At 62.0% G+C, this 99,433-nt stretch carries 98 protein-coding genes, 1 tRNA gene, 1 other RNA gene and 1 pseudogene (1 of these 101 cut by a window edge); 49 read left to right on the top strand and 52 right to left on the bottom strand.

From position 1 onward, the window contains the following. Nucleotides 1–78 precede the first annotated feature (78 nt). A complete protein-coding gene (locus JL39_RS22485) occupies nt 79–924 on the bottom strand; it encodes an MBL fold metallo-hydrolase (protein ID WP_037156112.1) in 846 nt (281 codons plus the stop codon). Nucleotides 925–1,127: 203 nt separating this feature from the next. Here JL39_RS22485 and JL39_RS22480 point away from each other — a divergent pair, with 203 nt between their 5' ends. Together JL39_RS22480 and JL39_RS22475 are read left to right on the top strand one after the other, a co-directional pair. Next, nucleotides 1,128–1,859: a dienelactone hydrolase family protein gene (locus tag JL39_RS22480; protein ID WP_037156161.1), complete on the top strand. Its 732-nt coding sequence runs from the start codon at nt 1,128–1,130 to the stop codon at nt 1,857–1,859. Nucleotides 1,860–1,888: 29 nt separating this feature from the next. After that, nucleotides 1,889–2,272, top strand: a complete 384-nt coding sequence (locus JL39_RS22475; protein WP_037156110.1) for a YciI family protein — start codon at nt 1,889–1,891, stop codon at nt 2,270–2,272. A gap of 138 nt (nt 2,273–2,410) precedes the next feature. Here the strand turns inward: JL39_RS22475 and JL39_RS22470 are convergent, their stop codons facing one another. Next, nucleotides 2,411–3,154: a glucose 1-dehydrogenase gene (locus JL39_RS22470; RefSeq protein WP_037156108.1), complete on the bottom strand. Its 744-nt coding sequence runs from the start codon at nt 3,152–3,154 to the stop codon at nt 2,411–2,413. Between the two features lie 91 nt (nt 3,155–3,245). Here JL39_RS22470 and JL39_RS22465 point away from each other — a divergent pair, with 91 nt between their 5' ends. Next, on the top strand, nt 3,246–3,800 hold the full coding sequence (locus JL39_RS22465) for a TetR/AcrR family transcriptional regulator (protein WP_037156106.1): 555 nt from the start codon (nt 3,246–3,248) through the stop codon (nt 3,798–3,800). Nucleotides 3,801–3,826: 26 nt separating this feature from the next. On the opposite strand, the gene JL39_RS22460 is transcribed toward JL39_RS22465, so the two are convergent. The 9 genes from JL39_RS22460 to JL39_RS22425 form a co-directional block, all read right to left on the bottom strand. Beyond that, nucleotides 3,827–4,651: a YmdB family metallophosphoesterase gene (locus JL39_RS22460; RefSeq protein WP_037156095.1), complete on the bottom strand. Its 825-nt coding sequence runs from the start codon at nt 4,649–4,651 to the stop codon at nt 3,827–3,829. Nucleotides 4,652–4,662: 11 nt separating this feature from the next. Continuing rightward, the gene (locus JL39_RS22455) at nt 4,663–5,253 is read right to left on the bottom strand and encodes a 5-formyltetrahydrofolate cyclo-ligase (protein ID WP_037156093.1); all 591 of its coding nucleotides are present in this window, start codon (nt 5,251–5,253) and stop codon (nt 4,663–4,665) included. Beyond that, entirely contained in the window at nt 5,253–6,524 is a 1,272-nt protein-coding gene (locus tag JL39_RS22450) for a hemolysin family protein (RefSeq protein WP_037156160.1), read from the bottom strand. Before JL39_RS22450 ends, JL39_RS22455 begins: the two co-directional genes overlap by 1 nt. 253 nt (nt 6,525–6,777) lie before the next feature. After that, nucleotides 6,778–7,806: a histidine kinase dimerization/phosphoacceptor domain -containing protein gene (locus JL39_RS22445; protein WP_037156091.1), complete on the bottom strand. Its 1,029-nt coding sequence runs from the start codon at nt 7,804–7,806 to the stop codon at nt 6,778–6,780. Nucleotides 7,807–7,815: 9 nt separating this feature from the next. Beyond that, the gene (locus JL39_RS22440; RefSeq protein ID WP_037156089.1) at nt 7,816–8,259 is read right to left on the bottom strand and encodes a response regulator; all 444 of its coding nucleotides are present in this window, start codon (nt 8,257–8,259) and stop codon (nt 7,816–7,818) included. Further along, nucleotides 8,256–9,755 (bottom strand): CHASE3 domain-containing protein, encoded by a 1,500-nt coding sequence (locus JL39_RS22435; RefSeq protein ID WP_081952949.1) that lies wholly within the window; start codon nt 9,753–9,755, stop codon nt 8,256–8,258. The genes JL39_RS22440 and JL39_RS22435 overlap by 4 nt, the downstream gene beginning before the upstream one ends. A gap of 118 nt (nt 9,756–9,873) precedes the next feature. Next, a non-coding RNA gene (gene ssrS, locus JL39_RS31215) (6S RNA) lies at nt 9,874–10,033 on the bottom strand. 79 nt (nt 10,034–10,112) lie between these two features. Continuing rightward, nucleotides 10,113–10,490, bottom strand: a complete 378-nt coding sequence (locus JL39_RS22430; RefSeq protein WP_037156087.1) for a cell division protein ZapA — start codon at nt 10,488–10,490, stop codon at nt 10,113–10,115. Between the two features lie 28 nt (nt 10,491–10,518). Continuing rightward, a complete protein-coding gene (locus tag JL39_RS22425; protein ID WP_037156158.1) occupies nt 10,519–10,791 on the bottom strand; it encodes a DUF4164 domain-containing protein in 273 nt (90 codons plus the stop codon). Nucleotides 10,792–11,133: 342 nt separating this feature from the next. Between JL39_RS22425 and tkt the strand changes: the two genes are divergently transcribed. Both tkt and gap read left to right on the top strand, forming a co-directional pair. Further along, nucleotides 11,134–13,116, top strand: coding sequence for a transketolase (gene tkt / locus JL39_RS22420; RefSeq protein ID WP_037156085.1), 1,983 nt, complete (start codon nt 11,134–11,136; stop codon nt 13,114–13,116). 47 nt (nt 13,117–13,163) lie between these two features. Then, nucleotides 13,164–14,174: a type I glyceraldehyde-3-phosphate dehydrogenase gene (gene gap, locus JL39_RS22415; protein WP_037156083.1), complete on the top strand. Its 1,011-nt coding sequence runs from the start codon at nt 13,164–13,166 to the stop codon at nt 14,172–14,174. A 262-nt stretch (nt 14,175–14,436) separates the two neighbouring features. Here gap and JL39_RS22410 read toward each other — a convergent pair whose 3' ends face one another. Together JL39_RS22410 and JL39_RS22405 are read right to left on the bottom strand one after the other, a co-directional pair. Then, the gene (locus tag JL39_RS22410; RefSeq protein ID WP_037156081.1) at nt 14,437–15,003 is read right to left on the bottom strand and encodes a hypothetical protein; all 567 of its coding nucleotides are present in this window, start codon (nt 15,001–15,003) and stop codon (nt 14,437–14,439) included. Then, nucleotides 15,000–16,229, bottom strand: coding sequence for an AAA family ATPase (locus tag JL39_RS22405; RefSeq protein WP_037156079.1), 1,230 nt, complete (start codon nt 16,227–16,229; stop codon nt 15,000–15,002). Before JL39_RS22405 ends, JL39_RS22410 begins: the two co-directional genes overlap by 4 nt. Before the next feature lie 961 nt (nt 16,230–17,190). Between JL39_RS22405 and JL39_RS22395 the strand changes: the two genes are divergently transcribed. From JL39_RS22395 to JL39_RS22375, 5 genes are all read left to right on the top strand, one after another. After that, the gene (locus JL39_RS22395; RefSeq protein ID WP_037156072.1) at nt 17,191–19,047 is read left to right on the top strand and encodes a potassium/proton antiporter; all 1,857 of its coding nucleotides are present in this window, start codon (nt 17,191–17,193) and stop codon (nt 19,045–19,047) included. Between the two features lie 110 nt (nt 19,048–19,157). Continuing rightward, the gene (locus JL39_RS22390; protein ID WP_037156070.1) at nt 19,158–20,360 is read left to right on the top strand and encodes a phosphoglycerate kinase; all 1,203 of its coding nucleotides are present in this window, start codon (nt 19,158–19,160) and stop codon (nt 20,358–20,360) included. A 215-nt stretch (nt 20,361–20,575) separates the two neighbouring features. Then, entirely contained in the window at nt 20,576–21,472 is an 897-nt protein-coding gene (locus JL39_RS22385) for a fructose bisphosphate aldolase (protein WP_037156068.1), read from the top strand. Nucleotides 21,473–21,653: 181 nt separating this feature from the next. Then, a complete protein-coding gene (locus JL39_RS22380) occupies nt 21,654–22,100 on the top strand; it encodes a hypothetical protein (RefSeq protein WP_037156066.1) in 447 nt (148 codons plus the stop codon). 118 nt (nt 22,101–22,218) lie between these two features. Further along, entirely contained in the window at nt 22,219–23,136 is a 918-nt protein-coding gene (locus tag JL39_RS22375; RefSeq protein ID WP_037156063.1) for a PhzF family phenazine biosynthesis protein, read from the top strand. 15 nt (nt 23,137–23,151) lie between these two features. Here JL39_RS22375 and JL39_RS32225 read toward each other — a convergent pair whose 3' ends face one another. Continuing rightward, nucleotides 23,152–23,313, bottom strand: coding sequence for a hypothetical protein (locus JL39_RS32225; protein WP_200883990.1), 162 nt, complete (start codon nt 23,311–23,313; stop codon nt 23,152–23,154). 288 nt (nt 23,314–23,601) lie between these two features. Between JL39_RS32225 and JL39_RS22370 the strand changes: the two genes are divergently transcribed. The 3 genes from JL39_RS22370 to JL39_RS22360 all read left to right on the top strand — a co-directional run bounded on the left by JL39_RS22370 (nt 23,602) and on the right by JL39_RS22360 (nt 26,042). Continuing rightward, nucleotides 23,602–24,873: an MFS transporter gene (locus JL39_RS22370; RefSeq protein ID WP_037156060.1), complete on the top strand. Its 1,272-nt coding sequence runs from the start codon at nt 23,602–23,604 to the stop codon at nt 24,871–24,873. Further along, complete coding sequence (locus JL39_RS22365) at nt 24,870–25,061, top strand: DUF1192 domain-containing protein (protein WP_037156056.1); 192 nt, start codon at nt 24,870–24,872, stop codon at nt 25,059–25,061. The genes JL39_RS22370 and JL39_RS22365 overlap by 4 nt, the downstream gene beginning before the upstream one ends. A 468-nt stretch (nt 25,062–25,529) precedes the next feature. Continuing rightward, nucleotides 25,530–26,042: a DUF1465 family protein gene (locus JL39_RS22360; protein WP_037156053.1), complete on the top strand. Its 513-nt coding sequence runs from the start codon at nt 25,530–25,532 to the stop codon at nt 26,040–26,042. 52 nt (nt 26,043–26,094) lie between these two features. On the opposite strand, the gene JL39_RS22355 is transcribed toward JL39_RS22360, so the two are convergent. Both JL39_RS22355 and rpmE read right to left on the bottom strand, forming a co-directional pair. Then, on the bottom strand, nt 26,095–26,622 hold the full coding sequence (locus tag JL39_RS22355) for an AAA family ATPase (RefSeq protein WP_052183049.1): 528 nt from the start codon (nt 26,620–26,622) through the stop codon (nt 26,095–26,097). A gap of 81 nt (nt 26,623–26,703) precedes the next feature. Then, entirely contained in the window at nt 26,704–26,925 is a 222-nt protein-coding gene (gene rpmE / locus JL39_RS22350) for a 50S ribosomal protein L31 (protein WP_037156051.1), read from the bottom strand. 188 nt (nt 26,926–27,113) lie between these two features. Between rpmE and JL39_RS22345 the strand changes: the two genes are divergently transcribed. Next, nucleotides 27,114–28,910: an ABC transporter transmembrane domain-containing protein gene (locus tag JL39_RS22345; RefSeq protein WP_037156049.1), complete on the top strand. Its 1,797-nt coding sequence runs from the start codon at nt 27,114–27,116 to the stop codon at nt 28,908–28,910. Nucleotides 28,911–28,930: 20 nt separating this feature from the next. Here the strand turns inward: JL39_RS22345 and JL39_RS22340 are convergent, their stop codons facing one another. The 7 genes from JL39_RS22340 to JL39_RS22310 form a co-directional block, all read right to left on the bottom strand. Further along, nucleotides 28,931–29,149 (bottom strand): hypothetical protein, encoded by a 219-nt coding sequence (locus tag JL39_RS22340; protein ID WP_037156047.1) that lies wholly within the window; start codon nt 29,147–29,149, stop codon nt 28,931–28,933. Nucleotides 29,150–29,154: 5 nt separating this feature from the next. Further along, nucleotides 29,155–30,186: a peptidoglycan -binding protein gene (locus tag JL39_RS22335; RefSeq protein ID WP_037156038.1), complete on the bottom strand. Its 1,032-nt coding sequence runs from the start codon at nt 30,184–30,186 to the stop codon at nt 29,155–29,157. 3 nt (nt 30,187–30,189) lie between these two features. Continuing rightward, complete coding sequence (locus JL39_RS22330; protein ID WP_037156035.1) at nt 30,190–31,233, bottom strand: hypothetical protein; 1,044 nt, start codon at nt 31,231–31,233, stop codon at nt 30,190–30,192. 123 nt (nt 31,234–31,356) lie between these two features. Next, nucleotides 31,357–32,157, bottom strand: coding sequence for an inositol monophosphatase family protein (locus JL39_RS22325; RefSeq protein ID WP_037156032.1), 801 nt, complete (start codon nt 32,155–32,157; stop codon nt 31,357–31,359). Nucleotides 32,158–32,341: 184 nt separating this feature from the next. Beyond that, nucleotides 32,342–33,610, bottom strand: a complete 1,269-nt coding sequence (locus JL39_RS22320) for a DUF4010 domain-containing protein (RefSeq protein WP_037156155.1) — start codon at nt 33,608–33,610, stop codon at nt 32,342–32,344. 135 nt (nt 33,611–33,745) lie between these two features. Beyond that, nucleotides 33,746–34,891, bottom strand: a complete 1,146-nt coding sequence (locus tag JL39_RS22315; protein ID WP_037156027.1) for a tetratricopeptide repeat protein — start codon at nt 34,889–34,891, stop codon at nt 33,746–33,748. Next, nucleotides 34,891–35,544 carry a thiamine phosphate synthase gene (locus JL39_RS22310; RefSeq protein ID WP_037156024.1) on the bottom strand — a complete coding sequence of 218 codons (654 nt, stop codon included), beginning with the start codon at nt 35,542–35,544 and terminating at the stop codon, nt 34,891–34,893. The genes JL39_RS22315 and JL39_RS22310 overlap by 1 nt, the downstream gene beginning before the upstream one ends. 111 nt (nt 35,545–35,655) lie before the next feature. Here JL39_RS22310 and JL39_RS22305 point away from each other — a divergent pair, with 111 nt between their 5' ends. Together JL39_RS22305 and JL39_RS22300 are read left to right on the top strand one after the other, a co-directional pair. Next, nucleotides 35,656–36,426: a sulfite exporter TauE/SafE family protein gene (locus JL39_RS22305; protein ID WP_037156021.1), complete on the top strand. Its 771-nt coding sequence runs from the start codon at nt 35,656–35,658 to the stop codon at nt 36,424–36,426. 107 nt (nt 36,427–36,533) lie between these two features. Then, a complete protein-coding gene (locus JL39_RS22300) occupies nt 36,534–36,797 on the top strand; it encodes a metalloregulator ArsR/SmtB family transcription factor (RefSeq protein ID WP_037156018.1) in 264 nt (87 codons plus the stop codon). A gap of 145 nt (nt 36,798–36,942) precedes the next feature. On the opposite strand, the gene JL39_RS31210 is transcribed toward JL39_RS22300, so the two are convergent. Beyond that, nucleotides 36,943–37,119, bottom strand: coding sequence for a DUF465 domain-containing protein (locus JL39_RS31210; protein ID WP_037156015.1), 177 nt, complete (start codon nt 37,117–37,119; stop codon nt 36,943–36,945). A 229-nt stretch (nt 37,120–37,348) separates the two neighbouring features. Here JL39_RS31210 and JL39_RS22290 point away from each other — a divergent pair, with 229 nt between their 5' ends. From JL39_RS22290 to JL39_RS22265, 6 genes are all read left to right on the top strand, one after another. Then, the gene (locus tag JL39_RS22290) at nt 37,349–37,552 is read left to right on the top strand and encodes a DUF465 domain-containing protein (protein WP_037156012.1); all 204 of its coding nucleotides are present in this window, start codon (nt 37,349–37,351) and stop codon (nt 37,550–37,552) included. Nucleotides 37,553–37,565: 13 nt separating this feature from the next. Continuing rightward, a complete protein-coding gene (gene purE / locus JL39_RS22285; RefSeq protein WP_037156153.1) occupies nt 37,566–38,063 on the top strand; it encodes a 5-(carboxyamino)imidazole ribonucleotide mutase in 498 nt (165 codons plus the stop codon). Next, the gene (locus JL39_RS22280) at nt 38,060–39,130 is read left to right on the top strand and encodes a 5-(carboxyamino)imidazole ribonucleotide synthase (protein WP_037156009.1); all 1,071 of its coding nucleotides are present in this window, start codon (nt 38,060–38,062) and stop codon (nt 39,128–39,130) included. The genes purE and JL39_RS22280 overlap by 4 nt, the downstream gene beginning before the upstream one ends. A 127-nt stretch (nt 39,131–39,257) precedes the next feature. Next, complete coding sequence (gene ykgO, locus JL39_RS22275; protein ID WP_006726873.1) at nt 39,258–39,383, top strand: type B 50S ribosomal protein L36; 126 nt, start codon at nt 39,258–39,260, stop codon at nt 39,381–39,383. 97 nt (nt 39,384–39,480) lie between these two features. Further along, nucleotides 39,481–40,104, top strand: a complete 624-nt coding sequence (locus JL39_RS22270) for a hypothetical protein (protein WP_037156006.1) — start codon at nt 39,481–39,483, stop codon at nt 40,102–40,104. 360 nt (nt 40,105–40,464) lie between these two features. Continuing rightward, entirely contained in the window at nt 40,465–41,775 is a 1,311-nt protein-coding gene (locus JL39_RS22265) for an MFS family transporter (protein WP_081952944.1), read from the top strand. 139 nt (nt 41,776–41,914) lie between these two features. Here JL39_RS22265 and pyk read toward each other — a convergent pair whose 3' ends face one another. Beyond that, complete coding sequence (pyk, locus tag JL39_RS22260; RefSeq protein ID WP_037156001.1) at nt 41,915–43,354, bottom strand: pyruvate kinase; 1,440 nt, start codon at nt 43,352–43,354, stop codon at nt 41,915–41,917. Further along, nucleotides 43,354–43,827, bottom strand: coding sequence for a DUF1036 domain-containing protein (locus tag JL39_RS22255; protein WP_161784789.1), 474 nt, complete (start codon nt 43,825–43,827; stop codon nt 43,354–43,356). The genes pyk and JL39_RS22255 overlap by 1 nt, the downstream gene beginning before the upstream one ends. A 198-nt stretch (nt 43,828–44,025) precedes the next feature. On the opposite strand from JL39_RS22255, the gene JL39_RS22250 reads away from it, so the two are divergent. The 3 genes from JL39_RS22250 to JL39_RS22240 all read left to right on the top strand — a co-directional run bounded on the left by JL39_RS22250 (nt 44,026) and on the right by JL39_RS22240 (nt 45,509). Further along, entirely contained in the window at nt 44,026–44,817 is a 792-nt protein-coding gene (locus JL39_RS22250) for an N-formylglutamate amidohydrolase (RefSeq protein ID WP_037155999.1), read from the top strand. Nucleotides 44,818–44,840: 23 nt separating this feature from the next. Continuing rightward, entirely contained in the window at nt 44,841–45,149 is a 309-nt protein-coding gene (locus JL39_RS22245) for a DUF1244 domain-containing protein (RefSeq protein ID WP_037155996.1), read from the top strand. Between the two features lie 87 nt (nt 45,150–45,236). Further along, complete coding sequence (locus JL39_RS22240) at nt 45,237–45,509, top strand: DUF2312 domain-containing protein (RefSeq protein ID WP_037155993.1); 273 nt, start codon at nt 45,237–45,239, stop codon at nt 45,507–45,509. 77 nt (nt 45,510–45,586) lie between these two features. Here JL39_RS22240 and JL39_RS22235 read toward each other — a convergent pair whose 3' ends face one another. Together JL39_RS22235 and JL39_RS22230 are read right to left on the bottom strand one after the other, a co-directional pair. After that, nucleotides 45,587–47,350 carry a DUF882 domain-containing protein gene (locus JL39_RS22235; RefSeq protein ID WP_244446946.1) on the bottom strand — a complete coding sequence of 588 codons (1,764 nt, stop codon included), beginning with the start codon at nt 47,348–47,350 and terminating at the stop codon, nt 45,587–45,589. Nucleotides 47,351–47,639: 289 nt separating this feature from the next. Then, a complete protein-coding gene (locus tag JL39_RS22230; protein ID WP_037155988.1) occupies nt 47,640–49,205 on the bottom strand; it encodes a sigma-54 dependent transcriptional regulator in 1,566 nt (521 codons plus the stop codon). Between the two features lie 160 nt (nt 49,206–49,365). Here JL39_RS22230 and JL39_RS22225 point away from each other — a divergent pair, with 160 nt between their 5' ends. From JL39_RS22225 to JL39_RS22210, 4 genes are read left to right on the top strand one after another with little or no spacing between them, the layout of a single operon-like run. Further along, nucleotides 49,366–51,222, top strand: a complete 1,857-nt coding sequence (locus JL39_RS22225) for a M3 family oligoendopeptidase (protein WP_052183047.1) — start codon at nt 49,366–49,368, stop codon at nt 51,220–51,222. 9 nt (nt 51,223–51,231) lie between these two features. Next, on the top strand, nt 51,232–52,404 hold the full coding sequence (locus JL39_RS22220; protein WP_037155986.1) for an aminodeoxychorismate synthase component I: 1,173 nt from the start codon (nt 51,232–51,234) through the stop codon (nt 52,402–52,404). Further along, nucleotides 52,389–53,072 (top strand): aminotransferase class IV family protein, encoded by a 684-nt coding sequence (locus JL39_RS22215; RefSeq protein ID WP_052183046.1) that lies wholly within the window; start codon nt 52,389–52,391, stop codon nt 53,070–53,072. Before JL39_RS22220 ends, JL39_RS22215 begins: the two co-directional genes overlap by 16 nt. After that, nucleotides 53,072–53,449 carry a DUF4440 domain-containing protein gene (locus JL39_RS22210; RefSeq protein ID WP_037155983.1) on the top strand — a complete coding sequence of 126 codons (378 nt, stop codon included), beginning with the start codon at nt 53,072–53,074 and terminating at the stop codon, nt 53,447–53,449. The genes JL39_RS22215 and JL39_RS22210 overlap by 1 nt, the downstream gene beginning before the upstream one ends. 32 nt (nt 53,450–53,481) lie before the next feature. On the opposite strand, the gene JL39_RS22205 is transcribed toward JL39_RS22210, so the two are convergent. Then, a complete protein-coding gene (locus JL39_RS22205) occupies nt 53,482–53,694 on the bottom strand; it encodes a hypothetical protein (protein WP_152601227.1) in 213 nt (70 codons plus the stop codon). Between the two features lie 176 nt (nt 53,695–53,870). Here JL39_RS22205 and JL39_RS22200 point away from each other — a divergent pair, with 176 nt between their 5' ends. The 5 genes from JL39_RS22200 (at nt 53,871) to hemH (ending at nt 60,201) form a co-directional block, all read left to right on the top strand. Continuing rightward, on the top strand, nt 53,871–54,779 hold the full coding sequence (locus tag JL39_RS22200; protein WP_037155978.1) for a DUF3445 domain-containing protein: 909 nt from the start codon (nt 53,871–53,873) through the stop codon (nt 54,777–54,779). 153 nt (nt 54,780–54,932) lie between these two features. Beyond that, the gene (locus JL39_RS22195; RefSeq protein WP_037155975.1) at nt 54,933–56,378 is read left to right on the top strand and encodes a homospermidine synthase; all 1,446 of its coding nucleotides are present in this window, start codon (nt 54,933–54,935) and stop codon (nt 56,376–56,378) included. 147 nt (nt 56,379–56,525) lie between these two features. Continuing rightward, nucleotides 56,526–56,885 carry an outer membrane lipoprotein Omp10 gene (gene omp10, locus JL39_RS22190; protein WP_037155972.1) on the top strand — a complete coding sequence of 120 codons (360 nt, stop codon included), beginning with the start codon at nt 56,526–56,528 and terminating at the stop codon, nt 56,883–56,885. Nucleotides 56,886–57,099: 214 nt separating this feature from the next. Further along, nucleotides 57,100–59,025 (top strand): 5'-nucleotidase C-terminal domain-containing protein, encoded by a 1,926-nt coding sequence (locus JL39_RS22185; RefSeq protein WP_037155969.1) that lies wholly within the window; start codon nt 57,100–57,102, stop codon nt 59,023–59,025. Nucleotides 59,026–59,166: 141 nt separating this feature from the next. Beyond that, nucleotides 59,167–60,201 (top strand): ferrochelatase, encoded by a 1,035-nt coding sequence (hemH, locus tag JL39_RS22180; RefSeq protein ID WP_037155966.1) that lies wholly within the window; start codon nt 59,167–59,169, stop codon nt 60,199–60,201. Between the two features lie 4 nt (nt 60,202–60,205). Here the strand turns inward: hemH and queC are convergent, their stop codons facing one another. Then, on the bottom strand, nt 60,206–60,916 hold the full coding sequence (gene queC / locus JL39_RS22175; RefSeq protein ID WP_037155963.1) for a 7-cyano-7-deazaguanine synthase QueC: 711 nt from the start codon (nt 60,914–60,916) through the stop codon (nt 60,206–60,208). Between the two features lie 136 nt (nt 60,917–61,052). On the opposite strand from queC, the gene JL39_RS22170 reads away from it, so the two are divergent. Together JL39_RS22170 and JL39_RS22165 are read left to right on the top strand one after the other, a co-directional pair. Continuing rightward, entirely contained in the window at nt 61,053–62,090 is a 1,038-nt protein-coding gene (locus JL39_RS22170; RefSeq protein ID WP_037155960.1) for an SPFH domain-containing protein, read from the top strand. Nucleotides 62,091–62,094: 4 nt separating this feature from the next. Next, nucleotides 62,095–62,553: an NfeD family protein gene (locus JL39_RS22165; RefSeq protein WP_037155957.1), complete on the top strand. Its 459-nt coding sequence runs from the start codon at nt 62,095–62,097 to the stop codon at nt 62,551–62,553. A 13-nt stretch (nt 62,554–62,566) separates the two neighbouring features. On the opposite strand, the gene JL39_RS22160 is transcribed toward JL39_RS22165, so the two are convergent. Continuing rightward, entirely contained in the window at nt 62,567–63,562 is a 996-nt protein-coding gene (locus JL39_RS22160) for a KpsF/GutQ family sugar-phosphate isomerase (protein ID WP_037155954.1), read from the bottom strand. A gap of 144 nt (nt 63,563–63,706) precedes the next feature. Here JL39_RS22160 and JL39_RS22155 point away from each other — a divergent pair, with 144 nt between their 5' ends. After that, nucleotides 63,707–65,227 (top strand): outer membrane beta-barrel protein, encoded by a 1,521-nt coding sequence (locus tag JL39_RS22155; RefSeq protein WP_052183045.1) that lies wholly within the window; start codon nt 63,707–63,709, stop codon nt 65,225–65,227. Here the strand turns inward: JL39_RS22155 and JL39_RS22150 are convergent. Together JL39_RS22150 and galU are read right to left on the bottom strand one after the other, a co-directional pair. Continuing rightward, nucleotides 65,217–66,107, bottom strand: a complete 891-nt coding sequence (locus JL39_RS22150; RefSeq protein ID WP_037155952.1) for a hypothetical protein — start codon at nt 66,105–66,107, stop codon at nt 65,217–65,219. The genes JL39_RS22155 and JL39_RS22150 overlap by 11 nt on opposite strands. 95 nt (nt 66,108–66,202) lie before the next feature. Then, nucleotides 66,203–67,090 carry a UTP--glucose-1-phosphate uridylyltransferase GalU gene (gene galU / locus JL39_RS22145; RefSeq protein ID WP_037155950.1) on the bottom strand — a complete coding sequence of 296 codons (888 nt, stop codon included), beginning with the start codon at nt 67,088–67,090 and terminating at the stop codon, nt 66,203–66,205. 274 nt (nt 67,091–67,364) lie between these two features. On the opposite strand from galU, the gene JL39_RS22140 reads away from it, so the two are divergent. Then, the gene (locus JL39_RS22140; RefSeq protein WP_244446943.1) at nt 67,365–68,513 is read left to right on the top strand and encodes a lytic murein transglycosylase; all 1,149 of its coding nucleotides are present in this window, start codon (nt 67,365–67,367) and stop codon (nt 68,511–68,513) included. Between the two features lie 71 nt (nt 68,514–68,584). After that, complete coding sequence (locus JL39_RS22135) at nt 68,585–69,811, top strand: DUF459 domain-containing protein (RefSeq protein WP_037155947.1); 1,227 nt, start codon at nt 68,585–68,587, stop codon at nt 69,809–69,811. A 324-nt stretch (nt 69,812–70,135) separates the two neighbouring features. Here JL39_RS22135 and JL39_RS22130 read toward each other — a convergent pair whose 3' ends face one another. From JL39_RS22130 to gltB, 4 genes are read right to left on the bottom strand one after another with little or no spacing between them, the layout of a single operon-like run. Then, on the bottom strand, nt 70,136–71,590 hold the full coding sequence (locus JL39_RS22130; protein WP_037155945.1) for a glutamate synthase subunit beta: 1,455 nt from the start codon (nt 71,588–71,590) through the stop codon (nt 70,136–70,138). A 39-nt stretch (nt 71,591–71,629) separates the two neighbouring features. Beyond that, on the bottom strand, nt 71,630–71,764 hold the full coding sequence (locus tag JL39_RS32825; protein WP_280114094.1) for a hypothetical protein: 135 nt from the start codon (nt 71,762–71,764) through the stop codon (nt 71,630–71,632). Between the two features lie 33 nt (nt 71,765–71,797). Then, entirely contained in the window at nt 71,798–72,040 is a 243-nt protein-coding gene (locus JL39_RS22125) for a hypothetical protein (RefSeq protein WP_152601226.1), read from the bottom strand. A 53-nt stretch (nt 72,041–72,093) separates the two neighbouring features. After that, nucleotides 72,094–76,815 (bottom strand): glutamate synthase large subunit, encoded by a 4,722-nt coding sequence (gltB, locus tag JL39_RS22120; protein ID WP_037156141.1) that lies wholly within the window; start codon nt 76,813–76,815, stop codon nt 72,094–72,096. A gap of 472 nt (nt 76,816–77,287) precedes the next feature. Here gltB and JL39_RS22115 point away from each other — a divergent pair, with 472 nt between their 5' ends. Next, nucleotides 77,288–78,340 (top strand): low specificity L-threonine aldolase, encoded by a 1,053-nt coding sequence (locus JL39_RS22115; RefSeq protein WP_037155943.1) that lies wholly within the window; start codon nt 77,288–77,290, stop codon nt 78,338–78,340. A 12-nt stretch (nt 78,341–78,352) separates the two neighbouring features. Here JL39_RS22115 and JL39_RS22110 read toward each other — a convergent pair whose 3' ends face one another. Then, on the bottom strand, nt 78,353–79,219 hold the full coding sequence (locus tag JL39_RS22110) for a LysR family transcriptional regulator (protein WP_037155940.1): 867 nt from the start codon (nt 79,217–79,219) through the stop codon (nt 78,353–78,355). A gap of 88 nt (nt 79,220–79,307) precedes the next feature. On the opposite strand from JL39_RS22110, the gene JL39_RS22105 reads away from it, so the two are divergent. Then, a complete protein-coding gene (locus JL39_RS22105; protein WP_052183043.1) occupies nt 79,308–80,306 on the top strand; it encodes a bile acid:sodium symporter family protein in 999 nt (332 codons plus the stop codon). Between the two features lie 81 nt (nt 80,307–80,387). On the opposite strand, the gene JL39_RS22100 is transcribed toward JL39_RS22105, so the two are convergent. From JL39_RS22100 to JL39_RS22085, 3 genes and pseudogenes are all read right to left on the bottom strand, one after another. Further along, a complete protein-coding gene (locus JL39_RS22100) occupies nt 80,388–80,870 on the bottom strand; it encodes an Hsp20 family protein (protein ID WP_037155938.1) in 483 nt (160 codons plus the stop codon). 380 nt (nt 80,871–81,250) lie between these two features. Continuing rightward, a pseudogene (locus JL39_RS22090) lies at nt 81,251–81,466 on the bottom strand (hypothetical protein); the annotation flags it as partial. Between the two features lie 44 nt (nt 81,467–81,510). Then, complete coding sequence (locus JL39_RS22085) at nt 81,511–82,308, bottom strand: thioredoxin family protein (protein ID WP_037155932.1); 798 nt, start codon at nt 82,306–82,308, stop codon at nt 81,511–81,513. A gap of 122 nt (nt 82,309–82,430) precedes the next feature. On the opposite strand from JL39_RS22085, the gene JL39_RS22080 reads away from it, so the two are divergent. From JL39_RS22080 to JL39_RS22070, 3 genes are all read left to right on the top strand, one after another. After that, entirely contained in the window at nt 82,431–83,651 is a 1,221-nt protein-coding gene (locus tag JL39_RS22080; RefSeq protein WP_037155929.1) for a DNA-binding protein, read from the top strand. Nucleotides 83,652–83,685: 34 nt separating this feature from the next. After that, a complete protein-coding gene (locus JL39_RS22075; protein ID WP_037155926.1) occupies nt 83,686–84,312 on the top strand; it encodes a PQQ-binding-like beta-propeller repeat protein in 627 nt (208 codons plus the stop codon). Nucleotides 84,313–84,428: 116 nt separating this feature from the next. Then, a complete protein-coding gene (locus tag JL39_RS22070; protein ID WP_037155923.1) occupies nt 84,429–85,418 on the top strand; it encodes an alpha/beta hydrolase in 990 nt (329 codons plus the stop codon). A gap of 9 nt (nt 85,419–85,427) precedes the next feature. Here JL39_RS22070 and hisN read toward each other — a convergent pair whose 3' ends face one another. Together hisN and JL39_RS22060 are read right to left on the bottom strand one after the other, a co-directional pair. Next, on the bottom strand, nt 85,428–86,204 hold the full coding sequence (gene hisN, locus JL39_RS22065; RefSeq protein ID WP_037155920.1) for a histidinol-phosphatase: 777 nt from the start codon (nt 86,202–86,204) through the stop codon (nt 85,428–85,430). Nucleotides 86,205–86,530: 326 nt separating this feature from the next. After that, a complete protein-coding gene (locus JL39_RS22060) occupies nt 86,531–87,418 on the bottom strand; it encodes an N-formylglutamate amidohydrolase (RefSeq protein WP_037155917.1) in 888 nt (295 codons plus the stop codon). A gap of 186 nt (nt 87,419–87,604) precedes the next feature. Here JL39_RS22060 and cpdR1 point away from each other — a divergent pair, with 186 nt between their 5' ends. Together cpdR1 and JL39_RS22050 are read left to right on the top strand one after the other, a co-directional pair. After that, on the top strand, nt 87,605–87,967 hold the full coding sequence (gene cpdR1, locus JL39_RS22055; protein WP_037155914.1) for a response regulator CpdR1: 363 nt from the start codon (nt 87,605–87,607) through the stop codon (nt 87,965–87,967). Between the two features lie 106 nt (nt 87,968–88,073). Continuing rightward, a tRNA-Val gene (locus JL39_RS22050) sits at nt 88,074–88,148 on the top strand. A 46-nt stretch (nt 88,149–88,194) separates the two neighbouring features. On the opposite strand, the gene JL39_RS22045 is transcribed toward JL39_RS22050, so the two are convergent. Beyond that, the gene (locus tag JL39_RS22045) at nt 88,195–89,031 is read right to left on the bottom strand and encodes a Hint domain-containing protein (RefSeq protein ID WP_037155911.1); all 837 of its coding nucleotides are present in this window, start codon (nt 89,029–89,031) and stop codon (nt 88,195–88,197) included. A 289-nt stretch (nt 89,032–89,320) separates the two neighbouring features. Here JL39_RS22045 and JL39_RS22040 point away from each other — a divergent pair, with 289 nt between their 5' ends. Next, complete coding sequence (locus tag JL39_RS22040) at nt 89,321–90,247, top strand: lytic transglycosylase domain-containing protein (protein WP_244446941.1); 927 nt, start codon at nt 89,321–89,323, stop codon at nt 90,245–90,247. A 274-nt stretch (nt 90,248–90,521) separates the two neighbouring features. Here JL39_RS22040 and JL39_RS31205 read toward each other — a convergent pair whose 3' ends face one another. The 4 genes from JL39_RS31205 to JL39_RS22020 form a co-directional block, all read right to left on the bottom strand. Next, nucleotides 90,522–90,695 (bottom strand): DUF1328 domain-containing protein, encoded by a 174-nt coding sequence (locus JL39_RS31205; RefSeq protein ID WP_037155909.1) that lies wholly within the window; start codon nt 90,693–90,695, stop codon nt 90,522–90,524. 60 nt (nt 90,696–90,755) lie between these two features. Continuing rightward, nucleotides 90,756–91,790, bottom strand: a complete 1,035-nt coding sequence (locus JL39_RS22030; protein ID WP_037155906.1) for an ABC transporter ATP-binding protein — start codon at nt 91,788–91,790, stop codon at nt 90,756–90,758. Then, the gene (locus JL39_RS22025) at nt 91,787–93,355 is read right to left on the bottom strand and encodes an iron ABC transporter permease (protein ID WP_037156133.1); all 1,569 of its coding nucleotides are present in this window, start codon (nt 93,353–93,355) and stop codon (nt 91,787–91,789) included. The genes JL39_RS22030 and JL39_RS22025 overlap by 4 nt, the downstream gene beginning before the upstream one ends. 96 nt (nt 93,356–93,451) lie before the next feature. Beyond that, entirely contained in the window at nt 93,452–94,468 is a 1,017-nt protein-coding gene (locus tag JL39_RS22020; RefSeq protein WP_037155904.1) for an iron ABC transporter substrate-binding protein, read from the bottom strand. Between the two features lie 159 nt (nt 94,469–94,627). Here JL39_RS22020 and JL39_RS22015 point away from each other — a divergent pair, with 159 nt between their 5' ends. Next, nucleotides 94,628–96,703, top strand: coding sequence for an ATP-dependent helicase (locus tag JL39_RS22015; protein WP_037155902.1), 2,076 nt, complete (start codon nt 94,628–94,630; stop codon nt 96,701–96,703). 96 nt (nt 96,704–96,799) lie between these two features. Continuing rightward, on the top strand, nt 96,800–97,510 hold the full coding sequence (locus tag JL39_RS22010) for an alpha/beta hydrolase (protein ID WP_037155900.1): 711 nt from the start codon (nt 96,800–96,802) through the stop codon (nt 97,508–97,510). Between the two features lie 9 nt (nt 97,511–97,519). Here JL39_RS22010 and JL39_RS22005 read toward each other — a convergent pair whose 3' ends face one another. The 4 genes from JL39_RS22005 to JL39_RS21990 all read right to left on the bottom strand — a co-directional run. Beyond that, complete coding sequence (locus JL39_RS22005) at nt 97,520–97,831, bottom strand: type II toxin-antitoxin system RelE/ParE family toxin (protein ID WP_037155899.1); 312 nt, start codon at nt 97,829–97,831, stop codon at nt 97,520–97,522. Continuing rightward, complete coding sequence (locus tag JL39_RS22000; RefSeq protein ID WP_037155896.1) at nt 97,831–98,085, bottom strand: type II toxin-antitoxin system ParD family antitoxin; 255 nt, start codon at nt 98,083–98,085, stop codon at nt 97,831–97,833. Before JL39_RS22000 ends, JL39_RS22005 begins: the two co-directional genes overlap by 1 nt. A 66-nt stretch (nt 98,086–98,151) precedes the next feature. Then, nucleotides 98,152–98,871, bottom strand: a complete 720-nt coding sequence (locus JL39_RS21995; RefSeq protein ID WP_037155893.1) for a DUF1003 domain-containing protein — start codon at nt 98,869–98,871, stop codon at nt 98,152–98,154. A gap of 1 nt (nt 98,872) precedes the next feature. Beyond that, on the bottom strand, nt 98,873–99,433 hold the 3' end of the coding sequence (locus tag JL39_RS21990) for an ABC transporter ATP-binding protein/permease (RefSeq protein WP_037155890.1). The gene runs 1,215 nt beyond the window's last position; only the last 561 of its 1,776 coding nucleotides appear in the window; its start codon lies off the right edge, out of view; its stop codon occupies nt 98,873–98,875.

Raw genomic sequence — 99,433 nt, 5'->3', positions numbered from 1 at the left:
CTGCCAATTCTGGGCATAGAACAACCCGTCATAATCTCTGAGACGTCACACTAGATCGATACGTCGCGGCGGAAATGCTCAAAGCCCTTGCGGCACCAGAATGGTGGGCTTCTTCGGCAGTGTCCGCATCGAAACCCTGATCACCGGTTCTCTCGCATAGGCGATATCGAACCGCCCGTCGAACATGGCAAGGAAGTTGTCGAGCGGCGGCCCAAAGCGGTGCATGGGCAGGATGAGCGAGGAACGCAGGCGCTGGACGACGCGGCTCATGCTGTCCGCTCCCATCGTGAGCCCGCCATCGACCGGCACCATCAGGATGTCGAGCCGGCCGATCTCCGTATATTGCTCCTCGGTGAGCTCGAAATGCAGGTGGCCGAGATGGCCGATGCACAGCCCCGCGACCTCGAAAATGAAGATGGAGTTGCCGTTTTCCTCGACGCTTCCACCCCAGGAGCGGATGTCGGAAACGACGTTGCGGATATAGACATCCCCCACCATCAGGCGATGCTCGGCCTTTTCGCTGGGAACGTCACTCCAGCCGTGCAGGACATGCTTGATGCCGGTATCCGGGCTGAGCGTATAGTGGGTGGAATGCGCCTTGTTCATCGTCACCACATCCGGCAGACGCGGCGGCGGATAGACGCCGCTGTAGTCGGTTGCGATCCCGACACCCTCCGGCGTCTCGATGAAATAGGTGGAGTGGCCGACGAAGGTGATCTTCACCTCCTCCTTTTCGGCGAGCGCGAGATTTTTCCCCGCCTGGACGAACTGCAGGTCGGAAGGTCTGAAACTCGCGAACATCACGCCGGGCAATTTGCTGGCGATCGCCTGGCACTGGCTGACCGGAAGGCCGGCATCCTGCGCGAACACGGCGAAGGCCGAAAGAAGAAGGCTGGAAAGACCGAATGCGAGAGCCCGTAGCATCGTGCCACTCCCAAGAACTGCAGTTCATGCTCATTCCCGGCGAAAACATGCGGCAATGCGAAAGACCGGTCCAGCGGAATTGGCTCGCCGACCCTCACAATTCTGTCATTGGTGAAGATCATGGAATTGACTATTGAAAAGCTTTCGCACCGACCGAGATAACCTCGCCGGCGCATGAGGCAGGAATGCTGGAGGGAGATTTCATGAAGCACGACATTGAGATCAAGACGGCCGACGGCACCGCCAGGGCTGCCGTCATCAAGCCGGAAAACCGCGCGGCGACGGTTGAGGGCGTCGTGATGTACATGGATGCCTTCGGCCCGCGTCAGGCACTCTACGACATGGGCCGGCGCATCGCCGATGCCGGCCATATCGTGCTCGTGCCCGATCTCTATTACCGTTCCGGGCCCTATGAACCTTTCAATGCCAAGACCGCCTTCAGCGACGAATCCACAAAGACAAAGCTCCGGAGCATGATGCAGGCGACTACGCAGGAACTGACCGCCCGCGATGGCGCCGCCTTTATTGACGCCCTGGAAGCGGCAGGCGCGACCGGCCCGATCGCCGTCGTCGGCTATTGCATGGGCGGCGCACGTGCGCTCACCGCCGCCGCCCGTTATCCCGACCGCGTCAAGGCGGCGGCGAGCTTCCACGGCGGCAATCTGGCGAGCGACGCCGATGACAGCCCGCACAGGCTTGCCGATAAGATAAAGGCGCGGGTTTATGTGGGCGTCGCCGGCGTCGACAACTCGTTTCCGCCCGAACAGTCGGCCAGGCTCGCGGAAGCCCTTCGCAGCGGCGGCGTCGACCATACTATCGAAAACTATGTCGGCATGGCCCATGGCTGGGCCGTTGCCGACCACAGCGTCTACAACGAGCAGGGTTCCGAGCGGCATTTCAAGCGCTTGCTGACACTGCTTGAGGAAGCGCTCTAACGCAAGATTGCACAAGGAGGGGACAATCCATGTACTACGCCATCCTGGCCTATCACGCAGAAGGAGTGGTCGAATCCTGGACCGAAGAAGAGGATGCGGCACTGATGACCGATCTGCTCCGCATCAACGACCGGCTTGTCAGGGAGAAGCATCTGGGACCGGCCGCGCGGCTGGGTCCCACGCGAAGCGCCGTGACGCTCCGCGGTAAGGATGCCGGCATCGTCACCGACGGCCCCTTTGCCGAAACCAAGGAAGAGTTGCTCGGTTTCTACGTGGTGGATTTTCCGACGCTTGACGATGCCGTTGCAGCAGCCCGCGACCTGCGCCGCGCCAATCCGACCGCCGTCTATGAAATCCGGCCCGTTTCACTCTATCTGCCGGGCGCGCCGCTGGAGACCCGGGACGAGGGGTAAGGGTGCTTTGCGAAGTCGCGAAAGGAAAAGGGGCGGCCCGGACCGCCCCAGACCGAAATGTGGAATTCAAGCGGATGTCGATTCCGAGTCCGCTTGCGGCGCGGCTGTTTCAGGTGGGTCATCCTTCCGGAACTATCTTCAGACCGCCACGAATCCGCCATCGACAAATAGCTCTTCGCCACCAACGAAGCTGCTTTCGTTCGATGCGAGATACAGCACCGCCTTGGCGATCTCTTCGGTCTGGCCGAGCCTCCCGAACGGAATAGTTTGCTGCATCCATTCCTCGGCGCCGGCATTGTTCTGCAGATAGGTCTGCATTGCCGGTGTCAGGACCATGCCGGGTGAAACGACGTTCACACGAATGCCCCGGCTTTTCAGATCGGTCGTCCAAGTTCGCGCAAACGAACGGATCGCTGCCTTTGTGGCGCTATAGATGGAGAGGTTGGCGAAGCCCTTGCTACCCGCCCCCGATCCAGTCAGCACAACAGCGCCGCCGGCAGACATCAGCGGTAGAGCCTTTTGCACGGTGAAGACCATGCCCTTCACATTGATGCCAAAGACGCGGTCGAAATGATCTTCTTCAATGCCGCCGATGGGGGCTGACTCGGACACGCCGGCATTTGCGAAGACCACGTCCACGCGGCCGTGATCGCGCTTTATCTGCGCGTATAGCCTGTCGAGGTCTGCAAGATCGCTGACATCGCCTTGAACACCGATGGCACCGTTGCCGATTTCCTCGAGCGCCTCGTCCAGGCGTTCTTGCCGGCGTCCCGTGACATACACATGGGCGCCTTCTGCTGCGAACGACTTGGCTGTTGTCAAGCCGATGCCGTCCGTTCCGCCCGTGATCACCACGACCTTGTCCTCAAATCGCTTCGTCATATCATTCGCTCGCTTTCACAATAAGTGGAGGATTGCTCCAGTTACTATATGGAGATATCCTCCACTTACAAGTCATGGTGAGGCAGATTTTTTGACTGACGAAACCCCATTGCGAGCCGATGCGCAGCTGAACAGGGAGCGAATCCTTGCCGCAGCCGAGGAAGTCTTTCTGGAGAGAGGCACGGGCGTTTCATTGGACGACGTCGCAAAGCGCGCCGGGGTCGGGATCGGGACGCTTTATCGCCGCTTCCCAACGCGGGAAGACCTCTTAGCCGCGACGTATAGCGCCCGCTTCTTGGCTCTCGCTGAGGCGAGCCGTGCCAGAGCAGTTGATCTTGACCCCTCAAGCGCCTTGCGCGCCTACCTTGAAGAACTCGTCCAATATACGAATGTTTATCGAGGTTTTGCGGCGTCTCTCGGGACGGTTCTACAGATTGGAACGCCCGGATGTCTCGCTACCAGTGAGGAAGGTGCCCGACTTTTGCATACTGCACAGGAGGCGGGAGCTATTCGACCTGATATCAGCTTCAACGACATAGTATGCGTCGCGACCGCAATCTCGCTCGCTACTGAGAAAGACACCTCACCGCAAGCGCACATCGCTCATTTGGTGGGCGTGTTCATGAATGGAATCGTTTTGCGCTGAGGCCACCAGGTTAGGATCGCAGCCCGCTAGTTCCAAAAAGATGGAACTGTTTCGGCCAGCCGCGGGCCGATCCGCAGGGGCGCGATCTTCTCCGCAAGGCCGGTGGCATCGGAAATCTCGATGCCGAGGCCGCAGAGCGTGGCCGGGCCCGTCGCCGCCTCGAAACGCCCCTTCGGCATTTTCGAGATGAAGCGGTTGAGCGGCTCTTCCTTGTCCATGCCGAGCGACGAATCGTAGTCGCCGCACATTCCGGCATCCGACATGTAGCCCGTGCCGCCATTGAGGATCTGGCAATCAGCCGTCGGCACGTGCGTATGCGTGCCGACCACGAGGCTGGCGCGGCCATCCACGAAATGCCCGAAGCACTGCTTCTCGCTCGTCGCCTCCGCGTGGAAGTCGAAAACGATCGCGTCCGCCTGCTCCTTCAGCGGACAGGCCGCGAGGATCGTCTCGGCGCTCTTGAACGGATCGTCGAGTTCCGGATGCATGAAGACCCGGCCCATGATATTGGCGACCAGGATGCGGGCGCCGTTTCGGGCATAGTAGAGCCCGGCGCCCCTGCCCGGCGTCCCGGCGGGATAGTTGGCAGGCCTGAGGAACTGGTCGTGGCGGGCGGCGAAGGCGATCGCGTCCTTCTGGTCCCATACATGATTGCCGGTCGTCACCACGTCGGCACCGGCATTGATCGTTTCCAGAAAAATCTCTTCCGTGATGCCGAAACCGCCGGCGGCATTTTCGCCGTTGACGATGACGAAATCGAGCTTCAGGTCGGAGACGAGGCCGGGCAGCTTTTCCCACACCGCCGTGCGGCCGGTCTTGCCCACCATGTCACCCAGAAACAAAAGGCGCATTCTTATCCAATCTATGCCTGGCCCGAATGTTCGAAGGGCCGGTAGCCGCTTTCCGTCAGGACCGCGTCCAGTCTGATATCGTGAGGTTCAAACGGCACTGATGCCACTTCCTGGCAGTCGAATGCAATCCCGATCAGCTTCGGCTTCAGGCCTTTTTGCTGCAGACGGTGAATCGCCCGGTCATAGTAGCCGCCGCCGTAGCCGATCCGGTGCCCCTGCCGGTCGAAGGCCGAAAGCGGCACCAGCATGACGTCGGGATCGAGTTCCGCCGCCTCCGGACCCGGGCCGAAGGTGCCGAACGTGCCGGGCACCAGGTCGGCTCCGCGGACCAGTTCGCGGAAGACGATCGTCTTCTTGTCGAGGATGACGGGAACGCAAAGCCGCGCGCTGCGGTCTCTCAAGGATGCCATCAGCGGCCTTAAGTCGACCTCCGAGCGGATCGGCAGAAAACCGGAGACGATCGCGCCTGCTTCAAAGTCGATCGCGCCCGCCCCATGCGAAGCAATCGCCAGGCTCTTTTCGATCCGCTCGACCGGCAAGATGGCGTCACGTGCGGCGAGCCGCTCGCCACGCAGCTCCGCTTTCGTCTTCCCATCCGCCATCACGCTCTTTCCGCGGCCCTGGTGACGAGCAGTTTGTCGATGCGCCGGCCGTCGAGGTCCACCACTTCGAAGGTCCAGCCGTTCTTGGTGAAGCTCTCGCCGAGTTCCGGCAGGTGCTTCATCTCGTCGAGCACAAAGCCGGCGACGGTCTCGTAGCCGGGGTCTTCCCCGATCGGAACGCCCATCTGTTCGGCGAACTCGTCGACAGGCATCCAGCCGGCGACAAGGAAAGAGCCGTCGTCGCGCGGCACGATCGCGGGCTCCTCCTCTTCGTCCTCCTGGAAGACGCCGGTGATGGCCTCCAGGACGTCGCCGGAAGTGATGATGCCTTCGAAATGACCGTATTCGTCATAGACCAGCGCCATATGGGCCGGCGCGCGGCGGAGCGCCTGGATGACGTCGAGCGCGCCCGTGAGGTCTGAAACGACCGGCGCCTCGCGCATCAGCCCCGCTACGTCGAATTGCTTCTCGCCGGCGATGAAGCCGTAGGCATCCTTGACGAACAGCACACCAAGGATCTCGTCGGAACTGCCCTTGCGCACCGGCAGGCGCGAGCGCTGCGTGGCGCGAAGCTGGGCGCGAAGCTCTTCCGGGTCATCCTCGGTATCGATGACCTCGACATCCCGGCGCGGCGTCATCAGGCCGCGCGCCGTGCGGTCGGCGAGCCGCATGACGCCGGAAATCATTGCCGATTCCTCCGTCTCTATCACCCCCGCGCTCTGGGCTTCGGCGAGCACGGTGCGGATTTCCTCGTCCGTCACCCTGTCCCCGGATTCGCCCCTCTGGCCGAGCAGGCTAAGCACCATACGGCCGGAAACATCCAGAAACCAGACGATCGGCGCGCCGATCGTTGCAAGCAGCTTCATGGCCGGCGCAACCCGCGCAGCGACCGTCTCCGGCGCACGCAATGCGATCCGCTTCGGCACCAGTTCGCCGATGATCAGCGAGAGATAGGTGATGGCGACCACCACCGAGCCGACGCCGAGCGCATCCGCGGCATTGTCCGACAGGCCTTGCGCCTGAAGCCATCCGCTGAAACGCGCGCCGAGCGTGGCGCCGGAGAAGGCGCCGGAAAGCACGCCCACGAGCGTGATGCCGATCTGCACGGTGGAGAGGAAGCGGCCGGGGTCTTCCGCAAGCCGCATGGCCGTCGCCGCGCCCTTGTTGCCCTGTTCGGACATGACCTTCAAACGAACGGGGCGGGAGGACACGACGGCAAGTTCCGACATTGCCAGGACACCATTCAAAACGGTGAGCGCAATGACGATGATGATTTCGGTTAACAAGAGGAGCTCTTTGGCTAGGACAATATTCCGCACGCGAAACAGAAGCATCGCTCCGAAGAACGGCCCGCCTTGATGCGATTGCGCCGAAGGCGCCTCGCCGGCAAAGTTTCGCGCACAGCTCAGAAAACCGGAGACCGGTTCTCGGAGCTATGCACCTTCACTCGCAGATGGAAATCATAGGGTCGCATCCCGCCCATTGCAATGGCTGGAACAAAATCATGCGAAGTGGCTGAAGCTTTCAGTGCAGGCTGATCGTCAGTTCGGCGCGGGTTCCGGAGATATTCGGCACATAGTGGATGGCCGAACCGAGCGTTGCAGCCATGGATTTGACGATGCGGCTGCCGAGCCCCGTGCCTTTCGGCTGATCGTCTTCGCGCCAACCGATGCCGTCGTCCTCGACGGCAAGAAGCACGCTGTCCTCGCCCTGACGCTTCAGGAGGATTCTCACCTCGCCTTCCGTGCCGGCCGGATAGGCATATTTCAACGCGTTGGTAAGCAGTTCCGTGACGATCATGCCGATGGAAACGGCGCGATCGGACGAGAGCGATACCGGTTCGGCATCCAGCCGGATCGAAGGCCCCTGCCGATTATTGACCGAGCCCTGGACCTCGCGCACCAGCGTGCCGAGATACTTGTCCATCGACACGTGGCGGACGTCGTCGGAGGTGTAGAGACTGCGGTGCATGCCGGCGATGGCGGTAATGCGCGCCTGCGTTTCGGAAAGTGCCGCCTTGACCTCCTCGCTGCCGCTGCTGGAGGCCTGCAGGCGGATGAGTGCGGCGACCAGCGCCAGGCTATTGGCGACCCGATGGTTGACTTCCGCAAGCAGTATCTCGGCGCGCTCCTTGCCGCGGCGAATCTCCTGTTCGGCCTTCTCCTTGGCGCGGCGCAGTTCGGCATTGAAAATGCCCTGATCCATTGCGCTTTCCATCAGCGGCCAGAACTCCTCGCCGACCGTTTTGATGACATAGTCCGAGGCGCCGCTCTTCAAGGCGTCGATGGCGATCGTCGCGTCGCTGGAGCCCGTAACGTAGATCACGGGAATATCCGAACCACGCTCCTTCAGCCGGTGGAGGATCGCAAGCCCGGTGCCGGACCTCAGGTAATGATCGAGCACGACCACGTCGAGGCCGCCCCGATCCACCGCGTCCATCGCGGAGGCCTCATCCAGCGCGTGAACGACCTGATAACCGGCGCGGCCAAGGTGGCGTTCGGCAAGTCTGGCAAGGGCAAGGTCGTCGTCGACGTAAAGAATGGTGCGCGGCATCGCTTCTCGTTATTGTCCGGGTATCTGCATCACGGCAAAAAACAGCCCGAGCTGTCTGATGGCGTGCGCGAAGTTTTCATAGTCGACGGGCTTGGTGATGTAGACGTTGGCGCCAAGGTCGTAGCAACGCTGGATTTCCCGCTCGTCATCGGTCGTAGTCAGGATGACGACCGGAAGGCGTTTGGTGTGAGGATTGGACTTCACCTTCTCCAGGATGTCGACGCCCGACATGTCCGGCAGATTGAGGTCGAGCAGGATGAGCAGGTACCGTTCACGGCTGATCGCTCCCGAGCGGTCCGTCCCGAGAATGTAATCCAGCGCCGAGTTGCCATTGGTGAACGGGACGATCTCGTTGTTGACGCCGGCGCGGCGGACGTTTTTCTCGATCAGCCGTGCATGGCCCTCGTCGTCCTCGACCATCACGATCGTGACTTCTCTTCCGGCAGCTTTCATGACCCGTAACTCCTGACATATTGGGACAGATTGGTCGGCAGGCGGATGATGAACGTTGCACCGCCGCCCAAGGTGGACGTCACCGTAATCTCGCCCCCTAAATTTCTCACTAATGAGCGCACGTGGGCGAGGCCTATTCCTTCACCCGGCTTGTCCTGGACCCCGGAGCGCCGGAAGAGCTCGAAAATCCGCCCGTGATCCTCCGGCGCGATTCCTCTGCCGTTGTCGGCGATCTCGATGCGAATGGAATTGCGCCCTGCCGGCATGGCCTTGACCGACAGCGTCAACGGGCGGTCCGGGTGCTTGTACTTGACCGCATTGTCGAAAAGATTGCCGAAGATTTGTTCCATCGAAAATCGGTCGGTAATAAGGCCGCGAGCTGCCGCCACCGAAATATTCACCTCTCCGCCCGCCTCGTTGACCTGATGATAGACGCTCGCCGCGGTCATCTCGAGGAGTTCCTGCAGATTGACGCTCTCCGGTTTCAACTCACGCCGTCCGTCGCGCGAAATCTTCAGGATCGCGTTGATGAGCCCGTCCATCTTCTTCGTCGAGGAGCGGATGAAGGCGATCGCCTCCGGCAGGTCCTCCTCGACCGCCTGCCGCGCTTCCCGCACATCGCCTTCCGTCAGCGCGGCCCCGTCGGCGAGAACATAGGTGCTGATCGATTTCAGGGTCTCATCGAGTTCGCTGGTAAAGCCCATGATGTTGACGAGCGGCGCCCGCAGATCGTGCGACACGATATAAGCATAGCGCTGGATCTCCCGGTTCGCCTGGATGAGATCTTCCGTCCGCTCGTTGACGCGCTCTTCGAGACTGCTGTTCAGCTCCTCCACTTCCGCCCGCGCGCGCTGCAGTTCGCGTATATGCTGAAAGACGACTGCAATCGCGCCGCCGAGCACGAGGATGATCAGAACGCCGCCGCCGACCGTGAACCACTGCAGCGACGACGCCGAATCATGAAGCTCGGCGACACCCGCATTGAGCCGTCCATCCGCGTCTCGGACCAACTGGCTGAGGATGGCGCTGATGCCGTCCATGGTCTGGCGGCCATAGGCTCCCTTGACGATCGCGACGGCGCCGGCGAAGTTGCCATTCCTGCCGAGATCGACCGTGCCACGCAGTTCCTCCAGCTTCTCATCGATCAGATGATCGAGTTCGTCCATCCGGACCTGCACGGAGTTTTGCGCTTCGACGGCTGCCTTGAACCGGGCTCGGGCCTGCGGCAGCCTCGTCGTGGCAACGGTATAAGGCGTCAGGAACTGTTCGTCCTGGGTAAGCAGATAACCCCGCTGGCCGGATTCGGCGGCACGCAGATTGAGCAGCATATCCGAGGCGGAACTGCGCACGTCGCGCAACTTCACCACGTCCTGAAAATAGGCCTGCGTCTTTCGCGACATGAAAAAGGAGGAAAGCACGATCGCGACCAGGATGACGCTGCCGAGAAGCAGCATCAGCAGGGAGGATCGGGCGAAGGTCGTGTTGAAAAGGCGCATTGAAAACAGGCCGCTGGTGGAAAGGGACGGCAAGAAGTTGGTGGCCTCGCCACCGTTTTCAAGCGTCGACCGGCACGAACGCCCGCGAAGATGATCTTTTGAGGAACTAAAGAGAAGAGTGCGATCCGAGACAACCGATGGAAGCTTTCGATCCTGGGCGCCTACTTACGTAGGTGGGCGCCGTATGTCCAGGCCCACGAGCCTGGTCAGGGACAGCTCCCTAAGGATCGGGTATGGCCCCGAGGATTCATTGTTCCTGTCGAGAAGCACAGACCGCGAAGTCAATATAAGGAGGAAACCGGCATTGCACCAGTGGCAGCGCGGCCATTTTTATCGCCGGCCGCCAGTGCCTGTTCGCTAGTTCATATTCGCCGGCGCACGCCCGTTGAGCTTAGCGGTCAAACCTTCGAGTCGGGAGGCGAGTTCGCCAAGCGCGGAGACAACGATCTGCTCGTTTTGCCGCTGGCTTTCGAGCGTACCGTCGCTGCTTGCCTTGAGCGCCCCAACCTCCGCTTCCAGCTTGCCCAGCTTGCGCGTCACCTCGGACAGTTCATCCATGATCATGATGCCGGCCATGACGGTGATCCTGAGATCGCCGATCTCGCCGAACTGGCTCTTCAAATGTCCGACATACTGGTCGAAGCGCTCGGCGAGCTCGGTCAGGTGTTCTTCCTGTCCTTCTTCGCAGGCCATGCGATAGGCTTTTCCGTCGATCGTCACCGTTACCTGGGCCATGAGATCCCCTCTTGATCCTGTTGCCGCGTCAGCGGTCGAGCACGGCGCGGATGGTCTCCATCGCCGTCACCAGGCGCCGCGAGACTTCCCGGTTCACCTCTTCCAGGCGGTTGGCGCGAAATTGCGATTCGTCGAGTTCCTGGGCAAGCCGCGCCCGGTCCGCGTGCACGCGGCGCACTTCGCCTTCTGCTTCCTGGCCTTCGCGCTGGCGCTCGATGCGCGCCTCGATGGCGCTTTCGAGACCGCCGATCGCAGCCTTCAGCTCCGAGATCGCCATGTCGATCGTCTTTTCCGCCGGCATGAGAAGCCTTCCTGTCGAAACGCGAAGAGGGCCGAATCGCATCGGCCCGCATTCTCCACAATCGCCACAGACTATTCACGGGCCGCAAGGCGGTCAATCAATCCAAACCCGCCGGACCTGTTCTAACTGTGGATCATGGCCTGTGTTTCGATATGCTCTTCGCACTGCATATAAATCAGGCAGCATGCGGGAAACTTCACCATCATTCCATCGTCGGGCCTGTGCTTTTATTGACTTGCGCGTTGCACCTGCTAAGGATCAGCCGCTCCCCGACGGTCCATGGTCCACCTCCTGGTGGCACCAGCAGGACCGCGACCGACACCCGGAAAAAGCGGATTAGCTATGACCTCTCGCGACAAACATAACCGGATGGCGAATGCGATCCGATTCCTTGCCATGGATGCTGTGGAAAAGGCCAATTCGGGCCATCCCGGCCTGCCGATGGGCGCTGCCGACATCGCGACCGTGCTCTTCACCCGCTACCTGAAATTCGATCCGAAGAACCCGCTCTGGCCGGACCGCGACCGTTTCGTGCTGTCCGCCGGTCACGGTTCGATGCTCCTCTATTCGCTCCTCTATCTCACGGGATATGAGGACATGACTATCGAGGACATCAAGCAGTTCCGCCAGCTCGGCTCCAAGACGGCCGGCCACCCCGAATACGGCCATGCCTCGGGCATCGAGACGACCACCGGCCCGCTCGGCCAGGGCATTGCCAACTCCGTCGGCATGGCGATCGCCGAGCGCAAGCTTGAGGAAGAATTCGGCTCCGACCTGCAGAGCCATTATACATACGCGCTCTGCGGCGACGGCTGCCTGATGGAAGGTATCAGCCAGGAAGCGATCGCACTTGCCGGGCATCTCAAGCTCAACAAGCTCGTCCTTATCTGGGACAACAACAACATCACCATCGACGGCCCCGTGAGCCTCGCCGATTCCACCGACCAGATCGCCCGCTTCAAGGCTGCGCATTGGAACACGATCGAGATCGATGGCCATGATCCCGACCAGATCGCCGCCGCCATCGAAGCCGCCCAGAAATCTGACCGTCCCACCTTCATCGCAGCCAAGACGATCATCGGCTTCGGCGCCCCGAACAAGCAGGGCACCCACAAGGTTCACGGCAATCCGCTCGGCGCCGAGGAAATCGCCGCCGCCCGCAAGGCGCTGGACTGGGAGGCGGAAGCCTTCGTGGTCCCCGCCGACGTGCTGGATGCCTGGCGCCTCGCCGGCCTGCGCTCCACCAAGACGCGCAAGGAATGGGAAGACCGCCTTGCCGCCGCGCCGGCAGAAAAGAAGTCCGAGTTCGTCCGCCGCTTCGCCGGCGACCTGCCGGGCAGTTTCGACAGCGCCATCGACGCCTTCAAGAAGAAGGTCGCCGAGAACAATCCGACGGTCGCCACCCGCAAGGCCTCCGAGGATGCGCTTGAAATCATCAACGGTCTTGTGCCGGAAACGCTCGGCGGTTCCGCCGACCTGACGCCATCGAACAACACCAAGACCAGCCAGATGAAGTCGATCACGCCGACCGACTTCTCCGGACGCTACATGCACTGGGGCATCCGCGAGCATGCGACGGCGGCGGCGATGAACGGGATCGCCCTGCATGGCGGCCTGATCCCCTATTCCGGTGGCTTCCTGATCTTCTCGGACTATTGCCGCCCTGCCGTCCGCCTCGCAGCCCTGATGGGTATCCGTGTCGTCCATGTCTGGACACATGACTCGATCGGCGTCGGCGAGGACGGCCCGACCCACCAGCCGGTGGAACATGTTGCGTCCTTGCGCGCCATCCCGAACCTCCTCCTCTTCCGTCCGGCCGACGAGACCGAGACGGCGGAATGCTGGCAGCTGGCGCTCAAGGAAAAGCATCGCCCCTCCGGCCTGGCGCTCACCCGCCAGAACCTGACGCCTGCCCGCAAGACCTACGAAGAGAAGAACCTCTGCGCCCACGGAGCCTACGAACTGGTTTCCGCAAGCGACGCCAGGGTGACGATCTTCGCGTCCGGCTCGGAAGTCGAGATCGCGCTGAAGGCGCAGGCTGTCCTCGACGGCAAGGGGATCGCGACGCGCGTCGTTTCGGTCCCCTGTGTCGAACTCTTCCTGGAGCAGCCGGAAGCCTACCAGCAGGCGATCGTCGGCAACTCGCCGGTCAAGATCGCCGTCGAGGCAGCAGTGCGCGAAGGCTGGGATCACTTCATCGGCCCGAAGGGCGTCTTCATCGGCATGAAGTCCTTCGGCGCCTCCGGTCCGGCCAAGGATCTCTACAAGCATTTCGGCATTACCGCGGAAGCGGTCGTCGCCGCTGCCGAGAAAGAGCTCGCGTGAGCCGGAACCATTCACCCAGAGACCTGTAAGAAGCGGGAGTATCAGAAATGACTGTCAAGGTTGCCATCAACGGGTTCGGCCGCATCGGCCGCAACGTTCTGCGCGCCATCGTGGAATCCGGCCGCACCGATATCGAAGTCGTCGCCATCAACGATCTCGGCCCGGTCGAGACCAATGCGCACCTGCTGCGTTACGATTCCATTCATGGCCGCTTTCCCGCTGAAGTGAAGGTCGAAGGCGACACGATCGCCATCAACGGCGGCAAGCCGATCAAGGTGACCGCGATCAAGGACCCGGCGACCCTGCCGCACCGGGAACTCGGCGTCGACATCGCCATGGAATGCACGGGCATCTTCACCGCCCGCGACAAGGCCGCCGCCCATCTGACGGCCGGCGCCAAGCGCGTTCTCGTCTCGGCCCCCGCCGACGGCGCCGACCTGACGGTCGTCTACGGCGTCAACCACGACAAGCTGACCAGCGAACACCTGGTCGTCTCCAATGCCTCCTGCACGACCAACTGCCTCGTGCCGGTCGTCAAGGTCCTGAACGACCTCGTGGGCGTCGATCATGGCTTCATGACCACGATCCACTCCTACACGAACGACCAGCCGTCGCTCGACCAGATGCACAAGGACCTTTACCGCGCCCGCGCCGCAGCACTCTCGATGATCCCGACCTCGACGGGTGCCGCCAAGGCCGTCGGCCTCGTGCTGCCGGAACTGAAGGGCAAGCTCGACGGCTCCTCGATCCGCGTTCCGACGCCGAACGTCTCCGTCGTCGACCTGAAGTTCGTCGCCAAGCGCAACACGACGAAGGAAGAAATCAACGAGGCCATCAAGGCCGCCGCCAACGGCCCGCTGAAGGGCGTTCTCGGCTACACCGAGGAGCCGCTGGTTTCGAGAGACTTCAACCACGACAGCCATTCCTCGATCTTCGCGATCGACCAGACCAAGGTCATGGAAGGCAATTTCGTACGCATCCTCACCTGGTACGACAACGAATGGGGCTTCTCCAACCGCATGGCGGACACGGCGATCGTGCTTGCCAAGCTGATCTGAGGATTGGCGAGGCTGCCTGAGGGTGGCATCGGCAGGATATGGACCTCCTCCCGCAAGGGAGGGGGTTTTTTGTGGGGATTTCGGAGAGGGCAATGCTGGGTTCGATAAAGGGCGTCGGGAACGAAGTCAGCAACCGTGAAGCGCCCATAACGTCACTGGGGCTGATTCCGGAATGTCCGGTTCGGGAAGTGCATGTAGTGAAGCTGCCGTTGTCACCGGTTGAGCGCTGCCGAGCGCGCGAAGGTCGCGTGTCTTCCGATCGCTAGAGCACACCAATACAGCGGAGGAGGGCTTGCAGTTCGGTCTCGACACCCGCCGCCCGCAGGACGGCAGGCCGATCAATACGGCGCGCCAAATTGGCACGCGTCATGGGTTTTTTGTATTCTGGCCATTCCTTTTCGAGCGCCTTAATCGCCCCCGCCGTATCGGGCGGGCGGTGGCCTGCCTTGCCCTCCAGATGGCGCAGCAGCACCGCCTCAAAACAGGGCCGTTGCCAGATGATCGTGATTCCGTTGTTGACCGCGAGCTTGCGCGTTCGCTCGGCCCGCTGCGGATCACGCTCGGCCTGGTCAAAGTCCAAAAGCGCAAAGCGTTCCACGGGCGCACTGAGCTTCCTCTGGAGCAGCTTCAGGCGCAGCACCGCCATTTCGATACGCGACAGCGGATCGCCGGTCCCCGGCCCCAGTTCGTCAACGTGCAGGTGCACTGGTAAATTGGCATCGCGGATCAGATCTTGCAGAAGACCGGCATAACCAACTTCTGACTGGCCCTCGCAGCCGATATATACCGGGCGGCGAAGCGTGATATATGGCGGGCGACGACGTCTCATCCGAGATGTGGAACCCCGCCGTATGCACCGCTCAAATATTTGCGGTAGTGGTTCTCGTCGCGGCGCACCTTCACGTCCATGAGGCTGTAAAGATGGCTACGGCCCTGCCGATCCTTCTCGCAGATCACGATTTCCTCCTTGTTGAGGTTATCGAGCAGCGAGGCGGAATGGCAGGAAAGCCAGAGCTGGGCGTCGAACTTGTTGCGCCCCGAAGCCGCATAGAACCAGCGCACCAGTTCGGGTAGTATGTTCGGGTGAATGGCTGCGTCCATTTCGTCGATCGCGACGATACCACCCATGTCGAGCGCGCTCATGATGAACGGGAACATCTTGATAAAAGCCCGCGTGCCGTGGCTTTCCATTAGCCAAGGCATTTCGACCGCAAGCCCCGCGTGCTTGAACAGCAGCAGCGGCCCGTTGTCCGTATGCTGAAAGCGCATCCCTTCCACGCCCACGTCGATCCGGCTTAGCTCATCCTTCAGTCGCGAGACGACGTTGGGCTGGTTCTTCAGATAGTCGATCACGTCGCGATCGACGAGGGAGTGTGCAGGCTCAATTTGGAAGAAGGCCTTCCGCGCCGTATCCACGAGAAGCCGCGCGGTCGGGTGCTGGAATTTCGCGAACGACGACAGCACCGTATGATTGCCGGCGAGCGTCTTCACGAGGTGTTGGAAGCCCGAGAGGCTGAAGGTCTTAGAGTCCTTCACCTTGCCCTCGGCATCGCGCTCATAGATGCGCTGCCATTTCCCTTGGCCGTTCGGCTTCTGGCGCAGCGCCTCGGACGCGATCCGCACTGCGAGCCCTTCTTTGAGTTCGATTTCCAGTTCGTAGCGGTAAGTGCCTTGCTCAACCTTTTCGCCGTTCATGGCGCGCTGAAAGACTTCCGGCGTCAGGTTCATGATGCCGCCCAGCTCGATCGCGAACCGGATCGGCCGATTGGCGGATTCCACATCGTTGAAACGCTCGATGCCAGCGAAGCCTGGCACCGTCCGCGCTACGCTGTCGCGGATCATCGTCACGACGAATTCGAGCGCGCGCAGCACCGTCGTTTTGCCGGAGGCGTTCGCGCCATAGAGCGCAACAACCTTCGGCGCGCGCACGTTCGCGCCCTCGAAGATGCAGGCATAGCGGCCTTCAGGATCCGGCACCTTCCCATCCACCGTCAGGTCGAGCACCTGCGGATCACGGATGGAGAAGAAGTTTTCGATCTCCAGCTTGTAGAGCATAGGATACCTCGTTTAGGATTAAAATAGCATCTTTAACGAGATTTCGTCAATAATCCGATCACACATGATATTATGCCAAGGGATTTTGGCATTCTGCCGCGCAACGCGATGGATATAAGCTTTGAGAATCGGAAGCTGGTTCTCGAAATGACCCAAAAGCGGGCGCAGTGTTGCCTTCTCTCCACAACAAATTAAGAATCCGCTTCCGGCCCGAAACAGGTCATCGGTGACCTTCGCTTCTAGGAGGCAAAGCAAAGGCCCACCGAACGACCCATTGCTTTTTTTCTCCCTCCCATTCCCCCGCCCCTCCAATCCATGCCTACAATCACCCCGCTTCCGTCGCCGGAGTGTTTCGCGAGCGTTCGCGGGCAGGCGGGAGCCGGCGCTTCCATCGGAACCGTAACGTGCGGGGACGGCGGAAGAGGTGAAAGCCATGGAGCGCATGTCGAAGGGCAGGCGCTCCTATCAAGCCTCCCCCTGGCCGCCGGGTCAGGTTCGGTTGAGCCGTGCAAGTGGTGAGCCTGTCCCGAAAAGACGGGCGTGAACGAGACCACGCAGCGAGGCGAGATGATCACCTGTAGGGGCTGGAAGCCCCGAGAGAACGCCGAAGGCCACGCGAATGCGGAGCCACTTTATACAAACTCAATGAGGTTCCGCATTCGTGTGGGCTCTCCGATAATCCAGCATCCCCAAAAATGGGAACCGGTTTTGGGACAAGACGCTGGGCAGAAAAGTGAAAAGGCTTCGGCACCAAGGGATGAGTCCATCTTTTTTCCGCCTCGCCCTTCTCTTGCCGGATTTGTTCCTCCCTAATCAACGCGTCGTATCGATTCGCCTGGCCTCCGGCCGGGATCTGCCTCATTCTTGCAAGGCCGCATGGCGGTGGAGCACAGTTCCGGCGATCGGGACTGCGGGCGGGGATCGTGTCACGAGCGAGGTGTGAAGGAAGGGGCTTAATTCGGTGGAGGCATTCTACATCATCCTGCTGGTCGGCACGGTCCTGGTGCTGTCGGCTGCCCTTTCGAGCCTGCTTGCCTTTCGCTTCGGCGCGCCCCTCCTCCTTGTCTTCCTGTCGATCGGCCTGCTCGCCGGCGTCGACGGCCTCGGCATCCAGTTCGAGAATTACTCCTTCACCTTCATGCTGGGATCGCTGGCGCTGGCGATCGTGCTCTTCGATTCCGGCTTCATGACGCCCGCTCATTCCTTCCGCATCGCCGCCGCGCCGGCGCTGACGCTGGCCTCTGCCGGCGTGCTCCTGACGGCCGGCATTTTTGCGATCGCCGCCTCGCTCTTCCTCGGCTTTTCCTTTGTCGAAGGCCTGCTGCTCGGCTCGATCGTCGCGTCCACGGATGCGGCCGCCGTCTTCTTCCTGCTGCGCATTGGCGGCATCAACATCCGCGACCGGGTGCGCTCGACGCTGGAGGTGGAATCCGGCACCAACGACCCGATGGCGATCTTCCTGACGATCGCGCTGTCGGAACTGGTCGCCACCGGCCAGGGCTTTTCCGGCCTGGACTTCCGTTTCCTGATGCTTTTCATCGAGCAGATGGGGCTTGGTCTGATATTCGGCCTGTTCGGCGGCATGATGATCGTCTGGGTGCTGAACCGCTTCACCTCCGACCGGGGGCTTGCGCCGATCTTCGTGCTGACGCTGGCGCTGCTCGTCTTCGCCTTCACCGGCGTCATGGGCGGCAGCGGCTTCCTGGCTGTCTATGTCGCCGGCATCTATTCCGGCAACCGCCGGATGTTCGCCAAGCAGCAGATCGTCCGTTTCAACGAAGGGCTGACCTGGCTTGCGCAGATCATCATGTTCCTGGTGCTCGGCCTGCTCGCCACGCCCTCGCAATTTCCAGCCATCCTCCTGCCGGCGATCGGCCTTGCGCTTTTCCTGATGTTCGTCGCCCGCCCCGTCGCGGTCTGGCTCAGCCTGCTCCCCTACGACTTCACCCAGCAGGAAACCGGCTTCGTCGCCTGGGTGGGCCTGCGCGGGGCGGTCTCGATCCTGCTTGCGATCATGCCGATCCTCAGCGGGGTGGAAAGCGGCTCGGTCTTCTTCAACACGACCTTCATCATCGTGCTCGCTTCCCTCCTGGTCCAGGGCTGGACGATCAGGCCGGTCGCCGAACGGCTCGGCCTCATCATCCCGCCGCGCATGGGGGCGGTTGACAAGGTCGAGCTGGACCTGCCCGGCAAGGCGACCCACGAGCTGATCTCCTACCGCGTCATGAAGGACAGCCCAATCCTGAGCGGCGAGCGCATTCCCCGCTGGGCGATGCCCTCGCTCGTCATCCGCGACGGACGCAGCATGCGCTACCAGTATGCCGGGCGGCTGAAGGAAGGCGACCAGGTCTATCTCTTCGTGGCGCCCAGCTATACGAAGCTTCTCGACCGCCTTTTCGCAAGCCGCGTGCCGGTCGAGGAGGACGATGCCGAATTCTTCGGCGCCTTCGCCATCTCGCCGACGCGCCCTGCAAGGGAGCTCGATGCGGCCTACGGGCCCGGCCTCCTGTCCGCCAACGAGCAGAACATGACGGTCGGCGACCTGATGACCTCCAGGCTTGGCGGAAGAGCGGAATATGCGGACCGCATCCGCTTCGGCTCGATCGTGCTGATTGTCCGCGAGCTCGACGAACATGACGAGATCCGCAGCCTCGGCATTTCGCTGGAGCCGGTGGAGCCGGCGACCAATCTGCCGATCTTCATCAACATGCGTGAGATCGCCCACCGCATCCGCGACCTCCTGCGCAAGTATCGCGGCAAGCCGGTGCCTGGAAAAAGCGGCGCGACGCCTCCGGAAGGTCCGGCCTCCGCGGCATGAATGCTAAGGTTCCCGAAGAGAATGGCGCAAGCATCGGACAACCGCCTTGCGTCATCGGTCTGGCATAGTATGGTCCGCACGAACTTTTCCTCAGCAAGTGGATCAGCATCATGCCGGCCTTTAAAACCCTTGACGATCTTCCCGATATCGCAGGCAAGCGCGTGCTCGTGCGCGTCGACCTCAACGTTCCCGTCGCCAATGGCAAGGTGACAGACGCGACCCGAATCGAGCGTGTGGCGCCGACCATCCTGGAACTTTCCGGGAAGGGAGCGAAAGTCATTCTGCTCGCCCATTTCGGCCGTCCGAAGGGCGAGCCGGTCGCCGACATGTCGCTGTCGCTGATCATGACGGCCGTCAACGAAGTGCTCGGACAGAAAGTCCTGTTCGCGACCGACTGCATCGGCCCCGATGCCAGGCAGGCGATCGACGGGATGGCGAACGGCGATATCCTGCTCCTCGAAAACACCCGCTTCCACAAGGGCGAGGAGAAGAACGACGCGGCCTTCACCGAAGCGCTTGCCGAAAACGGCGATATCTACGTCAACGATGCCTTCTCCGCCGCCCATCGCGCACATGCCTCGACCGAGGGCCTCGCCCATCATCTACCCGCCTATGCCGGCCGCACCATGCAGGAAGAGCTGGAGGCACTGGAAAAGGGTCTCGGCAATCCGGCCCGCCCGGTGGTGGCGATCGTCGGCGGCGCCAAGGTTTCCACCAAGATCGACCTCCTCAAGAACCTCGTGAAAAAGGTCGATGCGCTGGTGATCGGCGGCGGCATGGCCAATACCTTCCTCGCGGCCAAGGGCATCAATGTCGGCAAGTCGCTGTGTGAGCACGACCTTGCGGATACGGCTAGGGAAATCATGAAGGAAGCGGAAGCCGCCAATTGCGCGATCGTGCTGCCGGCCGACGGCGTTGTCGCCCGCGAATTCAAGGCGGGCGCCGCCAACGAGGTTGTCGATATCGCATCGATCCCTTCGGACGCCATGGTGCTGGACGTCGGCCCGAAATCTGTGGCGGCGATCAACGACTGGATTTCGAAGGCTTCGACGCTCGTCTGGAACGGTCCGCTGGGCGCCTTCGAGATCGCCCCCTTCGACAAGGCGACCGTCGCGGCAGCCAGGCATGCGGCAGAAGAGACCAAGGCCGGCAGGCTCGTCTCGGTCGCCGGCGGCGGCGATACGGTTTCGGCCCTCAACCATGCCGGCGTGGCCGACGACTTCTCCTATGTCTCGACCGCCGGCGGAGCTTTCCTGGAATGGATGGAAGGCAAGGAACTGCCGGGCGTGGCCGTGCTTTCCAAGGCGGCTTGAGCTATAATTCCAAAAATCGGCGTGCGGATTTATGTCCGCACGTTCGGGCGTCAAGAAGCATTTAAAAACTTTAGATATTTTAAACGATTGAAACGATTTCAATCGTTTCAATGACTTATCACGGGATTTCCCTTAAAAAAAACTTCTGTTATCCGCGGATGGCATCTTAGGAGATATGAGCGCGTTTTGCGCCAACTTAGGGACAGGAGTGTAGTATGGTGGACGCGAAGATGTTGAACAAGATCAGCTCTGCGCCCGGATTTATTGCGGCACTGGATCAAAGCGGTGGTTCAACACCTGGAGCGTTGCGCCTTTATGGCGTGTCCGACACCGACTATCATGGCGACGAGGAGATGTTCCGCCTGATGCATGCCATGCGCGTCCGCATCATGAGCGCGCCCGCCTTTACGGGCGACAAGGTTATCGGCGCTATTCTGTTCGAGCGGACCATGGACGGCGATGTCGATGGTGAGGCTGTTCCGTCCTATCTCTGGGAAAAGCGCGGCGTCGTACCCTTTCTCAAAGTCGACAAGGGCCTGAATGCCGAGGAAAACGGCGTTCAAACGATGAAGCCGATGCCCGATCTGGATACTCTTCTGATCCGTAGTCGCGAAAAGGGAATATTCGGGACGAAGATGCGGTCGGTGATTGCCCATGCCGACAAGGCCGGGATCGCTGCCGTCGTAGAGCAGCAGTTCCAGGTTGCGCGCCAGATCATCGGCCAAGGCCTGGTGCCGATCGTCGAGCCTGAAGTTTCCATCAAAAGCCCGACAAAGGAACAGGCTGAAGCCATTTTGCGCGACGAGATCGCCGAGCAACTCGACAAGCTTCCAGCAGGTGAGACCGTCATGCTCAAATTGACGATCCCGACGGTCCCCGATTTCTATGCGCCTTTGGTCGCTCATAAATCAGTCATTCGCGTCGTCGCCCTTTCCGGCGGCTACAGCACAGCGGAAGCCTGCGAAAAGCTCAGCCATAACCATGGCATGATCGCGAGTTTCTCGCGCGGGCTGACGGAAAAACTGCGCGTCACGATGAGCGACGCAGAGTTCGATGCCAGCCTGGCCGAAACGATCGATCAGATCTACGCCGCAAGCGTCAATAAGTCCTGATGCGATCCCGATGATCGGTGGCGGAGCATATCGCTGATCTCGGGCGACATGCTACGAGCCTTGCCACGGAAGGGAATGGGCCGCACCGGCAACGGAGCGGCCTTTTGTTTGGCAGTCCGGTCGGTAAGTCTTGATGAACCGAATTGGCGGCACCACCTCTCTGCGGAAAGGAGGCTGAGCCATGACAGACCTGGAAACGACGGTCCGCGAACTCTTCGATGACTACGGCAGGATCAGCAACGATGCACTCAAGGATGCGTCCTTGGTTGATGTCGACGGAATGACTGCCTTCTTCGCCGCGTATTTTGTCGGCTCGACACCGCAAGCGGTGTTCGGCGGGCCCAATGACGAAAAATTTCGCGAGGTCATCCCGAAAGGGTTTGCGCGTTACCGCGAGGTCGGCGGCAAACAGATGCTCATTACCGGCATAAAGGTCACGCCGCTCAATGATCTGCACGCACTCGCAGAGGTCGGCTGGGATTTTGCCTATCTCAACAAATCGGGTGAAAGCGGAAATATCCGCTTCACCAACTTCTACTTCATCACCGTTGCAGGCGGCCGACCCAGGATTTTTGCCTATATCACGGGCGACGAGGAAAAGGCGATGAAGGATCACGGCCTGGTCTGATCCGCGCCTGGTCGCCAGCCTTTCGTTTTATTGATCGGTGAATCACAAAGATTGGCTGGCGCAAGAGAAGTTCGTCGTTTAACCAACTGACGAACTACATATCCTGGGAGCTGCCGCTATGCCGAGTGCCGAATTCGTCACCGTCGATGTCTTCACCACCGAGCGTTTCGCCGGCAATCCGCTCGCCGTCATTCCCGATGCACGCGGCCTCACAGCCACTCAGATGCAGAAGATCGCCGCCGAATTCGGCTATGCGGAAAGCACATTCGTGCTACCGCCGGAGAACCCTGAGAACAGCGCCCGCGTGCGCATTTTCACGCCGACGACGGAAATCCCTTTTGCCGGCCATCCGAATGTCGGCACGGCTTTCGTGCTCGGCCGGCTGGCCGAACTCTTCGGCAGGCCGATCGGCGGGAGGCTCCGCTTCGAGGAAATCGCCGGACTGGTGGAGATCACGCTTCTTCGCGAGGCCGATACGGTAACCGGCGCCACGATCCGCGCGCCGCGCCCTCTGGAACTTGGTGACGAGGTGCCGACGGAACTCATCGCCGGCTGCGCTTCCATCGAAGCCGCTCATGTCCGCATCTCTGGCCACAAGCCGGTTATCGCCTCCGTCGGCCTCCCCTTCGCGATCGCCGAGCTCGAAAACCTCGATGCGCTGGCTGCCGCGCGGCCGAACATCACGGTTTTCCACGAGGCGGCCGCCCGGCATCCGCGTCCGGAAGGGGATTTTTCGCTTTTCGTTTACGTCCGTAACACCGAAAATCCATGGCATATCCGTGCCCGCATGTTCGCGCCGCTCGACAACGTCATGGAGGATCCGGCAACCGGCAGCGCATCTGCCGCCCTCTCCGCCTTTCTGGCGACGCAGGCGCCCGAGGTGGATGCAAACGTGCAGATCACCATTGAACAGGGCGTCGAGATGGGGCGCCGCAGCTTGATTGAATTGGATGTGGCGAAAACGGGTGGTATCGTTACCGACGTGCGCATTACCGGCCGCTGCATGTCCGTCATGCGCGGTGCAATCGACTGCTGAGGAGTATCGGCAGCGTCAGGAGAAATCGCGCAGGATCAGCGTCGCACCCCAGATCGCGAAGGCGAAGATCGCAAGCTTCCAGAAATCGCCGCGACGCCTGAGACCCGGCAAGCCGAGCGGCTTGATGATCTGGGCCGCCATGGCGAGGATCAGCAGAACTGAAATTGTCTTCGTCATTCCATTCTTCGTTCCGCTAAAGCGTGTCGCGATCTTTCAGATTCGCTTATCACGCTTTAAGTTCTTATTTTCACGCATGTCGTTATCGCAAAACCGCTGCACACTTTTGCGCGACATGCTTAGTCGCCACAGGCTGGACATTTTTGCGCTTCACCACAGATAGCTCTGGAGAGGATTCGGGGGAACCCGCTCCGCCTTCGTTAACGCCCGATTCATCCGCATGCAACAATGCTTGCACGCGATGCCATGATTGACTGCATCCGCGAAAAGAGCCGACAGTACCGAAAAATGAGCCGAAACCTTCTGCCCGTCCTCGCCCTCCTCTGCGGTACGCTTTTCCTCTTCCTCGGCAACGGCCTGCAGGGTCTTCTCCTGCCGGTGCGCGGATCGCAGGAAGGTTATTCCAACGAGGTGCTCGGGCTGCTCGGCACCACCTGGGCCTCCGGTTTCGTAATCGGCTGCTTCGTGGCGCCGAACGTGGTGCGCCGCATCGGCCATGTCCGCGCCTTTTCCGGCTTCCTGTCTCTGATATGCCTGAATGTGCTCCTGACCGGCATCCTGGTCGACCAGACCGCCTGGCTGATCCTGCGCGCCATCACCGGCTTCTGCACCGCCGGCACGTCGATGATCATTGAAAGCTGGCTGAACGAACGCGCCACACCCGAAAGCCGCGGCACGATCTTCTCCTTCTATATCTCGATCACCCTGTTCGGCGTGGTCGGCGGCCAGCTTATGGTGCCGTTCGCGGATATTTCCACGCCGATACTCTTCATGGTCTGCGGCATCCTCTACTCCATCGCCGCGCTGCCGACGACGCTCTCCAAGGCTGCTTCTCCGCAGCCGCTGAAGCGGGCACGCCTGGATCTTCCCGGCCTGTTCCGCAACTCCCCCATTTCCTTCGTCGGCATCCTGCTGATCGGCACGGCAAACGGCGCTTACGGGACGCTCGGGGCAGTCTTTGCGACCCGGGCGGGGCTGGACCACAGCGCGGTCGCAGCCATGGTCAGCATCACTATTTTTGCCGGCGCGATCATGCAGTTTCCGGCAGGCCGGCTCTCGGACACCATGGACCGCCGTCACGTGCTCGCCGGCCTTTCGGCGGCCTCGGCACTGGCTGGCCTCGCCGTCGCGCTCCTGAGGCCGACAGACGTATACAGCATCGTTATCCTAGTGGCGATCTATGGTGCTGCGGCGAACGCGCTTTATCCGATCGCCGTCGCGCATGCAAACGACTTCGCCGCACCTGAGGATTTCGTGAAGGTCTCGGGCGGCCTGCTGCTGCTATACGGTATCGGCACGATTATCGGGCCGACGCTCGGAGGCCCGGTTATGAGCTTCGCCGGCCCGCATGCCCTCTTTGCGGTGACCGCGGTCGCGCATATGCTGGTAACGGCTTATGCGATCATCCGCAGCCGCCAGCGCGCACCGGTGCCGGTCGAGGAGCGTGAGGCCTACCAGACCGCGCCGACCTCAGCCGGGCCGCTTGCAACGCCGGAAAGCCTGTCGCTCGATCCGCGCGCCAAGAACGAGGCAACCGCAGAGATGAAGGAGGCATCATGAGCTTTCTTGATGACGATCGACCCAAGAAGCCGACAGTCCATGAGATCGGCTCCGATCTTTCCATGCTCTCCGTCGATGAGCTCGATTCGCGCATCAGGCTCCTGAAAGAGGAGATCGTGCGCCTGGAGGCGGAAAAAGAGCGAAAGGATGCCGGCCGTCGCGCCGCCGACAGCTTCTTCAGATCTTGAAAAACTAAGATATCGAGAAGTTTAAGGGTATTTTTTGCTTCGCCTTAACGGAATATTAATCATTAACGGAGACTATCCATCTGTCCAGGCTTCCTGGACTCAGACAGTTTCACCGTTCGGCGAATGGTCTGATTTCTCCCTGTTTTACCTTGAGAGCCGCCATCCCGCGGCTCTTCTTTTTGTTGCAGGACCATTTCCCCGATTTTCCTTCGGAACGGCATCGCGGCGGCTTCGGGAGGGGTCCGTTTCCCAGCCCAGGCCAGAAGCTGTATTCACAGCCTGAAATGTGTCTCATTTCAAGAAGATGGCCTCTATTTACCACTTCTTGTGGGTATTAACCTTTCCTTAAGAAACGTCTTGCGGATTTCCATTATAAGTATCATGTTCATGCCAAGTCAGAGCGGTTGGGAACTTTTACTCGACCTTGACCATTTGCCTGAATGTGATTGCGTTAGCAGGATGAATTCGATGTCCGAACAGGGATTGAACACCGTCAGTTTCGCCGGCCGCGCCGCTGCCTCCTCGCAGTTCAAGGCGCTCTACTCGGAGGGCATGGCCCTGGTTGAGGAAACCGCGAGCTATCTCGACGGTCCGGGGCGTGCCGCCTCCAAGGTTCTGCCGCGCATGGCGTCGGTCCTCTACGCCGCGGAATCCATGCGACTGACCACCCGCCTGATGCAGATGGCTTCCTGGCTGCTCCTGCAGCGCGCCGTCAACAACGGCGAGATGAGCCGCGACCAGGTCCTGTCGGAAAAGAGCAAGGTACGCCTCGACGGCTTCAACGTCGACCGCAGCGCGCCGGGCTGGCTCGACCTGCCGGAAGGTTTCCGCGAACTCGTCGAGCGTTCGCTCCGCCTGCAGAACCGGATCGCCCTCCTCGACCGGGAAATCTATCGGCCCGCCGACACCACCGTCATGCCTGACAACGAAAACAGCGTCCGCGCCCAGCTCAACCTGCTGCGCACGGCGTTCGGCAACTGAACCACACGAACTCGCTCCATTCAGCCGGCGCATATCGGCTGCGCCGGCGTTTTCATGTCCGCGAAACGTCCCGGACATAGGCAGCAATCTCATCCCGGCTTTTCAAGCGAACCTTCACGCCTGAAAAGCCATCATAGAGCTTGAGGTGGCCGTCAAAGGAATTCCAGTTGTTCTTCCGCGCGCGATACTCCGAGACCCATCTCACGAGGCCCTCGAAGCTTTCCTCGCTTTCCCCGCCTTGAATGCCGCGCGCCCGGATATTCGCAACGCACTCCTCCTCGCAAAGGTCGATCCAGATCAATTGCGTCGCACGCGGAAGAAGCACGTCGACAAGCCATCCGTAGACGCCCTCCATAAGCCATACGTCGTCATCGGCCCGCTTTTTGACCTCTTGAATGACAACCGACTTGTCGCGAGCGATGCCATAGCGGCCGGGCTGCCAGTAGACATCGTCGAGGTGCACGGCCTCCATGCCGATACGCACCGCCATTCGTTTCGCCAGCCAGGTCTTGCCAGCACCGCCATTGCCCATGATGACGATACGACGGAGTGGGTCCGGCAAGTGCGATCGGTTTTCCATCCCGCATCCCTTCCTGCCCCATCAAAACAAAAAAGCCCGGCTTTCGCCAGGCTCTTCGTTTGGTCTGCTCGCTCAAGCGAATTAGAGGCCGAGGCCGCCGAAACGCTTGTTGAACTTCGAGACGCGGCCGCCGCGGTCCATGAGCTGCTGGTTGCCGCCGGTCCAGGCCGGATGGGACCTGGGATCGATTTCAAGGTTCATGGTCGCACCTTCCGAACCCCAGGTGGAGCGGGTCTCGTATTCGGTACCGTCGGTCATGACCACCTTGATCATGTGGTAGTCGGGATGGATGTCAGCCTTCATGTCGATAATCCTGCTCTTGCGAGGTCCATTTGTCGCAATTGCGAGCGAGAACCCTCTTTAATAAATGAAGCCGCAGACCGGTCCGGTCACGGCTTCACAATTCGATGCGGAGCCTATACAGGAAGGTTGCCGGAAGTACAAGTACCCCGTAGGGCCGAGAATATGCCTGTCGGGCGCATGGAGACGATGTGGCCGAAGCCCGAGAAAATCAACCGAGAAGCAAGGCTTTAAGACCGCTTGCAAGGCTCGTTCCCTATCTCGCCCGCTACAGGTCGATGGTCGCAGCCGCCACCTTTTTCCTTGTATTGGCCGCGGCCACCATGCTCGCTCTGCCGCTCGCCGTGCGCCGCATGGTCGACCACGGCTTTGCCTCTTCCGACGGCAACTTCATCAACAACTATTTCGGCATGCTGCTGGCGCTCGCGGCCCTCCTCGCGATCGCCAGCGCCATGCGCTATTACTACGTCATCACCATTGGCGAGCGTGTCGTCGCGGATTTGCGCCGCGAAGTCTTCTCCCACATCATCAGGCTTTCGCCATCCTTCTACGACGTCAACCAGTCGGGCGAGATCGTCTCGCGCCTGACGGCCGACACGACGCAGATCAAGTCCGCCTTCGGTTCGGCCGCTTCCCAGGCCTTGCGCAACACCATCCTCTGTCTCGGGGCGATGGCGATGATGATCTATACGAGCCCAAAACTTTCCGCTCTGGTGCTCGGCGCAATCCCGCTGATCGTCTTTCCGCTGGTCGGCTTCGGCCGTTCTGTCAGGAGACGCTCCCGCGCCGCTCAGGATACGCTTGCCGAAACCTCCGCCTTCGCGGCAGAGACGATCGGCGCCACCCGCACCGTCCAGGCCTTCGGTGGCGAGACAACTGCAAGCGGCCGTTATGGCGGAGCGGTCGAAAAGGCTTACGACGCCGCCCGCGTGGCGATCAAGGCCCGCGCGCTTCTTACCGGCTTCGGTATTCTCCTCGTCTTCGGCAGCGTCGTCGGCGTGCTCTGGTACGGCGCACAGAGCGTGCTGTCCGGTACGATGACAGCCGGCACGCTTGGGCAGTTCGTGCTTTATTCGGTGATCGCCGCAAGCTCGCTCGGCCAGCTCTCGGAAGTCTGGGGCGAGCTTTCGGCCGCCGGAGGCGCGGCGGAAAGGCTTACGGAATTGCTGCACGAGGTGCCTGCAATCCGCGACCCGGAAAATCCCGTCGCTCTCCCCTCCCCTTCGCGCGGCGAGGTCGAATTCCAGGATGTCTCCTTCGCCTATCCCGCCCGCGTCAGCGCGATCACGCTGAACTCGCTTTCCTTTCGTGTGAAGTCCGGCGAGACAGTCGCAATCGTCGGCCCCTCCGGCGCCGGGAAGAGCACGATCTTTTCGCTGCTGATACGCTTCTATGATCCCTCTACCGGCACAGTGAAGCTCGACGGGGTCGATCTGAGGCAGGCAAATCTCTCCGATCTCCGGTCCCGGCTTGCCATCGTGCCGCAGGACGTGACGATCTTCGCCGCCTCGATCCACGACAACATCGCCTTCGGCGTGCCGAATGCCACGCGCGAGGCCGTCCGCACCGCAGCGATCGCCGCCCAGGCGGACGAATTCATCGGCAAGCTCGACCAGGGCTACGATACGCTTGCCGGCGAGCGCGGCATCACGCTGTCCGGCGGCCAGCGCCAGCGTATCGCCATCGCCCGCGCCATTTTGAAGGATGCGCCGGTCCTGCTTCTCGACGAAGCCACCTCGGCGCTGGATGCCGAAAGCGAAACGCTGGTGCAGAAGGCGCTCGACGGCCTGATGCAGAATCGCACGACGCTGGTCATCGCCCATCGGCTTGCAACGGTGCTGAAAGCCGACCGCATTCTGGTCATGGAGGACGGGCGGATTGTCGAGGAAGGCACGCACCAGAGCCTGATCGCCAAGGGCGGGCTTTACGCCAAGCTCGCCCGGCTGCAATTCCACGACATCGAACGGCAGAGCGCTACGGCACTCTGAATAGAGGAAACGCCCTCAATTCACTCTGCGCGCGTAAACGTCCATTTCACGACATATTTGCCGTTGCGCTTCAGTTTGGTCTTTATGCGCATCTCGACTGGCCCTCCGAGCGCGGCTTCGGCACCCTCGAAGGCCTGCCGGGCTTCGGCCATCGCCTTGTGATAGGCGCTGTTGTCTCGTCTCGGACTATCCGCGACCGCCTTCATCAGCGCGGCCATGTCCGGCTTGTCTTCGTTCATGAGTTTTACCGCTCCGTCAGCTTCAGCTCGATGCGGCGGTTCTGCGACTTGATCTCCGGCGTATCCCCCTGAGCAATCGGCTGGAATTCGCCGAAACCGGCGGCCACCAGGCGGTTGGCCGGCACGCCCTTGGAGATGAGGTATTTCACGACGGACGTGGCGCGGGCGGAGGAGAGTTCCCAGTTGTCGCGATAGCGGCCGGTGCCGGAAAGCGGCGAGTTGTCCGTGTGACCATCGACGCGCAGCACCCAGTTGATTTCCGCCGGGATTTCCTTGGCAAGATCGAGAAGTGCGGCGGCAAGCTTGTCCATCTCCACACGGCCGGCATCGTCAAGCTCGCTGCCGCCCACCGGGAAAAGCACTTCCGACTGGAAGACGAAACGGTCACCGACGATGCGGATATTCTCTCTGTCGGAGAGGATTTCGCGCAAGCGGCCGAAGAAGTCGGATCGGTAGCGGTTGAGCTCCTGCACGCGCTGCGCCAGCGCCACATTGAGCCGCCGGCCGAGATCGGAAATCTGCGCCTGGGAAGCCTGGTCCTTCGCCTCGGAAGCCTGCAGCGCCGCCTCCACAGCCGCGATCTGGGCCCGGAGGGCAGCGATCTGCTGATTGAGGAGCTCGACCTGGCTCGCGGCACGCGCACTCAACTGCTGTTCCTGGTTGAGCCGGCTCGTAAGCTCGCCGATCCGGGTATTGGCCGCTTCGCTGCTGCCGGCACCCTGGCTCAGCAGCTCTTGAAGTCGCGAACGCTCGCTTTCCGAGGCGGCGAGCGAGGATTGCAAGGTGGCAAGCTGATCCTCGAAGTCCTGGCTGTTGTTCTTCTCCAGCGCCAGAAGCTCTGTCAGTTCGGCGATCTGACTGTTCAGCCGGTTCAACGCTTCGTCGCGGCCGGAAATCTCCCGGCTGAGCAGGAACTGCGCCAGCACGAAGACGGTGAGCAGGAACATGATGGCAAGCAGGAGCGTGGAAAGCGCATCCACAAAGCCTGGCCAGTAGTCTACACCTCGCTCACGACGGCGATTCTTGGCGAGCGCCATCGCTTACTTCCCTCCGATCTTGTCGGAAAGCCGGTCAAGTGTGCGGCGCAGGGCTCTTGCCTCTTCCTGCTGCGCCTCGATCCAGTCACGCAGCATCTGCTGCTCGTTGCGCATGTTCTTGACGAGGCCCTGGATGCCTTCGGCGAGATTGGCCATGGCGGAAAGCGAGCGATCGCTGTGCTGCCCGTCCGGCAATTTCAACTGCGCGGAGGCAAGCGCCCGGAGTTGCTCGGTCAGCGCGCGGATATCTTCCGACGAACCGTGGGCGATCGTCTCCGCCACGGCCGGCAGGTCCGACCCGACATCCGTCACCGACGAGAGCCAGTTCTCAAGCTCCGTATAGAAGCGGTTCTGGGCGCGCCCGGCCTGCAGGTCCAGGAAACCGAGGATCAGCGAGCCGGAAAGGCCGAGCAGTGAGGACGAAAACGCCGTGCCCATGCCGGCGAGCGGCTGGGACAGGCCACTCTTGATGGCGGCCAGGATATCGTTTGAATCGCCGGAATTCGGATCGAGTGCCCCGATCACGTTGCTGATCGAGCCGATCGTGCCGATAAGGCCCCAGAACGTGCCGAGCAGTCCGAGGAAGACGAGCAGTCCGATGAGATAACGCGACGTGTCGCGCGATTCGTCGAGTCGCGTGCCGATCGAATCGAGGATCGACCGGAAGGCGGCGGTCGAAAGCGCCATCCTGCGGCGGCTGCCGATCAGCGTGCGCATCGGCGCAAGCAGCCTGGGTTCGCGCCCGACCTTGTCCGCGCTGCCGGCCGCGCGGAAGGAATTGAACCAGCGCACTTCCGGAACGAGGCCAATCACCTGGTTGAAAACCAGGACGATGCCGATCAGCAGAACGCCGAGAATCAACCCGTTGAGGCCCGGATTGGTCTGGAAGGCATGCGCGGCCTGGCGGTAGAGAATCGAGGCGACGAATCCGACGATGATCAGGAAGATCACCATGGTCCACAGGAAGGACGCCGGATTGGAAAGTTTGTAGGCATAGCCGCCACGCGTTTCAGACTCGTCCAGATCGTCCAGTCTCGCATTCGCCATGATATGCCCTTGCCTCCGGTACTCTTCCGCGCCGGAGGCTAGTGTAAAATTGCGACGAATTGAAGTGCGGAAGCTGGTGATACCTCCCCTTTAATTCGGCTCTATGGCCGTAACACCAGAGACTTAACGCGTCGGAACAGGCCGGTTTGCAACTTCGAGCAATGCCTTCTGGATCAGTTCGTTGCCGGCGACAATATTGCCGCTGCCGAAAATACCCGTCGTGCCCTTCATGTCGCTGACGAAACCGCCCGCCTCACGGATGAGGACGATGCCGGCCGCCATGTCCCAGGGCGAGAGGTCGGTCTCCCAGAACCCGTCGAGCCGGCCGGCGGCGACATAGGCGAGATCGAGCGCAGCCGCGCCGAGACGACGAATGCCGGCGACCTCCCCCATGACATGGCGGAGTTCGAGGAGGAACTTGCCGTGATTGCCGCGACCGAGATGCGGCACGCCGCAGCCGATGACGCAATCAGAGAGTGCGCGGCGGGCGGCGACCCGGATGCGACGATCATTCAGGAATGCCCCGCCGCCCTTTTCGGCGGTGAAGAGCTCGTCTGTCGCCGGATTGAAGACGACGCCGGCGACGACCTCGCCGTTGCGTTCCAGTGCGATCGATACGGCGAACTGCGGAATGCCGTGCAGGAAGTTGGTGGTGCCGTCGAGCGGATCGACGATCCAGCGATGCGCGCCGTCCGTACCCTTCACCTCCTCGCTTTCCTCACCGAGGAAGCCGTAGGTGGGGCGAGCTTTCATCAGTTCGTCGTGGACGATCTTTTCCGCCTTCAGATCCGCCTGCGAAACGAAATCGCTAGGCCCTTTCACCGAGACCTGCAGGTTCTGCACTTCACCGAAATCCCGGGCGAGCGACTTGCCTGCCTTGAGGGCAGCCTGAACCATGACGTTGAGAAGGGCGGAACGAGCCATGCGGGAAGTCCTTGAGGGGTCCCGAATTGCATCTGAACGGGACTGCGTTTTTTGAGATTTTCTTGATGGGCGGCTTCAAGACCACAAAACCGCGAGAAATTCAAGCCATCCACCGGAGAGCGGACTATTGTTGCCACCAATCGTGTCCGTAAAGCGGTCCTCTTTCGATATTACCTGAGATCTTCTAAACCGCATCCTGCATCCGATCCGCAATCAAGCCGGCGGAGACCGAAAGCAGCGTCGCCATCCAGAGATGGACCGCAAAGCCCCGGCTGCCGAAGATCGTGGCGTAGATCGCCTTGACTACCATATTGACGAGCACGCCGACACCTATGGCGCGCGCGGCGAGCTTCGGATCGAGCGCCGGCAGCATGCCCGCCACCGTGACCGTCGTGGCATCCACATCGGCGAGCGCGGAAAGCGCCGAGGCGGCGATGAGACCTGCATCGCCGAAATAAAGGGTCGCGGCCCGGGCCAGAAAGGCCACGGCCGCAAGCAGGGCCGCCATCCTCGCAATTGCCGGAAGCTCGAACGGATTGGCCGGGGAATGCCCGTCATCCATCGACTGCTGGCGGGACGAAAGAAAGAACGCATAAGCCAGCATCAGCACGGCGCCGACGCCGATCGGCAGAAGAAGACCAGGCAGCAGGCTGACCGCCAGCGTGCCGATCAGGAACGCGGTCCGCAATAGCGACACGGCGCCGGCACTGATGGCCCCTGCCGCAAGCGATGTCGGGTCTGCGCCCTGGCGGCTGCGCCTGGCAAACGCGACGGTCGTGCCGGTCGAGGAGACGAGGCCGCCGATCCCTCCCGCCACCACATCGCCCCGCGAAGTCCCAAGCAGCCGGACCGCGATATAACCGGCAAATGAGATCGAGGCGAGCGTGATGACCAACAGCACGAGGCTTCTGGGCGAAATGCCTCCGAACGGTCCGACCGGCTCGGCCGGAATGATCGGCAGCAGCACGAAGGTCATGGCGAGCAGGATCACCGCCGAGCGCAGTTCCACCCATTGCAGGCGCCGGATCGCCCCGTGCAGGAATTCGCGGCTGGCAAGAAGCGTGACGAGCGCTGCTCCGGCGGCGGATGCCAGCACCATGTCGCCCGTGACGGCAAGCACGCCGAGACCGAAGGTGAGGATTGCGGTAATGACCGAAGTTGCGCTGAAGCTCTCCTCTGCGATGGCTTCGCGCAGTTCGAACAGGGTCATGACAACCGTTACGGCGATGAGAAAACCGATGGTCACGATGCCTGGATAGACGGACGTCGGAGCAAGGCTTCGCTCGATCAGGCCGGCAATGCCGCCGAGCATGCCGATCATCGTGAAAGTTCGGATGCCGGCCGTGCGGGCGCCTGCCGGTTCGTCCCGTTCGCGCCAGTGCCGCTCCACACCGACCGCGGCACCGATGGCTATCGCCAGCCCGACACGTTCGAAAAGTTCGATATTGTCCAAATCCGTTCCCGTCCCCTCCCGACCGCCCCGGCGGTTGCGCCGATCGGCCTCGGCCGGCCCTTCGCTCGCGCTCCGGGCGTTCGTCACTGAAATCGATTCACTGGATCGATTTCTCCGGCTGCGCCGGACCGCTCCTCACCCCCTGCGGAACTTGTTGGCTGCCTCGATCGCCTGCTTCTGCTGCTCTTCATTGATGCCGAGGTAGAAGTCTTCGAGTTCCGGATCCTGCAGACCGGCGCGGCGCGACAGAACGTACCATTTGGCCGCCTCGACCGGATTGGGCCGGGTGCCGAGCGCATTGATATAAAGATGCGCGAGCTTGTTCTGGGCGACGACATTGCCGCGATGGGCGGCGATCCGCATCCATTCGAAACCCTTGTCGTAGTCGCGTGTTCCCCCGATCCCGTTCACCAGCCAGAGCCCCATATCGAGTTGTGCGGTATCGTACCCGGCTTCGGCGGCGCGCTCCAGCCATTCGCGGGCCTTCGCCTTCTTCTCCGCCGGCATGTCCTTCAGCGTCACATAGAGCTGCGCCACGGCATATTGCGCGTCCGCCACCCCTTGCCCGGCAGCTCTTTCATAGAAGGGCAGCGCCAGATGCAGGCCCTTTTCACCCGGATTATCCGCAACGAGAATCTGCGCCCAGTTGAACTGCGCCGACGAATTGCCGGCTTCCGCGGCCTTGCGCATGAATTCGTCGGCTTGCTTCTTGTCGCGCGGGACATCTCGGCCCGCCATCAGAAGCAGCGCATACTGGAACATGGCAGCGGGATCGCCACCTTCCGCAGCCTGCTTGTACCAAAACGTCGCCGTCTTGGCGTCGCGCTTGATACCCAGACCCTTGGTCATCATTTCGGCGACGAGCGTCTGCGCCGCAGCATCCCCCTTACCCGCACGTGTCAGCGCCTTGTCGAGAGCCGTCACGTAAAGACCGCGCTGATAGGCGCCATAGGCCTCGTCGATGGGGCCGTCGTAAGGCTTCTCGGGCGGTATGGGTGGCAAAGTCGCTCCCATGCGCTGATAGAGCTCCACGCCACCGGAAGGCACGATACCGTCCGGCTGGCCCTGCCCCTCGGCTTTGCTCCCTGGCGTATCCGAATCTGCCTGCGTCTCGACCCGGTCCTTCTTCATCTGCTGGGTATCCGGCTCGACGGGACGTGTGACGGCCCTGGTGTCTACCTGTGCGAAGGCAACGGAGGGCAAAACCGCCGAGGCGAGAAGGCTCGCCAGCAGTCCATTCAGAATCGCGCGGTAAGTTCGGTTCGACGGCATGGGCCTCATCAAGCCTCAAACCGTGGCGCTTTTTCGTCCAGGGTCGCGTTGACTTCGGCGACCACCGCTCCGGCGCCCCTGGGATTGTCAAAGACTGCAGCGCGGAGCGCCACGAATTCAGCGCCGGTCTCGGCAACCGCAAGCGCCGACGCGGGATCGTTACCGCCCACGACGATGCAGGGGATTTCCACCATCGAGGCCCACCATTCGCCAAGCGCAAGATTCTTGGGATGCGCCTCCGGTTTGATGTCGCCGTCAAGCTTGCCGAAGAAGATGTAGTCGGGACGCAATTCGCCGATCTCCAGCGCCTGATGGCGATCCGCCGCCCCGCCGGCGCCGACGATGAGCTTCGGCACGAATTTCTCGATCGCCTCCTCAAGCTCGGCGGGGGAGCCGGCCATGTGCAAGCCGTCGGCCTTGACCCGGCCGGCTACGCGACTGTCGCCGGCGATCAAGGCCGCCGCGCCAGCCGCCTGGATGATCGGCACCAATGTCTCGGCACGCTTCTGGAAAGCCTGATCGTCGAGGCCGTATTGCGGCAGGATCACCGAGGCGACGTCGCCGCCCGAAAGCGCCTCTTCAAGCTCCTTCGCCTGACGGGCGGCATCATCATAGTCCGGTACAATAAGCACAAGGCGGCAGCGATCTTCCGATCCGGTCATGTTTTTTTTCCATTCGGCGGATGGCGCCAATCGCAAATCCGCACTCGTTTTCTGTCCGTAAATTCGATAGACCGGACCGATTGAAGGATCAACCGCCCCGCCTCGGAACGAATGCCTGATACGCTGACCCTCGCCTTTTTCGCAGCCGCCATTCCTGCAGTCATGCTCGTCGGTCTCTCGAAAGGGGGGATCGGCGGCGCGATCGGCCTCATGGGCGTACCGCTCATGTCCATGGCGGTGGACCCGGTCAAGGCGGCGGCGATCTTCCTGCCGATCCTGATCCTCATGGACATCGTGGCCTTGTGGTCCTGGCGGAATTACAACGATTCCCGGACACTCCTGATGATCCTGCCGGGCGGCATCATCGGTATTGCGCTCGGCTGGGCGACTTCCACATATGTATCGGACGACGCGCTTCGTCTTGTCATCGCCGTGGCGACCATCCTCTTCACGGTCCGTTATTTCTGGCAGGTCTACGGCCCGCACTCGAACAGGCCCGCAGCGCCGCTGCCGCACCGTCCGGTTGCCGCCACCTTCTGGGGAGCGCTTTCCGGTTATGCGAGTTTCGTCGCCCATGCCGGCGGCCCGCCTTTCCAGATCTATGTCCTGCCGATGGGGCTGGACCCGAAATCCTACACCGGCGCCAGCATCCGTTTCTTCGCGATCGTCAATGCCGTGAAGGTCATTCCCTATTTCTTCCTCGGGGCACTGGACAGGGAAAACCTGACGATCTCCGCGACGCTTCTGCCCATAGCGCTGCTGGCGACCATAGCAGGTGCGGCGGTCGTCAAGCATCTGAAGGCCGAGATCTTCTATCCCATGACCTATGGCCTGGCCTTTCTCGCCGGATTGAAACTGCTCTGGGACGGCCTGCCGCTGTAAGCGCGAGCACAACATCACTAAATAAGCAACGCAGCATATAGTGTCATTTATTGCTGCAACGCACAATAAATCTTGCCGTTACCATGCGTTTACCGTAAGTTTGACATATGACAACAACAGTTGACCCTTTTGCAGCCATAGCTGACCCGAACCGGCGGTATCTGCTGGAGGAATTGCGGCGTTCGCCGAAAACGGTCAACGAACTGGCACAGGGCCTGCCGATCAGCCGGCCTGCAGTGTCGCAGCATCTGAAAGCCCTGCTCGACAGCAATCTTGTCAGCGTCACGGCAGAAGGCACGCGGCGCATCTATGCCGTCAACAGCAAGGGTTTCGACAGGCTCAATCTGTGGCTGGATCAGTTCTGGTCGTGACCTAAGATTTGCAAGTCACCTGTTTTAGGGTCGTCGGCCACGACCAGAACTTCATTTTCATACTGTCTGGATTGTTTTGCCGCTTCCTGAGATGCCTCTTATTTGATCCTAACGCGAGGCAGCGGCCAGTTCTCCCATTGAAAGATTAGTGACGCGTAGAGGCTTTGAGCCGTTGCATTTCGTCTTTAATGCGCAGCTTGCGCCGCTTGATGTCAGCAATTTGACGATCATCGGAAGAGGGGGACGCCAGAATGGTTTGGAGCTCCTCCTCCAGAGCGCCGTGCTTCTTTTCAAGCGATGCGATATGAGCCTGGACGGTCATGTGGCATGTTCCTTCCTTGGTCACCTGCCCCGGCTTCACCCTTGGCCGAGGCTTCAGGTTTACGACGGAAGTGTGACACGATCGACCCCATTTGTCGAAGGAGAAATCGTGGTTTGAACAAGGCAAATTCGTGACGGCGGCTAACTTCCAGTTAACGCGGTTTGGTGGTAGAGGCTTGCGGACATTGCTGGCGACCACAAAATGCCGGATATGAAAATGGGGACCGAAAATGGCTGATCAGGAACAGGCGGATATCCGGCTGGCGCTCGCGAAACTCCGTCAGGAGCACGAAGATTACGACGCTGCCATCAACGCCATGATCGAGGTCGGCTGTGACGCGCTCCGAATTCAGCGCATGAAGAAGAAGAAGCTGGCGATCAAGGACAAGATGAGCCAGCTTGAAGACCAGATCATCCCCGACATCATTGCTTGAGGGAGGCATCATGCTGGCAGAAAGACCACCCGTCGCCATCATCATGGGAAGCCAGTCCGACTGGGAGACCATGAAGAACGCCGCCGATACGCTGGAGGCGCTCGACATCGGTTATGAGGCCCGGATCATTTCCGCGCATCGGACACCCGAACGGATGATGGAGTTTGCCAAGACCGCCCGCGCCGAAGGTTTTCAGGTCATCATCGCCGGCGCCGGCGGTGCAGCCCATCTCCCCGGCATGACCGCCGCCATGACGCCGCTGCCGGTCTTCGGCGTGCCGGTGCAGTCCAAGGCGCTGTCGGGTCAGGACAGCCTGCTGTCGATCGTGCAGATGCCCGCAGGCATCCCGGTCGGAACGCTGGCGATCGGCAAGGCCGGAGCGATCAATGCCGCACTGCTTGCTGCAGCGGTCCTGGCACTCAATGACGACGAGATCGCCGACCGTCTCGACGAATGGCGCGCCCGCCAGACGGCCGCCGTTGCAGATTACCCGATAGACGAGGTTTCATGACGGTCCACACGATCGGCATCATCGGCGGCGGACAGCTCGGCCGCATGCTGGCCATTGCCGCAGCGCGGCTCAACTTCCGCACGATCATCCTGGAGCCGCAGGCCGACTGTCCGGCGGCGCAGGTGGCGAGTGCCCAGATCACTGCAGCTTACGATGATCCGGCAGCGCTCGCCGAGCTCGCCAGCCGCTGCGACGTCGTCACCTATGAATTCGAGAACGTTCCTGTTCTGGCGGCCGAAACGCTGCAGCTTGCGGTGCCTGTCCATCCGCCGGCCACGGCGCTGGAGGTCGCGCAGGACCGCCTCACCGAAAAGAGCTTCCTCAATTCCTGTGGCATCGAGACTGCAAGCTTCCACGCCGTCGACAGCCAGGCCGACCTCGAAAAGGCGCTCGCGGATTTCGGCGGCAAGGGCGTCTTGAAGACCCGCCGGCTCGGCTACGACGGCAAGGGCCAGCGCGTCTTCCGCTCGGCTGCGGATAGCCCGGCCGGCGCATATGACGACCTGGGCGGCGTGCCGCTCATTCTCGAAAGCTTCGTGCCGTTCGAGCGCGAGGTGTCGATCATCGCCGCCCGCGGCAAGGATGGCGCCACCGCCTGCTACGATCCGGCCGAAAACGTCCACCGACGCGGCATCCTGCATACCTCCACCCTCCCCGCACGCATCTCCGATGCGACGGCGCAGGTCGCCCGCGAATCGGCGGAGAAGCTGCTTGCCGCGCTCGACTATGTCGGCGTCATCGGCATCGAGTTCTTCGTGATGGCGGATGGGACCTTGATCGCCAACGAGATCGCCCCGCGTGTCCACAATTCCGGCCACTGGACGGAAGCCGCCTGCGTCGTTTCGCAGTTCGAGCAGCATGTCCGTGCCGTTGCCGGACTGCCCCTCGGCGATCCTGCACGCCATTCGGACTGCGTGATGACCAACCTGATCGGCGACGACATTCTCGACGTTCCCGCCTGGCTGGCGAAGAAGAATGTGCTCGTTCATCTTTATGGCAAGACGGAATCCCGTCCCGGCCGAAAAATGGGCCATGTGACCGAGCTTAAAACACTGCCGCAAGGTTGACATGAGCCCGGGCTCGGGTTATCTGCACGCCCAACTTGAGAGCGTGCCCCCTCCAAGATAAAGGCGGCGCGCTTTTGATTGATAAGGACAAGCGGCTTTCGAGCCCACAGACTGCTGGACCAGAACAATGAAGATCAAGAATTCGCTCAAGGCGCTGAAGGCCCGTCACCGCGATAACCGCCTGGTTCGCCGCAAGGGCCGTATTTACATCATCAACAAGCAGAACCCGCGCTTCAAGGCTCGTCAGGGCTGATACGGTTCCGGTCCCGGACATCCCGCGGACCGATCAAATTGTCGATAGCGCGACAAATCGGGTTTGACCTTGAGCGCATGCGGATTACCTTATCCGCATGCGCTATTTTCGTTTCAGCTCTCTGATTCTGGCCGCGACCTTCGCCGCCTCCTCGACTCTCGCCCAGACGGCAACGCCTGCCCCGCCTGCCGTCACCCCGCAGCAGGCAGATCCAGCCGTTCCCACATCGGCTTCGCAACCGGCCAATCCGCTCGATCCGCTGTTCGAGGCGCTGAAGCGCGAACGCGATCCGGATAAGGCGCGCGGCATCGCCACCCAGATCATGACCGACATGAACGATTCGGGGAGCGCCACGGTCAATCTCCTGATGCAGTGGGCCGCGACCGCTATCAAGGAGAAGCGCAATGCCGCCGCACTCGATTTCCTCGACCAATTGACCCTCCTCGATCCTGCCTATCCCGAGGGCTGGAACCGCCGTGCGACACTGCACTACACCATGGGCAACACGCGCAAATCCATGGCCGACATCGCCGAGGTGCTGAAGCACGAGCCACGCCATTTCGGCGCGATCGCCGGCATGGCGGGCATCCTGATGGAAGCAGGCAAGGATCAACTCGCCCTGAAGGCCTGGGAAGATTACCTCGCCATCTACCCCGCCGATCGGGAGGCGCAGGAAGCGGTAACGAAACTCTCCGAAAAGATCGCCGGCAACCGGACGTAAACCATCCATAACGGCATGTCCCGGCCGGGTCCGAGCGCCGGATCCCCCGCCTCGGAGAAAGCGAAGGCGTGATCTCGCATCACCGCCGGCATTTCAATTCCGTGCGATATGTGAACAACGCACAATTACCGCACAAGTCGTTTGACGTTTACGTAGCCGTCGCATTATTTCAACGCATCTTGCCGATCTCACCCATTGGCGCAGTAATATCTCTGCAGGGGCCGGAGGTTTCACAGGTCCCGATTTCACAAAACCAGCAGCTGCTGCGGCGGCGTCTCCTTGACAACGCCGGGACGGCGTTTGCGGGAAAGTCATTGTTTATCGGTAACCCAACGGAGGGACTGTATGTGGAAAAAAGACATGAACCAGATGGCGCCCATCGATGACGCGCATGACACGCGCCGGCGCATCTTTGCCATCGTTGGCAGCGCCTCGGGCAATCTGGTGGAATGGTACGATTTCTATGTCTATTCCTTTTGCGCGCTCTATTTCGCCTCGGAGTTCTTTCCCGCCGGCGACAGTACGACCCAACTCCTGAATGCCGCCGCTGTCTTCGCTGCCGGCTTCCTGATGCGCCCGATCGGCGGCTGGCTCTTCGGCCGCATCGCCGACAAGCTCGGACGGCGCACATCAATGCTGATTTCGGTGACGATGATGTGCCTCGGCTCCTTCATCATCGCGGTACTGCCGACCTACCAGACGATCGGCATTCTCGCGCCCATCCTGCTCCTCCTGGTGCGTCTGCTGCAGGGGCTTTCCGTCGGCGGCGAATACGGCACGACGGCGACCTATATGAGCGAGGTGGCGCTTGCCGGACGGCGCGGCTTCTTCGGTTCGTTCCAGTATGTGACGCTGATCGGCGGCCAGCTTCTCGCCGTCCTTGTCCTCGTCATCCTGCAGCAATTCCTGAACGAGGCCGAACTGAAGGCCTGGGGCTGGCGCATTCCTTTCGCGATCGGCGGCGTCGCTGCCATCGTCGCACTCTTCCTGCGCCGCTCGCTGCACGAGACCTCGACCGAGGCGACGCGCGGCAAGAAAGAGGCAGGCACTCTTGCAGGCATCTTCAGGCATCACAGGAAGGCGTTCTTCACCGTCGTCGGCTATACGGCGGGCGGATCGCTGATCTTCTACACCTTCACCACCTACATGCAGAAATACCTCGTCAATACGGCGGGTATGAGCAAGGAAACCGCCAGCACCACCATGACGGCCGTGCTTTTCGTCTACATGCTGCTGCAGCCTGTCTTCGGCACTCTTTCCGACCGGATCGGGCGGCGAAATTCCATGCTTCTCTGGGGCGCGCTGTCGATCGTCACCACCGTGCCGCTGCTGACGGCGATCGGCCAGGTGACGAGCAGCACGCTGGCTTTCGTGCTTATCACCACGGCGCTCGCCATCGTCAGCATCTACACCTCGATCAGCGGGCTGGTGAAGGCCGAAATGTTCCCGGCGGAAGTGCGCGCGCTCGGCGTCGGCCTTGCCTACGCCATCGGCAATGCGCTCTTCGGCGGAACGGCGGAATATGTGGCGCTCTGGTTCAAGTCGATCGGCCACGAAAGCTGGTTCTTCTGGTACGTCACCGTCATGATGGTGATCGCCTTTACCGCCGCGATCATCATGCCTGACGCCCGCAAGAAGGGCTACCTGCAAGGGCATGGCATGGTCGACTGAGGCCGTCCCGACCATCGTAGACAACAACGACGCCGCCTCTCGGGGCGGCGTTTTCATGCGCACGAACGAGAAACCCGCCGGGTCGCCCCGGCGAGTTTCTCTTGAATAGGATCTGCGTGAAAACAGCGACCGGACCCGTTCAGATGCCCGTCTGGCCGTCGGAGCCGATATAGGCGATGCGCAGCATGTTGGTGGCGCCGGGCGTACCGAGCGGCACGCCGGCCGAGATGATGATCCGGTCACCCGGATTGCCGAAACCTTCGGACACGACGATACGGCAGGCCCGGTTCACCATGTCGTCAAGATCGATCGCATCATGCGTGACCACGCAGTGCATTCCCCAGACCACGGAAAGCCGGCGTGCTGTCTGGACGATCGGCGACAGCGCGATGATCGGCACCTGCGGGCGCTCGCGCGAGGCACGCAACCCCGTTGTACCCGACGAGGTATAGGTGACGATGGCCGAAAGCCTGAGCGTCTCGGCGATCTGGCGGGCGGCAAGCGAGATGGCGTCTGCACCGGTCGCCTCGGGCGTGGCGCGCTGCGCGTAGATGATGCTGGGGAAAAGCGGGTCCTGTTCGACCTCTCGGGCGATCGACGCCATCATCGAGACGGCTTCGACCGGATACTGGCCGGATGCCGATTCCGCCGACAGCATGACCGCATCCGCGCCTTCGAAGACGGCGATCGACACGTCCGAGACTTCCGCGCGGGTCGGCACCGGCGAGGAAATCATCGATTCCAGCATCTGGGTCGCGACGACGACCGGCTTGCCGGCCCGGCGACAGGCGCGCGTGAGCTGCTTCTGGATGCCGGGCACGGTTTCGATCGGCATCTCGACACCGAGGTCGCCGCGCGCCACCATGACCGCATCGGAAAGCTCGATGATCTCGTCGATACGCTCGAGGGCCTGGGGCTTCTCGATCTTCGACATGATACCGACGCGACCGCGGGCGATCTTGCGCACTTCGGCAAGGTCGTCGGGACGCTGAACGAAGGAAAGCGCGACCCAGTCGACATCATCGGTTGCCAGCACCGCATCGAGATCGACCCGGTCCTTGTCGGTGAGCGCACCGACGCCAAGCAGCGTGTCGGGAAGGCTGACGCCCTTGCGGTCGGAAATGCTGGTGCCGGCGATCACGGTGCAGACGATGCTCTTTCCATCGGCCTTCTCAGCCTTCAGCGCGAGCTTGCCGTCATCGATCAACAGGCGGTGACCGGGCTTCACGGCTTCAAGGATTTCCGGATGCGGCAGGAAGACACGGGTCTCGTCGCCAGGCTCGTCGCGGTTGTCGAGCGTGAAGGTCTGGCCGGGCGTCAGCGTCACCTTGCCGGCGGCGAACTTGCCGACACGCAGCTTCGGGCCCTGCAGGTCGCAGAGGATGCCGATCGGCCGGCCGCATTTGGCCTCGACGGCGCGGATGCGGGAAATCAGCGTGCGCATCAGATCATGGCTGGCATGGCTCATGTTGATGCGGAAGAGATCGGCCCCCGCCTCGTGCAACTTCTGGATCATCGCCTCCTCGGAGGAAGCCGGTCCCAGCGTCGCGAGGATCTTTACTTTGCGGTTGCGCCTCATCAATTCTGGCCTTCTTGTGTGCCGGGCGCATCCGAAAGCTGGACCATCCAGCTCCCCTGACGGCCCGTGTCATATTCCTTGAAGCCCATGCGCTGGAAGCCACGGGCGAAACAATCGTTGACGCCGACGATCTTGAACTCGTTCTCCGCGACGCACATGTTGACATTGCCAGCCCAGCGGCCGCCGCGGGCCGCATCCTCGGCATAAAGATAGTAGTAGCGCGACTGCAGCTCGCCCTCGATCAGCGTGGCGCAGGTGGAGGCCGGCACCTGCCACCAGCCTTCCGTGGTCCAGCCCTCGGCAGCGCGATAGCCGATCGCCACGCCGACGAGGTTCTGGGTGCCGTTGCACACGCGGAAATCCGCATGCGCGGCGCCTGCCGCAAAGAGCGGCACACCGACGCCCACAATGGCGACGAGCGCGGGAACTGAAACGAGAGAACGAAGATAGGCTGTGGGGGATTTTTTCGACACGGTTTCCGTCAGGACTCCATGATTATTCGTGAAGCACTTTCTTCGCGCGGCATAGTCTGAAAGTCAACGAAAGTCTAATCGATTAAGCAACCTTCACACCGCCAATCGTCATCTTCGACGGGCGGCGGACGGCTTGCGCCGGACGCCTCACCGTGCCATCAACCCAATCTCCGCAACGACCTCCATTTCCCACGCCCGATGCAGGACTTCATTCCTTTCGAGATCATAGAAGGCGATTATGACAGCGGCATGGTGCTGCTGGCCGACCATGCCATGAACCGCCTGCCCGCCGCCTATGGCAGCCTCGGCCTGCCGGAAAGCGCGTTTCACCGACACATTGCCTTCGATATCGGCATCGAAGGACTGACGCGCAGGCTGGCCGCGATGCTGAATGTCCCGGCCGTCCTGAGCTGCTTTTCCCGCCTGCTGATCGATCCGAACCGCGGCGAAGACGATCCGACGCTGATCATGAAGATTTCCGATGGCGCGGTCATTCCCGGCAATCACCCGATCACGGAAGCCGAATGGGACTTTCGTCTCGACAATTATCACCGGCCCTATCATCGCGCGGTCGAACGGACGATCGCCAAGGCGGGTGCCTCCGGCCGTGCGCCGCTCGTGCTCTCGCTGCATTCCTTTACGCCTTTCTGGAAAGGCACGCCCCGCCCCTGGCACGCCGCGGTCCTCTGGGACAGCGACCATCGCGCCGTACTCCCCTTTCTTGAACTCTTGCGCCAATCCGGGGATATCGAGGTCGGCGACAACGAGCCCTATGACGGCGCACTGAAGGGCGATACGATGTACCGGCATTGCATGATGTCCGGCACGCCGCATGCTCTCCTCGAAGTGCGGCAGGACCTGATCGGCGACGAAGCGGGGATCTCGGCCTGGGCGGAAAGGCTGGAGCCGATCTTCAAGACGCTCAATGCCGACCCCACATTGCACGAATACAAGATCTTTCCGTCGCGCACGGGCCCCTATCCCGGCTGATACGAACATCAGGAGACGATCCGATGACCGAACTCACCAAGGAACAGCAGACCGAATTCGAGGCAGCGGCCTTCCGCCGTCTCGTCCGGCATTTGCGCGAGCGCGCCGATGTGCAGAACATCGACCTGATGAATCTCGCCGGCTTCTGCCGCAACTGCCTCTCCAACTGGTATCGCGATGCGGCCAGCGAAGCGGGTGTCGATCTCTCCAGGGACGCATCCCGTGAAATCGTCTACGGCATGCCTTACGAGGACTGGAAGAATCTGCATCAGGCGGAAGCGACCGATGCTCAAAAAGCCGCATTCGACATCAACAAGCCCGCCGATGGTTGATCGACGGGCGGATTTGGCTTGACCTCGGTCTCTCTTTTCGGCAGTTGACGACCACTCATTCAAATTTTCTACGATCAGGAGGCCCCGATGTCTGATGCTCATGGCGTCGCCCGCGACCAACTCCGCGCATTTGTCGAGCGCATCGAAAGACTGGAAGAAGAAAAGAAGACGATCGCCGACGACATCAAGGACGTCTATGGCGAAGCCAAGTCCATGGGCTTCGACACCAAGATCCTCAAGAAGGTCATCGCGCTTCGCAAGAAGGACGACCAGGAACGCATGGAAGAGGACCTGATCCTCGACACCTACCTGGCTGCGCTCGGCATGATCGAAAGCCCGCCGGACCAGGATGCCGCCTGATTCTTGCTCGCCATAGGGTCACGAAAAACCCGCCGTTCCGGCGGGTTTTCTGTTTCCACGGATACGTTCGGCGTCGATCAGTCGCCTGGGCCGCTGAAGCGGTTCGGGTCGATCGCGACCGTGGCAGCGACCGGCTTGAACCCGCCGCCGGAATAGGCCGCCGAATATTCGCTGTTGAGCGTACGGCTGACCACGCGCGGCGCCTTCATCGAAACCGCTTCTTCGGCGCGGTTGTTGTTGAGAGCCCATTTCGCAAGCATGTCGCCTGTCAGAGCACCGCCGGCTGACGAAGAAGCCGATCTGCCCGTGCGTCCACCTTTGGCGGGTACAGGAAGCGCGCCGGCCGAGGCGGCGACAGGCGGCCTCGGGGCGTCGAATCCGTCACCGAACTGCCTGCCCTTGCCGGCTGAAGCCTGAATGACCTTCGGAGAGACGGCTGCCGTTTCAACCGGCCTTTGAACCGGCGCCGGTGCAGGCCGGGTCGGCTGCACGGACGGGCGCTGGTATTCCACGCTGCGAGCCAGCGCGGCGACGAGTTCAGGCGTCAATTCCTGTTCCGCCTCCGTCTTTGCAACCGCTTGCGGGGGGGCGACGGACGCTGCCGATAGTGTTGCAGAAGCAGGCCGATGAGCCGGAAGCGGTATGGATGCCACTTCTTCCGGCGCCGGCATCGGACCGACGGATGCGGTCATCATGCTGTTGTCGGCATCACCCTTCAAACCGCGCGGTCCAAGCAGTGTCGGAACCGGAATGTTATAGGTGGAAAGATCGGCAAAGGCCTCGCCGGTCGGCTGCGGCATATTGGCCGGAGCGGAGGCCTGCAAGGCGAGCGCTTCCTGAGCTGCGTTACGCGCTGGCGAATAGAGCGCGGTCGCAAGCCCGCCGGATGCCGTATCCGAACGGAAGGCCGGGCGCGAAAGCGGCACGGGCGCGGCAATCTCCTGCTGTTCCGGCGTCTGCGTTGGCGTTGGCGACGACGCGGAGGCCATCATCACGCCCGGTGGCGTGGTCGCCTCTGCCGGAGGCTCCTTCGCGGCCGGAGCCGGGCGTTCTGCCACGGCCGGCGCGCTGCTTTCCGCGTTGTCCTCTTCCTCGTCGGCTCCGCCGCCAAACAGGAAGGCCAGCAGGTTCGGCTGCCGCTTCCGTTCGGAACCGTCGCTGCGAATGCTGCCGCCCGCCGTACTGGCGACCTGGATCGAGCTGGAGCTGACACGCTTCTTGTAGTCCGCCAGCGCCTGCTCGTAACCGGGCAGCGGCTTGCCGTCGGCAGGCAGATGAAGTGTCTTGCCGTTCGGGAAGATCTGCACGAGTTCCTGACGCGTCATGCGCGGCCAGGCCCGCACGCCGCCGACATCGAGATGCACGAAGGGTGACCCCGATCTCGGATAATAACCGACCCCGCCCACCTGCATCTGCATGGCGAGCCCCCTGAGCGTCGAAAGCTTCACGCCAGGAATGTAGAAATCCATGGCCTTGCCGAGCATGTGCTGGCTGTTCTTGGCGACACCCGTATTGCGGGAGCGGGAACGCAGCATGCCATTGGTGGCCGGAGAACGGTAGGCCGAAACGACGTGGATATAATCCGAGGCGCCGCTGCGGCGGTAGACTTCCCAGACGAGGTCGAAAAGCCGCGGATCCATCTTGGTCGGCTGATTCTTGCGCCAGTCGCGCAGAAGCTGGTTGATCTGCTGGAGGCCCTTCTGGTCGTACCGGCCGTTCCGCTTGAAGGTGATGACCGCCTTCTCTCCCGTATGGACGAAGTAGAGCTTCAGGCTTCTGGTTTCGGCAGCAGCATCGGAGACAGAAACGGAAAGGACCGGCAACGCCGCCAGGAGCAGCAGGGCAGCCGCTGCAACGCGCTTGGCGAGAGTTCTGAAAAGCCCGGCCTTGCCGCCGCGCACCTTCTCACCCGAAGGCGCTTCTTTTGCATACTGATCCGGCAAAACGATCCCCGTCCTGTCGACAACGTCCCACGCTGCCTCAAATGACTGTCAAATGCGGTCACACGATGGCAAATGTGCCACAGATGTACAACCTTCTTCCATATAGTCAACAAATGGCTAATGGGAGGTTGATGAAAGGTGCCAGGACATCCTTGCGCGAAAGTTAACTCCCGCTAATACAACGCGATTATGCTGCTTCCTTGAGCGGATCGTCGGGGTCAATGCCGTAATCCTTCAGTTTCCGGTAGAGAGTCGAACGTCCGATGCCCAGTTTTCGGGCCACCTGACTCATCTGGCCGCGATAGAATTTCAACGCGAAACGGATGAGCTCCTCCTCGACATCGGCCAGTTTTCTCACGTCACCCGCTTCGTCGGTACTGACGATGATATTTTCCGCCGACGGGTAGGCGGCGGCGAGCATGGCCTTGGGATCCGGCTGTGCGGCGCGGGCCCTTTCGCTGTTGGCGAAGACGGGTGATTCGGCGAGCGCCTCCCGCACGGCGTAGTCCGACATTGCGGCCGGCGTCGGCGCAATCGCGGTCGCGGCAAGTTCGGCCGACCGGAATTCCGGAACCTGCGCGGCGATCTGCGGGAAGTCCGCTTCCGTCAGCTCATCGCCTTCGGCAAGCACCACGGCGCGAAAGACGGCGTTTTCGAGCTGGCGGATATTGCCCGGCCAGTCGTAGGCCGTAAGCAGCGCCAGCGCGCCAGGGGCGACAGTGAGCATCTTCGGCAATTTCTGCTCCGCCGAGAAGCGTTCGGCAAAAACGCGGGCGAGATGTGGAATGTCTTCCTTGCGGCGACGCAGCGCCGGGATGGTGATCGGGAAGACGTTGAGTCGGTAATAGAGATCCTCGCGGAAGCGCCCGGCGCGTACTTCTTCGATCAGGTCCTTGTTGGTGGCCGAGATGAGCCGGACATTGACCTTCTGCACGCGCGCCGCGCCGACGGTCTCGATCTCGCCCTGCTGCACCGCGCGGAGCAGCTTCACCTGGACTTCGAGCGGCAGGTCGCCGATCTCGTCGAGGAAAAGCGTGCCGCCGTCCGCTTCCACGAACTTGCCGGTATGGCGTTCGGTCGCGCCGGTGAAGGCGCCTTTCTCATGGCCGAAAAGGATGCTTTCCACCAGATTGTGCGGGATGGCGCCACAATTGACGGTGATGAACGGCTTGCCGGCCCGGTCGCCGTTCGACTGAATGGCGCGGGCGATCATCTCCTTGCCGACGCCGGACTCTCCTTCCAGCACCACCGGGATGTTCGAATGCGCCGCGCGCTGAGCGAGATCGATGACGCGCAGCATGTCGGGGCTCGCGGAGATGATATCGCCGAAACCGACGGCGCCGGGGCGATGGCGGCGACCGCCCCGCGCTTTCGATTCCTTCTGGTTGAGCTTGAGTGCATTGGCGATCGATGTGGCGATACGTTCCGGCGAAACCGGCTTCACGACAAAATCGAAGGCGCCTGCCCGCATGGCCTGCACGACGAAATCGATGCTGCCCTGCCCGGTCTGGACGATGACCGGTGTTTCGATGCCCGCTTCGCGAATGGCGGCAAGGAAGGTCAGGCCATCCATTTCCGGCATCATCAGGTCGAGCACGATAACGTTGATGTCGACGGCTGTCCGTTTCAGGAACTCGAGTGCGACAAGGCCGTTTTCGGCAAGATGCGCGGCGTATCCGTAACGCTCCACGGCATTCTTCAGAAGGCGACGCTGAATTGGATCATCATCCACAACGAGGATTTGCGCAGTCATGCTCGGGCTCCCAGCAACGTTCATCGTGCTCCCTTTCGGGTGGTTATGCTGGAGGTTGTGCCAGAAAGGCTTGAACATCCCCTTTTGAGAAAAGCTTGCATTTTAATCGACGGCGGGGAAAACAAATCACCGACCGGATCGAAAATCAGAGGACAAGGCGATGAAACACCCCGCAATCGCGTTTCGCGAAATTCCTGCCGCAATGGCCGCCGGCGCTGCAGCAACCGATCCGGCGCTTGGCCTCCTGCCGGTCTGGAAACTGTCCGATCTTTATCCCGCCAAGGATTCGCCTGCCTTCACTGCCGACACGGACAAGGCGGAAAAGCTGGCGCTCGCCTTCGAGGAGAAATGGAAAGGCAAGCTGGCGGACGCCGCGACGAAGACCGGCGCCGGCGGCATCGGTGAGGCGCTGAAGGAATACGAGGCGCTCGACGATCTGCTCGGCAAGCTCGGCTCCTATGCCGGCCTCACCTATTTCTCCGACACGTCGAACCCGGCAAACGGCAAGTTCTACGGCGACGTGCAGGCAAAACTGACCGACCTTTCCTCCCATCTGCTGTTCTTTGCACTGGAACTGAACCGCATCGACGACAAGGTGATGGACGCCTGCATGGATCGCGATCCGGCCGCCGGCCACTACCGTCCCTGGGTCGTCGATCTCAGGAAGGACAAGCCGTTTCAGCTCGAAGACAAGCTGGAACAGCTCTTCCTCGAAAAATCCATGACATCGGCCGCGGCATTCAACCGTCTGTTCGACGAAACCATGGCGGAACTCCGCTTCGAGGTGGACGGCGAGAAGCTGCCGCTCGAAGTGACCCTCAACATGCTGCAGGAGTCCGAACCGGAGGTGCGCGCCAAGGCGGCGGCAGCCCTTTCGAAGACTTTTGGCGAGAACCTGCGCGTCTTCACCCTGATCACCAACACGCTCGCCAAGGACAAGGAGATTTCCGACCGCTGGCGTGGCTTTAAGGACATCGCGGATTCGCGGCATCTGGCGAACCGCGTCGAGCGCGAGGTGGTGGATGCATTGGCCGAGGCAGTGAAGAATGCCTATCCGCGTCTCTCGCATCGCTACTATGCGATGAAGGCGAAATGGCTCGGAATGGAACAGCTGAATTTCTGGGACCGCAACGCGCCGCTGCCGGAAACGCCCACCGCTGTTATTCCGTGGACCGAAGCAAAGGAGACGGTGCTTTCCGCCTATCGCGGCTTTGCGCCGGAAATGGCGAAGATCGCCGGCCGTTTCTTCGACGAGGAATGGATCGACGCGCCGGTACGTCCCGGCAAGGCGCCGGGCGCCTTCGCGCACCCGACCGTGCCGTCGGCCCATCCTTACGTGCTCGTCAATTACATGGGCAAGCCGCGCGACGTGATGACGCTTGCCCATGAACTCGGCCACGGCGTACATCAGGTGCTTGCGGGCGCTCAGGGGGCGCTGATGTGCCAGACGCCGCTGACGCTTGCCGAAACGGCCTCCGTCTTCGGCGAGATGCTGACCTTCCGCGCCCTGCTGGAAAAGACCAGGGACAGGCGCGAACGCAAGGCCATGCTCGCCCAGAAGGTCGAGGACATGATCAACACGGTCGTGCGCCAGATCGCCTTCTACCAGTTCGAGCGCAAGGTCCACACGGCCCGCAAGGAAGGAGAACTCACCTCCGAACAGATCGGCGAGCTCTGGCTCTCCGTCCAGGGCGAAAGCCTCGGGCCTGCGATCAGGATCTCCGAAGGCTACGAGACGTGGTGGACCTATATTCCCCACTTCATCCACTCGCCCTTCTATGTCTACGCCTACGCCTTCGGCGACTGCCTGGTGAATTCACTCTATGCGGTCTACAGTCAGGCGGAACCCGGCTTCCAGGAGAAGTATTTCGAGCTTCTGAAAGCCGGCGGCACCAAGCATCATTCGGAGCTTCTGAAGCCTTTCGGCCTCGATGCCGCCGATCCGTCCTTCTGGTCCAAGGGCCTGTCGATGATCGAAGGCCTGATCGACGAACTGGAGGCCCTGGACAGGGCGTGAGCCATTTCGATGGAACAGACGGCGCCTTACGCGCTCTTTCGGGATGATCCCGTCGGCCGGAGCCTTGTCTTCGACCGGCCGAAGGAGATCGTCCTTGCGCGGACGGCCGACGAGGTTCTGCCCGCCCTTCATCGATTGGAGGAAGCCCGCCGCTCCGGCCGATGGCTGGCGGGCTATATCTCCTACGAAGCCGGTTATGTCTTCGAGGAGAAGCTCCTACCGCTGATCGTGCCGAACCGGCCGGTGCCCCTGCTTGCCATGGGCATATTCGATGCTCCCGCCGGTCACGAGCATCCGTTCGCCCTGCCGGAACCGGTGAAAAGTGAAGACCCCTTGTTGACCGAACCGCACGCGGCCTGGGATTTCGAAACCTACCGACAGCGCTTCGACCGGCTGCATGAGCACCTGCGCAAGGGGGATTGCTATCAGGCAAACCTGACCATGCCGATCACCGCCCGCTGGCAGGGCGACCCGCGCTCCGCCTTCTGGTCTCTCATCGAACGCCAGCCGGTGCACTACGGCGCACTCATCGATTTCGCCGGGGATTTCGCAGGCCCGGTCATCCTGTCGCGCTCGCCGGAGCTTTTCTTCTCGGTCGATGCCGAGCGTTTCATCGAAACACATCCGATGAAGGGCACCGCCCCGCGCGGCGCGACCGCGAAAGAGGACAAGGCGATCATTGAGGCCATGCTCGCCGATGAGAAGACGTTGGCCGAGAACCGCATGATCGTGGATCTGCTGCGCAACGACATTTCGCTCATCAGCGAAGTCGGCACCCTCTCGGTGCCGAAACTGTTCGAAATCGAGACCTATCCGACCGTTCACCAAATGGTCAGCCACGTGCGGGCCAGGCTGAAACCGGGGATAGGCTTTCCGGAAATCCTCGCGGCGCTCTTTCCCTGCGGCTCCATCACCGGAGCGCCCAAACTGTGGGCGATGCAGATTCTGGCCGGATTGGAGGATGGCCCTCGGGACGCCTATTGCGGTGCGATCGGTTATTGCGACCCGGCCGGGCCGATGCGCTTTTCCGTGGCAATCCGCACGATTACCCTTTTCAAGGACGGCAGGGCCGTCTTCAATGTCGGCGGCGGCATCGTCTTCGACTCGAAGGCGGAGGCCGAATATGACGAGTGTCTTTTGAAGGCACGCTTTGCGGTGGGCGACCAATGGATTTCTCGCTGATCGAAACGATGCGCTGGGAGCCGGGCGCGGGCTTCCTGCGGGTGGAACAGCATTTGCGCCGCCTCAGCCGGTCGGCCGATGCCCTGGGATTCCGCCAGCCGCCACCGGATACGCTGAAGCAGCTTCAGGCCGCCGTCAGCGGCGAAACCGCCATGCGTGTTCGCCTCATCATGACCTATCGCGGCAGGATCGAGATCACCGCGACGCCCTTCACCCCCATCCCCGCCGGCACCGTATGGCGTCTGCGCGTCGCAAGCACCTCGCTTCCGGCGGACGATCCCCTGTTTCGCCACAAGACCTCCCGCCGGGAACCCTATGAGGCCGCGCGCGCCGAATTCTCCCCCGACGAGGCGGATGAAGTCCTTCTACTCAATGAGAGGGGCGAAATCTGCGAGGGCACGATCACCAATGTCTTTGTCGAGGATGCGGATGGCCAGTTGCTGACGCCGCCGCTGACAAGCGGGCTTCTGCCCGGTATATTGCGCGCCGAACTGATCCGCGAGCGGAAGGCCCGCAGCCAGATCCTTCGCCTTGCCGACCTCGAGGAGCGCCGCATTTTCGTGGGCAATTCGCTGCGCGGCCTCATCCCTGCCGAACTCGTAAGCGACAAGGAACAACCGGAACCATCACCTGCTGAAACCGTCTCTGGAACTGGAGGAGAAAGGTAATGGTCGAATCGCAATCGCTTGCCGATCATCTGCTTTCGCTCGAAGCTGCGCTGCAGACCCGCGAGGTGCGCAGTTCCGAGACGCGATTGCGTGAACTTCTGGCGCCTGAGTTCCGTGAATTCGGCCGTTCCGGCCTTGTCTATACGTTCGATGACATCATCTCCCGCCTCGTCTCCGAGGTCGGGCCGAACAACACGGCGATCCTGGATTTCTCGGTGTCGCTTCTCAGCGACACTGTCGCGCTCGCCACCTATCGCGGCGTCCGTCTCGTCGACGATGACGGGCACAAGCTCTTCACCAACCGCAGTTCGATCTGGCGTCTCGATGTCGACGGCAAATGGCGCATGGTTTTCCACCAGGGCACGGCGACGGAATGACGGAGACACGGCGATCTTCGCCGACATATCGCTCATTTGATAATGAGCAACCCCTCGGGATTGCGCTCGCCTGAAGACGCGACGACCACCGCCATGGCGCACCCGATGAAGAACACCGCCCAGAACGGCAGCCACATGCGCCAGTCAAAGCGATTTTGCACGCCATCCGGCCGAACGGGATAAAGCCGGATCCAGGCCCTCGACGTCGTATTGCGCAAACCCATGGTCCTGAATGCCGCGATCATCCCGACAATCACATAAAAGACCCTGCTGAATAGCACCATCAGCCTTCCCGCCCCGCATGTTGCACCTGCGAAATATTTGTAGGGCTGTCGCGGCATGTTCCAAGTCTTCGAAGACGATTTTTACAAGTACATGAATTTGGCTTAAACCGATCCTGAAACGGCACACCCGGGACGGCATGAACGATAAGCCCCTCATCTATACGCCCTATGACGGCTCCTCGAAGCCCTTCACCATCGGGCTTCTCCAGCTCGATCCTGCCCGCTGGATCGAACCGGACGGCGATCTTGCCTATCACCTGACCGAGAAAAGGAAGCTCTTCGCCGAGCATGGCGATCAGATTTTTCAGGCAGAACCGGATACGGAAGAGGCCCAGCAGGAAATCCTGGATGCGCTGGCGGACTATCTCCCGTCCCACCATCCGGCGATCTATCATCGCGACGGCAATCTCGTGGAGATGGCGGGCCACAGGATCGATCTCGCCGACCAGAGCCTGCCGCCGCTTGTTCGTGCCGGTCTCATGATGCAGGACGATCTCGTCATCATGCGCAAGGGCGAGAACGGCTGGCGCCTCGCCGCCGCCTTCCTCGCCTTCCCCTCCTCCTGGTCGCTTGCGGACAAGTTCGGCAAGGCGATCGATGAGGTTCATGCGCCAGTGCCGGATTTTGCACGCGGCAGCCGCAATGCGGACCTCATCTACCGCATGTTCGATAATCTTTCGCCAGCCCGTTTCGTGGTCCGCTGGAACTGGTCGATCAACTGGGGCTACAAGCTTTATCGCCCTGTCGCGCAGCCTGCTTCCGAAACGAAGGACGTGCCGGCAGAGGGGGCGTTCATCCGCGTCGAGCGCCAGACGCTCAGGAAAATGCCGGTCTCGGGCGACATCCTCTTCACTACCCGCATCTATCTCGATCCGGTCACCGCAATCACGGCTCAACCGAACGCCCGGGAACTGGTAGCCTCGCTCGCCGATCAGCTCGAAACGCTGACGCCGGAACAGGCCGATTACAAGGGGCTCCTCGCAAAGCGCACCGAACTCGTGGCCATGCTTCGTAAATCCGCCGAAAAACTCGTCTCTGTCAGGTAAGTGCCGATTTCACCCGGAAAACCGATGGCCTCTTTATTGTGACGCGGTTTTATGATCTAGAGCGCCGCGAAATCGCACCTGCGCATCCATTATCCGTCCACTGCCGAAGAAGCGGGGCAGCGGCCCACAGGGCCGCCGATCAAGGAGAGAGACATGTCAGAGACTAACTATCCGGTGTATGGCGAAATCACCGGCCCGATCGTGATGATCGGTTTCGGTTCGATCGGCCGCGGTACGCTGCCGCTGATCGAACGCCACTTCAAGTTCGACAAGGACCGGATGGTGGTGATCGACCCGCGCGACGACGAAGCGGGAATTCTCAAAAAACACGGCGTCCGTCACATCAAGGAATATGTGACCAGGGATAACTACAAGGATCTCCTGAAGCCGCTGCTGACGGCTGGCGGCGGCCAGGGCTTCTGCGTCAATCTTTCGGTCGATACCGGCTCGCTCGACCTGATGAAGCTCTGCCGCAAGCTCAACGTCCTTTATATCGACACCGTCGTAGAACCTTGGCTCGGCTTCTATTTCGACAAGAACATGAAGAACGCGGATCGCACCAACTACGCGCTGCGTGAAACCGTGCGCAAGGAAAAGGCAAAGAACCCGGGCGGCGCGACGGCGGTCTCCACCTGCGGCGCAAACCCCGGCATGGTGTCCTGGTTTGTCAAGAAGGCGCTCGTCAACCTTGCCAGGGATACCGGCCTGAAATTCGAAGAGCCGACCCAGCACGACCGTGAAGGCTGGGCAAAGCTCATGAAGAAGCTCGGCGTCAAGGGCGTCCATATCGCCGAGCGCGATACCCAGCGCACCAAGCACCCGAAGCCGCTCAACGTTTTCTGGAACACCTGGTCGGTCGAAGGCTTTATCTCCGAAGGCCTGCAGCCGGCCGAACTCGGTTGGGGGACGCACGAGGAGTGGATGCCGAAGAACGCCAAGCAGCACAAGAAGGGCTGCAAGGCGGCGATCTATCTGGAACAGCCCGGCGCCAATACCCGCGTACGGACCTGGTGCCCGACGCCCGGCCCGCAATACGGCTTCCTCGTCACCCACAACGAGTCGATCTCCATCGCCGACTACTTCACGGTGCGTGACAAGGATGGCGAAGTCACCTTCCGTCCGACCTGCCACTACGCCTATCATCCGGCCAATGATGCGGTGCTTTCGCTGCACGAGATGTTCGGCAACGGCGGCACGCCGCAGCCCGTTCACCACGTTCTCGACGAAGACGAGCTGGAGGACGGCATCGATGAACTCGGCGTCCTGCTCTACGGCCACGAGAAGAACGCCTACTGGTATGGTTCGCGCCTGTCGCTCGAAGAAACCCGCCGCATCGCTCCTTACCAGAATGCCACCGGTCTGCAGGTGACCTCGGCCGTTCTCGCGGGCATGGTCTGGGCGCTGGAGAATCCGAGCGCAGGCATCGTCGAGGCGGATGAGATCGACTACAAGCGCTGCCTTGAAGTGCAGCTTCCCTATCTCGGCCCTGTCGAAGGCCATTACACCGACTGGACCCCGCTCGATGGCCGCCCGGGCCTCTTCCCGGAAGACATCGACGAAAAGGATCCCTGGCAGTTCAGGAACATCCTGGTTCGCTGACCGATCGAGGAAGACCGCCTGCTCTTCGGCAGGCGGTTTTTTGTGTGTCCACAGGCCCTTGCCTTTTCAAGGCCACATCTTGCGTTACATAGGTCCGTGGCGGCATGCTTCGCCTTAAGGGACGGACCGATTCGCGGGAGACAGATCATGAAATTGAAAGCGAGCTTTGCGCTCATCGCCGCCGCAGGCCTGACCGCCTGCATGTCCTCTCCTCCGCCGCGCCAAGCTCCTCCGCCCCGGCCCCAGGGCGTCGAGGGAAGCTGGTCCGATCCGAACGGCATCGTCTCCACCTTCCAGGGAGGCACGTTCAACACCCGCTCCAGCGACAGCAATACGCTTCTGGCCTCCGGCACCTACGTCAATCTCTCGCCGACGCTGGTCGAGATCAATATGACCTCGCTCGTGAGAAAGACGCAGTCACGCGTCAATTGCTCGCTCGTGAGCCCCAACCAGCTCAACTGCACGCAGGATAGCGGCGCCCAGTTCTCCCTTATGCGGCGAAGCTGATCACGGTCTTTCGGGATCTATTTTACAAACCCCGCTTCGGCGGGGTTTTCTTGTTTTGCGCGGGAAGCAGCGCGCATGCACGGCTGTCACATTTCCCTTGAAACGGCATCCTCTTGATGAAAACATGTGCCGCAGAACGATTGTCACGGTGGGACAGTAGAACAATCGGCGCGAGGCGGCCAAAAGCCGATCGATCAAACAGGAGAGAGATCAGATGATGAAGACATTGAGGTTCGGGCTGATGACCGTTTCGGTTTTGGCCCTTTCAACCGGCGCGGCGCTCGCCGATTTCGAGCTCAATATCCTGCACATCAACGACTTCCATTCGCGCATCGAGGCCGTCAACAAATATGACTCCACCTGCTCGGCGGAAGAAGAAGGCAAGAATGAATGCTTCGGCGGCGCGGCCCGCCTGCTGACCGCGATCAACCAGACGCGTGACGCTCTGAAGGCCGAGAACAAGAACGTCCTCCTGTTGAATGCCGGCGACAATTTTCAGGGCTCCCTCTTCTACACGACCTACAAGGGCGCGGTGGAAGCCGAAGTGCTGAACGCCATGAAATTCGACGCCATGACCGTCGGCAACCACGAGTTCGACGACAGCGACGACGTGCTGGCGACTTTTCTTGACAAGGTCCAGTTTCCGGTCGTGACCGCCAATGTCGTCCCAAGCGCCGCCGCCAAGATCGGTGACCGCATCAAGCCCTTCATCATCCTCGATGTCGGTGGACAGAAGATCGGCATCGTCGGCGCCGTCACCAATGAAACACCGGAAATCGCCAATCCCGGTCCGAACATCACGATCGCCGACGACGTCGCCAAGATCACCGAGGCCGTCCAGGCCGTGAAGGCCCAGGGCGTCGACAAGATCATCGCGCTCACCCATGTCGGCTATCCGCGCGACCTTGCGGCGATCGCCAAGATCCAGGATGTCGACGTTGTCGTCGGTGGTCATACCCACACGCTTCTCTCCAACACCGTCAAGGGCGCGGAAGGCCCCTACCCGACCTGGTCCGACAACCCCGGCGGGTACAAGGTTCCGGTCGTCCAGGCTTTCCAGTACAGTCGCTATCTCGGCGACCTGAAGGTCGTCTTCGATGACAACGGCGTCGTCAAGGAAGCAAGCGGCGAGCCCGTCCCGGTTGATGCCAAGTTCCAGCCCGACCAGGCCATGGTCGCGCGCATCGACGAATTGAAAGCCCCAATCGAGGAAACCAAGAAGAAGATCGTCGGCAGTGCCGAAGCCGCAATCGACGGCGACCGCCGCAATTGCCGTGCGAAGGAATGCTCGATGGGCAATCTGCTTGCCGATGCGCAGCTTGACCGCGTCAAGGGCCAGGGGATCACCATATCCATTCAGAACGGTGGCGGCCTGCGAGCTTCGATCGATGCCGGCGAGGTGACAATGGGTGAAGTGCTGACTGTGCTGCCCTTCCAGAACACCATCGCCACTTTCCAGATCAAGGGCTCGGACATCATCGCCGCGCTGGAAAATGGCGTCAGCCAGATCGATGATGGCGCCGGCCGCTTCCCGCAGGTCGCCGGTCTGAAATTCTCCTTCGACAAGTCGAAACCGGCCGGCAGCCGGGTGAGCGACGTGCAGGTCAAGGAGGGAGACGCATTCGCGCCGATCGATCCGGCGAAGACTTATGGCGTCGTCACCAACAACTTCGTCCGCGCCGGCGGCGACGGCTACAAGATCTTCGCGACCAGCGCCGTGAACCCCTACGATTTCGGCCCGAACCTGGAGCAGGCGGTGGCGGATTACCTCGCGGCCAACAATCCCTACAAGCCCTATACGGACGGCCGTATCACCGATCTCACTCCGGCGGGCTACACGCCGCCGCCGAAGCCAGCCCCGGCCGCTCCGCCGGCCCCTTCGGCTGCAGCTCCCGCGGCGCCGGCACCAGCCGCCCCCGCTCTGTCGCAGACGGCAGCCGCTCCGGCAACCCCGGCCCCCGCCGCGCCGCAGCCGGCCGGCCCGACCAAATACATTGTCGTGAAGGGCGATTCGCTCTGGAAAATCGCCGAGGCTCATTACGGCAACGGCGAGGAATGGACGAAGATCGCCGAGGCGAATTCGCTTAGCAATCCGAATATCATCCATGTCGGCGCCGAGCTCGAACTTCCGGCGAAGTGAGCTCTCGGCCTAAACTGGACAATTTGTCTCTTGTCAAAAATGCCGGTCCGGGCTTTCCCGGACCGGTATTTCTTTCTAAGTAAACCGCAATGCCGAAGTGCCTCGTCGCCGCTTGAGAAGCTTAGCCTTGGAAGGGTCCGCATGATTTCTCCATCCGCCTCCATGCCTCCCGATCATCCGAAAGTGACTTTCGGCAAGGTCGGCGTGCTGCTTGTCAATCTGGGCACTCCGGACGGCACGGATTACTGGCCGATGCGGCGTTATCTCGCAGAGTTTCTGTCCGACCGGCGGGTGATCGAATGGTCCAGGCTTTACTGGTATCCGATCCTCTACGGCATTGTCCTGAACAAGCGGCCGCAGAAGGTCGGCAAGGCCTATGAGGTGATCTGGAACAAGGATCTGAACGAAAGCTTCCTGCGCACCTATACCCGCAATCAGTCGGATCTGATGAGCGAGCGGCTGAAGGATCTGCCGAACGTCGTGGTCGATTGGGCGATGCGTTACGGCAAGCCCTCGATCGCCGAACGCATCGATGCGCTGAAGGACAAGGGCTGCGAGAAGATCGTACTTTTCCCGCTTTATCCGCAATATGCCGCCTCCACCACCGCAACCGTCAACGACAAGGCTTTCGAGCACCTGATGAAACTGCGCTGGCAGCCGGCGATCCGCACGGTGCCGCCCTATCACGACGATCCGACCTATATCGAAGCGCTCGCCAACTCTGTACGGCAGACCTATGCGACGCTCGACTGGGAACCGGAAGTGCTGATCGCCTCGTTCCACGGCATTCCGCAATCCTATTTCAAGGCTGGCGACCCCTACCATTGTCATTGCCAAAAGACGGGCCGGCTGCTGCGAGAGGCACTCGGCCTGACCGAGAAGAACTTCATGCTCACCTTCCAGTCCCGCTTCGGGCCGGAGGAATGGTTGCAGCCCTATACGGACAAGACGGTCGAGAAACTGGCAAGCGAAGGTGTGAAGCGGATCGCTGTCATCAATCCTGGTTTCGTCTCCGACTGCCTGGAGACGCTGGAAGAGATCGCCGGCGAGGCCGCCGAAACCTTCCTGCATCACGGCGGCGAGAAATTCGTGCACATTCCCTGCCTCAACGACAGCGAGGGTGGCATGACGGTGCTCGAAAAGGTCGTGCGCCGCGAACTCCAGGGCTGGGTTTAGCGCCTCACCGAATTTCGTCAGCCCTAAAGCCTTCGGTCGCCGCCTTCCAGAAATCCGGGTCCTCGTACTCCGTCGGATCGGTGATATTGGCCAGATGGAAGGCTTCCCGCCGCTCGACGCAGGTGCCGCAGCGGCCGCAATGGCGCGTCCCGCCCTTGTAGCAGGACCAGGTCTCGGCGAACGGCGTGCCGTGAAGCGCGCCGTCGGTGACGATATCCGCCTTCGAGCCGTTGACGTAAGGGGCGAGCAGCCTGACCGAGGCGTAACCGTCCAGCGCATGGTCCTGCATGGTCTGGAAGGCGTCGATGAAACCCGGCCGGCAATCCGGATAGATGAAATGATCGCCCCCGTGCACGGCGATCGCCACGGCTTCAGCGCCTCTTGCGGCGGCCACCCCGAATGCGACGGCGAGCATGATGGCGTTGCGGTTCGGCACGACCGTGATTCGCATCGTCTCCTCGGCATAATGCCCGTCCGGCACGTCGACATCGTCGGTCAGCGCGGAGCCTGAAAGCTGGCTTCCGATCGACCGCATGTCGATGATCTGGTGAAAGACGCCGAGCCGCCGGGCGCAGGCGGCGGCAAATTCCAGTTCCTTGCGGTGCCGCTGGCCGTAGTCGAAGGAGATGAGGCCGAGAAGCTCCTGCTCCGCCGCGACCCTATGAGCGAGGGAAACGGAATCCAGTCCGCCGGAGCAGACGACGATGGTTTTCATGATCAGGTATCCTTGTTTTGACCGGGTAGGCTGCGACCGGTATTCAATTGTCCTCTCTAGAACGGCCGGATGCGCTTGTGAACAGCATTCCCGTTGAATAGGATCACGCCGTTCGAGAAAGCGGCAGGGGGTTGTTATGCTGTTGGGTGGCTTCGATATCGTCGTGATCGCACTGGTTATTCTGGTCATCCTGGTCCTGTTTGCCGGGATCAAGACCGTGCCGCAGGGCTATCGCTATACGGTGGAGCGCTTCGGCCGCTACACCCGCACGCTCGAACCGGGCCTCAACCTCATCACGCCGTTCATCGAACGCGTCGGCGCGCGCATGAACGTCATGGAACAGGTGCTAGACGTCCCGACCCAGGAAGTCATCACCAAGGACAATGCAAGCGTTTCGGCCGATGCCGTCGCTTTCTACCAGGTGCTCAACCCGGCCCAGGCCGCCTACCAGATCACCGATCTCAAGAACGCCATCCAGAACCTCACCATGACCAATATCCGTTCGGTCATGGGCTCGATGGATCTCGACGAGCTGCTGTCGAACCGTGAAGTCATCAACGAGCGGCTCTTGCGCGTCGTCGACGAGGCCGTCGGTCCCTGGGGCATCAAGGTCACGCGCGTCGAGATCAAGGACATCCAGCCGCCGGCCGATCTCGTTGAATCCATGGGACGGCAGATGAAGGCGGAGCGCGAGAAGCGCGCCCAGATCCTCGAAGCCGAAGGCGCCCGCAATGCCCAGATCCTGCGCGCCGAAGGCGCCAAGCAGGCGGCGGTGCTGAAAGCCGAGGGCGAGCGCGAGGCCGCCTTCCGCGAGGCCGAAGCCCGCGAGCGCCTGGCGGAAGCCGAGGCGAGAGCGACGCAGGTCGTTTCCGAAGCGATTGCCGTCGGCAACGTCCAGGCCATCAACTATTTCGTGGCGCAGAAATACACCGAAGCGCTGGTGGAGATCGGCAAGGCGACGAATGCCAAGATCGTACTGATGCCGCTTGAGGCCTCCTCCATCATCGGCTCGCTCGGCGGCATCGGCGCGATCGCCAGGGACGTCTTCGGCGACGGTCCTGCGCCGGCTGCGCCGCCCCGCCCGCCGATCGCTCCCCGCTCGCCGGCAACTTCGCGCACGACGCCGGCGGTCAATCCGTTCAACCCCACGTCACCTTCCTCGTCCGAGACCTGAAGCGATGATCCATGATTTGGTGAACGGTCTCGGCCCCTGGAGCTGGTGGATTCTCGGCCTCATCCTGCTGGCCGCCGAACTTGCCGCACCGGGCGTATTCCTGATCTGGATCGGCGCTGCGGCGATCGTCGTTGGCGCGCTCTCGCTTTTGCTCTGGGATACGGCGTTTTGGATCTGGCAGGTCCAGTGGCTGCTTTTCGCCGTGCTGTCGGTTGGTCTGGCCCTCGCCGGGCGCCGCTTCTATGCCGGCCGGAGCGAGCCGAGCGACGAGCCTCTCCTGAACCGGCGCGGCGAAAGCCTGATCGGCCGCACAGCCACTCTCCACGAACCGATCACGGAAGGACGCGGCCGCATCCGTCTGGACGATACCTGGTGGCCGATCATGGGGCCCGACCTGCCGGCCGGCACACGCGTGAAGGTGGTGACCGCCAGCGGACGTGACCTGACGGTCGAGGCGGACTGAACTCTTTCCGGAATCAGGCGACGCCGACGCGCAGGAGATCGTGGAAATGCACGATGCCGACGGGCTTGCGCTCCGCGTCGATGACGATGAGCGCGCCGATGCTGTGCTTGTTGAGAAGCGCCATGGCGGCCGTCGCAAGAGTTTCCTTGCCGACCGTCTTCGGGCTCGTTGTCATCACGTCGTCGACCGGCGTCTGGCGGAGGTCGAGGTCCAGGTGGCGGGCGATGTCGCCGTCGGTGACGACGCCGCAAAGGCATCCTTCCTCATCGATCACACCGACGCAGCCGAAACGCTTGCGCGACAGTTCCTGAATGGCGTCGGGCATGGTGACGCCCTTCTTCACCAGTGGAATCCGGTCACCGGTATGCATGAGATCGCTGACATGCGAGAGCATTGCGCCGAGTTTGCCGCCCGGATGATAGACACGGAAATCGGTTGCCGAGAAGCCGCGCGCTTCCAGAAGAGCGACGGCGAGCGCATCACCCATGGCAAGCTGCATCAGCGTCGACGTGGTCGGCGCAAGACCATGCGGACAGGCCTCCTGCTCTTTGGGCAGAAGCAGCACGACATCGGCCTCCCGCGCGAGCGTCGAAACCTCGCCGGCGGTCATCGCGATCAGCGGAACGGAGAAACGCCTGGTGAAGGAGACGATGCCCTGCAATTCTGCGGTCTCGCCGCTCCAGGAGAGAGCCAGCACCACATCCCCTGTGGTAATCATGCCGAGATCGCCGTGATTGGCTTCCACGGGATGGACGAAGAAGGCGGGCGTGCCGGTCGATGCAAGGCTCGCAGCGATCTTCCGGCCGATATGGCCGCTCTTGCCGACACCGGTCACGATGACCCGGCCGTCGATGCCACCGATGATCTCCACTGCATTGCGAAAGCGATCGCCCAGGCCATTCTGGAGGGCATCATCCAGCGCATCAAGCCCTTGTTTTCCAAAGGCAATGGTCCTCAGCGCGGAGTCGACGACATCATGTTCGACGAGTTGCAAAGCTCTCTTGATCATGGTGAAGCCTTAGCGTTTTTTATATTCGAAGTCCATCAACTTTGCACCGCAACGGCGACATTCCCGGCTTGGTGCGGCACCGCAACCAAACGTTAACTACATCGCTTTACGTTTGGGTAAGCATTCCGATCGCCAGGCGGGCCGATGAAGATCATCACGAGAACAGGCAGGACGCGTGAACGGCGCCGGACGGCGGCCGGCTTGCTGTTTGCCTGCTCAGCGCTTGCCACGCCGGCCGTCGCCCAGACCACCAGCCCCTTTCCGCCACAGGGCGGCTCCCTGCAGTCCGTGACGGACGCCACGGCACCGACTTCACAAACTACCCTCGGCGGGGGTACGGGGACCCAGCCGGCCAGCGGCACGGCGGGTGCCGCCGACGATCCGAACCGGGACGACCCGAATGTTGCAACCGGCGCGGTACCCGGCCCCGTTCCGGATGCCGATCAGGAACCGCCTTACGAGGAGGACCTGAACCAGCCCTACGAGCAGCCGCTCGATCCCGGCGCGGAGCCCATCGACGCGCGGGAACAGCCGCGCGAGCCGGGTGATCCGACCGGCATCCGGCTGGGCAGCTTTCTCCTCCGCCCCACGGTCACCAACGGCGTCAACACGGAAATCACCCGTTCCAATGGCAGCGAGCGTCGCCGCGACTACTTCTCGACGGTAATCCGCGGCACCCTCTCCTCCGACTGGTCGCGCCATTCACTGACGGTGACCGGCGAAGGAACCCTTGAGCGCAACTTTCGCGGCGGTGACGAAGGCGAACGGCCAGAAGCCAACATCGATGCGGATCTGCGGCTGGATCTTGCAGACGACACCGTCGCCCATGTCACGGGCGGCTACAGCTTCACCCGCGAGGACGACTACGACCCGAACGCGATCGGCGGTGCCGCGACCCAATCGGGTGTCAACGAATTCACCGGCGGCCTCTCGGTGGAGCGCGATCTCGGTAAAATCCATGGCACCGCCGCACTCGATCTTTCCCGCGCCACCTATACCGACGCCAAACTCTCGGACGGCACCGTCGTGAGCATGAAGGATCGCAACCGCACCGGTATCGACGGCAGGCTGCGGCTTGGCTACGAGCTCTCGCCGGCCCTGATCCCTTATGTCGAAGTGGCGACCGGCCACACATTCTACGACCAGAAGCGCGACAATTCCGGTTACGCCCGCTCCTCGCAGAGCTATGCCGCACGCGCCGGCGTGGAATTCGATTTCGGCGAGAAGTTGCGCGGCGAGATCGGCACCGGCTATGAGTTCGTCGATTACGAGGACAGCCGCCTGAAATCGGTGAACGCGATCACCTTCAACGGCAATGCGATCTGGTCGCCGCAGCGTGGCACCGATGTCAATCTCGGCCTGCGCACAACGGTGCAGGATTCCACCACGCCGGGCCAGAGCGGCTGGGTGGAATATCAGGCAACCGCGGGACTGACGCACGAAATGCGCGATCATCTCGTGGCGCGCCTTACCGGAAGCTCCACCTACCGCGATTTCTCAAGCGGCGGCAGCGACGAGACCGTCTGGGTGGCCGGCGCCGGTCTTACCTGGGCGATCAACCGTTATCTCGACCTGACCGGCGACGTGGAATACGAGCAGGCGGATGGCGGCGGTTCCGATGAACGCATCGTCCGCGCCGGCGTCGGGCTTACCGTCAAGCGGTGATATCCGGCCGGCCGGCGATCCATTCCATGAGCGCGTTCTGGGCATGCAGGAGAAATGCCTTCGCCGGAGTGCTCTGACAGACGGAATGAAGCATGGCATCCGCCGTCACCTCCTGTCCCCGCATGACCGGCGGACAGGGAATGAAGATCGCGTCGGCACGGCAGTCGTCCAGAATCGCCGCCGATATCCGATAATCGGCGAGCGCGCTCTCTTCCGCCCCGCCCGGCCACGAGTCCGTCAGGATAACGTCGGCATCCTCAAGTTCGCGCATATCCTCGCTGACCCGGAAATTTCGGTTGACGAGCGCCGGCTCCCGGATATGCCATCTCTGCGGAAAAACCTGCACCACCTCGATGGGCAGCGAGATCGATGCCTCGACCCACGACCGAAGTATATTGGCGTCCGGTGCGACACCGGCGATCTTCAATCTCTCGATGCCGCCCCGCCTGCTGCTGATATAGGCAAGATCGCCGAGCGTCTCGCAGGGATGGTTCGACCGTGTCCGCGCATTGATCACCGGAGCCTTGGCATTCGCCGCGAGTTCCCGAAGTCCGGCAAGCTCCCGCGTGCGGATGACGATCATGTCGAACCAGTTGTCGAGATAGCCTGCGAGGTCGGCGATCGCCTCCCGTCCGCCAAGGCTCACCGGCGCGTCGATGCAGAAGCCGCCCATCGCCTGGATGCCGAGATCGAAGGCCGTGGTGTTGCGCCAGCCGCCATCATCGACGATGAGCGCGATGCGCTTGCCGGAAAGGCTCCGGGGCATCCGCCCCGCACGCCACGCCTGCGCCAGTTCGCCGGCACGGGCAAGGACCGCCAGGACGATCTCCGCCGGCAGGTCGTGGAATTCGAGAAAATCCGTGTCTGCCTGGACGTCCATGGTCGATATGCATCTCCAAAAAGGGAGAACCCCTTACAGCAGGGCCACAAGGGGTTCTTCCGACATTCCGGCCGCAGGTTCCGGCCTCTCCCGTCCTACTTCAGCGATGCGATAAGCGCCTTGAGCGGCTCCTCGATCGCCGGGCGGATATCGGCGCGCTGCAGGGCAAAAGCGAGGTTCGCCAGGATGAAACCATCCTTGGCGCCGCAGTCATAGGTCTCGCCGGTGAACTTGTAGGCCGAGAACTCCTGGCTCTTCGCGAGCGTCAGCATGCCGTCGGTGAGCTGGATCTCGTTGCCGGCGCCGCGCTCCTGGGTATACAGGATCTTGAAGATTTCCGGCTGCAGGATATAGCGGCCGTTGATGTAGAGATTGGACGGCGCAGTCCCCTTCGGCGGCTTCTCCACCATCTGCGTGATCCTGAACCCGTTGCCGACCGCCTCGCCGACGCCGACGATGCCGTATTTATGCGCCTGGTCCGGATCGCATTCCTGCACGGCGAGCACATTGCCGCCGGTCTTCTCGTAAAGCTCCACCATCCCCCGGAGGCAGCCCTTCTCGGCCGACATGATCATGTCGGGCAGGAGCACCGCGAAGGGCTCGCTGCCGACGATGTCCCGGGCGCACCAGACCGCATGGCCAAGCCCGAGCGGCACCTGCTGGCGCGTGAAGCTTGCCGTGCCCGCCTTCGGCAGAAGGCCGGCGAGCAGTGTCAGCTCGGCATTCTTGTTGCGTTCGCGCAGCATCTGTTCCAGCTCGTACTGGATGTCGAAATAGTCTTCGATAACGGCCTTGCCGCGACCGGTCACGAAAACGAAATGCTCGATGCCCGCTTCCGCCGCCTCGTCCACCACGTACTGAATGACCGGCTTGTCCACCACGGTCAGCATTTCCTTCGGCACCGCTTTGGTCGCGGGCAGGAAGCGCGTGCCCAGACCTGCGACGGGAAACACTGCCTTACGGATCTTCTGTTGTTGTGCCACTCATGCCTCCTGAAAGCACATCATCGTGCGAGTTGTTCGATTCCGGTCCTCTAGCGTCGATTTGCTACCGTTTCGCAAAGACTGCCGCTGGCCGGATTTCCATGGTAAAGAATTTGTTGACCGTATTCTGTTATTACATCGTTAAGCCGCATGCCACTCTCGCCTTCGGGCTTGGTTAAAGGAAGAATGGACACGACTGCCGATGAAGATACTTCGCACCAACCTCTTGCGCGGATTTGTTTTCTCCCTGTGCGCTGGGTTCGCTGTCGCAAGCATGCCGATAGATGCCCAGGCTGACGCCGGTTTCAAGGCTTGGATCACAAAATTCTACCCGACTGCCGCAAAGAGCGGGATTTCCCGTTCCACCTATGAAAGAGCCTTTGCCGGCATTACCGAACCCGACCGGGACGTGCTCGAAAAGGCGCAGTTCCAGCCGGAGTTCAAATCGAAGATCTGGGACTATCTCGATTCCCGCGTCAATCCCTATACCGTGCGCATCGGTCGCGAGATGGCGGCAAGGCATGGCTCCACGCTCAACGCCTTGGAACGGCATTTCGGCGTCGACAAGCACATCCTGCTTGCCATCTGGTCGATGGAATCCAATTACGGCGCCGCGCTGGACAATCCCGAGCGCCTGCACCACATCCCGCAAGCGCTTGCGACCCTTGCATGGGGCGATTCGAGGCGCTCCAATTATGCCCGCAAGCAGCTCGTCGCAGCCTTGAAGATTCTCCAGTCCGGTGATGTCGCACCGAGGCAGCTCACCGGCTCCTGGGCGGGCGCCATGGGTCACACCCAGTTCATTCCGACCAGCTACCTGCTCTACGCCGTCGACGCAGACGGCAACGGCAAGCGCGACATCTGGCATTCGGTGCCGGATGCGCTTGCGACCTCCGCCAACCTGCTCGCCAAGAACGGTTGGCAATCAGGCAAGACCTGGGGTTACGAAACGGCAGTTCCGGCAAGCGGCGCGCGTTACGAAGGCCAGACCAAAACGTTGGCCGAATGGGCGAAGCTTGGTTTCGCCCGTCCGAACGGCAAGGGCTTTCCGCGCGGCGCGGATCGCGCAGAACTGAAGCTCATGGCCGGCACGAATGGCCCGGCCTTCCTGATGCTCAAGAATTTCTTCGTGGTGAAGCGATATAATGCCGCCGACAGCTATGCGCTCGCCGTCGGCCTGCTCGCCGATGAGATCGCCGGTTACGGGGGCATGCAGCAGGCATGGCCGCGTCCGGACGGCACGCTCGACATCAGGCAGAAGTTCGAGCTGCAATCGCGCATGAAGGAGCTCGGCTATTACAACGGCGAGGTCGATGGCAATTTCGGCTCCGGCTCGAAGGCAGCCATTTCCGAGATCCAGAAGCGGCTCGGCATGCAGCAAAGCGGCGAACCCTCACGGCAGCTTCTCGAAGCTTTGCGTTGACAAGCAGGCGTAGTGCTCCACATGGTTTTCCGATGGTCCAGCACCTGTAGAGCGTGCGAGGCGTACGAGGCATGAAGGCTTTGTGGAAAACCAGCGGACAAGGAGGTTGGGCTCGTCTGGGCGCGGTTTTGCTTGCGCTGTTGCTCGCCTTACCGTTCGGTACCTCGCCCGCCACCGCCCAGGAGCCGGCCCCGCGGCGCAACCTCTTCGACCTGCTGTTCGGCGGCCCCCGCTATGAGCGCTACGAGCGATACGAACCTTACGAGCGTGCGCCCCGTCGGCGTTATAACCGTGACGGCTCGATCATCGAGGTGAAACCACGGCCGCGCAAACCGGCCCCTCGCCGCGCCGCGGCGCCGCGCCCGCCGCAGCCGGTCGCACCTCCCGCCCCCGAGCCCGTCGCGAAGCTGGAGAACGCCAGGCAGATCCTCGTGGTCGGCGACTTCATGGCCGGCGGCCTTGGCAGCGAACTGGAGAATGCGTTCGCGACGTCCCCCGGCGTCGCCGTCGTCGAACGCAGCGACGGTTCCTCCGGCCTCGTCCGCAAGGATCATTTCGACTGGCCGGCCGAACTGCCGGCCATGCTCGACGAAGCAAAGCCCGCCATCGTCGCGGTGATGGTCGGCGCCAACGATCGCCAGCAGATGCAGATCGGCGGCACGCGCGAGAAGTTTCGCAGCGAGGCCTGGTTCAAGGAATACGAGACGCGCGTGGCAGAGCTCGCCGGCATCGTCGCCTCCCGGAAGCTGCCGCTGCTCTGGGTCGGCCTGCCCTCGTTCCAGTCGCCCTCCATGATGGCCGATGCGGTGACGCTGAACGCCATCTACCGGAGCCAAACGGAGAAGGCGGGAGGAGAATTCGTCGATATCTGGGACGGCTTCGTGGACGAGGACGGCAAGTTCATCCTGACGGGCTCGGACGTTAACGGCCAACAGGCGCGGCTGCGCAGTTCGGATGGGATCACCTTCACCAAGGCCGGCAAGCAGAAGCTCGCCTTCTATGTCGAGAAACTGGTCCGCCGGCATCTCGGGGAAATGGCGAGCCCCGACGTCGTCAAGCTTGATTCCAGCAGTCTGCCCTCCCTGTCCGCGCTGCCGGCCGCGCCCGGTCAGACTATCCCGACCCACCCGATCAGCCTGTCCGACCCCGAGCTTGACGGCGGCAAGGACCTGCTCGGCGCCGCACCGCTTCCCTCGATCCTCGTGGAAACGCCGCGCGACAAGCTGGTCAAGCGGGGAGAGCTTGCCCCCGCCCCGGCCGGACGGATCGATGATTATCGGATTCCAGCGGCGCAGTGAGCTACCGGCCGGCAGTAACCGCCTCTCTTCCTACACGAATTGGGAAGACCCCATATCGTAACTTTGGAGCAGTCCGCCCCCTCTGGCCTGCCGGCCATCTCCCCCACAGGTGGGGAGATCGGCTGGGCGCACCGGTTTCCTTAAACAAAAGGCGGCACTATTAGACGGCCTGCTGCAGCGGGAATAATCGGAGAGGCGGGAAGGTCAAGCCACTTGTGATCTCCCCACCTGTGGGGGAGATGGTCGGCAGGCCAGAGGGGGCTGGCTGACTCCAACTTTGCGGAGTTTGAACCGCCCCGACATCAACACCAGCAAGACAGCCACTTACCGCGGCAGAACCGAGCTTCCCATCAGCGCCTCGTCGATCGCTCGCGCCGCCTGGCGGCCTTCGCGGATCGCCCAGACGACCAGCGACTGGCCGCGGCGCACATCGCCCGCCGTCCAGAACTTGTCGACCGAGGTCTTGTAGTCGCGGTCGTTGGCAACGACATTGGTCGAGCCGCGCCGGTCGAGATTGACATCGAGCTTGCCTTCGAGCTCGGTCAGCACGCCCTCCTTGAGCGGCCCGGAAAAGCCGATCGCGATGAAGGCAAGGTCCGCCTTGATGATGAATTCCGTGCCGGCGATCGGCTTGCGGCGCTCGTCGACTTCGCAGCAGCGCACACCGGTGAGCTGGCCGTCTTCGCCGATGAATTCGAGCGTCGCCACCTGGAATTCGCGCACCGCGCCTTCGGCCTGTGACGACGACGTGCGCATCTTGGTCGCCCAGAAGGGCCAGACGGCAAGCTTGTCTTCCTTCTCCGGCGGCTGCGGGCGGATGTCGAGCTGGGTTACCTTGACGGCTCCCTGACGGAATGCAGTGCCGACGCAGTCGGACGCCGTATCGCCGCCGCCGACGACCACCACATGCTTGGCGCCGGCGAGGATCGGATCGGACGGCCAGGCGACGCTGTCGATATTCTCGCGGCCGGTGCGGCGGTTCTGCTGCACGAGATAGGGCATCGCGTCATAGACGCCGTGCAGGTCGGCGCCCGGAATGCCGGCCGGGCGCGGGGTTTCCGAACCGCCGCAATAAAGCACCGCATCATGATCGGAAAGCAGCTTTTCGACCGGCATGTCCACGCCGACATTGACGCCGGTATGGAAGGTCACGCCCTCGCCCTTCATCTGCTCGACCCGCCGGTCGATGAAGTTCTTCTCCATCTTGAAGTCCGGAATGCCATAGCGCAGGAGCCCGCCGGGCTTCGACTCGCGCTCGTAGACATGCACGTCGTGGCCGGCGCGGCCGAGCTGCTGGGCCGCAGCCATGCCGGCGGGGCCGGAGCCGATGATCGCGACCTTCTTGCCTGTGTGCACGGTCGCCGGCTGTGGCGCGATGAAGCCCAATTCATAGGCCTTGTCAGCGATCGCTTGCTCGACTGTCTTGATGGCAACCGGCGCATCCTCCAGATTGAGCGTGCAGGCCTCCTCGCAAGGGGCGGGGCAGACGCGGCCGGTGAATTCCGGGAAGTTGTTGGTGGAATGGAGGTTGCGGATCGCCTCCTCCCACTTGTTGTTGTAGACGAGGTCGTTCCAGTCCGGGATCTGGTTGTGAACCGGACAGCCGGTCGGCCCGTGGCAATAGGGAATGCCACAGTCCATGCAGCGCGCCGCCTGCTTGGTGACTTCCGCATCCGACATCGGGATCGTGAATTCGCGGAAATGGCGGATGCGGTCGGAGGCCGGCTGATACTTCGCCACCTGCCGGTCGATTTCCAGGAAACCCGTTACCTTGCCCACTCGCTTGCCCTCACACCTAAACTACAGAGCCAAAGGCCCCTAATACCAGTAGGCAAGGCCTAGGCCCGCCCCCAGTGCGATGAATTCCAGTCCCAGCGTACCATTCGACAGGTAAATCGCTGCAGGAACTGCGGCGGCAACAACCAGAGAAACCAGTCCATGGGCAATGCGCATAACCACTTTCCTAATTTCACTGTTGCCAGCCAGTTATTCGAAAGGTTTCACCGTCTCTGGCCAGGTGCCATTTTCCCATTCAACGAATGGATTAAACTTGTCCCACATGGCCTCACATGCCGCCTCTTCCGCAGGATGGATTGTAATGGCTCCATCCCTCTCCTGACGGATGATGATCTTCTCTCCTTCGAGAAAGAAGTCATCCGGAATAGCAACGAGACGACGCTTGCCCTCTCTGATGATCTTACCTTCGTGCTCTTTCGCAATTGGTCCCATCGGCGCCTCCATCATAAGTTGAGAACTCATAACATAAGGCGCCGACAGTTTAACTACTCCGCCGCGATCCCCATCCGCATGCGCTCCATTTCCTCCAGCGCACGCCGGTATTCGACCGGCATGACCTTGCGGAATTTCGGCCGGTACTCGCTCCAGCGATCGAGGATTTCCTTGGCGCGGTTCGAGCCCGTGTAGTGCAGATGGTTGGAGATGAGCTGGTAGAGGCGCTCCTCGTCGTGGCGCGTCATGTCCTCGGAAACGTCGACGCGCCCCTTGTGCATGAGGTCGCCGCCGTGATGGTGCAGCTTCTCCAGCATGTCGTCCTCTTCCGGCACCGGTTCGAGTTCGACCATCGCCATGTTGCAGCGTTTGGCGAAATCGCCGCTTTCGTCGAGCACATAGGCCACGCCTCCGGACATGCCGGCCGCGAAATTGCGCCCCGTCTCGCCGAGAACCACGACAATGCCGCCGGTCATGTATTCGCAGCCATGGTCACCCACGCCTTCGACGACGGCGATGGCGCCGGAGTTACGCACTGCAAAGCGCTCGCCCGCCACGCCGCGGAAATAGCACTCGCCGGTGATCGCACCATAAAGCACGGTGTTGCCGACGATGATCGCGTTCTCCGCCGCGAGCTTCGAGTTTTCCGGCGGGCGCACGATGATCCGGCCGCCGGACAGGCCCTTGCCTACATAGTCGTTGCCATCGCCCACCAGATCGAAGGTGATGCCGCGGGCAAGGAAGGCGCCGAAGGACTGGCCGGCCGTGCCGCGCAACGTCACATGGATCGTATCGTCCTTGAGGCCCTTGTGACCCCAGCGCTTGGCAAGCGCACCGGACAGCATCGCTCCGGCGGAACGGTCGACGTTCTTGATCGGCACTTCGAAGACCACCGGCTCCTTGCTCTCAAGTGCCGCTTGCGACTTTTCGATCAGCTTGCGGTCGAGAACGTCGTCGATCGGATGCTTCTGGCGGGTGGTCCAGTAGGTCGCTTCCTTGGGAGCTTCCACCTTGTGGAAGATCTTCGTGAAGTCGAGCCCCCTGGCCTTCCAGTGAGCGAGCATCCCGTCCTTCTCCAGCAGTTCCGACATGCCGATGATGTCGTCGAGCCTGGTGAAGCCGAGCGAGGCGAGGATCTCCCGCACTTCCTCGGCCACGAAGAAGAAATAGTTGATGACGTGCTCGGGCGTGCCCTTGAAGCGCTTACGCAGGACCGGGTCCTGCGTGGCGACGCCCACGGGACAAGTGTTCAGATGGCACTTGCGCATCATGATGCAGCCGGCGGCAATCAACGGCGCGGTCGCGAAGCCGAATTCGTCGGCGCCGAGCAGCGCGCCGATGATGACGTCGCGGCCGGTCTTGAGGCCCCCGTCGACCTGCAGCGCGATGCGCGAACGAAGTCCGTTCAGAACCAGCGTCTGCTGGGTTTCCGCAAGGCCGATCTCCCACGGGCTGCCGGCATGCTTCAGCGAGGTGAGCGGCGATGCGCCCGTGCCGCCGTCGAAACCCGCGACCGTGATATGATCGGCGCGCGCCTTGGCGACGCCCGCCGCAACCGTGCCCACACCCACTTCCGAGACGAGCTTGACGGAAATGTCCGAGGTCGGATTGACGTTCTTCAGGTCGTAGATGAGCTGCGCCAGGTCTTCGATCGAATAGATGTCATGGTGCGGCGGCGGCGAGATGAGGCCGACGCCCGGCGTGGAATGCCGGGTCTTGGCGACGGTCGCATCCACCTTGTGGCCGGGCAGCTGGCCGCCTTCGCCGGGCTTGGCACCCTGCGCCACCTTGATCTGCAGCATGTCGGCATTGACCAGGTATTCGGTGGTCACGCCGAAGCGACCGGAAGCGACCTGCTTGATCGCCGATCGTTCCGGGTTCATCGAACCGTCCGGCAGCGGCATGTAGCGGTCGCTTTCCTCGCCGCCCTCGCCGGTGTTCGACTTGCCGCCGATCCGGTTCATGGCGATCGCCAGCGTCGTATGCGCCTCGCGGGAAATCGAGCCGAAGGACATCGCCCCCGTGGAGAAACGCCTGACGATGTTCGCAGCCGGCTCCACCTCGTCGATCGGGACGGGCTTGCGGCCGATCTCGCCCGCCGCCTTGATCTTGAAGAGGCCGCGGATCGTGTTCATCCGCGACGATGTCTCGTTCACCATCTCGGCGAATTCGCGGTAGCGATCCTGGCTGTTGCCGCGCACCGCATGCTGCAGCGAGGCGATGGCATCCGGTGTCCAGGCATGGCTTTCGCCGCGCATGCGATAGGCGTATTCGCCGCCGATATCGAGCGTCGAGGCCAGAACCGGATCCTTGCCGAACGCCGCATGGTGGCGGGTGACGGTTTCCTCGGCGATCTCCTTCAGGCCCACGCCCTCGATCGTCGTCGCTGTGCCGAAGAAATACTTTTCGACCAGTTCCGACGACAGGCCGACGGCGTCGAAGATCTGCGCGCCGCAATAGGACTGGTAGGTGGAAATGCCCATCTTGGACATGACCTTCAGGATGCCCTTGCCCACCGCCTTGATGTAACGATAGACGATTTCCTGGGCATCGACCTCCTTCGGGAATTCGCCGCGGGCATGCATGTCGACCAGCGTGTCGAAGGCGAGATAGGGGTTGATCGCCTCCGCCCCGAACCCGGCAAGACAGCAGAAATGGTGGATTTCGCGCGGTTCGCCGGATTCCACGACGAGGCCGACCGAGGTCCTGAGCCCCTTGCGGATCAGGTGATGGTGCACGGCCGCGGTCGCCAGCAGCGCCGGGATCGCAATGCGGTCCGGTCCGATCTGCCGGTCGGAAAGCACGATGATGTTGTAGCCGCCCTTGACCGCCGCTTCCGCCCGCTCGCAGAGCCGGTCGAGCATTTCCGGCATGCCTTCGGCGCCGCGCTCGATATCATAGGTGAAATCGAGCGTCTTGGTATCGAAGCGGTCTTCCGTGTGGCCGATCGAGCGGATCTTTTCCAGATCTCCGTTGGTCAGGATCGGCTGGCGCACTTCCAGACGCTTGGCATTCGCCATGCCCTCATGGTCGAGGATGTTGGGACGCGGACCGATGAAGGACACGAGGCTCATGACGAGTTCCTCGCGGATCGGGTCGATCGGCGGATTGGTCACCTGCGCGAAGTTCTGCTTGAAATAGGTGTAGAGCAGCTTCGACTTCATCGACATCGCTGAGATCGGCGTATCGGTGCCCATCGAGCCGATCGCTTCCTGGCCGGTCGTCGCCATCGGCGACATCAGTATCTTGGTGTCCTCGCTCGTGTAGCCGAAGGCCTGCTGGCGGTCGAGCAGCGACACGTCGCGACGCAGCGCCCGCGGCTCCACCGGCTTCAGGTCCTCCAGGATGAGCTGCGTGCGGTCGAGCCAGTTGCGATAGGGATGCTTGGTCGCAAGCTCGCTCTTTACCTCCTCATCGGAGATGATGCGGCCCTTTTCCATGTCGATCAGCAGCATCTTGCCCGGCTGCAGGCGCCACTTCTTGATGATGGTCTCTTCCGGCACCGGCAGGACACCGGCCTCGGACGCCATGATGACGCGGTCGTCGTCGGTGACGACGTAGCGGGCCGGACGCAGACCGTTGCGGTCGAGCGTGGCGCCGATCTGCTTGCCGTCCGTGAAGGCGACCGCCGCCGGGCCGTCCCACGGCTCCATCAGCGCCGCATGGTATTCGTAGAAGGCCTTGCGGTCCTTCGACATGGACTGGTTGCCGGCCCAGGCTTCCGGGATCAACATCATCACGGCATGGGCAAGCGAATATCCGCCGCGCACGAGGAACTCGAGCGCGTTGTCGAAACAGGCCGTATCCGACTGGCCTTCGTAGGAGATCGGCCAGAGTTTGGAAATGTCGTCGCCGAAGAGCGGCGAGGAGACTGATGCCTGACGCGCCGCCATCCAGTTGACGTTGCCGCGCAGCGTGTTGATCTCGCCGTTATGGGCGACCATGCGGTAGGGGTGCGCGAGCTTCCAGGACGGGAAGGTGTTGGTCGAAAACCGCTGGTGCACCAGCGCCACGGCCGTTTCGAAACGCGGGTCCGACAGGTCCTTGTAATAGGCGCCGACCTGATAGGCCAGGAACATGCCCTTGTAGACGATGGTCGAGGACGACAGCGAGACCGGATAGAAACCGGTCTCCTGGCCGCCGAAGGCGTCGTAGATGCGGTTGGAGATTACCTTGCGGACGAGGAAGAGCTGGCGCTCGAACTCAAGGTTCGTCGCGGCATCCCGGCCGGCGCCGATGAAGACCTGCAGGTGATAGGGCTCGGTCGCGGCGATGTCCGGCGCCTTGGAGAGCGAGGAATTGTCGACCGGCACTTCGCGGAAGCCCAGAAACTGCTGCCCCTCCTCCGCGATCACGTCGACGATGACCTTCTTGAAATGTTCGATCTGATCGGCATCGCGCGGCATGAAGAAATGGCCGACGGCGTATTCGCCGGCCTTCGGCAGGGTGACGCCCTGTGCCGCCATCTCCTCGCGGAAGAAGCGGTCGGGGATCTGCACGAGAATCCCGGCACCATCGCCCATCAGCGGATCGGCTCCGACAGCGCCTCGATGCGTCAGGTTTTCAAGAATGAAGAGGCCGTCCTTGACGATCTGGTGCGACTTCTTCCCCTTCATATGCGCGATGAAGCCGACGCCGCAGGCATCGTGCTCGTTGCGGGGGTCATAGAGACCCTGGCGCATTGGCACACCGGAGGCGACAAAGGGGACGCGTGCTTTCGTCTCGGCGGAGGCCTGAGCCTGATGGCCGGGCACCTGGGAGATCATCTTCGTCATCGTCATTCCTCCTGTTGGCCGCGTCGAAGCGGGCAAAGTGGCTTTCATTTGTCTCGTTCGGATGACAGACTGCCCGCCACCCCTGCTTCACGCGATGGCGCCGCTCCAGCGTCAGCTGCAGCTTTGCAGCGCAACATAACCCGGATCGGCGTTGACGTCAGCGGAAAAGAGGGGCGAACCAGCGCTTCATTTCCCGAAATTAGGACAGCATATCTGTCCTAATTCGCATTTTCTATGACACAGATTGGAATGGTTCACAAGTGCGTAGCTTGAAAATTTCAGGCTTGCCGCGACAGGAGATTGCCGGGCAACGCGTAAGCGCGAAATTTAATTACCTCTCAGGTCTGGTGATATTCAGATGATTGCCCTGGATATAGGTCCGCGGGGTGAGAGCGCCTTTACCGTTGATTGTGAGGCCAAAACGCCTAATCTGCGCCGGACCTTTTCAAAAGTTCTCCCAAGGTGTCCTTTCATGTTCTTCGCTTCCGACAACTGGGCCGGCGCCCATCCCGCCATCAATGAACGTCTTTCCAGGGAATCGACCCGGTTCGCCGCCGCCTATGGCACGAGCGACCTGGACAAAGCGGTCGAAGCCCGTTTCAACGAGATTTTCGGGCGTGAGGTGTCCGTCTATTTCGTCTCCACCGGCACGGCGGCCAACTCGCTTTCGCTGGCGAGCGTCGCCCGTGTCGGCGGCGTCGTTTTTTCCCATTCGGAAGCGCATGTGATCGAAGACGAGTGCGGCGCGCCGGATTTCTTCAGCAACATGCGCATGGTTCCGGTCGATGGCGAAAACGGCAAGATGGACCCCGCGAACCTCGCGAGCGGCATTGCCGGCTTCCCGCAGGATTCGCTGCATCACGGCCGCGCCGCCGCCGTCACCCTCACCCAGGCGACGGAAAGCGGCACCATCTATACGCTCGACGAGATCGAAACACTCTCGACCATCGCCAAGGCGAATGGCCTGCCGGTCCACATGGATGGCGCGCGCTTTGCCAATGCGCTGGTGGCGCTCGGCACGACGCCGGCCGAAATGACATGGAAGCGCGGCGTCGACATCCTCTCCTTCGGCGGCACGAAGAATGGCTGCTGGTGCGCCGAAGCGATCGTCTTCTTCAATCCCGAACTGGCGAAAGATTTCGCCTTCATCCGCAAGCGCGCCGCCCAGCTTTTTTCGAAGACCCGCTTCATCTCGGCGCAGTTCGAAGCCTATCTGCAGGACGATCTCTGGCTCGTCATGGCGCGCCACGCCAACACCATGGCCGATCGGCTGCGCGCCGGCATTCGTTCGCTGAACAGCACGCGGCTTGCCTGGGACACGACCTCCAACGAGGTTTTCGCCGTGCTCAACAAGGCCTCCGCCGAAGCCGCCCAGGCCAGGGGGGCAAAATTCTACGACTGGCCGGCACCGCACGCCATGCCGGAACCGGTGAAGGACGACGAGATGCTGATCCGCCTCGTCACCAGCTTCGCGACGACCGAGGAGGACATCGATCAGTTCCTGTCGATCTGCAAGGCAGGCTGACAACCGCAAATATCAGGCCGCGTTGCGCTGATGCTGTGGCACGATCTGCGCCTTGATCAGGCTCGACAGCGCCTCCGTGAGCGCGGCATCCGCGCCGCGCCGGGGGATCAGCACGAACTCCGCGTCCTCCAGCACCGGCAGCCGGTCGGCCGGGATTTCCTTCAGGCCCGAAGGCGCCATGCTGCGCGGCTGCACGAGCACGCCCATGCCGGCTCGCGCCGCGGCGGTAAGCCCACTCAGGCTTTCGCAGGTGCAGACGATCCGCCAGGGCATCTTTTCCCGGTCGAGCGCCTCCTGCGCCACGCGCCGCGTAATGGATGGCGGCGGAAAGGCGATGAGCGGCAGAGCGTTGCCGCGCGAAAGAATGAGGTCGGGATCGCGCGCCAGCCAGACGAGCGGTTCGCGATAGAGAAGCCGCCCATGCGTCTCACCGACATGCCGCTTGGCGAGCACGAGGTCCAGGTCGCCCTCATCCTGCATCTGGTGAAGCACGGCAGAGAGCGCCACGGTCAGTTCCAGATCCACCAGCGGATAGAGCCGGATGAAATCCTCGAGAATGGCGGTGAGCCGGTTCGCCACCACGTCCTCCGAAACACCCAGCCTCAAACGCCCCCTCAGCCGGCTTTCGCCGAACAGCGAGGCGACCTTGCCGTTCAACTCCAGCATGCCGCGCGCGTAGCCCAGCAGCGCCTCGCCTTCCGCTGTCAGCCTGACCTGATGCGTATCGCGGAAGACGAGCTGCCGCCCGAGCGATTTCTCCAGCCGCTGGATATGCTGCGTGACGGTCGACTGGCCGATGCCGAGGCGGAGTGCGGTTTCCGTGAAACTGCCGGTCTGCTCCAGCATGACGAAACTGTTCAGGTGGTGAAGGTTCAGCATGGCTATCCGCCTTCGTGATAACTGTTAAATGTTTGCATTCTGCTTCATGATAAGCGAGAGATAAAGCCTCATTGCGAGGAACATGCTCATGAGCCGTTTTCTGCCGGACCGTTTCACGGTCTTCCTGGTCTGCACCGTCATTCTCGCCTCCGTCCTGCCGATCCATGGGCAGTGGGCGGAGTGGTTCGGCGTCGCGACCGATTTCGCCATCGGCCTGCTGTTCTTCCTGCACGGCGCGCGCCTGTCGCGCGATGTCGTGGTGGCGGGCTTCCTGCACTGGCGCCTGCATCTGACCATCCTCGCCACCACCTTCGCGATCTTCCCCCTCCTCGGGCTGGCGATCGGCTTCATCCCGTCGGATATCCTGCCGCCCGCGCTCTATGCCGGCATCCTGTTCCTCTGCGTGCTGCCCTCGACGGTGCAGTCATCGATCGCCTTCACCTCGATTGCCGGCGGCAACGTGCCGGCGGCGATCTGCGCCGCATCCGGCTCGAATATCTTCGGCATGTTCCTGACCCCGCTGCTCGCCGGCCTGCTGCTCTCGACCACCGGCGACGGAGGTTTTTCGTGGGATGCGCTGGAAAGCATCCTATTGCAGCTTCTGGCGCCGTTCGTCGCCGGCCAGATCCTGCAGCCCTGGATCGGCAACTGGATCCGCTCGAAGAAGAAGATCCTCGCCCCGGTCGATCGCGGTTCGATCCTGATGGTCGTCTATCTCGCCTTTTCCGAAGCGGTCATGGAAGGTCTCTGGCACACCTTCTCGGCCGTCGATATCGGTGTCGTCATCCTGGTCGACATGGCTCTTCTGGCAGTGGTGCTCTGCATCACCATGTTCGGCAGCCGCGCGCTCGGCTTCAACAAAGAGGACGAGATCACCATCACCTTCTGCGGCTCGAAGAAATCGCTGGCGAGCGGCGTGCCGATGGCAAACGCCATCTTCGCCAACCAGTCGTCCTCGATCGGCGCGATCGTGCTGCCGCTGATGCTCTTCCACCAGATCCAGCTGATGGCCTGCGCCGTCATCGCCCAGAAATACGCAAATCGTCTGAAGGCGAAGGAGACGACCGCGGAACCGGCGGCCGCGTGAAACAAAAAAGCGGCCCTTCCGTATCGGGAAGGGCCGCAAACTCGGCTTGCTGCTTTGACTGGAGGTCTTGAGGGCCGAGGGTCAGTTGACCTGCTGCGGCGTGACCTGAGCCTCGATCGTCTTCGCGGTATCGCCGGCTTCGGCGGCGATCGCGATGCGGCGGGGCTTCATGGCTTCCGGGATATTCCTGAGAAGGTCGATATGGAGCAGGCCGTTCTTCAGCGAGGCGGACTGGACCTCGACATGATCGGCAAGCTGGAAACGGCGCTCGAAGGCGCGCTTGGCGATGCCGCGATAAAGGTATTCGCTCTGGCCGCCGGCCTCTTCTTCGCTCTTTTCACCTTTCACGGTCAGCACATGGGCATGGGCTTCGAGCGACAGTTCCTTTTCGTCGAAACCGGCGACAGCCATGGTGATGCGATAGGTGTTTTCACCGGTCCGCTCGATATTGTAGGGCGGATAGCTCGGGGTCTGTTCAACGGTGCCACGGTTGTCGAGCAGGTTGAAGAGGCGGTCGAAACCGACGGTGGATCGGTAAAGGGGGGAAAAATCGACGTGACGCATGATGTCCTCCTTGGGAAGCGACGTTGCGGTTTTCGTTTGGCTCCGCCTCCCGTAATGGCGATGGCGGACCGTTCACGCGGACCCTTTTTGGCGTCCGCAGGATGAAGATGGGAATTGCGCTCTCGCCGTTCAAGGCCTCTTCGGGGCCGCCTCCGGAAACCTCCGGCCGGCATGAACCGGGCATGAACATGGGATTCCTGTGACGTTCAGGACCGACTTGATAGAACAGGACCAGGGAAGCAGGACTGCCTCCCGAAGACGTCATTCGTCCCTTCAGTCATCCTCTGCCGGGACCGCGCGGTTTTCCCTGAACCGCCGGTTCCGGTTTCTTTTTTGCGCCGGCGTATCGCGCCGGCGCGAATTCCTCACGGAACGGCGCGTCAGGACCGGCCCGAAGCGGTTCCTCCTGCGGCAAAAGGCAACCTGAGCCAGGGCGCCAGATGGAAGACGCTCATCAGCAGGTACATCGGCACCATTCCGCCGAACGGCGACATGTCGTACACGGAGGAGCAGATCATGTCCGCGCCGCCGGTCGCGGCCGTCAGCAGCGCCATGATCGCGAATGTCGGTGCCGCGGCAAGGGACAGCCAGTCGGAGACCGGCCTCCCTTTCGCGTTGTCGCGGTGGAGCGGCATCGGCCTCACCCCCTGCCATACCTGTCGTGGTGGCGCCACCAGATACCGTTCTCGTTGCGGCCCCTGGGCGCACGATCGAGCCATTGATACATGCCCCACAGGCCATCCAGTCCGCGCGAATAGCTGGAATAGGTGTGGTAGACGACGCCGTCTTCGAGCACGAAGGCGCTGACGCCCGGCCTGTCGCGCGCATAGGTGGCGACATCGGTCCCGGTCGAAGCCGCGATCTGGGCGATGGGGCTTTCGCTGCTGCCCTGCTGCCATTCATGAACGGTCTGGCCTCCTGGGGGCCCCGCCAGCGGCGGCTCGCGGCGGAAATTGTATTCGATCGTGCCCTCGCGCTGCTGGTCCGCGGTGAACCAGACGCTGAAGTCGGCGTTGAAGTCGCCGCCGTTCGAGGACGCCCAGGGGAAACTCCATCCCATCCGCTCTTTGAAGGCCTGCAGTTTTTGAAGCGGTGCCCGCGACACGGCGGAGAAGGCCACGTCATGGTTCTCAAGGTGAACGACGACGCCGTTGAACCCGTCGGCGATCGAGGAGCAGGAGGGGCATCCGGCCGTATAATCGGGCCCGAACATGAAATGGTAGACGAGAAGCTGCGAACGTCCGCCGAAAAGGTCCACCAGCGAGGCGCTCCCGTTCTCGGTCTCGAACCTGTACTCCTTGTCGATCCGCACCCAGGGCAGTTCCTGGCGCCGCAGCGCCAGTTCGTCGCTCTTGCGCGTCAGCTCCTTCTCGTCCCTCAACAGGTCGAGCCGTGCTTTCAGCCATTCTTCGCGTGTCCCGGTCATATGTGTCATCATCGCTTTTCTCCATTTGATTGCCTGCCGCCGCCCGATTTCCGGTACGGCGGTTGCTTGCTGGTCGTGAATAAACTAGGTCCGGTTATCGGGATGGTGGGAGTTACAAGTGTGACGGGATTCCGATGGACTCGCTGATCACCGCCGCGGCACGCGCACTCGCAGCAGGAGATCCGCTCGGCGCATTGAAGCACGTCGCCCTGCGGGACGATGCGCCCGCCCTTGCGCTGAGAGGCATTGCCATGGCGCAGCTCGGCGAGCTCGACCGGGCAAAGATGCTTCTCAAAAGTGCCGCGCGCGCCTTCGGTTCGAGGGAGGCCGTGGCCCGCGCCCGGTGTGTCGTCGCCGAAGCCGAGATTGCACTCGTCTCCCGCGAGCTCAGATGGCCCACCAGGGCGCTCGACACGGCGCGGGCGACGCTCGAGGCGCATGGCGACGGCCTCAACGCCGCCCATGCGCGGAACCTCGAACTCCGGCGCCTGCTCCTCATCGGCCGCCTCGACGAGGCGGAACGCATTCTCGCCGGCCTCGCCCCAATACCGCTCCCACCGGCGTTGGCGGCCGCCCGCGCGCTGGCGGTTGCGGGAATAGCGATCCGGCGCTTGCGGACCAGGGCGGCGCGCGCAGCGCTTGCCGAGGCCGGACAGGCCGCAATCGAAGCGAAGATCCCCGCACTGATAGCCGAGGTCGAAAGCGCTTCCCTCGTCTTCAGCGCACCGGCAGCACGGCTGGTCGCCCGCGGCGATGAACGCCCTCTCCTGCTCGACGAGGTCGAATCGCTGCTGGCGTCGGGCACGCTCGTCGTGGACGCATGCCGCAACGTCGTGCGGGACGAAAAAACGATAGTCCCGCTTGCGACACGCCCGGTCCTCTTCGCGCTTCTGCGTGCTCTGGCCGAAGCCTGGCCCGCGGATGTATCGAGAAGCACGCTGCTTGCCCGCGCCTTCCGGGCGAGGCATGCCGACGAATCCCATCGCGCCCGGCTGCGCGTCGAGATGGGGCGGCTTCGCGCGGAGCTTCGAACGCTGGCGGATGTCAGGGCGACGAAGCGGGGCTTTGCGCTGGTGCCGCGCCACGCCTCGGAAGTCGTTGTACTGGCGCCGCCCGTCGAGGAGCAGCATGCGGCAGTGCTTGCTTTCCTCGCCGATGGCGAGTCATGGTCGAGTTCGGCGCTCGCGATCGCGCTTGGATTGAGCCCGCGTACCGTGCAGCGGGCGCTTGAGCAGCTGGCGGCGGCGGGCAAGGTGCAGTCATACGGCCGCGGACCGGCACGCCGCTGGATGACTCCGCCCGTATCGGATTTCCCGACAACCTTGTTACTCCCGGGCCCGCTGCCGAGCGGCTAGGTTGGAGGCGTGAAAACAAAGAAAGGGTGAAACCATGAAACGATCCCAAGCCGAAATCCTCCGTGAATACGGTCCCTTTCCGGATGTGGAGCAGGTGGCAGGCGTCACCTTCGATGGCCGGCATGTCTGGTTCGCGTCGGGTGACAAGCTGAATGCGTTCGATCCGGCAAGCGGTAATGTGGTGCGCTCGATCGATGTCCCCGCGCATGCGGGAACGGCCTTCGACGGCCGGCATCTGTTCCAGATCGCCGAAGACCGCATCCAGAAGATCGATCCGATGACCGGCAGCGTGCTTGCGACGATCCCGGCGCCCGACGGCGGCTCGTCCGGTCTTGCCTGGGCCGAGGGAACCCTCTGGGTCGGACAGTACAGGGACAGGAAGATCCACCGGATCGATCCGGAAACGGGAGCGATCCTCCGCACCATCGAGTCCAACCGTTTCGTCACCGGTGTTACCTGGATCAACGGCGATCTCTGGCACGGCACCTGGGAAAATGACGAGAGCGAGTTGCGGCGGATCGATCCGGAAACGGGAGAAGTCCTGGAAAGGCTCGGCATGCAGGCCGGAGCCAACGTGTCGGGGCTCGAATCCGACGGCGGCGACCGGTTCTTCTGCGGCGGCGGAAACAGCAGCAAGGTCAGGGCCGTCCGCCGGCCTTGAGCCATGGCATTCGAGATCCGGACAATCGTCCATGAGGACGCCCATGCCGGCTTCGTCGGCGCCCGGCCATTCTTTTTCCCTTGACGTTACGCCGCCCGCGCCTATCGCTTACCGGCATGACAGAAGCAGAAGCCTCCGCCAACGACGTCCTCCACCACACCCCGGCCAATCCGGCGCCGTTGAACTATACGGCCGGTTATTTCACCGGCCATCGCGGCACAAAACTGCGTTACGGCCTCTTCCGCTCCGAGATTTCGCCGGCGGTCGGCACGGTCGTCGTCATGCAGGGCCGTAACGAATTCATCGAAAAGTATTTCGAGACGATCCGCGACCTGAATGCGATGGGCCTATGGGTCGCCACGTTCGACCTGCGCGGCCAGGGCGGCTCGGATCGTTTGACGAAGAACCCGCGCAAGGGCCATGTGCGCCGCTTTTCCGATTACGAACGGGATCTCGAAATCTTCCTCGAGCAGATCGTTCTGCCGGATGCCCGCCTGCCCTTCTTTCTGGTCGGCCATTCCACCGGCGCGCTGATCGCACTCTCGGCCGCCCCGCGGCTGTCGACCCGCATTCATCGTATGGCGCTTTCGGCGCCCTATATCGCGCTTTCGGGCCAGGGCGCACCGCAAGGCGCGATCCGCACGCTCGCCGGCCTCGCCTCCTGGACCGCACTCGGCCGCATCTCGATGGGTACGGACCAGAGCCGCCGCCCCTTCGAGGGCAACCCGCTCACTTCCGACATCGCCCGCTTCCATCGCAACGCGGAAATCATTGCAGCTCATCCGGAGCTGACGGTCGGCGCGCCGACGGCCCGCTGGCTGCATGAGACCTTCAAGGCCGCCCGCCGTGTATCGAACCAGGCGCATCTGACCCGGATCACCATTCCGACGTTGATCCTCGCCCCCATGCTCGATGGCGTCGTGCCCTACCGGGCGCAGGAGGAACTGTCGAGGAAATTCCGGGCCGCCCAACTCATTACCGTCAACGGGGCGCGCCACGAGCTCTTTCACGACAGGGATATCTATCGGGCGCAGGGGCTGGCCGCAATCGAAGCCTTCATGCCGGGTCTGGACGGCGGCTTCGGCCTGTCCGAAACCGCCGCCTGATTCCTCTCGTCACCTTCCCGAAAGCAGCGCCAGCGCCTCTTCATGAACGGCCTTGCTGCCGGCGGCGACGATGCTGCCGCCACCTTCCGGCCGCCCACCTTCCCAGGTGGTGATGACGCCGCCGGCCTGCTCGATGAGCGGGATGAGCGCCCCGACGTCGTAGGGCTTCAGCCCGTTCTCGACGACGATGTCCACGTGGCCCGCGGCAAGCAGCGCGTAGGCATAGCAATCGCAGCCGTAGCGGAAGAGCCGCGCCCTGCTTTCGACCATCCGGTATTTTTCCATCTCTCCGCCCACGAAAAGATGGGGCGACGTGGTGAAGAGAATCGCATCGCTCAGCGTTTTGCAGTCGCGTGTAAAAATCTGCCGCTCGCCGTCAGGCCCGCGATACCAGGAACGTGTACCGTCGGCGAAATAGCGCTCGCCGGTGAAGGGCTGGTCGACGAGGCCCATCCTGGCGCGACCGTTCGACTGGAAGCCGATCAGCGTGCCCCAGACCGGCAGGCCGGAAATGAAGGCGCGCGTGCCGTCGATCGGATCGATCACCCAGATATGCTCGCGATCGAGACCTATATTCTCATGCTCCTCGCCGAGAATGCCGTGCTCCGGGAACTTTTCCGTAATCAGCGTGCGAATCGCGGTTTCGGCTGCGCGATCGCCCTCCGTCACGGGATCGAACCCGCCCTCCAGCTTGTTCGTCACATAGGCGCCGGTGCGGAAGCGTGGCAGCGTCTCCGCCCTGGCGGCATCGGCAAGCTCGTAGAAGAAGTTGCGGTCCGGAAGCATGGAAACCCCTCGATGGATGGATGCTTCTTCTAATCACGTTTCCCGCAACTGGAAACCGGTTTCATCGACCATCGCCGAAGACGGCGCGAAGCCCTGCCGCAAATCTCACCACTTCGCCCAAAAATGACGCAAATTTAATCAACTAAAAAAGTTGCTTGACATTTGTGCAGCGCACTACTAGCGTTGTCATACAGTCTTTGACTGTAAATACCCTCCTTGGGTGTTTCCTCCCTAGACTTAGCCGCGCTCCAAAGCGCGGTTTTTTTTGCCCGCCGATCGGGGATCGGCAGAAAAATACATTCAGTGAACCTCTGGAAGCCCGGAATTTACTCCGCGGCGAGCGCGCTGTTGCCGCCGGCGAAATCGACGACGAAATCGGCCATCTGCCGCATGAAGGTGGAAAGGGCTGCAGCAATCGCCGGGAATTCCGGCTTCTTGGCGAGTGTTACTTCGTCCACATAGAGCGCCCGGTTGACCTCGATCTGCAGGGCGTGCAGCCCCCTGACCGGCCTTCCGTAATGCTCGGTGATGAAGCCGCCGGCATAAGGTTTGTTGCGCACGGCCGAAAAACCCATCTCGCCCAGGAAATGCAGTGCAGCGCGCGAAAGCTCGGCCGATGCGCTGGTGCCATATCGGTCGCCGATGATGAAGTCCGGCCGCACGTCGGAGCCGGAGAGCCGGATATTGCCGGGCATGGAATGGCAATCGATGAGGATGGCGAGCCCGAAACGGGCGTGGGTACGGGCGATCAGCTTTCTGAGGCAGGCATGATAAGGTTTGTAGATCGCCTCGACGCGGGACATACCCTCTTCGACGGACAGGCGGCGGCGATAGATTTCCATGTTTTCGGCAACGATGCGCGGGATCGTGCCGAGACCACCCGCGACACGCATCGAACCGATATTGACGAAAGGCGGCAACGGCCCGTCGAACATGCGCGGATCGAGTTCATAAGGCTCGCGGTTGACGTCCAGATAGGCGCGCGGAAAATGGGCGAGCAGCAATGGCGCGCCAAGCTCCGGTGCATCTGCAAACAGCTCGTCGACATAATGATCTGCGGAACGGCGGATCGACAACGCATCGAGATTGGCCTGAGCCAGGAAGGCAGGCGGATAGAGCCGGCCGCTATGCGGCGAATTGAAAACGAAGGGGATGGTCTGCGTTGCGGGCTCCCTTACTTCGAAATGCTCAAAATCACCCGCGCTGCAATCCATCCTGCCTTTACCATGTCACGAACTTGTTCGGAAACCCATGTTGCCAGTTGCCCGGCGCGAAGTCCATACTATCTATACCTCGCCACCCTCCTCTTCCACCTCCATTAAACGGATGTTTACCGCGTCTTGGCAGTGTAATAGGTCTCTCAAACTCTTTGAAATCTGCATTGGATACGGTCCCCGGAGATGAATCAGAAAATCCTTCTCGCCGAAGACGATAACGATATGCGCCGCTTCCTGGTGAAGGCGCTCGAAAAGGCGGGCTACAAGGTGGCTTCCTTCGACAATGGCGCAAGCGCCTACGACCGGCTGCGCGAGGAACCTTTCTCGCTGCTCCTGACCGATATCGTGATGCCCGAAATGGACGGAATCGAACTTGCCCGCCGCGCGACAGAACTCGACCCGGACCTGAAGGTGATGTTCATCACCGGGTTTGCGGCGGTCGCGCTCAACTCCGATTCCAAGGCGCCGAAGGACGCCAAGGTCCTCTCCAAGCCCTTCCACCTGCGCGATCTTGTGGATGAAGTGAACAAGCTGCTCGCCGCTTGAGCCGCGAAAAGTCCGGAAATGCGGAGCCTTCAAAAAACCTTCGCATTTCGTTTCAAAAACCAGTTGACGGCCCGACCAGTCTATGGTCTATGCGCCGCCATCGGATGGGCGTGTAGCTCAGCGGGAGAGCACTACGTTGACATCGTAGGGGTCACAAGTTCGATCCTTGTCACGCCCACCATTCCGATCTCCTTTTAGACGTGGATTCCCGATCCCGTCCGTCCTGATCAACAGGCGATTCTTTCACCCCGGGCGGCAAGTCTCACGTGGGCGTCCCGCGTTGGCGTCCGTGCTCGAATGAACCCCGCCGAGGCCAACCGCAAAAGCGCCTTCAGGTGCTCGCGGCCACCATAGCCGACGATCGGCGCATAGGGGCTCATGGTGAGGTTGACGTCTGCCGGATAGAGACGCGCGAACTCGGCGAAGTTCGTAAAGCCCTCATAATTGTCTGCATTGAGCTGGAAACTCTCGACGGGAGCCCCTTCGGCCAGGATGACTTGGTGAGCGTCCAGCAGGATCTGGAAATACTCGATGGCGCGGCTGTCCGCGGGCAGTTCGGGCATAATCGTGGTCCCGTTGACGAGATCCTTGGCCCGGATGAGAACACCATCGATGTAGAGAGAGTGGCCGGGGGAGAGATAGAGCTTCCGTTTTGGCGTACCTTCATCCAGGGCGGATGGCGATATGCGAATCGGCACCACGTCCATATTCCAGGTCGGACCCCTGCATTTGTAGGTTTGAAGGCCGATCCATTTGATCGGCAGTGCCGTGCCGCCAATCGTTTCGACCAGGTCGCCGATGCGAAGCGCCTCGACAGGGACTTCACCTTTCGGTGTCATGATCGAGGTGCCGCGCAGCAGGCACATGGGGTTCTTTCCAGGGCCTTTGCCCGGCTTGTCCCCCCCTTTTTTCCACCATGCCCTTCCACCGGCTTCGGCCGAAGATGAAGAAATGATCGTGCCGGCGAGCGACCCCATTGCCACGATCCTGGCGGTCGTCGCAGCGGTCAGGCCCAGCAAATGTCGTCGCGCACTGTCGATCTCCGAAGGATCTTTACCGGTCATCGTCATTCTCCCTTACAGCCCGTTATGCAGCTATCTTGCGCGCGCTTGTCGTTAGGGAGAATTTCCATCTTGGTGGATGAATTGCAGACAAACGATTACGACCATACCGCAAAAGTATTAGGATCGGCACAGGCCGGAAACAGACTCGCGGGAGTTCGAGCATGCCGTTACCGCCGGCAATCTGCGGACCGTTGCGGTGTGCTATCATCGCCGGCATGAAAGCCCTTTCTTCAGCCGCGTCGTCAAGCGACGATAACCGCCACCTGCCTTGCCATGGGGTGAGCTTGCGGTGAAGGCAATCCATCATCTCCTCATGGCAATGCTGGCCTTGCCCGCGGCGGCGACCTTTCCCTCGATCGGTCTGACTGCGGACGAGGAGGCTGCGTCCAAAGCCTGCCTCTATGAACGTTCCGCAAAGGAGGATGGCCAGGCGCTCTGCATCGGGCGAGAAAGCTATGATCGCGATCTGTGCCGGGTAATGGAGCATGTCGCACGCGCCAACGCTGTGCCGCCGCAATTCTTCGCGCGCCTTATCTGGCGGGAAAGCCTGTTCCGCGCCGAAGCCGTGAGCCCGAAAGGTGCGGAGGGCATCGCCCAGTTCATGCCGGGGACCGCGAAGCTCCGCGGGCTTGCGAACAGCTTTGATGTCATCGAGGCTCTCGCTGCATCCTCCCGTTATCTGAGTGAGCTGCGTGACCGTTTTGGCAATCTCGGCCTCGCGGCAGCGGCCTACAATGCCGGCGAAGCTGGCCTCCAGACTTTCCTGAAGGCCGACCGTCTGCCGATCGAAACCCGGGACTATGTATTCGCCATCACGGGACATACCGTCGAGACCTGGAGGGACAAGCCGCCTGAAACCGCCGCCCCTCCCCTCGATGCGGACAAGTCTTTCATGGAAGGCTGCGTCGAACTCGCCGAGACGCGGCGCCTGCAGGAGCCTGTCCTGATCGGCTCTGCCGACTGGGCCCCCTGGGGTGTTCAGCTTTCGGCCCATTATGATCCCACGGTCGCAAGCCGGCTCTTTGTCAGCGCGATTGGTAAACTTCCTGAGCCGCTTGGCAGCGAACGCGCCCTGATCGTCCGGCAGAAGGGCGGCAACTTCGGCTACCGGCCAAGATATGCGGCAAGGATCGGAAGGGCGACCCGCGCCGAAGCGACCGAACTCTGCACCCGTATCAAGGCGGCGGGCGTGCCGTGTACCACATTCAGGAACTGAACGGCGCAGCCCGGCCAGCCTAAAGCTGCCCCCATAGATGACCGGGCTGCAAATTTCTTTCACGACCGTACCGAATCGCCGCGAACTGACCTCGTGAAGCGACATCAGATGTGCCAAACGCGACGCACCTGCCTTGCTGAGGTGGGTTTTCCCCAACTTGCCCTGTCCGAATTTCGGCAGGGCTTTTTCTTTTCGGAGATGGAAGACCGAGAAGGAGCCGAGATCGGCAAGCCTCTTGGATTTGCGGGCTACCGCAGATCCCTCTTCCAGGGCGTCACATCACCGCGCCGCCGGCCATGAGCGCCAGCACGAGGAATACCAGGAAGATGACGAGGAAGAGGAAGAAGAGAAATTTCGCAATCGTTGCGGTGGCCGCCGAGATGCCGGAAAAACCGAGAAAACCGGAGATCAGCGAGATGACGAGGAAGATGAGAGCCCATTTCAGCATGGAACTTGTTCCTTCTTGTTGATGGCCGCATAACGTGAAGGAAGGTTCCAGGGTTCCCGGCTATCGAAAAACGTGCGCTGTCCCCGAGACACCGATCATCACCCGATCCCCGGGAAAAAGCGCCTCGCGGCTCGGAATGTCGAGGCGGAAGGAAAACGCTTCTGCGCCACCGAGCGTGATCCGAACATCCGAGGTCGCTCCGCAGAAATTGATCTCCGCTATCGTGCCCGGGGCTCCTTCGCCACTCGCATGCGTCACCGAAATCTGCTCCGGCCGAAGCATGATCTCGGCCTTGCCCCGATAGGCCGTATCGTCGACCGGCAGGAGGCCCAGCGGACTTTCCGCGCGGCCTTCGCCGATCACCGCCGGCAGCACGATCGCCTCGCCGAGGAAGGCGGCGGTCACCGGATCGACCGGCTTCGAATAGACCTCGCGCGGAGTGCCCACCTGCGCGAACTTCCCGGCCCGCATCACCGCCACCTGGTCGGCGAAGGCGAGCGCCTCACCCTGGTCGTGGGTGACGAGCAGCGTGGTGATGCCGGCCGCCGTCAGCACTTCCGTCACCGCCTTGCGGGTGGCGGCGCGAAGTCCCGTGTCGAGCGCCGAGAACGGTTCGTCGAGCAGCATCAGCCTCGGCTTGCGGGCAAGCGCGCGGGCGAGCGCCACGCGCTGCTGCTGGCCGCCGGAAAGCTGGTCCGGCCGACGGGAAAGCATGGCACGGTCAAGGCCCACCATGCCCATCAGTTCCGCCGCCTTCGCCTCCTTGATGGCCCGCTCCGCGTTCAGTCCGAAGCCGATGTTTTGCGCTACCGTGAGATGCGGGAAGAGGCAGCCGTCCTGCGCTACGATGCCGATGCCGCGCTTGTGCGCCGGCACCTGGGCCGAACCGTCCGCCATCAGTTGCCCGCCGAACACGATCATGCCTTCGTCCGGCTGGTCGAAGCCGGCGACGAGGCGCAGCAGCGTGGTCTTGCCGCAACCGGACGGTCCGACGATCGCCGTGCGGCTGCCGGCCGCGACCGAAAGATCGATGCCGTCGAGCGCGGCCACCATGCCGTATCGTTTGCGCAGGGAATTGAGTTGGAGAAGCGTCATCGCCCGGCGATCTTCTTGGACTGGTAGTGGAGAAGCCATATGAGCGGCATGGAAAAGATGACCATCAGCAGAGCATAGGGGGCAGCACCGGCATAGTCGATCTCGCCCGTCAGTGCAAAGAAGGCCATGGCGAGCGTGCGTGTGCCGTTCGGCGCCAGCATCTGCGTCGCCGTCAGTTCGTTGATGATACCGAGCGAGGCGAGCGCCACGCCTGCGGCGGCGCCAGGGGCAGCGAGCCTGACCGTCGTCGACCAGAGCGCATTGCCGGGCGAGCGGCCGAGACTGGCGGCCGCCTGCTCCAGCTCCACGGGCACCTGGGCGATGCTCGCCCTCAGGCTCACCAGCGCCCGCGGCAGGAACATCACGACATACGCGAGCACGATGGTCGCCACCGTCTGGTAGAGCGGCAGCATGACGCGCACGGTGACGGTAACGAGTGCCAGCGCCACGACGACGCCGGGCATGGAACTCGCGAGATAGTAGCAGCCTTCGAGGAAGCGGGTCGCACGGGTCGGCCGGCGCACCGAAAGCCAGGCGATCGGCACGGCTGCAGCGGTCGTCGCAAGCCCGCCGATCAGGCAGATGGCGAGCGTCTGGATGAGCGAAAGCCCGACCTCGTCCATCCGCCAGATGCTTGAGCCCCCGGCGATGAGCCAGCGGCCGATGGTCAGAGCCGGAATGCCGAGCGAAAAGGCAGCGACCGTCAGCGGCAGCAGCAGGCAGGGATATTTCCACTTGCCCAGCCGGATGATCTTCAGTTGGCGCGCGACGCCAGGCCCGAGCCGCGCATAACGGCGGGAACCGCGAAGGCCCGCTTCCAGGCCGAGCAGCACGAAACAGCAGAGAACCAGCACCAGCGCCAGCATATGTGCGGCAGTGCCGTTATAGGTCGACTGGAACTGGTCTATGATCGCCGTCGTAAACGTGTCGAAGCGGATCATCGCGAAAAGCCCGTATTCGGCGAGCAGGTGCAGGCCGATCAAAAGCATGCCGCCGCAAAGCGCCAGCCGAAGCTGCGGCAGCACGACGCGCCGGAAAACGGCGAAGGGCGCAAGCCCCAGCGAGGCCGCCTGATCCTCCAGCGCCGGATCGAGCAGGCGGAAGGCGGCGGCAAGCGGCAAATAGAGGAAAGGGAAATAGGCGACGACCGAGATCGCCACCCCGGCAAAAAGCCCGTGAAGGCTCGGCCACATGCCGATCCAGGCGTAGGAATGCACGAAGGCCGGCACGGCAAGCGGTGCCACCGCGAGCCAGGACCATAGACGTGCGCCCGGCAGGTCGCTGCGTTCGGTCAGCCAGGCAAGCGACACAGCAACCACGGTACAGATCGGAACAGTGAAGAAAATCAGGAGGATGGTGTTGACCATCAATTCACCGACCCGGCCGCGGAAGATGAGCAGCGCGGCCGTTTCCCAACCGGTGACGGCGGTTGCCCACAGCACGAAACCGAGCGGCAGGAGCGCCATCACCGCCACCGCGACCGCGATGGTCAATGTCCAGGACGAGGCCGCCGGCATGCGGCGGCGCGGTGCGACTGGAACACTGGTGTCAGTGATGGAACTCATGGAAGACCCGAAAAACATGAGACATCGCAGGTAAGCCCTGCGATGTCTCCATGCAACACTTATTGCTGAGTATTAGAGCAAACTTATTGCCGCATCTCAGAGGAGGCCGGCCGCCGTCATCATATCGGTCACCTTGGCATTGTTGAGTGTCGAGGGCTCCACCTTCGGCGCCTGCAATTCGTCGAGCGGCACGAGCGCCTTGTTGGACGCTTCACCCTTGCCGACCGCGTATTCGAAGGACGTGCCGTCGCGCAGCACCGCCTGGCCGCCCTTGCCCGTCACCCATTTGAGGAAGGCCTGCGCCTGTTCCTTGTGCTTGGATGAGGCAAGGATGCCGCCGCCGGAGATGGAGACGAATGCACCCGGATCCTGGTTCCTGAAATAATGCAGCGCGACGTTCTTCGAGTTTTCACCGGTCTTCGCCTGGTCGCCGAAATAGTAATAGTGGTAGATCAGCGCGCCCTCGGTCTGGCCGGCATTGACGGCCCTCATCGCGGTGGAATTGCCGCGATAGGCGGTGAAGTTCTCCTTCATGCCCTTGAGCCAGTCCGCCGTCGCCTCCTTGCCCTTGAGCTGCAGCAGCGCGCCGACGATCGCCTGGAAATCGGCGCCCGAGGGAGATGCGGCCCAGCGGCCCTTCCATTCGGGCTTGGCGAGATCGAGCATGGATTTCGGCAATTTGTCTTCGGAAAGTTTCGTCTTGTCATAGGCAAAGACGGTGGAGCGGGCGGCAATGCCGATCCAGTGGCCGTCCGCCGGGCGGAACTGTTCCGGAACCTGCTCGAGCGTCGCCAGATCGACCGGAGCGAAAAGCCCCTTGCCGTCGACCAGCGCCATGGCCGGCGAATTTTCGGTGAGGAACACGTCGGCCGGCGAATTGGCGCCTTCCTGGACGATCTGGTTGGCGAATTCGAGGTCCGAGCCGTTGCGCACGGTCACCGCGATGCCGGTCTCCTCTGTGAAGGCTTCGACCCATTCCTTCGTCAGCCCCTCGTGCTGGGCATTGTAGATGGTGATGCTGTCGGCCACCTGTGCCGAAGCCGGTGTCGACAGTGCGAAGACGGAGAGGGCAAGCGCCGCGGCGCCGGCAAAGAGGGGGGAAGAAGTTTTCAAGGTCGCCTCCAAGCGAGAACTTACGCGGGCTGTCATAGCGAAACACGAGAACAGCGGTCAAGTTAAGGCGCATTCCCAAATATGTGAATGAGGGCGAGGCCAGGCGAATCAGCTATGGCTATTTCGAACGCATCGGGAACGAGCCCGCCGGAAGCAGGAATGCCAGCAGTCGCCTATCTGGAAAAATTGAATGACGCGCAGCGGCGTGCGGTGGAGCATGGATCGGACGTGCCGAAGGGCGGGCCGGCAGGCCCCCTGCTCGTCATCGCCGGCGCGGGCTCCGGCAAGACCAACACGCTCGCCCACCGGGTCGCGCATTTGATCGTTTCCGGCGCCGATCCGCGCCGCATCCTGCTGATGACCTTTTCCCGCCGCGCCGCATCAGAAATGGGCCGCCGCGTCGAGCGCATCTGTTCGCAGGTGCTTGGACCCAATGCCGGCATCATGACCGATGCGCTCGCCTGGGCCGGCACCTTCCACGGCATCGGGGCAAGGCTCCTTCGCATGTATGCCGAACAGATCGGCCTCGATCCGGATTTCACCATCCACGATCGGGAGGATTCCGCCGACCTGATGAATCTCACGCGCCACGAACTCGGCTTCTCGAAGACGGAAAGCCGTTTCCCGACCAAGGGCACCTGTCTGGCGATCTATTCCCGCGCGGTCAATTCGGAGACACCACTGGACGAGGTGCTGAAGGCGCACTTCCCCTGGTGCTCCGCCTGGGAAAAACAGCTTCGGGAACTCTTCGCATCTTACGTCGAGGCCAAGCAGGCCCAGAACGTCCTCGATTACGACGATCTCCTGCTCTACTGGGCGCAGATGATGAGCGAACCGGCGCTGGCGGAAGATGTCGGCGGCCGCTTCGACCATGTCCTCGTCGACGAATACCAGGACACCAACCGGCTGCAGTCGTCGATCCTGATGGCGATGAAACCCGGCGGCCGAGGTTTGACCGTCGTCGGCGACGACGCCCAGTCGATCTATTCCTTCCGGGCAGCGACGATCCGCAACATCCTCGATTTCCCCGGCTCCTTCGATCCGCCCGCCGATATCGTCACCCTCGACCGCAACTACCGTTCGACCAATACCATCCTCGCCGCCGCCAACGGCGTCATCGAGCTTGCCCGCGAGCGCTTCACCAAGAACCTCTGGACCGAACGGCAATCGGAGGAGCGCCCGCGCCTCGTTGCCGTCCGAGACGAGACCGAACAGGCGAACTACATCGTCGAGAAGATCCTCGAAAACCGCGAAACCGGCATGACCTTGAAACAGCAGGCCGTGCTTTTCCGCGCCTCGCATCATTCCGGTCCGCTGGAGGTGGAACTTACCCGCCGCAACATCCCCTTCGTGAAGTTCGGCGGCCTGAAGTTCCTGGACAGCGCCCATGTGAAGGACATGCTGGCGACGCTGCGCTTCGCCCAGAATCCGCGCGACCGCGTCGCCGGCTTCCGCCTGATGCAGCTCATCCCCGGCATCGGCCCGCAGACGGCGGGAAAGATCCTCGACGCCATCGCCGCCGATCCCGAGCCGCTCGCGGCTTTGCAGGAAATCCCCGCCCCGCCGCGTTCGGGCGCCGACTGGCCGGCCTTCGTCGACATGCTGGCCTCCCTGAAACAGGGCACTGCCGGCTGGCCTTCGGAGATCGGCCTTGCCCGGCTGTGGTACGAGCCGCATCTCGACCGCGTCCACGAGGATGCCGAAACCCGCAAGGCCGACCTTTTGCAGCTCGAGCAGATCGCCGGCGGTTATACGTCGCGCGAACGTTTCCTGACCGAGCTGACGCTCGACCCGCCGGATGCGACCAGTGCCGAATCCGGCACGCCCCTGCTCGACGAGGACTATCTCATCCTCTCGACCATCCATTCCGCCAAGGGCCAGGAATGGCGCTCGGTTTTCCTCTTGAACTGTGTCGACGGTTGCATTCCCTCCGACCTCGGCGTCGGCTCGACTGCCGAAATCGAGGAGGAGCGCCGGCTCCTCTATGTCGCCATGACGCGGGCGAAGGATTACCTCCACCTCATCACTCCGCAGCGCTTCTTCGTCCACGGACAGAACGCCCAGGGCGACCGCCACGTCTATGCCGCGCGCACCCGCTTCATTCCGGCAACGCTCCTGCAATTCTTCGAGACCACGTCCTGGCCGGTGGTCGCTCCCATGTCGGACGCCGAACGCCAGGCCCGCCACCAGGTCCGCATCGACGTCACCGCCCGCATGCGCGGCATGTGGCGCTGATTTCATCCTCGTTTGTCCCCTCTCCTGTCGCATTGACTCGCATCATGCCCGATGGGAAACAACCGGCATCGTTCGGATGTCGAGGGAGGGGATCGAATGACCGGCCGCAGGATAGTCTTGGTGCAGGGGGCCTGGGGATCGAGCGCGAGCTGGACGCCGGTCGCCGATCTTCTGCGGGGCATGGGCCATCAGGTCTTCGTGCCGAGCCTGACGGGGCTTGGCGAGCGCATCCATCTCTTTTCCGGCGCGATCAATCTCGACACCCATATCGGCGACGTTGCCGGCCTTATCGAGGCGGAAGGTCTCGATGATTTCGATCTCGTCGGCCATTCCTATGGCGGCATGGTGATCACCGGCGTCGCCGACCGTTTTTCAAGCCGCATCCGGACCCTCATCTATCTCGACGCCTTCCTGCCGTCGGACGGCCAGTCGGCGCTCGACCTTCTCGGCCCGGAAATCGCGCTTGCCAATCTCGCCGCGGCAGGCGAACTCGGCGGCGTCGCCGTGCCGCCCCCGGCCCGCCACGCGACCCGCGTGCCGGAGCATCTGAGGCATTACATGACTGGCCGCTCGCCGCATCCCTTCGCGACCATGATCCAGAAAATCAGGCTGACCGGCGCCCACGAAACCATCGCGAAACGGCTCTACGTCTCGGCCAATATCGATCAGGCGGCGATCTTCTCCGGCATCTACAAGCGCCTGAATGCCGATCCCGGCTGGATGTCGATGGAAGTGCCGAGCGGCCACATGCTGCAGCTCGAAATGCCGGACAAGGTCGCCCGGATCATTCACGAGTTTATCGGGTAAGCGAAACGCTCACCCCTCGGGACGCTCATCCTCCTTGCCGAAAATAGTCTCGATATCGCGAGCACCGTGTAGGATGCGTTCAATGCGGACATCTTCGCCTTCGACCGTATAGAAGACGACATAGCGGCGAAAGGGAAATGCGCGCAGGCCCGCCCACAGTTCAGGCCGTGGCACTCCCATGCGTGGCATATCGACCAGCCGGTTACAGCGGACACGCAATTCCGCGATGACGTGGTAGGCCGCAATAGGATTGTCAGTGTGGATATAGTCGCCGATCTCTTCCAGGTCCTGCACGGCGGCAGGCGAGAATGCGACGGCCATCAGGAACGGCTTCCGCCGTACTTCGCTTCAAGGCGGTCGAAGACCTCATCGGCAGGGATACCTGCACCGCTCTCAATTCCGGCGCGGATATCCTCGCGCAAAACCTGGAGGCGCGCCTGGCGCTGCTCTTCACGTTCCTCCAGAAGGCGCAGGCTGTCGCGCACGACTTCGCTGGCGCTGGCATAACGGCCGCTTTCCACGAGTTCCCGCACAAAGCCTTCATAATGTGGGCCGAGACTGTAGCTGGATGGCATCACATTACCTCTTATCTATCTAATCTTATCAATTTTTGATAAAACCGACAAGACAGATGACAACCGTCACTCCCGCTCCCGCCCGCCTTGGCGCAGTTCCAGAAGCTCGATCTGGATCTGCTGCAGCTCGGCCAGCCGCTCCCATTGCTTGGCCATCTGGTGGTCGATCTTCTCGTGGAGCTGGCGGATTTCGAGCTCGGCGCGCAGGTTGATCATATAGTCGTTCTCGGCCCGCAGGCGGTCCTTCTCTTCCTGCCGCCGCTGGCTCATCATGATCACCGGCGCCTGCAGCGCCGCGACGCATGACAGCACAAGGTTCAGGAGAATGAAGGGAAAGGGATCGAAGGGGGTGGCGAACAGACCGGAAATGTTGAGCGCCATCCATGCCAGCAGGACCGCGATGAACAGCAGGATGAAGGTCCAGGAGCCGCCGAAGGAGGCCACCTTGTCGGCGATCCGCTCGCCGAAGGTGAGGTTGCGGTCGAAAATGACGGCGCCGGCCTGCACCGTCGAAGCCCCCTTCTCGAAACTGTCGAGCACCTGGCGGTCGAGTTGGGAAAGCTCGCCACGCTCCTCGTCCAGCAGCTTTTCCACATAGCGGCGCCGGAAATGGCCGAGATCCTCGTCACAGATCAGGCTTTCGGCGGCGCAATCCTTCACTTCCGCGGCGATCATTTCGTAGAGATGCGGCCTCAGATAGCCGATCCTGTGCAGCTTCCACTTGGGAAAGGTCCGGCCGCAGACGATGCACTGCCCCGTCTTGGCCGATGCCGGATGTCTGTTCATGTCACGCCTCTACATTCCTGATCTCTGTGCGCGCCGCAAGCGGCGCCAGATGGAAGAGCCGCGGCGAGAATTTCTTGAGGAAATCTTCCGAGCGGCCGATATAGATCAGCGTCGAGCCTGTAAGGTCGGCCAGCACGGCCAGAAGCTGTTCGTTGGTGTGAGGTTCCAGGCCTTCCAGCACGTCGTCCATGACGAGCCAGTCCGGCTTGCGCAAGACCGCATTGGCGACCAGCAGCGACACTTCCTCGTCCTTGTCAAGCAGCCGGTCCCAGCGCTCCACGTCGTCCAGCCGGTGGACGAGGCGCCGCAGCCCCACCCTTTCGAGCATTTCGGCCAGCATGTCGTCGTCCGCGCCCGGCAGGCCGTGCGGATAGGTCAATACATCGCGCAGCTTCGCCGTCGGCAGATAGCCCTCCTGGGGCACGAAGATCATGCTTCCAGCCGGCGGCAGGCCGATTTCACCGTGCCCCCAGGGCCATATATGCGCGAGTGCCTGGAAGAAGAGGTGCCGGTCGGCTCCGGGGTCCCCGTTGATCATCACCCGCTCGCCCTGCCCGATGAA

It is taken from the genome of Rhizobium sp. YS-1r, assembly GCF_000757525.1.
Taxonomy (GTDB): Bacteria; Pseudomonadota; Alphaproteobacteria; order Rhizobiales; family Rhizobiaceae; genus Neorhizobium; species Neorhizobium petrolearium.
Note: the sequence above shows the minus strand (reverse complement) of the source record. Positions and strands in the feature narration are given on the sequence as shown.

Bases quoted from the DNA above. Each gene is read 5' to 3' on its own strand.
- JL39_RS22300 (WP_037156018.1), top strand. From the start codon at position 36,534: ATGACAACAACAGTTGACCCTTTTGCAGCCATAGCTGACCCGAACCGG.
- JL39_RS22205 (WP_152601227.1), bottom strand. From the start codon at position 53,694: ATGATCGCGGCATTCAGGACCATGGGTTTGCGCAATACGACGTCGAGG.
- JL39_RS22115 (WP_037155943.1), top strand. From the start codon at position 77,288: ATGTTCTTCGCTTCCGACAACTGGGCCGGCGCCCATCCCGCCATCAAT.
- JL39_RS22330 (WP_037156035.1), bottom strand. From the start codon at position 31,233: ATGGCGAATGCGAGACTGGACGATCTGGACGAGTCTGAAACGCGTGGC.
- cpdR1 (WP_037155914.1), top strand. From the start codon at position 87,605: ATGAATCAGAAAATCCTTCTCGCCGAAGACGATAACGATATGCGCCGC.
- JL39_RS22475 (WP_037156110.1), top strand. From the start codon at position 1,889: ATGTACTACGCCATCCTGGCCTATCACGCAGAAGGAGTGGTCGAATCC.
- JL39_RS22185 (WP_037155969.1), top strand. From the start codon at position 57,100: ATGATGAAGACATTGAGGTTCGGGCTGATGACCGTTTCGGTTTTGGCC.
- JL39_RS22335 (WP_037156038.1), bottom strand. From the start codon at position 30,186: ATGGCGCTCGCCAAGAATCGCCGTCGTGAGCGAGGTGTAGACTACTGG.
- JL39_RS22230 (WP_037155988.1), bottom strand. From the start codon at position 49,205: ATGACTGCGCAAATCCTCGTTGTGGATGATGATCCAATTCAGCGTCGC.
- JL39_RS22100 (WP_037155938.1), bottom strand. From the start codon at position 80,870: ATGCGTCACGTCGATTTTTCCCCCCTTTACCGATCCACCGTCGGTTTC.
- queC (WP_037155963.1), bottom strand. From the start codon at position 60,916: ATGAAAACCATCGTCGTCTGCTCCGGCGGACTGGATTCCGTTTCCCTC.
- JL39_RS22460 (WP_037156095.1), bottom strand. From the start codon at position 4,651: ATGCGCCTTTTGTTTCTGGGTGACATGGTGGGCAAGACCGGCCGCACG.
- JL39_RS22445 (WP_037156091.1), bottom strand. From the start codon at position 7,806: ATGCCGCGCACCATTCTTTACGTCGACGACGACCTTGCCCTTGCCAGA.
- pyk (WP_037156001.1), bottom strand. From the start codon at position 43,354: ATGAGGCGCAACCGCAAAGTAAAGATCCTCGCGACGCTGGGACCGGCT.
- JL39_RS22200 (WP_037155978.1), top strand. From the start codon at position 53,871: ATGAACGATAAGCCCCTCATCTATACGCCCTATGACGGCTCCTCGAAG.
- JL39_RS22155 (WP_052183045.1), top strand. From the start codon at position 63,707: ATGAAGATCATCACGAGAACAGGCAGGACGCGTGAACGGCGCCGGACG.
- JL39_RS22430 (WP_037156087.1), bottom strand. From the start codon at position 10,490: ATGGCCCAGGTAACGGTGACGATCGACGGAAAAGCCTATCGCATGGCC.
- JL39_RS22000 (WP_037155896.1), bottom strand. From the start codon at position 98,085: ATGCCATCCAGCTACAGTCTCGGCCCACATTATGAAGGCTTTGTGCGG.
- JL39_RS22010 (WP_037155900.1), top strand. From the start codon at position 96,800: ATGACCGGCCGCAGGATAGTCTTGGTGCAGGGGGCCTGGGGATCGAGC.
- JL39_RS32225 (WP_200883990.1), bottom strand. From the start codon at position 23,313: ATGACGAAGACAATTTCAGTTCTGCTGATCCTCGCCATGGCGGCCCAG.
- JL39_RS22405 (WP_037156079.1), bottom strand. From the start codon at position 16,229: ATGCTCTACAAGCTGGAGATCGAAAACTTCTTCTCCATCCGTGATCCG.
- JL39_RS22310 (WP_037156024.1), bottom strand. From the start codon at position 35,544: ATGACCGGATCGGAAGATCGCTGCCGCCTTGTGCTTATTGTACCGGAC.
- JL39_RS22140 (WP_244446943.1), top strand. From the start codon at position 67,365: ATGCCGATAGATGCCCAGGCTGACGCCGGTTTCAAGGCTTGGATCACA.
- JL39_RS22245 (WP_037155996.1), top strand. From the start codon at position 44,841: ATGACCGAACTCACCAAGGAACAGCAGACCGAATTCGAGGCAGCGGCC.
- JL39_RS22160 (WP_037155954.1), bottom strand. From the start codon at position 63,562: ATGATCAAGAGAGCTTTGCAACTCGTCGAACATGATGTCGTCGACTCC.
- JL39_RS22220 (WP_037155986.1), top strand. From the start codon at position 51,232: ATGGAACAGACGGCGCCTTACGCGCTCTTTCGGGATGATCCCGTCGGC.
- JL39_RS22195 (WP_037155975.1), top strand. From the start codon at position 54,933: ATGTCAGAGACTAACTATCCGGTGTATGGCGAAATCACCGGCCCGATC.
- JL39_RS22385 (WP_037156068.1), top strand. From the start codon at position 20,576: ATGGTGGACGCGAAGATGTTGAACAAGATCAGCTCTGCGCCCGGATTT.
- JL39_RS22280 (WP_037156009.1), top strand. From the start codon at position 38,060: ATGACGGTCCACACGATCGGCATCATCGGCGGCGGACAGCTCGGCCGC.
- JL39_RS22030 (WP_037155906.1), bottom strand. From the start codon at position 91,790: ATGACGCTTCTCCAACTCAATTCCCTGCGCAAACGATACGGCATGGTG.
- JL39_RS22225 (WP_052183047.1), top strand. From the start codon at position 49,366: ATGAAACACCCCGCAATCGCGTTTCGCGAAATTCCTGCCGCAATGGCC.
- gltB (WP_037156141.1), bottom strand. From the start codon at position 76,815: ATGACGAAGATGATCTCCCAGGTGCCCGGCCATCAGGCTCAGGCCTCC.
- rpmE (WP_037156051.1), bottom strand. From the start codon at position 26,925: ATGAAGGCTGACATCCATCCCGACTACCACATGATCAAGGTGGTCATG.
- JL39_RS22340 (WP_037156047.1), bottom strand. From the start codon at position 29,149: ATGAACGAAGACAAGCCGGACATGGCCGCGCTGATGAAGGCGGTCGCG.
- JL39_RS22075 (WP_037155926.1), top strand. From the start codon at position 83,686: ATGAAACGATCCCAAGCCGAAATCCTCCGTGAATACGGTCCCTTTCCG.
- ykgO (WP_006726873.1), top strand. From the start codon at position 39,258: ATGAAGATCAAGAATTCGCTCAAGGCGCTGAAGGCCCGTCACCGCGAT.
- JL39_RS22015 (WP_037155902.1), top strand. From the start codon at position 94,628: ATGCCAGCAGTCGCCTATCTGGAAAAATTGAATGACGCGCAGCGGCGT.
- JL39_RS22085 (WP_037155932.1), bottom strand. From the start codon at position 82,308: ATGATGACACATATGACCGGGACACGCGAAGAATGGCTGAAAGCACGG.
- hisN (WP_037155920.1), bottom strand. From the start codon at position 86,204: ATGCTTCCGGACCGCAACTTCTTCTACGAGCTTGCCGATGCCGCCAGG.
- JL39_RS22290 (WP_037156012.1), top strand. From the start codon at position 37,349: ATGGCTGATCAGGAACAGGCGGATATCCGGCTGGCGCTCGCGAAACTC.
- JL39_RS22480 (WP_037156161.1), top strand. From the start codon at position 1,128: ATGAAGCACGACATTGAGATCAAGACGGCCGACGGCACCGCCAGGGCT.
- JL39_RS22425 (WP_037156158.1), bottom strand. From the start codon at position 10,791: ATGCCGGCGGAAAAGACGATCGACATGGCGATCTCGGAGCTGAAGGCT.
- JL39_RS22355 (WP_052183049.1), bottom strand. From the start codon at position 26,622: ATGGAAAACCGATCGCACTTGCCGGACCCACTCCGTCGTATCGTCATC.
- JL39_RS22210 (WP_037155983.1), top strand. From the start codon at position 53,072: ATGGTCGAATCGCAATCGCTTGCCGATCATCTGCTTTCGCTCGAAGCT.
- JL39_RS22435 (WP_081952949.1), bottom strand. From the start codon at position 9,755: ATGCGCCTTTTCAACACGACCTTCGCCCGATCCTCCCTGCTGATGCTG.
- JL39_RS22060 (WP_037155917.1), bottom strand. From the start codon at position 87,418: ATGGATTGCAGCGCGGGTGATTTTGAGCATTTCGAAGTAAGGGAGCCC.
- JL39_RS22440 (WP_037156089.1), bottom strand. From the start codon at position 8,259: ATGAAAGCTGCCGGAAGAGAAGTCACGATCGTGATGGTCGAGGACGAC.
- JL39_RS22375 (WP_037156063.1), top strand. From the start codon at position 22,219: ATGCCGAGTGCCGAATTCGTCACCGTCGATGTCTTCACCACCGAGCGT.
- JL39_RS22165 (WP_037155957.1), top strand. From the start codon at position 62,095: ATGATCCATGATTTGGTGAACGGTCTCGGCCCCTGGAGCTGGTGGATT.
- JL39_RS22150 (WP_037155952.1), bottom strand. From the start codon at position 66,107: ATGGACGTCCAGGCAGACACGGATTTTCTCGAATTCCACGACCTGCCG.
- JL39_RS22005 (WP_037155899.1), bottom strand. From the start codon at position 97,831: ATGGCCGTCGCATTCTCGCCTGCCGCCGTGCAGGACCTGGAAGAGATC.
- JL39_RS32825 (WP_280114094.1), bottom strand. From the start codon at position 71,764: ATGCGCATTGCCCATGGACTGGTTTCTCTGGTTGTTGCCGCCGCAGTT.
- JL39_RS22215 (WP_052183046.1), top strand. From the start codon at position 52,389: ATGGATTTCTCGCTGATCGAAACGATGCGCTGGGAGCCGGGCGCGGGC.
- JL39_RS22105 (WP_052183043.1), top strand. From the start codon at position 79,308: ATGAGCCGTTTTCTGCCGGACCGTTTCACGGTCTTCCTGGTCTGCACC.
- JL39_RS22240 (WP_037155993.1), top strand. From the start codon at position 45,237: ATGTCTGATGCTCATGGCGTCGCCCGCGACCAACTCCGCGCATTTGTC.
- JL39_RS22455 (WP_037156093.1), bottom strand. From the start codon at position 5,253: ATGGCGGATGGGAAGACGAAAGCGGAGCTGCGTGGCGAGCGGCTCGCC.
- JL39_RS22135 (WP_037155947.1), top strand. From the start codon at position 68,585: ATGAAGGCTTTGTGGAAAACCAGCGGACAAGGAGGTTGGGCTCGTCTG.
- JL39_RS22025 (WP_037156133.1), bottom strand. From the start codon at position 93,355: ATGAGTTCCATCACTGACACCAGTGTTCCAGTCGCACCGCGCCGCCGC.
- JL39_RS22110 (WP_037155940.1), bottom strand. From the start codon at position 79,219: ATGCTGAACCTTCACCACCTGAACAGTTTCGTCATGCTGGAGCAGACC.
- JL39_RS22265 (WP_081952944.1), top strand. From the start codon at position 40,465: ATGAACCAGATGGCGCCCATCGATGACGCGCATGACACGCGCCGGCGC.
- JL39_RS31205 (WP_037155909.1), bottom strand. From the start codon at position 90,695: ATGCTGAAATGGGCTCTCATCTTCCTCGTCATCTCGCTGATCTCCGGT.
- JL39_RS22080 (WP_037155929.1), top strand. From the start codon at position 82,431: ATGGACTCGCTGATCACCGCCGCGGCACGCGCACTCGCAGCAGGAGAT.
- JL39_RS22170 (WP_037155960.1), top strand. From the start codon at position 61,053: ATGCTGTTGGGTGGCTTCGATATCGTCGTGATCGCACTGGTTATTCTG.
- JL39_RS21995 (WP_037155893.1), bottom strand. From the start codon at position 98,871: ATGAACAGACATCCGGCATCGGCCAAGACGGGGCAGTGCATCGTCTGC.
- JL39_RS22315 (WP_037156027.1), bottom strand. From the start codon at position 34,891: ATGAGGCCCATGCCGTCGAACCGAACTTACCGCGCGATTCTGAATGGA.
- omp10 (WP_037155972.1), top strand. From the start codon at position 56,526: ATGAAATTGAAAGCGAGCTTTGCGCTCATCGCCGCCGCAGGCCTGACC.
- JL39_RS22070 (WP_037155923.1), top strand. From the start codon at position 84,429: ATGACAGAAGCAGAAGCCTCCGCCAACGACGTCCTCCACCACACCCCG.
- gap (WP_037156083.1), top strand. From the start codon at position 13,164: ATGACTGTCAAGGTTGCCATCAACGGGTTCGGCCGCATCGGCCGCAAC.
- JL39_RS22360 (WP_037156053.1), top strand. From the start codon at position 25,530: ATGTCCGAACAGGGATTGAACACCGTCAGTTTCGCCGGCCGCGCCGCT.
- JL39_RS22370 (WP_037156060.1), top strand. From the start codon at position 23,602: ATGAGCCGAAACCTTCTGCCCGTCCTCGCCCTCCTCTGCGGTACGCTT.
- JL39_RS22045 (WP_037155911.1), bottom strand. From the start codon at position 89,031: ATGACCGGTAAAGATCCTTCGGAGATCGACAGTGCGCGACGACATTTG.
- JL39_RS22470 (WP_037156108.1), bottom strand. From the start codon at position 3,154: ATGACGAAGCGATTTGAGGACAAGGTCGTGGTGATCACGGGCGGAACG.
- tkt (WP_037156085.1), top strand. From the start codon at position 11,134: ATGACCTCTCGCGACAAACATAACCGGATGGCGAATGCGATCCGATTC.
- JL39_RS22270 (WP_037156006.1), top strand. From the start codon at position 39,481: ATGCGCTATTTTCGTTTCAGCTCTCTGATTCTGGCCGCGACCTTCGCC.
- hemH (WP_037155966.1), top strand. From the start codon at position 59,167: ATGATTTCTCCATCCGCCTCCATGCCTCCCGATCATCCGAAAGTGACT.
- JL39_RS31210 (WP_037156015.1), bottom strand. From the start codon at position 37,119: ATGACCGTCCAGGCTCATATCGCATCGCTTGAAAAGAAGCACGGCGCT.
- JL39_RS22325 (WP_037156032.1), bottom strand. From the start codon at position 32,157: ATGGCTCGTTCCGCCCTTCTCAACGTCATGGTTCAGGCTGCCCTCAAG.
- JL39_RS22380 (WP_037156066.1), top strand. From the start codon at position 21,654: ATGACAGACCTGGAAACGACGGTCCGCGAACTCTTCGATGACTACGGC.
- JL39_RS22390 (WP_037156070.1), top strand. From the start codon at position 19,158: ATGCCGGCCTTTAAAACCCTTGACGATCTTCCCGATATCGCAGGCAAG.
- JL39_RS22125 (WP_152601226.1), bottom strand. From the start codon at position 72,040: ATGGGACCAATTGCGAAAGAGCACGAAGGTAAGATCATCAGAGAGGGC.
- JL39_RS22410 (WP_037156081.1), bottom strand. From the start codon at position 15,003: ATGAGACGTCGTCGCCCGCCATATATCACGCTTCGCCGCCCGGTATAT.
- JL39_RS22365 (WP_037156056.1), top strand. From the start codon at position 24,870: ATGAGCTTTCTTGATGACGATCGACCCAAGAAGCCGACAGTCCATGAG.
- JL39_RS22250 (WP_037155999.1), top strand. From the start codon at position 44,026: ATGCAGGACTTCATTCCTTTCGAGATCATAGAAGGCGATTATGACAGC.
- JL39_RS22485 (WP_037156112.1), bottom strand. From the start codon at position 924: ATGCTACGGGCTCTCGCATTCGGTCTTTCCAGCCTTCTTCTTTCGGCC.
- JL39_RS22305 (WP_037156021.1), top strand. From the start codon at position 35,656: ATGCCTGATACGCTGACCCTCGCCTTTTTCGCAGCCGCCATTCCTGCA.